110 protein-coding genes and 2 pseudogenes (1 of these 112 only partly in view) are annotated in these 111,219 nt (G+C 61.7%); 64 read left to right on the forward strand and 48 right to left on the reverse strand.

Annotated elements, in window-relative coordinates:
• Positions 1–153: 153 nt before the first annotated feature.
• A complete protein-coding gene (locus AC1DIJ_RS12050) occupies positions 154–1,311 on the forward strand; it encodes an adenosylhomocysteinase (RefSeq protein WP_112390611.1) in 1,158 nt (385 codons plus the stop codon).
• Position 1,312: 1 nt separating this feature from the next.
• Here the strand turns inward: AC1DIJ_RS12050 and AC1DIJ_RS12055 are convergent, their stop codons facing one another.
• On the reverse strand, positions 1,313–2,224 hold the full coding sequence (locus AC1DIJ_RS12055; RefSeq protein ID WP_112390610.1) for an agmatinase: 912 nt from the start codon (positions 2,222–2,224) through the stop codon (positions 1,313–1,315).
• A gap of 33 nt (positions 2,225–2,257) precedes the next feature.
• Positions 2,258–3,154, reverse strand: a complete 897-nt coding sequence (locus tag AC1DIJ_RS12060; protein ID WP_112390609.1) for a LysR family transcriptional regulator — start codon at positions 3,152–3,154, stop codon at positions 2,258–2,260.
• A 132-nt stretch (positions 3,155–3,286) separates the two neighbouring features.
• On the opposite strand from AC1DIJ_RS12060, the gene AC1DIJ_RS12065 reads away from it, so the two are divergent.
• From AC1DIJ_RS12065 to AC1DIJ_RS12080, 4 genes are all read left to right on the forward strand, one after another.
• Positions 3,287–4,726 carry an FAD-linked oxidase C-terminal domain-containing protein gene (locus tag AC1DIJ_RS12065; protein WP_112390608.1) on the forward strand — a complete coding sequence of 480 codons (1,440 nt, stop codon included), beginning with the start codon at positions 3,287–3,289 and terminating at the stop codon, positions 4,724–4,726.
• Complete coding sequence (locus AC1DIJ_RS12070; protein ID WP_112390607.1) at positions 4,723–5,925, forward strand: FAD-binding protein; 1,203 nt, start codon at positions 4,723–4,725, stop codon at positions 5,923–5,925. The genes AC1DIJ_RS12065 and AC1DIJ_RS12070 overlap by 4 nt, the downstream gene beginning before the upstream one ends.
• Positions 5,926–6,130: 205 nt before the next feature.
• Positions 6,131–7,441, forward strand: coding sequence for a glycolate oxidase subunit GlcF (gene glcF / locus AC1DIJ_RS12075; protein ID WP_112390606.1), 1,311 nt, complete (start codon positions 6,131–6,133; stop codon positions 7,439–7,441).
• Positions 7,442–7,479: 38 nt separating this feature from the next.
• Positions 7,480–7,911 carry a hypothetical protein gene (locus AC1DIJ_RS12080; protein WP_112390614.1) on the forward strand — a complete coding sequence of 144 codons (432 nt, stop codon included), beginning with the start codon at positions 7,480–7,482 and terminating at the stop codon, positions 7,909–7,911.
• A 9-nt stretch (positions 7,912–7,920) separates the two neighbouring features.
• Here the strand turns inward: AC1DIJ_RS12080 and AC1DIJ_RS12085 are convergent, their stop codons facing one another.
• The 4 genes from AC1DIJ_RS12085 to AC1DIJ_RS12100 form a co-directional block, all read right to left on the reverse strand.
• Positions 7,921–8,583 (reverse strand): porin family protein, encoded by a 663-nt coding sequence (locus AC1DIJ_RS12085; protein WP_112390605.1) that lies wholly within the window; start codon positions 8,581–8,583, stop codon positions 7,921–7,923.
• A 131-nt stretch (positions 8,584–8,714) separates the two neighbouring features.
• Entirely contained in the window at positions 8,715–9,560 is an 846-nt protein-coding gene (locus tag AC1DIJ_RS12090; protein WP_112390604.1) for an isocitrate lyase/PEP mutase family protein, read from the reverse strand.
• A gap of 123 nt (positions 9,561–9,683) precedes the next feature.
• Positions 9,684–10,346, reverse strand: a complete 663-nt coding sequence (locus AC1DIJ_RS12095; protein ID WP_477831432.1) for a L,D-transpeptidase — start codon at positions 10,344–10,346, stop codon at positions 9,684–9,686.
• 144 nt (positions 10,347–10,490) lie between these two features.
• A complete protein-coding gene (locus AC1DIJ_RS12100; RefSeq protein ID WP_112390602.1) occupies positions 10,491–11,249 on the reverse strand; it encodes a L,D-transpeptidase in 759 nt (252 codons plus the stop codon).
• Between the two features lie 211 nt (positions 11,250–11,460).
• Between AC1DIJ_RS12100 and AC1DIJ_RS12105 the strand changes: the two genes are divergently transcribed.
• Positions 11,461–12,090 carry a DNA-3-methyladenine glycosylase I gene (locus tag AC1DIJ_RS12105; protein WP_112390601.1) on the forward strand — a complete coding sequence of 210 codons (630 nt, stop codon included), beginning with the start codon at positions 11,461–11,463 and terminating at the stop codon, positions 12,088–12,090.
• A complete protein-coding gene (locus AC1DIJ_RS12110; protein WP_112390600.1) occupies positions 12,087–12,590 on the forward strand; it encodes a hypothetical protein in 504 nt (167 codons plus the stop codon). Before AC1DIJ_RS12105 ends, AC1DIJ_RS12110 begins: the two co-directional genes overlap by 4 nt.
• A 1-nt stretch (position 12,591) precedes the next feature.
• On the opposite strand, the gene AC1DIJ_RS12115 is transcribed toward AC1DIJ_RS12110, so the two are convergent.
• Entirely contained in the window at positions 12,592–13,296 is a 705-nt protein-coding gene (locus AC1DIJ_RS12115; RefSeq protein ID WP_112390599.1) for an HAD family hydrolase, read from the reverse strand.
• A gap of 240 nt (positions 13,297–13,536) precedes the next feature.
• Between AC1DIJ_RS12115 and AC1DIJ_RS12120 the strand changes: the two genes are divergently transcribed.
• Positions 13,537–14,586, forward strand: a complete 1,050-nt coding sequence (locus tag AC1DIJ_RS12120) for an aldo/keto reductase (protein WP_112390598.1) — start codon at positions 13,537–13,539, stop codon at positions 14,584–14,586.
• 1 nt (position 14,587) lies between these two features.
• Here AC1DIJ_RS12120 and AC1DIJ_RS12125 read toward each other — a convergent pair whose 3' ends face one another.
• The 10 genes from AC1DIJ_RS12125 to relB all read right to left on the reverse strand — a co-directional run bounded on the left by AC1DIJ_RS12125 (position 14,588) and on the right by relB (position 19,827).
• Positions 14,588–15,112 carry a TadE/TadG family type IV pilus assembly protein gene (locus tag AC1DIJ_RS12125; RefSeq protein WP_112390597.1) on the reverse strand — a complete coding sequence of 175 codons (525 nt, stop codon included), beginning with the start codon at positions 15,110–15,112 and terminating at the stop codon, positions 14,588–14,590.
• A complete protein-coding gene (locus AC1DIJ_RS12130) occupies positions 15,112–15,630 on the reverse strand; it encodes a TadE/TadG family type IV pilus assembly protein (protein ID WP_162706088.1) in 519 nt (172 codons plus the stop codon). The genes AC1DIJ_RS12125 and AC1DIJ_RS12130 overlap by 1 nt, the downstream gene beginning before the upstream one ends.
• Positions 15,627–16,931, reverse strand: coding sequence for a TadE/TadG family type IV pilus assembly protein (locus AC1DIJ_RS12135; RefSeq protein ID WP_112390595.1), 1,305 nt, complete (start codon positions 16,929–16,931; stop codon positions 15,627–15,629). The genes AC1DIJ_RS12130 and AC1DIJ_RS12135 overlap by 4 nt, the downstream gene beginning before the upstream one ends.
• Before the next feature lie 184 nt (positions 16,932–17,115).
• Positions 17,116–17,472: a CopM family metallochaperone gene (copM, locus tag AC1DIJ_RS12140; protein ID WP_112390594.1), complete on the reverse strand. Its 357-nt coding sequence runs from the start codon at positions 17,470–17,472 to the stop codon at positions 17,116–17,118.
• Between the two features lie 69 nt (positions 17,473–17,541).
• Positions 17,542–17,823, reverse strand: coding sequence for a hypothetical protein (locus AC1DIJ_RS12145; RefSeq protein ID WP_477831410.1), 282 nt, complete (start codon positions 17,821–17,823; stop codon positions 17,542–17,544).
• 130 nt (positions 17,824–17,953) lie between these two features.
• Entirely contained in the window at positions 17,954–18,265 is a 312-nt protein-coding gene (locus AC1DIJ_RS12150) for a BrnA antitoxin family protein (RefSeq protein WP_112390592.1), read from the reverse strand.
• Positions 18,246–18,527 carry a BrnT family toxin gene (locus AC1DIJ_RS12155; RefSeq protein ID WP_477831411.1) on the reverse strand — a complete coding sequence of 94 codons (282 nt, stop codon included), beginning with the start codon at positions 18,525–18,527 and terminating at the stop codon, positions 18,246–18,248. Before AC1DIJ_RS12155 ends, AC1DIJ_RS12150 begins: the two co-directional genes overlap by 20 nt.
• 48 nt (positions 18,528–18,575) lie before the next feature.
• Positions 18,576–19,337: a hypothetical protein gene (locus AC1DIJ_RS12160; protein WP_112390591.1), complete on the reverse strand. Its 762-nt coding sequence runs from the start codon at positions 19,335–19,337 to the stop codon at positions 18,576–18,578.
• 6 nt (positions 19,338–19,343) lie between these two features.
• Entirely contained in the window at positions 19,344–19,613 is a 270-nt protein-coding gene (locus AC1DIJ_RS12165) for a type II toxin-antitoxin system RelE family toxin (protein ID WP_112390590.1), read from the reverse strand.
• Positions 19,597–19,827: a type II toxin-antitoxin system RelB family antitoxin gene (gene relB, locus AC1DIJ_RS12170; protein ID WP_148194266.1), complete on the reverse strand. Its 231-nt coding sequence runs from the start codon at positions 19,825–19,827 to the stop codon at positions 19,597–19,599. Before relB ends, AC1DIJ_RS12165 begins: the two co-directional genes overlap by 17 nt.
• A gap of 123 nt (positions 19,828–19,950) precedes the next feature.
• On the opposite strand from relB, the gene hisS reads away from it, so the two are divergent.
• The 3 genes from hisS (at position 19,951) to hisG (ending at position 23,465) form a co-directional block, all read left to right on the forward strand.
• Positions 19,951–21,471, forward strand: a complete 1,521-nt coding sequence (gene hisS / locus AC1DIJ_RS12175; RefSeq protein WP_112390589.1) for a histidine--tRNA ligase — start codon at positions 19,951–19,953, stop codon at positions 21,469–21,471.
• Positions 21,472–21,651: 180 nt separating this feature from the next.
• Positions 21,652–22,773 carry an ATP phosphoribosyltransferase regulatory subunit gene (locus AC1DIJ_RS12180; RefSeq protein WP_112390588.1) on the forward strand — a complete coding sequence of 374 codons (1,122 nt, stop codon included), beginning with the start codon at positions 21,652–21,654 and terminating at the stop codon, positions 22,771–22,773.
• Entirely contained in the window at positions 22,770–23,465 is a 696-nt protein-coding gene (hisG, locus tag AC1DIJ_RS12185; RefSeq protein ID WP_112390587.1) for an ATP phosphoribosyltransferase, read from the forward strand. Before AC1DIJ_RS12180 ends, hisG begins: the two co-directional genes overlap by 4 nt.
• Positions 23,466–23,543: 78 nt before the next feature.
• Here hisG and AC1DIJ_RS12190 read toward each other — a convergent pair whose 3' ends face one another.
• The gene (locus AC1DIJ_RS12190) at positions 23,544–23,990 is read right to left on the reverse strand and encodes a DoxX family protein (RefSeq protein WP_112390586.1); all 447 of its coding nucleotides are present in this window, start codon (positions 23,988–23,990) and stop codon (positions 23,544–23,546) included.
• A gap of 197 nt (positions 23,991–24,187) precedes the next feature.
• Between AC1DIJ_RS12190 and AC1DIJ_RS12195 the strand changes: the two genes are divergently transcribed.
• Positions 24,188–24,898 carry a glutathione binding-like protein gene (locus AC1DIJ_RS12195; RefSeq protein WP_112390585.1) on the forward strand — a complete coding sequence of 237 codons (711 nt, stop codon included), beginning with the start codon at positions 24,188–24,190 and terminating at the stop codon, positions 24,896–24,898.
• Positions 24,899–24,954: 56 nt separating this feature from the next.
• On the opposite strand, the gene AC1DIJ_RS12200 is transcribed toward AC1DIJ_RS12195, so the two are convergent.
• Entirely contained in the window at positions 24,955–25,401 is a 447-nt protein-coding gene (locus tag AC1DIJ_RS12200) for a hypothetical protein (protein WP_112390584.1), read from the reverse strand.
• 82 nt (positions 25,402–25,483) lie between these two features.
• Here AC1DIJ_RS12200 and AC1DIJ_RS12205 point away from each other — a divergent pair, with 82 nt between their 5' ends.
• Positions 25,484–25,855, forward strand: a complete 372-nt coding sequence (locus tag AC1DIJ_RS12205) for a hypothetical protein (RefSeq protein WP_148194265.1) — start codon at positions 25,484–25,486, stop codon at positions 25,853–25,855.
• A gap of 203 nt (positions 25,856–26,058) precedes the next feature.
• Here the strand turns inward: AC1DIJ_RS12205 and groL are convergent, their stop codons facing one another.
• Both groL and groES read right to left on the reverse strand, forming a co-directional pair.
• A complete protein-coding gene (gene groL / locus AC1DIJ_RS12210) occupies positions 26,059–27,699 on the reverse strand; it encodes a chaperonin GroEL (RefSeq protein WP_112390583.1) in 1,641 nt (546 codons plus the stop codon).
• 56 nt (positions 27,700–27,755) lie between these two features.
• Positions 27,756–28,052, reverse strand: a complete 297-nt coding sequence (gene groES / locus AC1DIJ_RS12215) for a co-chaperone GroES (RefSeq protein ID WP_004675403.1) — start codon at positions 28,050–28,052, stop codon at positions 27,756–27,758.
• A gap of 168 nt (positions 28,053–28,220) precedes the next feature.
• Here groES and chrA point away from each other — a divergent pair, with 168 nt between their 5' ends.
• The 3 genes from chrA (at position 28,221) to AC1DIJ_RS12230 (ending at position 31,573) form a co-directional block, all read left to right on the forward strand.
• A complete protein-coding gene (chrA, locus tag AC1DIJ_RS12220) occupies positions 28,221–29,627 on the forward strand; it encodes a chromate efflux transporter (RefSeq protein WP_112390582.1) in 1,407 nt (468 codons plus the stop codon).
• 99 nt (positions 29,628–29,726) lie between these two features.
• On the forward strand, positions 29,727–30,575 hold the full coding sequence (locus tag AC1DIJ_RS12225) for a TIGR01459 family HAD-type hydrolase (protein ID WP_112390612.1): 849 nt from the start codon (positions 29,727–29,729) through the stop codon (positions 30,573–30,575).
• A 14-nt stretch (positions 30,576–30,589) separates the two neighbouring features.
• Positions 30,590–31,573: a bifunctional riboflavin kinase/FAD synthetase gene (locus tag AC1DIJ_RS12230; protein WP_112390581.1), complete on the forward strand. Its 984-nt coding sequence runs from the start codon at positions 30,590–30,592 to the stop codon at positions 31,571–31,573.
• Positions 31,574–31,580: 7 nt separating this feature from the next.
• On the opposite strand, the pseudogene AC1DIJ_RS12235 reads toward AC1DIJ_RS12230, so the two are convergent.
• Positions 31,581–31,736 (reverse strand): annotated as a pseudogene (locus AC1DIJ_RS12235) (endonuclease domain-containing protein); the annotation flags it as partial.
• A complete protein-coding gene (locus AC1DIJ_RS12240) occupies positions 31,721–32,932 on the reverse strand; it encodes an MFS transporter (RefSeq protein WP_112390580.1) in 1,212 nt (403 codons plus the stop codon). The gene AC1DIJ_RS12240 and the pseudogene AC1DIJ_RS12235, both read right to left, overlap by 16 nt.
• Before the next feature lie 391 nt (positions 32,933–33,323).
• Between AC1DIJ_RS12240 and ileS the strand changes: the two genes are divergently transcribed.
• Together ileS and AC1DIJ_RS12250 are read left to right on the forward strand one after the other, a co-directional pair.
• Positions 33,324–36,269: an isoleucine--tRNA ligase gene (gene ileS, locus AC1DIJ_RS12245; protein WP_112444509.1), complete on the forward strand. Its 2,946-nt coding sequence runs from the start codon at positions 33,324–33,326 to the stop codon at positions 36,267–36,269.
• 140 nt (positions 36,270–36,409) lie between these two features.
• Positions 36,410–37,039, forward strand: coding sequence for a hypothetical protein (locus AC1DIJ_RS12250; RefSeq protein WP_112390577.1), 630 nt, complete (start codon positions 36,410–36,412; stop codon positions 37,037–37,039).
• Between the two features lie 8 nt (positions 37,040–37,047).
• Here the strand turns inward: AC1DIJ_RS12250 and AC1DIJ_RS12255 are convergent, their stop codons facing one another.
• Both AC1DIJ_RS12255 and AC1DIJ_RS12260 read right to left on the reverse strand, forming a co-directional pair.
• On the reverse strand, positions 37,048–37,341 hold the full coding sequence (locus AC1DIJ_RS12255) for a hypothetical protein (protein WP_112390576.1): 294 nt from the start codon (positions 37,339–37,341) through the stop codon (positions 37,048–37,050).
• Entirely contained in the window at positions 37,338–37,775 is a 438-nt protein-coding gene (locus tag AC1DIJ_RS12260; protein ID WP_112390575.1) for a nucleoside deaminase, read from the reverse strand. Before AC1DIJ_RS12260 ends, AC1DIJ_RS12255 begins: the two co-directional genes overlap by 4 nt.
• A gap of 91 nt (positions 37,776–37,866) precedes the next feature.
• Between AC1DIJ_RS12260 and AC1DIJ_RS12265 the strand changes: the two genes are divergently transcribed.
• The 3 genes from AC1DIJ_RS12265 (at position 37,867) to AC1DIJ_RS12275 (ending at position 41,359) form a co-directional block, all read left to right on the forward strand.
• A complete protein-coding gene (locus AC1DIJ_RS12265; RefSeq protein WP_112390574.1) occupies positions 37,867–39,906 on the forward strand; it encodes a pseudouridine synthase in 2,040 nt (679 codons plus the stop codon).
• On the forward strand, positions 39,887–40,447 hold the full coding sequence (gene rsmD, locus AC1DIJ_RS12270; protein WP_112390573.1) for a 16S rRNA (guanine(966)-N(2))-methyltransferase RsmD: 561 nt from the start codon (positions 39,887–39,889) through the stop codon (positions 40,445–40,447). The genes AC1DIJ_RS12265 and rsmD overlap by 20 nt, the downstream gene beginning before the upstream one ends.
• Positions 40,448–40,525: 78 nt before the next feature.
• Entirely contained in the window at positions 40,526–41,359 is an 834-nt protein-coding gene (locus AC1DIJ_RS12275) for a patatin-like phospholipase family protein (protein ID WP_477831433.1), read from the forward strand.
• Here AC1DIJ_RS12275 and AC1DIJ_RS12280 read toward each other — a convergent pair.
• Positions 41,356–43,164 carry a monovalent cation:proton antiporter-2 (CPA2) family protein gene (locus AC1DIJ_RS12280; protein ID WP_112390571.1) on the reverse strand — a complete coding sequence of 603 codons (1,809 nt, stop codon included), beginning with the start codon at positions 43,162–43,164 and terminating at the stop codon, positions 41,356–41,358. The two genes, AC1DIJ_RS12275 and AC1DIJ_RS12280, sit on opposite strands and share 4 nt — an antisense overlap.
• 119 nt (positions 43,165–43,283) lie before the next feature.
• Here AC1DIJ_RS12280 and AC1DIJ_RS12285 point away from each other — a divergent pair, with 119 nt between their 5' ends.
• The 6 genes from AC1DIJ_RS12285 (at position 43,284) to lpxK (ending at position 49,130) form a co-directional block, all read left to right on the forward strand.
• The gene (locus AC1DIJ_RS12285; RefSeq protein ID WP_112390570.1) at positions 43,284–44,630 is read left to right on the forward strand and encodes a TldD/PmbA family protein; all 1,347 of its coding nucleotides are present in this window, start codon (positions 43,284–43,286) and stop codon (positions 44,628–44,630) included.
• Positions 44,631–44,645: 15 nt separating this feature from the next.
• A complete protein-coding gene (locus AC1DIJ_RS12290) occupies positions 44,646–45,455 on the forward strand; it encodes a 3'(2'),5'-bisphosphate nucleotidase CysQ (RefSeq protein ID WP_112390569.1) in 810 nt (269 codons plus the stop codon).
• A 61-nt stretch (positions 45,456–45,516) separates the two neighbouring features.
• A complete protein-coding gene (locus AC1DIJ_RS12295) occupies positions 45,517–45,765 on the forward strand; it encodes a DUF4170 domain-containing protein (RefSeq protein ID WP_112390568.1) in 249 nt (82 codons plus the stop codon).
• Positions 45,766–45,940: 175 nt separating this feature from the next.
• Complete coding sequence (gene waaA, locus AC1DIJ_RS12300; protein ID WP_112390567.1) at positions 45,941–47,257, forward strand: lipid IV(A) 3-deoxy-D-manno-octulosonic acid transferase; 1,317 nt, start codon at positions 45,941–45,943, stop codon at positions 47,255–47,257.
• Positions 47,258–47,265: 8 nt separating this feature from the next.
• Positions 47,266–47,985: an HAD family hydrolase gene (locus AC1DIJ_RS12305; RefSeq protein ID WP_112390566.1), complete on the forward strand. Its 720-nt coding sequence runs from the start codon at positions 47,266–47,268 to the stop codon at positions 47,983–47,985.
• A 104-nt stretch (positions 47,986–48,089) separates the two neighbouring features.
• A complete protein-coding gene (lpxK, locus tag AC1DIJ_RS12310; protein ID WP_112390565.1) occupies positions 48,090–49,130 on the forward strand; it encodes a tetraacyldisaccharide 4'-kinase in 1,041 nt (346 codons plus the stop codon).
• 3 nt (positions 49,131–49,133) lie between these two features.
• Here the strand turns inward: lpxK and AC1DIJ_RS12315 are convergent, their stop codons facing one another.
• Together AC1DIJ_RS12315 and mutL are read right to left on the reverse strand one after the other, a co-directional pair.
• On the reverse strand, positions 49,134–49,364 hold the full coding sequence (locus AC1DIJ_RS12315) for a DUF2093 domain-containing protein (RefSeq protein WP_112390564.1): 231 nt from the start codon (positions 49,362–49,364) through the stop codon (positions 49,134–49,136).
• Between the two features lie 65 nt (positions 49,365–49,429).
• The gene (gene mutL / locus AC1DIJ_RS12320) at positions 49,430–51,259 is read right to left on the reverse strand and encodes a DNA mismatch repair endonuclease MutL (protein WP_112390563.1); all 1,830 of its coding nucleotides are present in this window, start codon (positions 51,257–51,259) and stop codon (positions 49,430–49,432) included.
• A 181-nt stretch (positions 51,260–51,440) separates the two neighbouring features.
• On the opposite strand from mutL, the gene AC1DIJ_RS12325 reads away from it, so the two are divergent.
• The gene (locus AC1DIJ_RS12325; protein WP_112390562.1) at positions 51,441–53,162 is read left to right on the forward strand and encodes a response regulator; all 1,722 of its coding nucleotides are present in this window, start codon (positions 51,441–51,443) and stop codon (positions 53,160–53,162) included.
• 124 nt (positions 53,163–53,286) lie between these two features.
• Positions 53,287–54,648: a putative bifunctional diguanylate cyclase/phosphodiesterase gene (locus tag AC1DIJ_RS12330; RefSeq protein WP_112390561.1), complete on the forward strand. Its 1,362-nt coding sequence runs from the start codon at positions 53,287–53,289 to the stop codon at positions 54,646–54,648.
• Positions 54,649–54,711: 63 nt separating this feature from the next.
• On the opposite strand, the gene AC1DIJ_RS12335 is transcribed toward AC1DIJ_RS12330, so the two are convergent.
• From AC1DIJ_RS12335 to AC1DIJ_RS12355, 5 genes are all read right to left on the reverse strand, one after another.
• Positions 54,712–55,326 (reverse strand): PRC-barrel domain-containing protein, encoded by a 615-nt coding sequence (locus AC1DIJ_RS12335; protein WP_112390560.1) that lies wholly within the window; start codon positions 55,324–55,326, stop codon positions 54,712–54,714.
• 244 nt (positions 55,327–55,570) lie between these two features.
• Positions 55,571–56,461, reverse strand: a complete 891-nt coding sequence (locus tag AC1DIJ_RS12340; RefSeq protein WP_112390559.1) for an SMP-30/gluconolactonase/LRE family protein — start codon at positions 56,459–56,461, stop codon at positions 55,571–55,573.
• A 5-nt stretch (positions 56,462–56,466) separates the two neighbouring features.
• Positions 56,467–57,099, reverse strand: coding sequence for a 2-dehydro-3-deoxy-6-phosphogalactonate aldolase (locus AC1DIJ_RS12345; RefSeq protein ID WP_112390558.1), 633 nt, complete (start codon positions 57,097–57,099; stop codon positions 56,467–56,469).
• A 13-nt stretch (positions 57,100–57,112) separates the two neighbouring features.
• Positions 57,113–58,030 (reverse strand): 2-dehydro-3-deoxygalactonokinase, encoded by a 918-nt coding sequence (locus AC1DIJ_RS12350; RefSeq protein WP_112390557.1) that lies wholly within the window; start codon positions 58,028–58,030, stop codon positions 57,113–57,115.
• Entirely contained in the window at positions 58,030–58,800 is a 771-nt protein-coding gene (locus AC1DIJ_RS12355) for an SDR family oxidoreductase (RefSeq protein WP_112390556.1), read from the reverse strand. The genes AC1DIJ_RS12350 and AC1DIJ_RS12355 overlap by 1 nt, the downstream gene beginning before the upstream one ends.
• Positions 58,801–58,911: 111 nt before the next feature.
• Here AC1DIJ_RS12355 and AC1DIJ_RS12360 point away from each other — a divergent pair, with 111 nt between their 5' ends.
• The gene (locus AC1DIJ_RS12360; RefSeq protein WP_112390555.1) at positions 58,912–59,706 is read left to right on the forward strand and encodes an IclR family transcriptional regulator; all 795 of its coding nucleotides are present in this window, start codon (positions 58,912–58,914) and stop codon (positions 59,704–59,706) included.
• 227 nt (positions 59,707–59,933) lie between these two features.
• Positions 59,934–60,662, forward strand: coding sequence for a helix-turn-helix transcriptional regulator (locus AC1DIJ_RS12365; protein ID WP_112390554.1), 729 nt, complete (start codon positions 59,934–59,936; stop codon positions 60,660–60,662).
• A gap of 45 nt (positions 60,663–60,707) precedes the next feature.
• Here AC1DIJ_RS12365 and AC1DIJ_RS12370 read toward each other — a convergent pair whose 3' ends face one another.
• Positions 60,708–61,682, reverse strand: coding sequence for a small ribosomal subunit Rsm22 family protein (locus AC1DIJ_RS12370; RefSeq protein ID WP_112390553.1), 975 nt, complete (start codon positions 61,680–61,682; stop codon positions 60,708–60,710).
• A 475-nt stretch (positions 61,683–62,157) separates the two neighbouring features.
• On the opposite strand from AC1DIJ_RS12370, the gene apbC reads away from it, so the two are divergent.
• The 9 genes from apbC (at position 62,158) to AC1DIJ_RS12415 (ending at position 70,952) form a co-directional block, all read left to right on the forward strand.
• Positions 62,158–63,324: an iron-sulfur cluster carrier protein ApbC gene (gene apbC, locus AC1DIJ_RS12375; RefSeq protein ID WP_112390552.1), complete on the forward strand. Its 1,167-nt coding sequence runs from the start codon at positions 62,158–62,160 to the stop codon at positions 63,322–63,324.
• 423 nt (positions 63,325–63,747) lie between these two features.
• Entirely contained in the window at positions 63,748–64,725 is a 978-nt protein-coding gene (locus AC1DIJ_RS12380) for a magnesium transporter CorA family protein (RefSeq protein WP_112390551.1), read from the forward strand.
• An 18-nt stretch (positions 64,726–64,743) separates the two neighbouring features.
• Entirely contained in the window at positions 64,744–66,642 is a 1,899-nt protein-coding gene (locus tag AC1DIJ_RS12385; protein ID WP_112390550.1) for a potassium transporter Kup, read from the forward strand.
• 172 nt (positions 66,643–66,814) lie between these two features.
• The gene (locus AC1DIJ_RS12390; protein ID WP_310292446.1) at positions 66,815–67,996 is read left to right on the forward strand and encodes a cell wall hydrolase; all 1,182 of its coding nucleotides are present in this window, start codon (positions 66,815–66,817) and stop codon (positions 67,994–67,996) included.
• Between the two features lie 281 nt (positions 67,997–68,277).
• Positions 68,278–68,619 (forward strand): AtpZ/AtpI family protein, encoded by a 342-nt coding sequence (locus tag AC1DIJ_RS12395; protein WP_112390548.1) that lies wholly within the window; start codon positions 68,278–68,280, stop codon positions 68,617–68,619.
• A gap of 71 nt (positions 68,620–68,690) precedes the next feature.
• The gene (locus AC1DIJ_RS12400; protein WP_112390547.1) at positions 68,691–69,443 is read left to right on the forward strand and encodes a F0F1 ATP synthase subunit A; all 753 of its coding nucleotides are present in this window, start codon (positions 68,691–68,693) and stop codon (positions 69,441–69,443) included.
• Positions 69,444–69,509: 66 nt separating this feature from the next.
• Positions 69,510–69,737, forward strand: a complete 228-nt coding sequence (locus AC1DIJ_RS12405) for a F0F1 ATP synthase subunit C (RefSeq protein WP_003588243.1) — start codon at positions 69,510–69,512, stop codon at positions 69,735–69,737.
• A gap of 78 nt (positions 69,738–69,815) precedes the next feature.
• Complete coding sequence (locus AC1DIJ_RS12410; RefSeq protein WP_112390546.1) at positions 69,816–70,457, forward strand: F0F1 ATP synthase subunit B; 642 nt, start codon at positions 69,816–69,818, stop codon at positions 70,455–70,457.
• 3 nt (positions 70,458–70,460) lie between these two features.
• A complete protein-coding gene (locus AC1DIJ_RS12415) occupies positions 70,461–70,952 on the forward strand; it encodes a F0F1 ATP synthase subunit B (RefSeq protein WP_112390545.1) in 492 nt (163 codons plus the stop codon).
• A gap of 422 nt (positions 70,953–71,374) precedes the next feature.
• On the opposite strand, the gene AC1DIJ_RS12420 is transcribed toward AC1DIJ_RS12415, so the two are convergent.
• Both AC1DIJ_RS12420 and AC1DIJ_RS12425 read right to left on the reverse strand, forming a co-directional pair.
• Complete coding sequence (locus AC1DIJ_RS12420) at positions 71,375–72,067, reverse strand: ribonuclease HII (RefSeq protein ID WP_112390544.1); 693 nt, start codon at positions 72,065–72,067, stop codon at positions 71,375–71,377.
• Positions 72,068–72,287: 220 nt separating this feature from the next.
• A complete protein-coding gene (locus AC1DIJ_RS12425; RefSeq protein WP_112390543.1) occupies positions 72,288–73,445 on the reverse strand; it encodes a PA0069 family radical SAM protein in 1,158 nt (385 codons plus the stop codon).
• Between the two features lie 138 nt (positions 73,446–73,583).
• Between AC1DIJ_RS12425 and AC1DIJ_RS12430 the strand changes: the two genes are divergently transcribed.
• Positions 73,584–74,102, forward strand: a complete 519-nt coding sequence (locus AC1DIJ_RS12430; RefSeq protein ID WP_112390542.1) for a glycosyltransferase family 2 protein — start codon at positions 73,584–73,586, stop codon at positions 74,100–74,102.
• A 10-nt stretch (positions 74,103–74,112) separates the two neighbouring features.
• On the opposite strand, the gene moaB is transcribed toward AC1DIJ_RS12430, so the two are convergent.
• The 3 genes from moaB to AC1DIJ_RS12445 are packed head-to-tail and all read right to left on the reverse strand — an operon-like array spanning position 74,113 to position 77,377.
• Positions 74,113–74,658 carry a molybdenum cofactor biosynthesis protein B gene (gene moaB, locus AC1DIJ_RS12435; protein WP_112390541.1) on the reverse strand — a complete coding sequence of 182 codons (546 nt, stop codon included), beginning with the start codon at positions 74,656–74,658 and terminating at the stop codon, positions 74,113–74,115.
• Between the two features lies 1 nt (position 74,659).
• Positions 74,660–75,538: a 4-(cytidine 5'-diphospho)-2-C-methyl-D-erythritol kinase gene (locus AC1DIJ_RS12440; RefSeq protein ID WP_112390540.1), complete on the reverse strand. Its 879-nt coding sequence runs from the start codon at positions 75,536–75,538 to the stop codon at positions 74,660–74,662.
• A 6-nt stretch (positions 75,539–75,544) separates the two neighbouring features.
• Positions 75,545–77,377, reverse strand: a complete 1,833-nt coding sequence (locus AC1DIJ_RS12445; protein ID WP_112390539.1) for a tetratricopeptide repeat protein — start codon at positions 77,375–77,377, stop codon at positions 75,545–75,547.
• Here AC1DIJ_RS12445 and AC1DIJ_RS12450 point away from each other — a divergent pair.
• Entirely contained in the window at positions 77,358–77,507 is a 150-nt protein-coding gene (locus tag AC1DIJ_RS12450) for a hypothetical protein (protein WP_310292348.1), read from the forward strand. The two genes, AC1DIJ_RS12445 and AC1DIJ_RS12450, sit on opposite strands and share 20 nt — an antisense overlap.
• Here AC1DIJ_RS12450 and AC1DIJ_RS12455 read toward each other — a convergent pair whose 3' ends face one another.
• Complete coding sequence (locus AC1DIJ_RS12455; RefSeq protein ID WP_112390538.1) at positions 77,508–78,524, reverse strand: polyprenyl synthetase family protein; 1,017 nt, start codon at positions 78,522–78,524, stop codon at positions 77,508–77,510. It abuts the gene before it with no gap.
• Positions 78,525–78,632: 108 nt separating this feature from the next.
• On the opposite strand from AC1DIJ_RS12455, the gene AC1DIJ_RS12460 reads away from it, so the two are divergent.
• Both AC1DIJ_RS12460 and AC1DIJ_RS12465 read left to right on the forward strand, forming a co-directional pair.
• A complete protein-coding gene (locus tag AC1DIJ_RS12460; RefSeq protein WP_112390537.1) occupies positions 78,633–78,860 on the forward strand; it encodes a putative signal transducing protein in 228 nt (75 codons plus the stop codon).
• A 4-nt stretch (positions 78,861–78,864) separates the two neighbouring features.
• Positions 78,865–79,641: a methyltransferase gene (locus AC1DIJ_RS12465; protein WP_112390536.1), complete on the forward strand. Its 777-nt coding sequence runs from the start codon at positions 78,865–78,867 to the stop codon at positions 79,639–79,641.
• Here AC1DIJ_RS12465 and AC1DIJ_RS12470 read toward each other — a convergent pair.
• On the reverse strand, positions 79,638–80,105 hold the full coding sequence (locus AC1DIJ_RS12470; protein ID WP_112390535.1) for a hypothetical protein: 468 nt from the start codon (positions 80,103–80,105) through the stop codon (positions 79,638–79,640). The two genes, AC1DIJ_RS12465 and AC1DIJ_RS12470, sit on opposite strands and share 4 nt — an antisense overlap.
• 103 nt (positions 80,106–80,208) lie before the next feature.
• Positions 80,209–81,549, reverse strand: coding sequence for an Nramp family divalent metal transporter (locus AC1DIJ_RS12475; RefSeq protein WP_112390534.1), 1,341 nt, complete (start codon positions 81,547–81,549; stop codon positions 80,209–80,211).
• Positions 81,550–81,736: 187 nt separating this feature from the next.
• Here AC1DIJ_RS12475 and AC1DIJ_RS12480 point away from each other — a divergent pair, with 187 nt between their 5' ends.
• The 9 genes from AC1DIJ_RS12480 to AC1DIJ_RS12520 all read left to right on the forward strand — a co-directional run bounded on the left by AC1DIJ_RS12480 (position 81,737) and on the right by AC1DIJ_RS12520 (position 90,369).
• Positions 81,737–82,597 carry a S49 family peptidase gene (locus tag AC1DIJ_RS12480; protein WP_112390533.1) on the forward strand — a complete coding sequence of 287 codons (861 nt, stop codon included), beginning with the start codon at positions 81,737–81,739 and terminating at the stop codon, positions 82,595–82,597.
• Between the two features lie 22 nt (positions 82,598–82,619).
• Positions 82,620–82,811 (forward strand): hypothetical protein, encoded by a 192-nt coding sequence (locus AC1DIJ_RS12485; protein WP_112390532.1) that lies wholly within the window; start codon positions 82,620–82,622, stop codon positions 82,809–82,811.
• Positions 82,812–82,865: 54 nt separating this feature from the next.
• On the forward strand, positions 82,866–83,096 hold the full coding sequence (locus tag AC1DIJ_RS12490; protein ID WP_112390531.1) for an AbrB/MazE/SpoVT family DNA-binding domain-containing protein: 231 nt from the start codon (positions 82,866–82,868) through the stop codon (positions 83,094–83,096).
• Positions 83,093–83,542: a PIN domain-containing protein gene (locus AC1DIJ_RS12495; RefSeq protein WP_112390530.1), complete on the forward strand. Its 450-nt coding sequence runs from the start codon at positions 83,093–83,095 to the stop codon at positions 83,540–83,542. Before AC1DIJ_RS12490 ends, AC1DIJ_RS12495 begins: the two co-directional genes overlap by 4 nt.
• Positions 83,543–83,598: 56 nt before the next feature.
• A complete protein-coding gene (locus AC1DIJ_RS12500; RefSeq protein ID WP_112390529.1) occupies positions 83,599–84,558 on the forward strand; it encodes a glycine--tRNA ligase subunit alpha in 960 nt (319 codons plus the stop codon).
• 98 nt (positions 84,559–84,656) lie between these two features.
• Positions 84,657–86,432, forward strand: coding sequence for a DUF2207 family protein (locus AC1DIJ_RS12505; protein ID WP_112390528.1), 1,776 nt, complete (start codon positions 84,657–84,659; stop codon positions 86,430–86,432).
• A 71-nt stretch (positions 86,433–86,503) separates the two neighbouring features.
• Positions 86,504–87,055, forward strand: a complete 552-nt coding sequence (locus AC1DIJ_RS12510) for a LemA family protein (RefSeq protein WP_112390527.1) — start codon at positions 86,504–86,506, stop codon at positions 87,053–87,055.
• An 86-nt stretch (positions 87,056–87,141) separates the two neighbouring features.
• Complete coding sequence (locus tag AC1DIJ_RS12515) at positions 87,142–88,404, forward strand: 3-phosphoshikimate 1-carboxyvinyltransferase (RefSeq protein ID WP_112390526.1); 1,263 nt, start codon at positions 87,142–87,144, stop codon at positions 88,402–88,404.
• A gap of 39 nt (positions 88,405–88,443) precedes the next feature.
• The gene (locus AC1DIJ_RS12520) at positions 88,444–90,369 is read left to right on the forward strand and encodes a DUF2207 domain-containing protein (protein ID WP_112446112.1); all 1,926 of its coding nucleotides are present in this window, start codon (positions 88,444–88,446) and stop codon (positions 90,367–90,369) included.
• Positions 90,370–90,402: 33 nt separating this feature from the next.
• Here AC1DIJ_RS12520 and AC1DIJ_RS12525 read toward each other — a convergent pair.
• Positions 90,403–90,534: pseudogene (locus tag AC1DIJ_RS12525) on the reverse strand (endonuclease domain-containing protein); the annotation flags it as partial.
• Between the two features lie 82 nt (positions 90,535–90,616).
• On the opposite strand from AC1DIJ_RS12525, the gene purD reads away from it, so the two are divergent.
• The 4 genes from purD (at position 90,617) to AC1DIJ_RS12545 (ending at position 96,717) form a co-directional block, all read left to right on the forward strand.
• A complete protein-coding gene (gene purD / locus AC1DIJ_RS12530; protein ID WP_112386506.1) occupies positions 90,617–91,888 on the forward strand; it encodes a phosphoribosylamine--glycine ligase in 1,272 nt (423 codons plus the stop codon).
• A 108-nt stretch (positions 91,889–91,996) separates the two neighbouring features.
• Positions 91,997–92,464, forward strand: coding sequence for a plant virulence effector HPE1-like domain-containing protein (locus tag AC1DIJ_RS12535; RefSeq protein ID WP_112386505.1), 468 nt, complete (start codon positions 91,997–91,999; stop codon positions 92,462–92,464).
• 345 nt (positions 92,465–92,809) lie between these two features.
• Positions 92,810–94,627 (forward strand): methyl-accepting chemotaxis protein, encoded by a 1,818-nt coding sequence (locus AC1DIJ_RS12540; protein WP_112386504.1) that lies wholly within the window; start codon positions 92,810–92,812, stop codon positions 94,625–94,627.
• A 266-nt stretch (positions 94,628–94,893) separates the two neighbouring features.
• Positions 94,894–96,717, forward strand: a complete 1,824-nt coding sequence (locus AC1DIJ_RS12545; RefSeq protein ID WP_112386503.1) for a methyl-accepting chemotaxis protein — start codon at positions 94,894–94,896, stop codon at positions 96,715–96,717.
• Between the two features lie 101 nt (positions 96,718–96,818).
• On the opposite strand, the gene AC1DIJ_RS12550 is transcribed toward AC1DIJ_RS12545, so the two are convergent.
• Entirely contained in the window at positions 96,819–97,733 is a 915-nt protein-coding gene (locus AC1DIJ_RS12550; protein ID WP_112386502.1) for a LysR family transcriptional regulator, read from the reverse strand.
• A gap of 96 nt (positions 97,734–97,829) precedes the next feature.
• On the opposite strand from AC1DIJ_RS12550, the gene AC1DIJ_RS12555 reads away from it, so the two are divergent.
• The gene (locus AC1DIJ_RS12555) at positions 97,830–98,042 is read left to right on the forward strand and encodes a tautomerase family protein (RefSeq protein WP_112386501.1); all 213 of its coding nucleotides are present in this window, start codon (positions 97,830–97,832) and stop codon (positions 98,040–98,042) included.
• A 37-nt stretch (positions 98,043–98,079) separates the two neighbouring features.
• Here the strand turns inward: AC1DIJ_RS12555 and AC1DIJ_RS12560 are convergent, their stop codons facing one another.
• From AC1DIJ_RS12560 to glyS, 3 genes are all read right to left on the reverse strand, one after another.
• On the reverse strand, positions 98,080–98,466 hold the full coding sequence (locus AC1DIJ_RS12560) for a cupin domain-containing protein (protein WP_477831412.1): 387 nt from the start codon (positions 98,464–98,466) through the stop codon (positions 98,080–98,082).
• A gap of 65 nt (positions 98,467–98,531) precedes the next feature.
• Positions 98,532–99,437, reverse strand: a complete 906-nt coding sequence (locus AC1DIJ_RS12565) for a hypothetical protein (RefSeq protein ID WP_112386499.1) — start codon at positions 99,435–99,437, stop codon at positions 98,532–98,534.
• A 111-nt stretch (positions 99,438–99,548) separates the two neighbouring features.
• On the reverse strand, positions 99,549–101,744 hold the full coding sequence (gene glyS, locus AC1DIJ_RS12570) for a glycine--tRNA ligase subunit beta (RefSeq protein WP_112386498.1): 2,196 nt from the start codon (positions 101,742–101,744) through the stop codon (positions 99,549–99,551).
• 372 nt (positions 101,745–102,116) lie between these two features.
• On the opposite strand from glyS, the gene AC1DIJ_RS12575 reads away from it, so the two are divergent.
• The 5 genes from AC1DIJ_RS12575 (at position 102,117) to ubiA (ending at position 108,243) form a co-directional block, all read left to right on the forward strand.
• Positions 102,117–104,423 (forward strand): Tex family protein, encoded by a 2,307-nt coding sequence (locus tag AC1DIJ_RS12575; protein ID WP_112386497.1) that lies wholly within the window; start codon positions 102,117–102,119, stop codon positions 104,421–104,423.
• A 134-nt stretch (positions 104,424–104,557) separates the two neighbouring features.
• On the forward strand, positions 104,558–105,817 hold the full coding sequence (locus AC1DIJ_RS12580) for an SAM-dependent methyltransferase (protein ID WP_112386496.1): 1,260 nt from the start codon (positions 104,558–104,560) through the stop codon (positions 105,815–105,817).
• Positions 105,818–105,870: 53 nt separating this feature from the next.
• Positions 105,871–106,452 (forward strand): histidine phosphatase family protein, encoded by a 582-nt coding sequence (locus AC1DIJ_RS12585; protein WP_112386495.1) that lies wholly within the window; start codon positions 105,871–105,873, stop codon positions 106,450–106,452.
• 71 nt (positions 106,453–106,523) lie between these two features.
• On the forward strand, positions 106,524–107,252 hold the full coding sequence (locus AC1DIJ_RS12590; RefSeq protein ID WP_112386494.1) for a hypothetical protein: 729 nt from the start codon (positions 106,524–106,526) through the stop codon (positions 107,250–107,252).
• Positions 107,253–107,283: 31 nt separating this feature from the next.
• Positions 107,284–108,243, forward strand: a complete 960-nt coding sequence (gene ubiA, locus AC1DIJ_RS12595) for a 4-hydroxybenzoate octaprenyltransferase (RefSeq protein ID WP_112386493.1) — start codon at positions 107,284–107,286, stop codon at positions 108,241–108,243.
• 57 nt (positions 108,244–108,300) lie between these two features.
• Here the strand turns inward: ubiA and AC1DIJ_RS12600 are convergent, their stop codons facing one another.
• A complete protein-coding gene (locus AC1DIJ_RS12600; RefSeq protein WP_112386520.1) occupies positions 108,301–108,867 on the reverse strand; it encodes a DUF6101 family protein in 567 nt (188 codons plus the stop codon).
• A gap of 313 nt (positions 108,868–109,180) precedes the next feature.
• Here AC1DIJ_RS12600 and AC1DIJ_RS12605 point away from each other — a divergent pair, with 313 nt between their 5' ends.
• On the forward strand, positions 109,181–111,219 hold the 5' portion of the coding sequence (locus AC1DIJ_RS12605) for a DUF1217 domain-containing protein (RefSeq protein ID WP_112386492.1). The gene runs 790 nt beyond the window's last position; only the first 2,039 of its 2,829 coding nucleotides appear in the window; the start codon lies at positions 109,181–109,183; the stop codon falls past the right edge of the window.

The following is a 111,219-nucleotide window of genomic DNA, read 5'->3' on the forward strand; positions in this document are numbered from 1 at the left end:
TGGTTCAGCACCGCAGGACGGCGAAAAGCCCCGTCCTGCGAACGGAGAAGATTTACCCGGCTGGCAAAATGCCGGTCAAAACGCAACCGAACCCAGGGAAAAGCCACGCCGAACAAGCGTTTTTGTCCTTGAGTTCTTTCATTGGAGACCATCATGGAAAATACCGCCACCCGCATCGACTGGATCGGAAACAGCTGCCGTTTGCTGAAGGCAACGGCCGCCGAGTTCGAAAGCACGCGCCCCTTCGAAGGCCTGACGATCGGCACCGGCATCCATCTGGAACCGAAGACGGTTGCCCTTCTGACGACGCTGCGCGCCGGCGGTGCCGGGCTCGTCTGCACCGGTAATCTCAACAGCACCCAGCCGGCGACCGTCGATTATCTCCGCTCCTTGGGCATCACGGTTTTCGCGACGCAGACGACAGACCCTGCCGAGCATCACCGCAGCCTCGAAGCCGTGGTTGATGCGAAGCCTGACCTCATCCTCGATAATGGCGGCGATCTCTTCGCCATCGCTGCCGGCCGCCCCTATGCCAATCTGCTCGGCGGTACGGAGGAGACGACCTCCGGCCGCACCCGCCTGCTGCCGATGCGTGAGAAGCTGAACATGCCGATCCTTGTCATCAACGACAGCCCGATCAAGCAATTCGCCGAAAACAAGCATGCTGTCGGCCAGAGCCTGTTCGAAAGCTACATGCGCTTCACCAACCGCTCCACCAACGGCAAGCGCGTCACCGTCTTCGGCTACGGCGCCTGCGGCAAGGGCACGGCCGCCAGCTTCCGCAATGCTTTCTCGACCGTCAGCGTCGTCGATATCGATCCGGTGACGGCGCTGGAAGCGCATCTCGACGGCTTTGTCACGCCGCTTCGCGAGGATGCGATCCGCTCTGCCGATATCCTGATCACTGTCACCGGCTTCCCCGGCATCGTCACGGTCGCCGACCTGCCGCTGATCAAGGACGGCGCGATCCTGATGAATGGCGGTCATTTCCCGCTGGAGATCGACGTATCGGGCTTCCGCGCCCATCCCGATGTCGTCGCCATCGACCGCTACGAGGCCGATGTCATGGAAACCCTGCATCTCAAGGATGGCCGCTCGATCCACATCCTCGGCGGCGGCCATATGGCCAATCTCGCCGGACCACGCCCGCTCGGCAATTCCGTCGAATCCATGGACCTCGGCTTCACGCTTCAGGCTCGCTGCCTGGAACGCGTCGCCAAACACGGTGCCGGCCCGGAATCCTGCATCGTGCCGGTGCCTCGAGATATCGATGCGATGGTGGCGAGCGCCTATCTCGATCTCGCGCGCTAGGTCAGCCCTGGCGGACGATCGTCCCGATTGCGTTGACGAGCAGCCGCGCTGCCGTCAGCGCCGAAATCCCGTCGATATCGGCTGGCGGATAGAGTTCGACGAGGTCGAAGCCAACGATCCTGCCACGGCGGCCGACACCGGCGATGAGGTCGATAACCTGTGTATAGGTCAGCCCACCGGGCGTGCGGGCCGCGACGCCTGGCATGACGCTGGGGTCGAGCCCGTCGCAGTCGAGCGTGATCACGATCTGCGCACCATCAGGGATATGCCGCAGCGCAGACTCGACGCCCTGCGCATGAACTTCGCGGGCGGTAACGAGATGGCTGCCATAGCGCTTGGCCGCCTCGACTTCCTGGCGGCGGGCACTGCCGACGCCGCGGACGCCGATCTGCACCATCCCTGCGACATGTGCCATCTCGCTCGCGCGTCGCATCGGGTTGGAATAGCCGAGGCGCTCGCCGTGAAGCTCGTCGCGCCAGTCGATATGGGCGTCGATCTGCACGATCCAGATCGGTCCGTGGCCGGCAAAACCCGCAAAAAAGGGAATGGGCACCGAATCGTCGCCGCCAAGCAGGATCGGCACGGCTGATATCGCCAGCACCTCCCGCGTCTTCGCTTCGATCCGCGCCCGGTTTCCGGCATTGTCCCGGGCGTTGGTCGGCAAATCTCCGGCATCGACGCAGCAGACCGGCTTGCCGTCGAACAGCGGCCCGCCGAGATCGAAATCCCAATGCTCGATCAGCCCGGCGTCCTCCTGGCTGGCCGCGCGGATGGCGTTGGCCGAGCCCGAATAGCCGCTGCTGTCCCTGCTGGGGTAGGTGGTGCCGTGACCTGCGCCGAAGATCACCATGCGCGGCGCACGGTCATCATCGAGACGGTCGGGCAGGCCGAGGAAGGAAGGCGAAGCGGTCATGTCAGTCTCCGGATGTGATCTGCGGTGGAGGCGTCAGAGCTCCCAGTAGGGAACCGGTCCATAGAGCTCTGCCAGATAATCAATGAACAGCCGCACCTTGGCGGGCAGAAATTGGCGGCTCGGATAGACCGCCGAAAGCGCCACGTTCCGCGAGCCCTCATATTCCGGCAGCACCTGCACCAGCTTACCGCTCTTCAGCTCCTCGCCGATATCCCAGGTCGAGCGTAGCGCGATGCCTAGACCTGCTATCACCGTCTCGCGGATCACCTCGCTGGAATTGGTGATCAGCATGCCCTCCGGCCGCAGCGTCATCGCGCCATCGGGCCCTTCCAGCCGCCACACGTCATTATTATGCGCAGGCAGGCAGCGGTGGTTCTTGAGATCGTCGAGGGTCGCAGGCATCCCGTGCGCTTCGATGTAGGACGGTGCGGCGCAGAGCAGCCGGCGCACCGGCGCCAGACGCCTGGCAACCAGGCTGGAATCGGTAAGCTCGGCAATGCGGATCGCCAGATCGAAACCGCCGCCGACAATGTCGCTGAACTCGTCTGTCAGCACCAGATTGATGGCCAGTTCCGGATGCTCTTCCATGAAGCGTTTCAGATGCGGGGCGATATGCATGCGGCCGAAAGAGGTCGGTGCCGAGATCTTCAGCGTGCCGTGCATCTGGGCCGAGCGGCCGGAAATATAATATTCGGCTTCCTCAAGTCCGGCCAGAATGCCGAGCACCCGGTCGTAGAAACCCTGGCCTGCCTCGGTCAGCGAAATCTGCCGTGTCGTGCGCTGCAGGAGACGTGTGCCGAGCCGGTCTTCCAGCCGCTTAATGCGCTTTGAGATGACGGCAGGGGAAAAACCGAGCGCCCGCCCGGCAAGCGACATGCTGCCGGTCGAAACGACCTTGGCAAATATCTCGAGATCACCCAGATTGGTCATGGTGCGGCACTGTTTCCCCTTTAGGCATAAGTGCTTAGCATTTGCGCCGGTTTCGGGAAAGTGTTAAGCCGAACATGCCGGTATCCGTGGAGGACGGGCCGGTCCTGCCGCCATCTTCGAAGGAAGCGAGCCATGTCCGACACCATTTCGTTCCTTGCTCCGCGCGCCGATGTGCTTGCCCGCCGCAGCCAGATCGTCAGCGATCTCATCGATCTCCTGCCGCCGGAATGTCTGGTTCATGAGCCGCGCGAACTGGTGCCCTTCGAGACTGATGCCTTCGTCTCCTATCGCCGCCTGCCGCTGGCCGTCGCCCTGCCGCGCTCGACCGCAGAGGTCGCCGCCGTGATGAAATATTGCCATCGCTACGGCATTCCCGTCGTGCCGCGCGGCGCCGGCACTTCACTCTCGGGCGGCGCCATCCCCCAGGAAGATGCCGTTGTCATCGGCCTGTCGAAGATGAACAGCATCCTCGAAATCGACCTCGCCAACCGCGTCGCCGTCGTCCAGGCGGGTGTCACCAATCTCAACATCTCTGAATCCGTCTCTGCGGACGGTTTTTTCTATGCGCCGGATCCGAGCTCGCAGCTCGCCTGCACCATCGGCGGCAATATCGGCATGAATTCCGGCGGCGCCCACTGTCTGAAATACGGCGTGACGACCAACAATCTGCTGGGCGTCAAGATGGTGCTGACCGACGGCACGGTGATCGAGCTCGGCGGCAAGGCGCTGGATTCCGGCGGCTACGACCTGCTCGGCCTCGTCTGCGGCCACGAGGGCCAGCTCGGCATCGTTACCGAGGCGACGGTGCGGCTGATCGCCAAGCCTGAAGGCGCCCGCCCGGTTCTCTTCGGCTTCGATACATCGGAGGACGCCGGCTCCTGTGTCGCCGATGTCATCGCCTCGGGTATCATCCCCGTCGCGATCGAATTCATGGACAAGCCGGCAATCGAAATCTGCGAGGCCTTCGCCCATGCCGGCTATCCGCTCGATGTCGGCGCGCTGCTGATCGTTGAGGTCGAGGGCTCGGAAGCCGAGATGGACCATATGCTCAAGAACATCGTCGAGATCGCCCATAGGCATCGGGTGAAAACTGTGCGCGAATGCCAGTCGGCGACCGAGGCCGCGCTGATCTGGAAGGGTCGCAAATCCGCCTTCGGCGCCACCGGCCGCATCGCCGATTACATCTGCATGGATGGCACTGTGCCGCTCAGCCAGCTTTCCTATGTGTTGAAGAAGACCGCCGAGATCGTCGATCACTATGGCCTGCGCGTCGCCAATGTCTTCCACGCCGGAGACGGAAACATGCACCCGCTGATCCTCTTCAATGCCAACGACCCCGAGGATGCAGCCCGGGCCGAAGAGGCGGGCAACGAGATCCTGAAACTCTGCGTCGACGCCGGCGGTTGCCTGACCGGTGAACACGGCGTCGGCATCGAAAAGCGCGACCTGATGCGCCATCAATATTCCGAGGTCGATCTCGTGCAGCAGATGTCCGTCCGGGCCGCCTTTGATCCCGGCTGGATCCTCAATCCGTCAAAAGTCTTCCCGCTCGATGGACGGCCGGCCGCATGAGCGAATTTTTCCCCGGGAGCGAAGACGAAGCCGCAGGGCTGATCCGCGAACGCGCTGCATCCGGCCGGCCACTCGCCATCTCCGGCCGCGGCACCCGCGCCGGGTTCGGTAATCGTGTCGCGGCTGAAGACACGCTGCGCTCTACCGCCATGTCGGGCATCGTCGCCTATAACCCCGGCGAAATGGTCATGACCGCGCGTGCCGGAACACCTGTCGCCGAGATCGAGGCGGCTCTTGCCGAAAACGGCCAGATGATGGCCTTCGAGCCGATGGATCACCGCGGCGTCATGGGCACCTCGGGCGAGCCGACGATTGGCGGGGTCTTTGCCGCCAATGTCTCCGGCCCCCGTCGCTTGATTGCGGGTGCGGCGCGCGACAGCCTGCTCGGCATCCGCTTCGTCAATGGCCGTGGCGAGATCGTCAGGAATGGCGGCCGGGTGATGAAGAATGTCACCGGTCTCGATCTAGTGAAGCTGCTGGCGGGTTCGCACGGCACGCTCGGTTTCCTCACCGAAGTCACCTTCCGCGTTCCCCCGCGCCCGAAGGCCGAGGAGACCATCGTCGTCTCCGGCCTCAACGATGCCGAAGCCGTCAACGCCATGGCTGCGGCCATGGCGTTGGCGGTCGAGGTCTCAGGCGCGGCGCATCTGCCGATGACGGTCACCTGGCGCTTTGCAGGCGGCACGCTGCCCGAAGGCGAGGCAACCGTACTTCGTCTTGAGGGGCTGCCGGGTTCCGTCGAGGTGCGCGCCGAAAAGCTCGCCAAGGCGATGGCCGCTTTCGGCCCGGTCACCAAGCTCGATCAGCAGGCGAGCCGCAGCCTCTGGCGCGAAATCCGCGATGTCTTTCCCTATGCCGATGGCACGATGCGACCCGTCTGGCGCGTCTCCGTCGCGCCGTCCGCTGGTCACCAGCTCGTTGCCGCGCTCCGTCTCGAAGCCGGTGTCGATGCCTATTACGACTGGCAGGGCGGTCTCATCTGGATGCGCATGGAGGCCGATCCCGAAGCCGGCCTGCTACGCCGCTTCATCAAGGCGCTCGGCGGCGGGCATGCAACGCTGATGCGTGCTTCGGAAGTGATGCGTGCTGACGTGGCGGCTTTCCAGCCGCAGCCGGAAGGAGTGGCAATGCTCTCGGCCCGCGTGAAGGAAAAGTTCGATCCGGCCGGGATTTTCAATCCGGGGAAGATGGGGTGGTGATGGCTAGCTTTGAGTGTGTGTCACACCCCCCTCTGTCCTGCCGGACATCTCCCCCTCAAGGGGGGAGATTGGCCAGAGGCACCCGCTCGCCCCGTCAATTATCGCTGAGGGGGTGCTCCCAGCGGATCTCCCCCCTTGAGGGGGAGATGCCCGGCAGGGCAGAGGGGGGTACCCCCACCCACAACCCCTCGACGGAACATCCCTGATGCAGACCAATTTCACCGCCGAGCAACTGACCGATCCCCACGTCGCCGAATCCGAAAAGATCCTGCGCAAATGCGTCCATTGCGGCTTCTGCACCGCCACCTGTCCGACCTATGTGACGCTCGGAAACGAGCTCGATAGCCCGCGCGGCCGCATCTATCTGATCAAGGATATGCTCGAAAACGATCGGCCTGCCGATGCCGAGGTGGTCACGCATATCGACCGCTGTCTCTCCTGCCTCGCCTGTGTCACCACCTGTCCGTCGGGCGTCGATTACATGCATCTCGTCGATCACGCCCGCGCCCATATCGAAAAGACCTACAAGCGGCCGTTCATGAACCGGCTGACGCGCGGCATCCTTGCTGCCGTCCTGCCCTATCCCGGCCGCTTCCGTCTGGCGTTGCGGCTTGCCCGTCTCGGCCGTCCGTTCCGCAGCCTGATGCGCGCCCCGGCGCTGAAACCCTTCGCCGCGATGCTGGCGCTTGCGCCGCGCACCGTGCCGGCACCGTCGGTCTATTCACGTCCCGGCAGCCATCCGGCCGAGGGGGCGAGGAAGGCGCGAGTGGCGATCCTCACCGGCTGCGCCCAGCCAGTGCTTGATCCCGGCATCAACGAGGCGGCGATCCGGCTTCTGACCCGCCTCGGCATCGAGGTCGTGGCGCCCGCGGGCGAAGTCTGCTGCGGTTCGCTGGTCCACCATATGGGCCGCGAGCAACAGGCGCTGGCCAGCGCCCGCGCCAATGTCGATGTCTGGATGCGCGAGATCGAAAACGGTGGCCTCGATGCGATCATCATCACCGCGTCGGGCTGCGGCACGACGATCAAGGACTACGGCCATATGCTGCGCCTCGACCCCTCCTATGCCGAAAAGGCGGCCGTCGTCTCCGGCCTCGCCAAGGACATCACCGAATATCTGGCAACGCTCGATCTGCCCTCGCATATGCCGAAAGGCGTCACCGTCGCCTATCACTCGGCCTGCTCGATGCAGCACGGCCAGAAGATCACCCTGGCGCCGAAGCAGCTCCTGAAGGCGGCGGGTTTCACGGTGCGCGATCCGGCCGAGGGCCACCTCTGCTGCGGCTCGGCCGGCACCTACAACATCATGCAGCCGGATATCTCAGCTGCGCTGAAGGCCCGCAAGGTCAAGAATATCGAGGCAACGAAGGCGGATGTGATCGCCACCGGTAATATCGGCTGCATCACCCAGATTGCCTCAGGCACGGGTATCCCGATCGTCCATACCGTAGAATTGATCGATTGGGCCTACGGTGGTCCTGTACCTCAAAAATTAATGGATTTGCATATAGCCTGAGTTCGGCCGGTTGTCGGCCGGTCATGGGATTCAGCGCTATGCGGCGTACACTTCTTTTGCTCTCTGTCTTTTTCGGTGCCGCAGGCACCGCGCATGCCGATAGCCGTTATTTCTGCTCGGCCGACGATGCAGCCACCCGCTTCACCGTAGAGATCGGCTTCAAGGCGGACGGCGGCCATGTGCTGAACCACTTCCGCGGCGGTCTGATGATCAAGGACGGCTCTGTGCCCGACCAGTTCAAGAAGCGCGTCTTCAATTCCAGCCACCTGACGAACCGATGGTCGAACGGTGGCGAGCTGCGCATGGAAATCTATGATGACGGCGGTGACGATACATCCGGCCAGGCGCTGAACATGGTGGTCATGGCCGAAGGTGACGGCAAGGCCTTCAGCGGCACCTATGGGATGACTGTAACAGGCGGTTCCAAGCCGTTCACCGCAAGCGGCAAGGTCAGCTGCGGCTCGAAGTAGGCCTCATGCTTACCAGTGGAACGAAACGCCGAGATTGACGGCGTTGGTGAAGATATCGGTCTTCAGCCGGTCGCCGCTGTCGATCGGCACATCCACCTTGGAATATGTGCCTTTGTATTCCACGAAGGTCGACCAGCGGTCGGTGATGCGGAAATCCACACCCGCCTGCGCCTGCAGCGTCACGCCGCCGAATTCGTAGCCGAAGGTCGTGCCGGATGGACGCGTCACCTCGACATGCGGAATGTTCACCCCGACGCCGACGCCGAGATAGGGCGCCCACCGCCCGCCGTCCTGCGGGAAGCGGTATAGCGCATTGGCGGTCAACAGATTGAGCCCGTCGGTGAATTCGAAATGCGACCAGCCCGAAGCCGCCAGCGTCTTGTCGTCGGCATAGACCTTGTCATGCGTATAGTCGATCGACAGGCCAAGATTGGGATGGCCCAAATCCTCCAGCCACCACGTCACCCGCGCGCCGTAATAAGGCGGCGAGCCGAAGGACTTGCCCTCCCAGCCTGCGGTGAAATGCGTCCCGTCCGACAGGTCGACGCCGCTATGGGGCGCTGTCTGGTAGCCGCCATAGACGGAGAATTGCAGATCTTCGGCAAGGACAGGCGAGGCGAGACAGGCAAGGGCGGCAAGCCCAAACACGGACAGGCGAACGGCGCGGCGCATGGATTATCCCCGGATGGCAATACCGCTCATCTATCCCGCGTTGTGTAACAGGCTTATTGCAAGGGCGGCGGAGGCCTTATTTTCGGCAGACAGTAACGGCTCCGGTAATCGCCTATATGGAAAGCCGTGCGCTATGACTGCCGGTCACGGCGCTTTTCCTGTGCCATGAGTTTGGCAATCTCAGCTGCTGAAATGGCGTCACGTGCATAAGTGAACGTGCCGGCCGATCGAACCTCCTCAGCCGCCCGCATCAAGGCGCCAAGCGCCGCGCGCGCAAATGATCCGCCAACGCTTATCCGGCGCACACCTGCATCCGACAGTTCAGCCACCGACGCGTTCAGTGCGTTCAGCCCCATGACCACATTGACCGGCTTGTCCACCGCGGCGCAGACCGTACGGATGGTCTCCAGATCAGGTAAGCCAGGGGCGTAAAGAACATCGGCTCCCGCCGCCGAAAAAGCTTGCAATCTCCTGATCGTGTCATCCAGATCGCGTCTGCCACAAAGAAAGTTCTCGGCTCTCGCGGTCAGCAAGAACGGACAATAGCGCGCAGCTTCAGCCGCCGCCTGAACACGCTCTATGGCATGCGACAACTCATAGATGGGAGTGGCAGGGTCGCCGGTGGCGTCCTCGATCGATCCGCCAACCAGCCCGGCTTCGCTGGCGAGGCGGATCGTCTTTGCGCATATCTCAGGCGCAGCCCCGAAGCCGTCCTCAAGATCGGCTGACACCGGCAGGTCCGTCGCCTTCACGATCTCGCTTGCATTGTCGAGGATTTCACTGCGCTCAAGGCTGGCAAACGAGTCCAGTTTTCCCTTCGAGAAAGCATATCCTGCGCTGGTCGTGGCCAATGCTTCGAACCCAAGGCTCGCAAGCAGCCGTGCCGACCCTGCATCCCATGGATTGGGTATCACAAAGGCCTGGTCGCGCTGATGCAATTCCTTGAAGCGTTTGAACTTCTGCGCTTGATCGGACATGGCCACGAACCCAGCGAAATGGCGACAATCGAGAACTGAACATAACGGGAACAAATATGCAAGCTCCAACCAAAAAAGGGCGCCCCGAAGGCCGCCCTTTGCAATTTTCTGCTTCCGGAGGTTTCACCCGCCAAACAGCGTCCGCAGCACATCTATACCGCGGTCCTGGAAGGCGACGTTGCCCTGTTTGTTGCCGGGGCCGACGACGATCACCTTGGTGCCGACGGGGACGCGCTCGTAGAGATCCTGCACGTCATTGTTGACCATGCGGATGCAGCCGGACGACAGGTTGAGGCCGATCGTCCAGGGCTGGTTGGTGCCGTGGATGCGGAAGGCCGTGTCTCGGCTGCCCTGATAGAGATACATGGCGCGGGCGCCGAGTGGATTGTCCGGGCCGCCGGGCTGGAAGGCAGGCAGCTTGTGGCCGGCCTTGGCTTCGCGGGCGCGCATTTCCGGCGGCGGCGTCCAGCCGGGCCATTCCGCCTTGCGGCCGACCTTGACCACGCCCGACCAGCCGAAGCCCTCGCGGCCGACGCCGATGCCATAGCGGGTTGCGCGGTTGTTGCCCTCGACGAGGTAAAGAAACTTGTTGGTCGTATCGACGATCACGGTGCCAGGCGCTTCGTCAGTGACGAGGCGGACGACGCGCTTCTTGAACTGCGGCTTGACCGTCTTCACCTGCTTGACGCCGCGAACGGCGTCGGTTGCCGTCAACTGAGGCTCGGCATGCGCGAGGCTCATTGTGCAGGCCAGCGCAATCGCAGAGGCGGCCGCGAGCCGTATGATATGCTTCATTCTCAATTCCCCTCTATCCAGGATGACCGCCAAGCTAGCCAATTTGCCCCGGATTTCAAGCTTCAGAGGGGTTTGCGCGTGTTTTTGTGCCACGGCGCGCCGTTCTTGCAACGGCCCGCCGCAGCCTTGCGACCTTTAGATCACGATCACGCGGGTGCCAACATTGACGCGCTCGTAAAGGTCAGTCACGTCCTCATTGCGCATGCGGATGCAGCCGGAGGAAACCGCGTTGCCGATGGTCCAGGGCGCGTTGGTGCCGTGGATGCGGTAGAGCGTCGAGCCGAGATACATGGCGCGGGCGCCGAGCGGATTTTCCGGGCCGCCATCCATGCGGGCGGGCAGATAATGGCCCTTGGCAGCTTCGCGGCTGATCATTTCGGAAGGCGGGGTCCAGTCCGGCCATTCGGCCTTGCGGGTGATGCGGTGCTCGCCGGCCCATTCGAAGCCCGGCTTGCCAACGCCGACGCCGTAGCGGCGGGCCTTGCCATTCGCCATCACGAGGTAGAGGAAGCGGTTGTTGGTATCGATGACGATCGTGCCGGGCCTTTCCTTGGTGTCGTAATCGACCATCTGCGGCAGGAACTGCGGATCGAACTGCTCGCGGGCAACAGGAATTGCGCCGGGGCGCACGACCGCAACCTGCTGAATACCGGCAGGGGCTGCGCGGCGCACGATGCGCGGCTGATACTGGAACAGCCCGCGGCGCTGCGGCTGAATGACCGGGCGCTGATAGACGACAGGGCGCACGTTGCTGCCGCCCAGCTGGTTGAGCCAGGGCGCGGTCAGATCGGGGCTGAGAACGACGGGCGGGCGGGTCGCATAGCGATCGTCACCAAGGGCAGGCGAGGCAAGCAGGCCAATCAGGCTTGCGGCAATCAAAACGGATTTCATCATCGGACGGAACTCTCTACATATGACCGAAAATGCTGGGGCGGGCATTTCCGCCTGGCCGGATGCTGCCACCGCTCCGGCCAGCGAATGGTAAAGATCGATTCATTAAACTGCGAAGCACCGGATAAACTTTTCGTCAGGGTTACTGTTCGGTTTGGAAACGGGGTTTCTAAATGGTAAAGCCGCAATTGAAGCGTAAAATCAGCGGGGAAGCATGAGCGATACGGGCATCACGACCGGTGACGACGGAAAGAGCCGCTGCCACTGGCACGCCAATCTTCCTGACTATATGCGCTATCACGACGAGGAATGGGGCCGCCCGGTTACCGACGATATCAGGCTGTTCGAAAAGATCTGCCTCGAAGGCTTTCAATCGGGCCTCTCCTGGCTGACGATCCTGCGAAAGCGCGAGAATTTCCGCGCCGCTTTTGCCGGTTTCGATTTCGAGAAGGTCGCGCTCTTCGACGACGCGGATATCGAGCGCTGCGTAGCCGATGCCGGCATCATCCGCCATCGCGGCAAGATCGTTTCGACGATCAACAATGCCAGACGCGCCATTGCACTGAGACAGGAATTCGGCTCGCTTGCCCGCTATTTCTGGAGCTACGAGCCGGGCACCGGCGACCGCCCTGGTGCCATCGACCGCGCCTATATCGCCGCCAATCCGACAACGCCGGTTTCCGTCCGCATTTCCAAGGATTTGAAGAAGCGCGGCTGGACCTTTGTCGGCCCGACCACAGTTTATGCTTTCATGCAGGCGATGGGGCTCGTCAACGATCACGTCGAGGGCTGTTTCTGCCGCTCAGAGGTGGAAGCGATACGGAAGGCACTGGTGCGCCCATGAGGAAACTGCTTGCGACAGGCGCTCTGATGGTTCTTTCAGCGCTTCCCGCCTTCGCCCAGGCGCCGCAGCTGGATCCCGGCGAGAAGCTGGAGAAGCTTCAGTTTCCGGCGGTGACCATGCAGATCAAGGGCTGGACGAAGTTCGGCAACAGCCATGTCTTTACGCTGCCTGTCAAAGCCGGCCAGCATGTAAAGATCAGCTTCACGACACGCAGCCAGTTTGCGTTTCTGGCGATCTTCGATCTGTCGAAGGGCGATGACGAGGCATTCTTCGGCACGGATGAGGACGGTTCTGTCCTCGATACCATCGCCAAGGAAGACACGACCTGGATGTTGCGCCCCTATTATTCGAAAGTCTCTCCCCGGCGCGGCCTCGGTGCTCCCTATACGCTGATGATCGAGCCTCAGGCACCCGGAACCGCGCCGCCTGCGGCCAAGCCTGAAGAGCCGCAGCGGCCGTCGCTGTTTCCGCCGAAATCAGGCGCGGACGAAGAGGAATAGGTCAGCCCAACTGATCGAGAAGCCGGCGCAATTCGCCAAGATTGGCGATCTTGCGGAAGCGCGGCGCGTCCGACGGCTCCTCCACATGCTCCAGCACCCAGGTCAGCTCATGCGGCACGAACACGCCGTAGCTGCCGGCGGCGATGGCCGGGACGATGTCTGATTTCAGCGAGTTGCCGACCATCATTGCCCGCTCGGGCCCATCTCCCACCTTCGAGAAGATCCGCCGGTAGGTAACGGCCGTCTTGTCCGAGACGATCTCGACGGCATCGAAGAAATCGCCGAGGCCGGATTGCGCCAGCTTGCGCTCCTGGTCGAACAGGTCGCCCTTGGTAATCAGCACTAGCAGGTAGTTTCCGGCCAACGCCTCCAGCGTGTCCTGCACATGCGGTATGGTTTCGACCGGATGGGAAAGCAGATCGCGCCCGATATCGAGGATCTGTGCGATGACACCAGCCGGGACGCTACCATCCGTCATCTCGATCGCCGTCTCGATCATCGACAGCGTGAAGCCTTTGATGCCGAAGCCGTAATGGGCGAGGTTGCGCTTCTCGGCTTCCAGCAGCCGTTCCGAAATCTTCGGTCCCTCGGCAAAATCGGCCAGCAACTCGGTGAAGTGCGCTTCCGTTAGCCGGTAATATTGCTCGTTCTGCCAGAGCGTATCATCAGCATCGAAGCCGATCGTCGTCAGCGCGTGCTTGCTCATCCGGTGCTCCTGCAATTCCCTCGCCCTGAATCTATCGGCGTGGCCGTTCGAGACAAGGGCTTTGTTTTTTGACGGACGGGATGCCGCATGCTGTTGAAATGCCGCTGGGCGCGCTTACGTAAAATGTGCCTCATCAGCAGCCAGCCCCGGCTGTGCCTGCCATGCAGGCCAATAATCAAAAGATTGCGTTCAGCAGTCCATGGGCACCCCCGCCTGTGGCAGTCACAAGGAAATTTCCTCATGAAATACAATCAGCTTGGAAATACCGGCCTTTTCGTTTCCGAAATCTGCCTGGGAACGATGACCTTCGGTGAAGCCAATGAAGGCAGCCCCTGGGGCGCCATCGCCGATGTCGATCAGGCCGCCGCCGACAAGATCGTCGAGCGCTCGCTGGCCGCAGGTGTCAATTTCATCGACACCGCCGACGTCTATTCCTTCGGCGAATCCGAACGGCTCCTCGGCCAGGCGCTGAAGAACCTCAACGTCCCCCGAAAGGACGTCGTCATTGCCACCAAAGTCTACGGCGTGATGGGCAGCAAGCCCAACGACCGCGGCGCCTCGCGCGGCCACATCATGGATTCGGTCGAAGCCAGCCTGAAGCGGCTGCAGACCGATCACATCGACCTCTACCAAATCCACGCGACGGATACCGTCACCCCGATCGACGAAACCCTGCGGGCTTTCGACGATCTCGTCGCCCAGGGCAAAGTGCGCTATGTCGGCGTCTCAAACTGGCAGGCATGGCGGATCGCCAAGGCGCTGGGCATTTCCGAACGCCGCGGCTTCGCCCGCTTCGAGACGATCCAGGCTTACTACTCGATCGCCGGTCGCGACCTCGAGCGCGAGATCGTGCCGCTGATGAACGAGGAGAAGCTCGGCCTGATGGTCTGGTCGCCGCTCGCGGGCGGTCTGCTCTCCGGCAAGTACGGTCCGGGCGCCCCCGGCAACGGTGAGGGCCGCCGCGCCACCTTCGACTTCCCGCCCGTCGACAAGGACCGCGCCTGGGCCTGCGTCGCTGTGATGCGCGAAGTCGCAGAGAAGCATGGCGTCAGCGTCGCCACCGTGGCGCTTGCCTATGTGCTGGCCAAGCCCTTCGTCACGACGGTTATCATCGGTGCCAAGCGGATCGAGCAGCTCGATCAGAACCTTGCGGCGACAGGCCTCAAGCTCGATGCCGACGACCTGAAGAAGCTCGACGACGTCAGCGCGCTGGCGCCTGAATATCCCGGCTGGATGGTCGCCCGTCAGGGCGCCGGCCGCCGCCCGGAACCTTTTGAGCCAAAGGCTTAAGTTAGTTGAATGCGACCGCGCTGATGAAGCGCGGTCGCGTGAATGCCCGCTCTGCGAAAGTCATCTGCCCGAAGCCGAGAATGTTGGAGAGCATCGTGTAGGTCGTGGCTCCCTCGACATAGATGATCGAGTCGCCGTCGGTGATCTGCGGCAGCGTCGAGCTGTCGAGCACCTGCGCCTTCAGGAGGCTGATGGTGCCGCTCTCCTTCTTCCAGTCCAGCTTGTAGACGCCGGCGGTCTTCTTGATGCTGGAAATCCGGAGCGCGCTCGGTGCCGTGCTGTTCTGCTGCAGGTTGGTGAAGACGCCGTAGATGTTGGAAACGAAGGTCGCGTCGATTGAGGTCTGGCGTGAGATCACATCGGCCACCACGCCATTGGCCTCGACGATGTTCTGATAGGTCCGGAACATGTCGAACACGGCGACGCTGCCGATGAAGAAGAAGATCATCACCGGCGCGACGAAGGAAAATTCGATCGCCGAGGCGCCGGAGCGGTTTTTCAGCAAGTCTTTGAGAAGCGTGATCATCAGCCAGGCTCGTTCACGAAGGCGAAGCGGGATGTCAGGCGAACGCCGCCGGTACTGTCCTTCGGCATCGCCAGCCCAAAGCCAAGTCCGGGGACGATGGGATCGACGACATAGCAGGCGCGCGCAAAGACGATCTGCGACCGCTGCCCGCCGGTATAGGTGGTGACAGGATCGATATTGACGCTGCGGTCGATGCAGGATGTCTCGGATGTCGGGAAGTCGGTCGACTTGCTGATCGGCGTGAATTCGATGCGGATCGACTTGAGGCAGTTGGTCAGAATGATCGCCTCGTCGCAGACCTTCTTCTTGAAGTCGTCATAGGTGAAGTTCGAACCCGCCACCTGCAGCGCACGCGAACCGCGGCTGACGGCGCGGTCGAGCATGATCGACTGCGTCATGATCCATCCCGCTTCGAAGGTCGAGAAAACGAGCGAGAAGACGATCGGCGCCAGGATGGCGAATTCGATCCCGGCGGCGCCGCCGCGGTCACGTCTGAGACGATTGACAAGAGAGGTCACTGTGTCAGCCTCAGCTTCTTGATCGAGGTCGAGATCGACTTGAAGGCATCGCCGATGCCGGAGCCGGAGGCGGGGTAATAGTGGCCGGGGCTGGTGGCACAGTTGGTCATCTGTGTCGTCGCATTGCCGCTCACTTCGAAGCCGATGGTAAAGACGGTAATGCCGTTGGTCTTGGCTGCGGTACAGACCGAGGACAGCATCTTCGCTGTATCCGTGGAGTTGATGATCTGCTTGTTGTCAGGCGCTTGGCTGACCGGGCGGCTGTAATCCTTCGGGCGATACTGTTCGGTGATCGCACCATCCGTCATCAGCACGATGACTTTCATCGTATCCGGGTCGCCGAAGGCTGCCGGCCGGTTGGCGAATTTCGCATCCATCATCTTGGCGTCGATCGCCGCGTTGACGATGGTCTTGGCGCCCGGATTGAGCAGCATGTAGCCCCACTGCATGGCATTCTGCGTGCCGGTGCCATCATGCAGTTCAAGCTGCGTGATGCGGTTCTTCAGATAGGTCGCATCGTTGGAAAAATAGGTGATCGCCGTCGATTCCACCGGGCACCACCAGGGCTTCAGATCGGTACGGCCGTAGTTCCACTGGGTGAAATGCGGAACCTGGCCCGCATCCTTGAAGCTCGGCACGCCGCCGCCGAAACCGGTGGTGCTGAGCTCGACACAGGACGAGTTCGAGTGGTCGCGCTTGGCGCCGAGCTTGTCGAAGACGGCCGCGCCGATATTCACGTGCCCGGCATAGGGCACGATGGTGATCGTCGTATAATCCTTGGTCTCGTCGGTCAGCACCTGATCGATGAACTGCTGGGCCGCCTTCTTCAGGTTCTTGATGCGGTTGCCGTTCATCGAGCCGGACATGTCGAGCATCAGCGACATCTCGATATTCTGCTTGGCTTCCTCGGCGGTGGAGACAGCCGCAACGCTCAGCTGACGGACGCCGACGAGGTGGATGAAGGTTGTGTTCATCACATAGGCGGCGCTGGCATTGATCTTGCGGGAATTCAGCCCCTTCGTCTCGGTGAAGCTGAGGGCGATGTCCTGTGCGTAGTCGAGGTTCTTCATGAAACTGCGCAGCGTATCCTCGGGCTTTTCCTTCTGGGAAAGCGAAGCGGCAGCCAGCACGCCGCGATCGAGGCCATCCTGCATTTCAACGCGGATCGCTTCATAGCGCGCCAGATCGATGCCGGCACCGCCCATGGCAATCAGCGGAACGAGCAGCAGGGCGAAGACCATGGCGACATTGCCGTTGGTCTCGCGGGCGAGCCTGCGCGCTTTCGAAAGAAGATGTCTCATCGATTTCCCTAAGTTGATGAGACGATTTGTATTTTAGATAAATTAGAATTTCGTAATCAAAACATTACCAAGTCGTTCTAAATAAAACGCAATAATAGCATTGTGATTTCAGAAGTATCGCTAAGCGCGAAATCTATACGGCTAAGGCGCCAGTTTTAGAACTGGCGCCTCGCTTCATGATTGATTACTTGGTATTTTCACTCAACCATGCGTTCATCTCGGCAATTTCAGCTTCCTGAGCCTTGATGACGGTTTCGGCCAGTTTGCGGATCTCCGGATCCTTGCCGTATTGCAGCTCGATCTTCGCCATGTCGATCGCGCCCTGATGATGTGGGATCATGCCGCGGACGAAATCGACATCGGCATTGCCGGTCATCTCGACCATCATGTCCTTGTGCATCTTGGCATTGGCCTCGGCAAAGGCATGGCTGGAGGCGACGTGGTCGCCCATTGGCTTGCTCATGTCCATCTGCATATCCTCGGCGCAGGCCGGAGCGGCAAAGGCGAGAGTGGAGAGAAGAGCGATGATTTTCATAGACATGCGAGGTCCTTCCTCTGTCTGACAAAAGGGATTGCACGATCATGTTCGTGCGGCCGTATCGCGCGATTGTCAGATGAAGCGGGGAGGGGGCGCCTGCGGGGCGGGTCGCAGATCGGCAAGCGCCTTTGCGGCAGCCGGTGCGGGATAGGCACAGACATGCTTTCCGCCGTCACTGACCATTACGGCGGCAGGCGTCACCACGCAGTAGGAGCAAATCGACATATGGCTTGGATTGCCCGGCGCGCACGGGTCCTTCGACATCTCGTGACCACTGTGCTCCGCCACCAAGTCAGGCATATCGGCCATACCATGCATGCCATGCTGCATCTCTGATGCCAATGGCTGGCTCATCGCTGCGCACATAGGACAGCCCGCCCAGGCGGACGCGCTGAAGGTCAGCCAGCCGAATATCATCGCTATGATCGAAACGAGACGCATGATTTGAAGATAGGCGAGGGCGCCTGCTTCGCCAAGAGGCGGCTCAGAGCTTTGCGGCCTTGCGCAACACGTCGTTGATCCGCCCCTGCCAGCCCTTGCCGGTAGCCTTGAAGGCATCGATGACATCGGGATCGAGCCGCAGCGAAATCTGCCTCTTCGGCTTCTCCATCACCGGCCGGCCACGCGCCTTGCGAATGCTCTCGGCAAGCTCGGGAAACACCTCCGCGAAAGGCCGCGCATTCTTGAAGTCTTCCTCGGTCCATTCGGGATTGTCGCTAACGTCGTCCCAATCGGCCTTGCTATACCCGCGCCCTTCCTTGAACTCGGACTGCAATTCAATTTTCTTGGCTGTCATTGAGGAACCGTCTTTCCGTTGCTTTGGCCGGGCGCATCGAAATCACCGACAGTGCTTCGATACCCAGTCTCGCGAAGATCACCACGATGGTTCCGTCCGCAAACCGCCCGATCGCCATCATGCGACGGCCGCGAGCGGGTTGAAGAACGGCGGACAGGAAAAATCCCAGATCGAGATCGGCAAAATCCAATCCGTGCTTGTCGAGATTTGCAAGCCGCTTCGGCTCATCCCAAACGATCTTAACCGCAATGATATCCGACAATAAAAGTGATACAATAAATCCTGGATTGCAACCAGAATAATCTGCATCTCAATAGACGGCAATCACCTGATGAACGATCTGGTAGTCGCGGCTTTCCTCGCCGAGCGGCGCCACCGGCCAGGCCCATGATGTCTTGGTCTCAGTTGGCGACTGAACGCCCTGCAGCAGATCGGCCGTCTCATGGGTCTTTCCGGTCCGGTCATTCACCGCATAGGAAATATCGGTCACCAGACAGGTGGCGCAGGGAAGCGCTTTCAATCCATCGATATGCGCCGCGATCAGCCGCTGGACGGTATCCTGTGGCATCGCGCCGTCTTGCTCCGCCTCGAAGCGCCGCTTCACGCCGCGGCCGATCTGCGACAGCAGGTTCGCCGAAACCACGAAGTCCAGGTAGGGCACGCCGCGCAGAAACCCGAGCGGCTGGGCATGGCCCGCCGTCTGCAACTCCTCATAGCCCGAAAGATCGCGCTCGATCAGGCGGACATTCCGGTACCCTTTCGCCTTCAGCCAGAAACGGACGGAGGCGAGGTGAACCAGATCGACAAGTACCACGGTATCGAAGGTCTTCGCAAGCGCCTCGATCGGCACGTCGCGCAGCAGGCCGGAGCCGAGCACCACTGCCGTGCGCTTCTGGCGGAGCCCGGATGCTGCTGCCAGCATCGCCGCCCGGCTCTTTTCCTCATGCTCCGCCCATTGGCCGCTGCAGCGCCTCGCGCGGGACCAGAGGTTGACGGAATAGCGGATAAACTTGCGGTGCGGCTTTGCCGTCACCGGCACCGTTGCGAGGTAGAAAAGGGCTTCGAGTATCATGAAGGTCTAACGATAGATTTCGCGGCGATGACCGATCTCGATCACCAGGATAACGAGCCGGTTGTCCTGGATATCGCAGATAATGCGAAAGTCGCCGACGCGATAGCGCCAATATTGCCGGAGCTTGTCGCCCTGAAGGGCTGCACCAAGTTCTCTCGGGTTCTCATGTCCAACAAGGCGTTCTTCGAGAAACGAAATAATGCGCGCCGCGTCCCGCTTGGCGAGGCGGGCGAGTTGCTTGTCCGCGTTTCGGCCAAATTCAATCGTCCAGACCAAGGCCACGTTTCACTTCTTCAAGTGTCAGTGTCGGTTCGCCAGCCTGGATACGCTCCATCGCTGCATCCGCCGCAGCGATGTCGTGAAGGTCTTCGAGATGCTGCTCGATCACTTCGAGAACATAGGCATCCGTCGCCGCGCCGGCCTTGGCGGCGTGCTCGGCGATCAGCCGATGAATTTCATCCGGCATTTCAATGGTGACGCGCTTGTTCATCGAACGATCCTCAATCGGCCAATATATAACAGTTCGCCATAGGCTTCGCCACCCTTCGCCCTTGCCGCTCCCCGCCCAATCCGCTAGGAAACCGCCACTGTCACACTGTGGAAATCCCCTGAAATGAACGACACCAAGAAGAAACCGCAAAAGCTCAAGGCCCGCCTGCCGCGCGGCTTCGTTGACCGCTCGGCTGCCGATATCCGCGCCGTCAACGAAATGACCGCGAAGATCCGCGAAGTCTATGAGCATTATGGTTTCGATCCTGTCGAAACGCCGCTGTTCGAATATACCGATGCGCTCGGCAAGTTCCTGCCGGATGCCGACCGTCCGAACGAAGGCGTCTTCTCGCTTCAGGACGACGACGAGCAGTGGATGAGCCTGCGCTATGACCTGACCGCACCTCTCGCTCGCCATGTCGCCGAAAATTTCAACGACATCCAGCTGCCCTACCGCACCTATCGCGCCGGCTACGTCTTCCGCAACGAGAAGCCGGGCCCGGGCCGCTTCCGCCAATTCATGCAGTTCGATGCCGATACGGTCGGTGCGCCCGGCGTCCAGGCCGATGCCGAAATGTGCATGATGATGGCCGATACGCTCGAAGCCCTTGGCATCAAGCGCGGTGACTATGTGATCCGCGTCAACAACCGCAAGGTTCTCGACGGCGTGCTTGAGGCCATTGGCCTCGGTGGTGACGACAAGGTTGCCCAGCGCCTCAACGTGCTGCGCGCCATCGACAAGCTCGACAAGTTCGGTCCCGAGGGTGTCGCCCTCCTGCTCGGCCCGGGCCGCAAGGATGAATCCGGTGACTTCACCAAGGGCGCTGGCCTCGACCAGAACCAGATCGACAAGGTGCTCTTCTTCGTCGGTATCAAGGACTATGCCGAAAGTGCTGCCCAGCTTGCCGAGCTGGTGGCTGGAACCTCGAATGGTGGGGAAGGCGTCGAGGAACTCAATTTCATCGGCAGCCTTGTCACCAGCGCCGGTTACGACAGCACCCGCATCAAGATCGACCCCTCCGTCGTCCGCGGCCTCGAATATTACACCGGTCCGGTCTACGAAGCCGAGTTGCTCTTCGACGTCACCAACGAGAAGGGCGAAAAGGTCGTCTTCGGCTCCGTCGGTGGCGGTGGCCGTTATGATGGCCTCGTCTCGCGCTTCATGGGCCAGCCGGTTCCGGCAACCGGCTTCTCGATCGGCGTGTCGCGCCTGATGACGGCGTTGAAGAACCTCGGCAAGCTCGGCCAGTCCGAGGTGATCGAACCGGTTCTCGTTACCGTAATGGACGGCGATGTCGATGCCATGGGCCGCTACCAGCGGATCACCCAGGAACTGCGCGCTGCCGGTATCCGCGCCGAGATGTATCAGGGCAACTGGAAGAAGTTCGGCAACCAGCTGAAATATGCCGATCGCCGCGGCTGCCCCGTCGCCATCATCCAGGGCGGCGACGAGCGCGCCACCGGTGTGGTGCAGATCAAGGACCTGATCGAGGGCAAGCGCCTCTCTGGCGAGATCGAGGACAATGCCAGCTGGCGCGAAGCGCGCGTGGCGCAGGAAACCGTCGCGGAAGCCGATCTCGTTGCCAAGGTGAAGGAAATCCTGGCGGCGCAGGCGGAAGATCGGAAGCGGGCGTCGGATGTTTGAGCGGGGCGCACCCCCCTCTGTCCTGCCGGCCATCTCCCCCTCAAGGGGTGAGATCGAGTCGTGGTTGGGTCTGAGCCAAACAGTCAATGTGGAGCGGGCGAGTGAGCCCAGCCGGTCTCCCCCCTTGAGGGGGAGATGGCCGGCAGGACAGAGGGGGGTATCCCCGGAGACTTCAACGCCATGCCTCTGACAAACCTCCCCGCCTTCTCAACCGATCTCCTCGCCGAGTTCGCCGCCCGCAAGACCGAACGCATCGATACGCCCGTCATCCAGCCGGCCGAGCCGTTCCTGGATATCGCCGGCGAGGATCTGCGCCGCCGTATTTTCATGACGGAAAGCGAAACCGGCGCCAGCCTCTGCCTGCGGCCGGAATTCACCATTCCCGTATGCCTGCGCCACATCGAAACGGCGACCGGTACGCCGAAGCGCTATTCCTATCTCGGCGAGGTCTTCCGCCAGCGGCGTGATGGCAGCAACGAGTTCTATCAGGCGGGGATCGAGGATCTCGGCGAGACCGATACGGCGAGCGCCGATGCGCGCGCCATCGGCGATGCCATCGCCATCCTGCAGCGGCTGATCCCGGGAAAGACGGTCTCGACGGTTCTGGGCGACCAGGCGGTGTTCGAGGCTGTGGTCCAGGCGCTCGGCCTGCCGCTCGGCTGGCAGAAGCGGCTGGTCCACGCCTTCGGCAACATGACGCAAATCGAGGCGCTGCTGGCCAGCCTCGTCAGCCCGCAATTCGTCACCGGCCTCGATGACGACATCGCCAGGCTCGTTGCAGCCGGCGATGACAAGGCGCTGATCGCCCATATCGATCAGACGATGGAAGCGACCGGCTATTCGACTAATGCCAGCCGCTCGCCTGCCGATATTGCCCGCCGCCTCAGGGAAAAGCTGGTGCTGTCGGAAACGAGACTCGATGACGATGCCTTCCGCGTGCTGGAAGAGTTCCTGTCGCTCAACGTGCCGCTGGCCGATGCATCCTCGGCGCTTGCAGGCTTTGCCGATGCCGCTGGGCTGAAGATCGGCACGGCGCTGTCGCATTTCGACAGCCGTCTGGCCGCGCTTTCGAATGCTGGCCTCGATCTCTCGTCGATGGATTACCGCGCCGCCTTCGGCCGCCCGCTGGATTATTACACCGGTCTCGTCTTCGAGGTGAGCGTTGAAGGCTCGTCGGCAGTGCTTGCCGGTGGCGGGCGCTTCGACAAGCTGTTGAACTTCCTCGGCGCCCGGGAGCGCATCCCCGCCGTCGGCTTCTCGCTCTGGCTCGATCGCATCGAAACGGAAAGGGCAGCGGCATGACTGTGACCATCGCACTGCCCTCCAAGGGCCGCATGAAGGACGATGCCTCCGCCATTTTCGAGCGCGCAGGCATGAAAATCACCGCCGTCGGCAACGACCGCTCCTATCGTGGCCGCGTCGAAGGCTGGGATGATGTCGAGGTCGCCTTCCTGTCGGCGTCGGAAATCTCCCGCGAGCTCGGCAACGGCTCGATCGATTTCGGCGTCACCGGGGAAGATCTGGTGCGCGAAGGCCTGGCCGAAACCGACAAGCGCGTCGAATTCTGCGCCCGGCTCGGCTTCGGCCATGCCGATGTCGTCGTCGCCGTTCCGGAGATTTGGCTCGACGTCGATACCATGGCCGATCTCGGCGACGTCGCGGCTGAGTTCCGCGCCCGCCATGGCCGCCGTCTGACGATCGCCACCAAGTACTGGCGGCTGACGCAGCAGTTCTTCTCCAGCCAGCACGGCATCCAGCTTTATCGCATCGTCGAGAGCCTGGGGGCGACCGAGGGCGCACCGGCCTCCGGTTCGGCGGATGTCATCGTCGATATCACCTCGACCGGATCAACGCTGCGGGCAAACCACCTGCGCGTCCTCAATGACGGCGTCATCCTGCGCTCCGAGGCCTGCCTCGTTCGCGCCCGCAAGGAAAGCCATGCGGCCGAGCCGTCGGTGGCGAAGATCGTCGCGGCGGTGCGCGGCGCGCTCTGATGTCTTCCGGATTTCGGAAACGAAAAAACCCGCCGTCTCGCGACGGCGGGTTTCTTATGCTTGGGAGGCCGATTTCGCTTAGGCAGCGACCGGATATGCGCCGCGGCGTGCATCGATCGAGTAAGCGCCAGCGCCGACGGTGGCGAGCAGGATATAGGCGCCGGCCAGCGTGAAGTTCTTCATGACCATGATCTGGTTCAGAGCGTTGATCCAGCCGTTTGCGCCAGCCGGGAAATCAGGAACGTTGACGGCAGGCAGGTGGAAGACGACGGCCGTGAAGATACAAAAGGCAGCCAGCAGCCAGCCGACGATGCGAACCTGGAAGCCGACGAGAACGGCAAGGCCGGTCACGAGCTCGAAGAGGCCTGCGAGATAGGTGAGGGCGGTGGAGGCGGGAAGGCCAGCGCCTGCGATCATGCCGGCGGTGCCAGCCGGGTCGGTGAGCTTGCCGAAGCCGGCGAGGATGAACATGAAGGACAGAAGAATGCGGGCGACGAGAACGATGATGTTGGTCGTATTCGACATGGAAGTAATCTCCGTTTGAATGACTGTGAGATCGGCTGATCTCGTTGACCCACTTGTCGCGCATTTTGTCGCAGCTGGAAAGATAAACGAAAGGGGACGGTTCGTTCAGTATTTTGAAACGATGATCCGTCTCCCGCCGCTTGTCTTGGCGCCGCCCGCCTGTCTATGGTCAGGGTCCAAACCCCATGGAGATTTCAATGGCAGACCTTTCAAGCTTCCCGATCACCAAGCGCTGGCCAGCAAAAAATCCCGATGTCATCCAGCTTTATTCGCTGCAGACGCCGAACGGCGTGAAGATTTCGGTGGCACTGGAAGAACTCGGCCTGCCCTACGAGCCGCACTATGTCGGCTTCGCCAACAACGACCAAAAGTCGCCGGAATTCGTTTCCCTCGATCCGAACGGCCGTATCCCTGCGATCATCGATCCGAACGGTCCTGACGGGAAGCCGATCGGTATCTTCGAATCCGGCGCCATCCTGCTTTATCTCGCCGAGAAGACCGGCAAGCTGATCCCCGCCGATGCGGCTGGCCGCTACGAAACCATTCAGTGGGTGTTCTTCCAGATGTCGGGCCTTGGCCCGATGCTTGGCCAGTTCGGCCACTTCTACAAGTTTGCGGCCGATAAGGTCGCCAACAATTCCTATCCGATGGAGCGCTATCGCGACGAGGCCAAGCGTCTGCTGGGCATCCTGGAAGGCCGTCTGCAGGGCCGCCAGTGGATCATGGGCGATGAATACACGATCGCCGATATCACGACGTTCCCATGGATCCGTGGCGCCGATCTGTTCTATGGCGGTGGCGAGGTTCTGGAATATGAGAAGTTCCCGGCCGTTCGGGCCTGGCTGGAGCGCTGCATTGCCCGCCCGGCCAGCGCCAAGGGGCTCAACGTTCCGGTGAAGCCGGAGTAGTAGCGCAAACAAAAAGGCCGGTCGCGAGACCGGCCTTTTTCATAGGGCTTTGCCGCTTACTGGCGGCTGGCGGCCTGACTGGTGTTTTCAAGCTTGAAGCGCGGGAAGATGAAGACGCCGACCATGCTGCCGGCGTATTTCTCCTCAAGTCCGGCGGACTCGCCCATGCAGAAGAGCGGCTGGCGGAAGCCGTTCGGCATGACGATGGTCGTCGAGAAACAGAAGGACGAGGAGAGGGTTGCAGCCTGTTCGAACAGCGCCAGGATATGGGCACGGTCCTTGACGTCATAACAGCGCATAAGGCTCAGCAGTCCGCATTCCTGGCCGGCCAGACCGTGAAGCATCGAGCTCCATTCGCCGAGCCGGATGATGCCGCTCGAAAAGTCACCGTTCCAGGCCTCGGAGACGGAAAACTGCGCCAGCATTTCCTGATTGTGATGGGTCAGATCAAAGGAGCCAGGCGTGAGCGGGGCGGCAACATTGGCTTTGGCGATCTTGAACAAATGGGGTTCCCCGTGTCGGGCGCAGTTCAATGCAGCGCACTCGTGCGGTGTGACGAAAACATCTTCATGCGCACCGGTCATCATGTCCGGCCGTGAGCAGAATTGCGGCGCCGCCGGTGCGGAACCCCTTTCATGCTCTTCTCAAAAAATCTGGCGCGGAATGCTCTGCAGCCGGTGTCATTTGCAAAATACGGTCTTCCGCTGGCGGGCGGAAAAATATCGTCATGCACTGCAATTCGCAGCGCGGATTTATAGGCAGTTTTTGAGAGGCGGCAAATGCTTTTTCGGGGGTAATCCGCAACGCGAAGGATGCGATATATTGCATGCTTCTATAAAAGGTAGCAGAAATCAAAGTAAAAAGTTGCCCGTTTCGCGAGATGTAAACGGTTACGCTTTGCAAAATTTTCACATTACCGCAGTGAAACCAATTTCAATAAGAAATATCAGCGGCTGATAAAAAACATAGCTTGGTAAGGCTCGCGAAAGCTTCGGAGTCTGATTTCGGTGCGGAATAGACGCTTAAACGTTTTATCAGTTCCGTCGTTGAGACTCTAAAAATTGGTAAGGCCGAATCGCTATCCGCCAAATGAAAAGGGCGGCCCGAAGACCGCCCTTCCGTAACTGAACCGGTTGGCTCAGATGTCAGACCCGAAGGTCTTACATCATGTCCATGCCGCCCATACCGCCCATGCCGCCAGGCATGCCACCAGGAGCGTCCTTCTTCGGCAGCTCGGCAATCATGGCTTCCGTGGTGATCAGCAGCGAAGCAACCGAAGCTGCGTTCTGCAGAGCCGTGCGGACAACCTTGACCGGGTCGACGATGCCCATGGCGATCATGTCGCCATATTCAGACGTCTGGGCGTTGTAGCCGTAGTTGTCTTCGTTCTTGTCGAGAACCTTGCCGACAACGATCGAAGCTTCGTCACCAGCGTTTTCAGCGATCTGGCGAACCAGCGACTGCAGAGCCTTGCGGACGATGTTGACGCCAGCTTCCTGGTCGTCGTTCACGCCCTTGGCAGTGATCTTCGTCGAGGAACGGAGCAGAGCGATACCGCCGCCCGGGACGATACCTTCCTGAACAGCAGCGCGCGTCGCGTTCAGAGCGTCGTCGATGCGGTCCTTCTTTTCCTTGACTTCGATTTCCGTGGAGCCGCCAACGCGGATGACGGCAACGCCGCCAGCGAGCTTGGCAAGGCGTTCCTGCAGCTTTTCGCGGTCATAATCGGAAGAGGTTTCTTCGATCTGAGCCTTGATCTGCGCAACGCGGCCTTCGATGTCGGACTTGGCGCCTGCGCCGTCGACGATCGTAGTGTTTTCCTTGGAGATCGAAACCTTCTTCGAACGGCCGAGCATGTCGAGCGTTACGGATTCGAGCTTGATGCCGAGGTCTTCGGAGATGACAGTGCCGCCCGTGAGGATAGCGATGTCTTCCAGCATGGCCTTGCGGCGGTCGCCGAAGCCAGGAGCCTTGACGGCAGCGATCTTCAGGCCGCCACGCAGCTTGTTGACGACGAGCGTAGCAAGAGCTTCGCCTTCGACGTCTTCAGCGATGATGAGGAGCGGCTTGCCGGTCTGAACGACGGCTTCGAGAACCGGGAGCATCGCCTGCAGGTTCGAGAGCTTCTTCTCGTGGAGGAGAATGTAAGCGTCGTCGAGGTCGGCGATCATCTTTTCCGGGTTGGTCACGAAGTACGGGCTGAGGTAGCCGCGGTCGAACTGCATGCCTTCGACGACTTCGAGTTCGGTTTCAGCGGTCTTGGCTTCTTCGACGGTGATAACACCTTCGTTGCCGACCTTCTGCATGGCTTCAGCGATGTCTTCGCCAACCTGCTTGTCGCCGTTTGCGGAGATCGTGCCGACCTGGGCAACTTCAGCCGAGGTGGAGATCTTCTTGGCCTTCGCCTGCAGGTCCTTGACGACTTCTGCAACAGCGAGGTCGATACCGCGCTTCAGGTCCATCGGGTTCATGCCGGCTGCAACAGCCTTTGCACCTTCGCGAACGATAGCGCGGGCCAGAACGGTTGCCGTCGTGGTGCCGTCGCCGGCGATATCGTTGGTCTTCGAAGCAACTTCGCGGACCATCTGGGCGCCCATGTTTTCGAACTTGTCTTCGAGTTCGATTTCCTTGGCGACCGAAACACCGTCCTTGGTGATGCGCGGAGCGCCGAAGGACTTGTCGATAACGACGTTACGGCCCTTCGGACCGAGGGTGACCTGCACTGCGTCAGCGAGGATGTCGACGCCGCGCAGCATCTTTTCGCGCGCAGAGCGGCCGAACTTTACTTCTTTAGCTGCCATTTTGAGAACTCCTGAAAAGGGGTGTCAGCGATAATCTGAACGGGATAACCGGCTGATTAGCCGATGATGCCCATGATGTCGGCTTCCTTCATGATCAGAAGGTCTTCGCCGTTGATCTTGACTTCGGTGCCCGACCACTTGCCGAACAGAACGCGGTCGCCAGCCTTGACGTCGAGAGCGACGACCTTGCCGGACTCGTCACGAGCACCCGAACCGACGGCGACGATTTCGCCTTCCTGCGGCTTTTCCTTGGCGGTGTCCGGGATGATGATGCCACCCTTGGTCTTTTCTTCGGACTCAACGCGGCGAACAACGACGCGATCGTGAAGGGGGCGGAAGTTGGTGCTTGCCATTGTCTAATCCCTCGATCAAATGACATTCGCGGACCGGGGTCCACATGGATGAGTGTTAGCACTCTCCGTTGAGGAGTGCTAGCGACGTGCATTTAGGGATGGCTCCAGAAAGAGTCAAGGAAACCATTCACGGATTTTTGCGCCGGAATTGTGGAGAGGTGAGGGGATTTGTCTGACGTGGTTGCCGAGCCCCTGCCACGGCCCGCTTTTTCCGAGGCATTTGCCGTCTGGGCGCGTATCGGCTGTCTGAGCTTCGGCGGTCCTGCCGGGCAGATCGCCCTGATGCACAAGACCGTGGTCGAGGAAAAGCGGTGGATCTCCGAAGACCGTTTTCTGCATGCCTTGAACTATTGCATGCTGTTGCCGGGTCCCGAGGCCCAGCAGCTTGCCACCTATATCGGCTGGCTGATGCATGGCGTGCGCGGCGGCATCGTCGCCGGCCTTCTCTTCATCTTGCCGGGCTTTCTGGTCATCCTGGTCCTCTCCGGTCTCTATGCCTATTTCCAGAACGCCGAGTGGCTGCTCGCTCTGTTCTTCGGCCTCAAGGCGGCCGTGCTCGCCGTCGTCATCGAGGCGCTGATGCGGGTGGCCGGCCGGGCGCTGAAATCGCGCTTTCACTATTATGTGGCTGCCGCCTCTTTCGTGGCGCTCTTCCTGCTCAATCTGCCATTCCCGCTCGTGGTCCTTGCCGCAGGCATTGCCGGCTTCCTCGTCGAGCGCCGCAGGCGAAAGGTAGAGGGCGTGGCGCCAGCCGAGGCTTCAAAGCCCGCCAGGGGATTATCAGGACTGACCAGCCGTCATATCGCCAGGCCGTTCCTGATCCTCGCTTTCTGGGTGATCGTCTGGCAGTTTCCGCTGCTGATCGTCCGCGAGATTCATGGTCCGCAGGATCTGATTGCCGAGGCGCTGAGCGGCGAGACCAATGTCTTCGCCGCCGTCTTCGTCTTCTTCTCAAAGATGGCGGTCGTCACCTTCGGCGGCGCCTATGCCGTGCTCTCCTATGTCGCGCAGGTAGCGGTGGAGCATTATGCCTGGCTGCGCCCCGGCGAGATGCTGGATGGTCTTGCGTTGGCCGAGACGACGCCGGGTCCGCTGGTGCTTGTCCTCTGTTTCGTCGGCTTCATGGCCGGTTTCCGCAATGCGCTCGGCATCGATCCGCTGTTCGGCGGCGTGATCGGCGCCAGCCTCGCCGCCTGGGCAACCTTCGTGCCGAGCTTCATCTGGATCTTCGCCGGTGCGCCCTATGTGGAGAAGCTCCGCCAGAACAAGATATTGTCGGCGGCCCTGTCGGCGATCACTGCTGCCGTCGTCGGCGTCATCCTCAATCTGGCGCTCTGGTTCGGCCTGCACGTCCTCTTTGCCGATGTCGGCAATATCGCGCTTCTCTCCCGCGCTACCGGCCTGCCGCTCGTCAGTCTGGCATGGCCGGTCTGGAGCACGCTGAATGTCGCTGCCGCCGCGATCTTCGTCATCGCCTGCGTCATGCTCTTCCGCTTCAAGCTTGGCATGATCAGCATCCTGGGCTTTGCCGCCGTGGCCGGTCTGGCGGTTCGCGGCGCGGAGCTGCTTCTCTAGCGCGCCCGGCTGTTTTTGCGCTGCCGGACCGAAAAAACCTTGCCATCCCGCCGGGCCTTTGCAATGTCACGCCTGACTGAACGCAAATGGGATATCGGAATGGCCAAGCGCATCGGAAGTTTTGCAGAGATCACCAGCCAGTATGACGCGGTGTTCTGCGATGTCTGGGGCGTCCTGCACAATGGCGTCGATCCCTTCCCGAAGGCTGCGGCCGCGCTCGAAGCCGCCCGCGGCGAAGGCCTGACCGTCGTCCTCATCACCAATTCGCCGCGCATTGCCCCGCTGGTCGTCGATCAGCTCCGCCATATCGGCATCCAGGACGGCGCCTATGACCGGATCATCACCTCCGGCGACGTCACCCGCGGCCTGATCGCCGAAGGCCCCAAGAAGGTCTTCCTGCTCGGGCCTGAGCGCGACATCGCCATCATCGAAGGCCTCGGCGTCGAGCGCGTCGATGCGGCCGAAGCGGAATCCGTCGTCTGCACCGGCTTCTTCGATGACGAGAAGGAAGTGCCGGAAGACTACACGGCAATGCTGAAGGAGTTTCAGTCGCGAAACGTGCCGATGATCTGCGCCAACCCGGATCTCGTCGTCGAGCGCGGCCACAAGATGATCCCCTGCGCCGGCGCCATGGCCGCCTATTACAACCAGCTCGGCGGCGCCACCCGCATTGCCGGCAAGCCGCATACGCCGATCTATGAAGCCGTACTGGAAACGGCGAAGGAACTGCGCGGCGACTTCCCGAAAAGCCGCATCCTCGCCATCGGCGATGGCATGCCGACCGATGTGCGCGGCGCTCTCGATTACGGCCTCGACCTTCTCTATATCAGCGGTGGCATCCACGCCAATGAATACACGCTGAACGGCGAGACGGACGAGGCAATCCTGCACGCCTATCTCGAGCGTGAAAAGGCAACGCCCAAGTGGTGGATGCCGCGCCTCGCATAAGAAGAAGCCCGCCGATGACCGTCTTTCACCGCAATGAAACCCGTGAACCGCTGCCGGCCCACCTAAAGGGCGGGGTGATCGCCATCGGCAATTTCGATGGCCTGCATCGCGGCCATCAGTCGGTCTTGACGCGGGCATTGGAGATTGCCCGGGCGCGTGGCGTTCCGGCCCTGGTGCTGACCTTCGAGCCGCACCCGCGCACCGTCTTCCGTCCCGAGAGCCCGGTCTTCCGCATCACGCCGGCGCCATTGAAGGCCCGGATTCTCGAAGCTCTCGGCTTCAACGCCGTCATCGAATACCCCTTCGACCGTGAATTTTCGCAGCGCTCGCCGGATGATTTCATCCACGGCATCCTCAAGGATTGGCTCGGCGCCTCGGAAGTCGTCACCGGCGTCGATTTCCATTTCGGCAAGGGCCGCGAGGGCGGTCCGGCCTTCCTCATGGATGCCGGCCAGAAATACGGCTTCGGCGTCACGCTGATCGACGCCTACCGCGATGAGAATGCGGATGTGGTCTCCTCGAGCCGTATCCGGGCGCAGCTGAAGAATGGCGAAGTCAGCGAGGCCGCTGCCCAGCTCGGCTATCACTACACCGTCGAGGCGGAGATCATCGGCGGCGAAAAGCTTGGCCGCCAGCTGGGCTTCCCGACAGCCAACATGCAGCTGCCGCCCGAAGTCGAGCTCGCGTCCGGCATCTACGCCGTCCGCTTCCGCCTGCAGAACGGCACACTCCACGACGCCGTCGCCAGCTATGGCCGCCGCCCGACGGTCACGGAGAATGGTGCGCCACTGCTCGAAACCTACGTCTTCGATTTCAGCGGCGATCTCTACGGACAGGTCTGTTCCGTCTCGTTTTTCGGCTATCTCCGGCCGGAGCTGAAATTCGACGGGCTGGACCCGCTCGTCGCCCAGATCAAGCGCGACGAGGAAGAGGCGAGGGCGCTGCTCTCAGGCGTCCAGCCGCTCGGCGAACTCGACCGGCTGCTGTGCTTCAGCTGACCTAATTGCCCGTAGCCCCCTCATCCGCCCTTCGGGCACCTTCTCCCCGAGGGGAGAAGGGAAGAGGGGCATTGCGGCGCGCTCTCTTCTCCCCAGCGGGGAGAAGATGCCGGCAGGCAGATGAGGGGGCCAAGTCCTCGACGCCAGCTAGGCAGCACCCAATGCAGGCGCCTGCTTCCCCCGTGGCAGCGGCGGAAAGGCAAGAGCGATCGCTGCCGCACCGAGCCCCACCAGCGCCGAGCCGATGAACAGCCACGAATAATTCTGGTAGGTATCGAAGATCCAGCCGCCGATCAGCGGTCCGAAGGCCATGCCGATGCTCGACAGCATCGTCGCCGCGCCAAAGACGGTGCCAATGACTTTAGGCCCGAAATATTCGCGCGCCAGCACCGCATAGAGCGGCATCACTCCGCCATAGGCGCTGCCGAAGATCAGCGCCAGCGCATAGAACTGCCCGAGTTCGCTGACGGCAAGATAGGTAGCCAGCGCCGCCGCCTGCACCAAGAGCCCGGCGACCAGAACCGGCTTGACGCCGAACCTGTCCGCAAGGCTGCCATAGAGCAGCCGCCCGCCGAGACCGGCCAGTCCCTCGACGCTGTAGATGCTGACCGCGGCCATCGGCGCCACGCCGCAGATCGTCGCGTAGCTCACCATATGGAAGATCGGGCCGGAATGGGCCGCACAGCAGGCAAAGAAGGTGCCGCCCAGAACCAGGAACTGCGGTGACCGGAAGATCTTGCCGAGCGAAGGCCGCTCGCCGCTTGTGGTTTCCACGGTGCCGGGATCGCTTGCCGGAGACGGCGCGCGGCGGATGAGGAGGGCTGCCGGGATCAGAAGGATCCAGGCGCCGATACCGATCATCAGCATCGCGGTGCGCCAGTCATAGGCGGAGATCAGCGCCCGGGCGAGCGGCGAAATCGTCATCGGCGCCACACCCATGCCCGCCGAAACCAGCGACACCGCTAGTCCGCGGTTCTCGTCGAACCATTCGGTGGTCGCCGCGATCATCGGCGCAAAGAAGGCGCTGGCCGAAATGCCGACGATGACGCCATAGGTAAGCTGGAACTGCATCAGCGATCCGGCCCGGCTCGCCAGCACCAGTGCCAGTCCCAGAAGCACGGCACCGATCATCACCACCGGCCGGGGTCCGAAACGGTCGCTCAACGCACCCCACATGAAACCGCCGATGCCCATGACGATGAAATTCAGCGTCATGGCGCTGGCAATGCCGGTATGCGACCAGCCGGTCTCGGTGGCGATCGGCGTCTGGAAAATGGCGAGAGAAAACATCGCGCCGAGCGCAACGCATGTCATCAGGGCGCCGGCGGCGACAATGACCCAACGATAGGAACTGCTCATATCCACTTCACTCCCTGTGGACCCGAGAAATGCGGGCGCCCGAGCGGCATCTCGCATTCCAAGGACGGCCGAGACGCCGCCATTTCGACATTGCCACGAGATTTTTTCTTTGTCTGCAGGATCAGGCTGTTACGCAGGGGCGCGCGACGCATGCCCGGCCGCCATGCCGTCAGCCCAAATCCCTCTTCCTTTTCCCGCCAAAAGCGCCTATGAACCGGCCCGATGACAAAATTCCGGCTGGCGATTGCGATACGAATTATCGGCCCGGCCTTCCGCGCGCGCTGAGCGGCCGGAAGGTCCGGGTTTTCAGCGCTTGCCGAGCAAGCGCTTCCGTCACCAACAATTCCACATCCGTTGCGCCTTCTGAGGCCGCCAGAAACGATTGCCAGACATGACCGACACAGCCGAAAAGATCGATTATTCGAAGACCCTCAATCTGCCCGAAACCGAATTCCCGATGCGCGCCGGCCTGCCGCAGAAGGAGCCGGAAATCGTTGCCCGCTGGCAGCAAATGGGTCTCTACAAGAAGCTGCGCGCCTCGGCCGCCGGGCGCGAAAAGTTCGTGCTGCACGACGGCCCGCCCTATGCCAACGGCAACATCCATATCGGCCACGCGCTGAACAAGATCCTCAAGGACGTCATCAACCGCTCGTTCCAGATGCGCGGCTTCGACGCCAACTACGTTCCCGGCTGGGACTGCCACGGCCTTCCGATCGAATGGAAGATCGAGGAAAAGTACCGCGAGAAGGGCAAGAACAAGGACGAGGTCCCGGTCAACGAATTCCGCAGGGAATGCCGTGAATTCGCCTCCGGCTGGATCAAGACCCAGGCCGACGAGTTCAAGCGCCTCGGCATCGAGGGTGACTTCGACAATCCCTACACGACGATGGCCTTCCACGCCGAAAGCCGCATCGCCGGTGAACTCCTGAAGATCGCCAAGTCGGGCCAGCTCTACCGCGGCTCCAAGCCGATCATGTGGTCGGTCGTCGAACGCACGGCGCTTGCCGAAGCCGAAGTCGAATACCACGACATCGAAAGCGACATGATCTGGGTGAAATTCCCGGTTGTGCCTCATGATCCACTGAAGATGTGGCATGACAAGACGGCAAACATGCCGGTCGCTGTGCCCACGGACTTTTCGGATCTCGCCGGAGCTTTCGTTGTTATCTGGACGACCACGCCATGGACGATCCCTGGCAATCGTGCAATCGCCTTCTCGTCGCGCGTTTCTTATGGTCTGTACGAAGTGACTGAGGCAGCAAACGACTTCGGTCCGCGTCCTGGCGAAAGGCTCGTCCTCGCCGACAAGCTCGCCGAAGACGCATTTGCTAAGGCCAAGCTGCAATTCAAGCGCTTGCGCGATGTCCCTGCCGACTATCTCGCCGCCATCACCTGCGCCCACCCGCTGAAGAGCCTCGGCGGCGGTTACGAATTCGCCGTCCCGCTTCTCGATGGCGATCACGTCACCGACGATGCCGGTACCGGTTTCGTGCACACGGCACCCAGCCACGGCCGCGAAGACTTTGACGCCTGGATGTCCGCCGCCCGCCAGCTGGAAGCCCGTGGCATCTCGACCAAGATCCCGTTCACCGTCGATGACGGCGGCTTCTACACATCGGATGCCCCCGGCTTCGAAGGCGCACGCGTCATCGACGACAACGGCAAAAAGGGTGATGCCAACGATCGCGTCATCAAGGAGCTGATCGCCCGCAACGCGCTCTTCGCCCGCGGCCGCCTGAAGCATTCCTATCCGCATTCCTGGCGCTCCAAGAAGCCTGTCATCTTCCGCAACACGCCGCAGTGGTTCGTCTATATGGACAAGGAACTGGCTGACGGCACGACGCTGCGTTCGCGCGCACTGGGCGCGATCGACGATACACGCTTCGTGCCCGCCGCTGGTCAGAACCGCCTGCGCGCCATGATCGAAGGACGCCCGGACTGGGTGCTTTCGCGCCAGCGCGCTTGGGGCGTCCCGATCGCCGTCTTTGCCGATGAACAGGGCGAAGTCCTGGTCGACGAAGCCGTCAACCAGCGCATCCTCGATGCCTTCGAACGCGAAGGCGCCGACGCCTGGTTCGCCGAAGGTGCCAAGGAGCGCTTCCTCGGCAATGACCACGACCATGCCAAGTGGAAGCAGGTCATGGATATCCTCGACGTCTGGTTCGACTCGGGCTCGACCCACACCTTCACGCTGGAAGACCGTCCGGACCTGAAATGGCCGGCCGATCTCTATCTCGAAGGCTCCGACCAGCATCGCGGCTGGTTCCACTCGTCGCTCTTGGAATCGGCTGCCACCCGTGGCCGTGCGCCTTACAATGCCGTCCTCACCCATGGTTTCACCATGGACGAGAAGGGCGAGAAGATGTCGAAGTCCAAGGGCAACGTCACGTCTCCGCAGGAAATCATGAAGGATGCCGGCGCCGACATCCTGCGCCTCTGGGTCATGACGTCGGACTATGCTGATGACCTGCGCGTCGGCAAGACGATCATCCAGACCAATGTCGACGCCTACAGAAAGCTGCGCAACACCATCCGCTGGATGCTCGGCACGCTTGCGCACGACAAGGGCGAGGTCATCGCGCTTGCCGAACTGCCGGAACTGGAGCAGCTGATGCTGCACCGTCTGGCCGAACTCGACGAACTGGTGCGCGAAAATTACGATGCCTTCGACTTCAAGAAGATCGCCCGCGCCCTGATCGACTTCGCCAATGTCGAGCTGTCGGCCTTCTATTTCGACATCCGCAAGGACGCGCTCTATTGCGACGCCCCGTCGAGCCTGCGCCGCCGTTCGGCACTCCATGTCATCCGCAATATCTTCGATTGCATGGTGACCTGGCTTGCGCCGATGCTGCCCTTCACCACCGAAGAGGCATGGCTGTCGCGCAATCCCGAAGCCGTTTCGGTTCACCTCGAACAGTTCCCGGCGATCCCGGCGGATTGGAAGAACGAGGCGCTGGCCGAAAAGTGGAAAGCCGTTCGCGCCATCCGCTCCGTCGTCACGGGCGCGCTTGAGGTCGAGCGCAAGGACAAGCGTATCGGCTCCTCGCTGGAAGCCGCCCCCACCGTGCACATCGCTGATACGGGTCTGAAGGCAGCGCTCGATGGTCTCGACTTCTCCGAGATCTGCATTACCTCGGATATCGCAATCGACGCGGGCGAGGGCTCTGCTGAGGCGTTCCGTCTTCCCGAGGTTCCCGGTGTCTCCGTCGAGCCGACGCTTGCCGAAGGTACCAAGTGCGCCCGTTCCTGGCGGATCACCAAGGATGTCGGGTCCGACCCTGAATATCCCGACGTTTCGGCGCGCGATGCTGTCGCTTTGCGTGAACTCGGACTGTAAATCCTCAAGAAAGTTACCGGGTGAATTGCTCTTTAGTGGTTCATCCGGTAAAAGCTGCCTGAAAATGGCCGGATTTTTACGTCAGGGGGACGGACGTCCGGTTGGGCGATAATTGCACCGGCATGGCTGGAAGGGTTTTCATGTTAGCGACGCGTTGGTTCCGTGTAGGCGCTTGCCTGACGGTTGTTATGGCGGCAGGCTCGATGGCCACCAGCTGCACGAGCCCGACCTACGGTACCGGCACGAGCGCAATGGCCCAGCTTGGCGACGATATCGGCCAGTCCGTGTCGCTCGCGCCGCAGGAGCCCAAGAACAAGGGCGTCAGGTACCAGCCGCGTCCGACGCTTGTTCTCCCGGCCGACGCTTCCAAGGAAACGCTGGTCGAGCCGCAGCAGACGGTTGCCAGCAAGGACAATCCGGAATGGGTCGAGTCTCCCGAAGAGACCCGCGCCCGTCTCGTCCAGGAAGCTGACGACAACGAAGACAAGTCCCGGTATGTTTCGCCGCTCGCCAAGAATGGCATCGAAGGCGGCCGCAAGACCGCAGCCGAACAGGCTCAGGCATTCAGGGAAGCCCGCGCCGCGCAGAAGGGCGCCGGCGCTGTGACCGAACGCCGCTCAATCTCCGATCCGCCGACGGAGTACCGCCAGGCAGACGACCCGTCCAAGCTTGATGATCTCGGCGAGCCGGAGCTCAAGAAGCAGAAGCAGCGCAAGAAGGATGCCGCGGTTGCCGGTACCGGCAAACAGTGGTGGAACCTGCTGCAGTAAGCGCTTGCTTACATCTGCCGCGCCGCTGCCCAGCGGCGCACGAGCAGAATATGGATGATCTGGCAGATCAGAAGACTTGAGCCGGTGATCGCGAAAATCGCGGTCATTCCGCCGGCGGCGAAGATCGCGCAGATCGCGATCGCGAGACCCGGCACGAGGCTGAAAGCAGCCGCCCGCGGCGCTGACCAGTTGACCTCTCCCCGCAAGGACCATTGCATCGGTATGGCGGAAACGCCGGGCGCGACGCGCAGATAGGCGAATGCGCCGATGGCGATCATCGCTGCAAGAATGGCGAGGCTCATGACATCTCCCTCTTTCCGGCAAAGAACGTCCTGAGGATATCCGCGGCTTCCGTCTCGTTCAAACCGGAATAGACCTCAGGCGCATGGTGGCAGGTCGGCTGCGCATAGAAACGCACGCCGCTCTCGACCGCGCCGCCCTTCGGATCCTCGGCGCCGTAATAGAGCCGCCGGATGCGGGCAAACGAGATCGCCGCTGCGCACATCGTACAGGGCTCCAGCGAGACGTAGAGATCGGCGCCCGTCAGCCGCTCCTGTCCCAGCGTTTCGCAGGCCATGCGGATGGCGGCGACTTCGGCATGGGCGGTCACGTCGTTGAGCTCGCGGGTACGGTTTCCGGAACGCCCAACCACCGTGCCGTCGAGCACCACGATTGCCCCGATCGGCACTTCGCCGCGTTCACCGGCCGCCCGCGCCTCTTCGAGCGCCATCTCCATAAACCGATTTGTCTTCACGATCCGGCAAATTCCCACTTAACCGCAGGGGCGCGACCTGATAGAGAAGCCCCAAAAGGCAGGCAAACAACAAATGACATTCAAAGACAAGCCAAAACGGCCGGGCGGCAAGCCCGCAGGGCGCGACACGCGACCGAAAACCGATGACAAGCCGGTCCGCAGCGCTGCGCCGAAGGCTGCAGCCGCGGAAACCGCAGGCGACGGCAAGGCGGAACGCATCTCGAAGGTCATGGCACGCGCAGGCGTCGCCTCGCGCCGCGATATCGAGCGCATGATCATGGACGGCCGCGTGACTCTGAACGGCAAGCCGCTCGAGACGCCGGTCGTCAACGTGACGCTGAACGACAAGATCGAAGTCGATGGTATCCCGATCCGCGGCATCGAGCGCACGCGCCTCTGGCTCTATCACAAGCCGGCCGGCCTGGTGACCACCAATGCGGATCCCGAGGGCCGCCCGACCGTTTTCGACAATCTGCCGGACGAACTGCCGCGCGTCATGTCGATTGGCCGTCTCGATATCAACACCGAAGGTCTGCTGCTGCTCACCAACGATGGCGGCCTTGCCCGCTCGCTGGAGCTGCCGACGACCGGCTGGCTGCGCCGTTACCGCGTGCGCGCCCATGGCGAGATCGATCAGGATGCGCTCGACAAGCTGAAGGAAGGTATCGCTGTCGATGGCGTGCTCTACGGCTCGATCGACGCGACGCTCGACCGCACCCAGGGGTCCAATGTCTGGATCACCATGGGCCTGCGCGAAGGCAAGAACCGCGAAATCAAGAACGTGATGGGTGCGCTTGGCCTCGACGTCAACCGCCTGATCCGTATCTCCTATGGTCCGTTCCAGCTGGGCGACCTGCCGGAAGGCCACGTCATCGAAGTGCGCGGCCGCACGCTGCGCGATCAGCTCGGCCCGCGTCTCATCGAAGACTCCAACGCCAATTTCGATGCGCCGCTCTACAACGCTCCGGCCGTTGCCGCAGCCGAGGAAGAAGAACAGGCCAAGCCGGAACGCCGCGAACAGCGCGCATGGAAGTCTGAAGAAAAGCGCGAGCGCCCGCGTGGCAGCCTCGACACCAAGCGCGATGACCGTCGCAACGATCGCCGCGATGACCGCAAGGATGATCGCCGGGACGGTGGCCGTGATGGTGGACGCAAGGATGACGACCGTCCGAAGCGCCCGGCGCTGGGCAGCCGCCGCAACGCCAATGTCTGGATGGCGCCCGGCGCCCGTCCGCTCGGCGAAAAGGCAGCCGCAAAGGCCGAAAAGAATGCCCAGACCGCGCTGAAGCGCGGCGAGAAGCCTGGCCGCTCCAGGCCGCAGCCGGTGAGCTACGACGAAGGCCCGCGTGTTCAGATCAACCGTGCCCGCGATGAAGAGGGCGAATGGATCCGTTCCAGCGAAGTCAGCAATGACGACGGCGGCCGCAAGCGCTCCGGCGATCGTCCGGGTGGCGACCGCGGCGACCGCGGCGACAGGCCTTTCGGTGATCGTCCCCGCGGCGAGGGCCGTGGTGAACGCTCCGGTGGTGATCGCACCGCCCGTGGTGACAGACCCTATGGCGACCGCCCGCCGCGTGGAGACCGCCCGGCAGGAGATCGTCCCGCCCGCGGTGACCGCCCGTTCGGCGACAAGCCGCGTGGCGAGCGCAAGCCCCGTGAAGATGGCGATCGTCCGCGTTCTTACGGCGACCGTCCGGCCCGCAGCGACCGACCCTATGGTGACCGCCCCGCCCGCAGCGAACGCCCGTCCGGCGATCGTCCGGCGCGTGGTGACCGTCCCTTCGGCGACAAGCCGCGCCGTCCACGCGAAGAGGGTGATGAACGGCCCCGGTCCTATGGTGATCGGCCGCGCGCTGCCCGCAGTGCTCCAGGCGAAGGCCGCTCTGAACGTCCGCGTGGCGAACGCTCCTTTGGCGACAAGCCGCAGGGCGACCGTCCGCAGGGTGACAAGCCGCGCGGCAAGAGCTTCAGCGCCAAGCCCGGCGGTGCCAAGAATTTCTCCGGCAAGCCGAGAGGCGACCGGCCCGATGGCGGAGGCAAGCCTTCGGGCGGGCCGTCGCGTGGTGGACCAAAAGGAAAGGGAATGACGCGCGGTGCGGATCGTCGGCGGTGAGTTTCGCGGACGGTCGCTCGCCGTACCTAAATCCAACGACATCCGGCCGACTGCCGACCGGACGCGTGAGAGCCTTTTCAATATTCTGAGCCATGCCTATCCGGAATGCGTCGATGGCACCCGGATACTCGATCTTTTTGCCGGCACCGGCGCCGTCGGTCTCGAAGCCGTCTCGCGCGGCTGCCGTCATGCGCTGTTCGTCGAGAACAGCGTCGAGGGCAGGGGGCTGCTCTGGGAAAACATCGACGCGCTCGGCCTGCATGGCCGCACGCGCATCCTGCGGCGTGACGCCACGGATCTCGGTTCGGTCGGCAATCTCGAGCCCTTCAACATGCTCTTCGCCGATCCGCCCTATGGCAAGGGTCTGGGCGAAAAGGCCATGGCTGCGGCTGCCAAGGGTGGCTGGCTGGTGCCGGGCGCGATCGCCGTGCTCGAAGAGCGCTCCGATGTTGCCGTTTCGGTCGATCCTTCCTATCTCTTCCTCGAAGACAGGATCTTTGGCGACACCAAGGTCCATTTCTTCCGCTATCAGCCGGTCTAGGCGGGGCGAAGCCACCGGGAGCGTTCAGTGCAGCAGGCAGGTATTGTGAATAGCGTCATACCTGCCACCGGCGGCACCATGCCCACTGTCGCGGTCGCCTTCGGCGGCGGCGGCGCCCGCGGCCTGGCGCATATCCATGTCATCGAAGCCTTGGACGAACTCGGCATCCGCCCGGTGGCGATATCGGGCTCGTCGATCGGCGCCATCATGGGCGCCGGCATGGCAGCCGGCATGAGCGGCGAGGCGATCCGCGAACACGCGCTGATGACCGTCGGCAACAAGACCGCCGTCGTCAGCCGCATCTGGGGCATGCGTCCTCAAACGGTGCGCGACGCCGTCGCCAAGGGTATCCGTATCGGTCAGTTCAATCTGGAGCGGATCCTCAAGGCCTTTCTGCCCGCCGACCTGCCGGATCGCTTCGCCGATCTTCTCGTGCCGATGCAGGTCATCACCACCGATTATTACGGCCAGAACGAAGTGATCATCACGGAAGGCCAGCTCTTCCCGGCGCTTGCCGCGTCCTCCTCCATCCCCGCCGTCTTCATGCCGGTGCGCATGAACGACCGTGTGATGATCGACGGCGGCATCAGCAATCCCGTGCCCTACGAATGCCTGATGGATATCGCGGATATCGTCATCGGCATCGATGTCGTCGGCGCGCCTGAGGGTGACGGCACCCATATTCCGAACCGCATGGAAAGCATCTTCGGCTCCGGTCAGTTGATGATGCAGACGGCGATCACGCTGAAGCTGAAGATCCAGCCGCCGCATATCTTCCTGCGCCCGGCGGTCGGCCGCACCGGTGTCATGGACTTTCTGAAGGCCCGCGAAGTGCTCGCCATGTCCGCAGGCGTCAAGGACGACCTGAAGCGCGAGCTGGACCGCCAGTTCGAAGCCCGGCTGAAGGCCTAGGCGTCGGCCGTCACATCCGCCGGACCTGCCAAGGGATCGGCATCCATCTCCATCGAGCGCTTCGGCTTGACCAGCGGCTCCGGCCGGACCGGATGCGAAAACAGCATGTCGCGTCCGGCCTGCAGCCCTTCGGAAACCTGCAGCACCAGCCGCTCCTCGTCGCGGCGGCGGATATCCTCGCCGATCTCGTAGGCCTCCGCCTCGCCGACACCCAGCGCCTGCAAGGTCCGGCGGCCGAAGAGCAAACCTGACTCCAGCGTCTCGCGCAGCTCGTAATCGACATTCAGATTGCGCAGCGCGATCGAGTGGATACGGTCATAGGAGCGCACGAAGAGCTTGGCATGCGGATAGTCGGCCTGCACCAGCTCCACTACTTTGTCGGTGATTTCGCGCTTCTGCGTACAGACGACGACGATCTTCGCCTTGTCGATGCCGGCCGAGCGCAGCACATCCTTGCGGGTGCCGTCGCCGAAGTAGATGCGGAAGCCGAAGGATGAGGCCTGGCGGATGCGGTCGGCGGAAAAGTCGATGACGGTGACGTCGCGGCCGCCGGCAAGCAGGATCTGCGCGGCGATCTGCCCGAAACGCGAGAAGCCGACCATCAGCACATCCGCATTTGCGCCTGCAAAATCCTCATCGAGTTCCTCATGCTCGTCGCCGGTGAGCAACCGACTCGAAAGCGCCGAACCGATCGGCGTCAGCGCCATCGTCAGCGTCACGATGGCGACTAGCAGCGATGCCGTGCTGGATGGCATCAGGCCCGCGGTCGCCGCAGCGGTAAACAGCACGAAGCCGAACTCGCCGCCCTGCGGCAGCAGGAAGGCGATGCGGATCGCGTCGTTATGCGGAGAGCCGGAAGCCCGGCAAAGCGCATAGATGACCGCAGCCTTTACAGCCATGATGATCGGCACGGCAGCGACGATGAACAGCGCGTTGTCGACCAGCACCTGCAGCTCCAGCGACAGGCCGACGGCGATGAAGAAGATAGCGAGCAACACGCCGCGGAATGGCTCGATATCCGCCTCAAGCTCGTGCCGGTAGGAGGACTCGGCCAGCATGATGCCGGAAAGAAACGCGCCCATCGCCATCGACAGGCCGGCAAACTGCATCAGCGTCGCCGATCCCATGACCACGAACAGCGCGGCCGCAATCATTGCCTCGCGGGCGCCGGTGCGGGCAATCACCTGGAAAAGCGGCGTCAGCAGATAGCGCCCCATGACGATCATCGCAATGACCGCGCCGATCGCAATCGCAAAGTCGAGAAACGGCGTATTGCTGCCCTGGCCGCCACCGAGAACGGTGATCAGCGCCAGCAGGGGAACGATCGCCAGGTCTTGCAACAGCAGCACCGAGAAGGAGCGCTGCCCGTATTTGGTGTTGACCTCACCGGTGCCTTCGAGGATCTGCATGGCAAAGGCCGTGGAGGACAACGCGAGGCCGAAGCCTGCGACGATGCTGCCGCGCCATTCAAGCACGCCGGAGAGATAGGCAAGCGCCGTGAGCGCCAGACCGGTGACCACCACCTGCGCGGTGCCGAGCCCGAAGATATCGCGGCGCATCTGCCAGAGGCGCGACGGTTTCAGTTCCAGGCCGATGATGAACAGCAAGAAGACGACGCCGAGTTCGGCAACGCCGAGGATCTGCTCGCCATCGGTAATCCCATGGAAGACAGGCCCGATGACGACGCCCGCGGCCAGATAGCCAAGCACGGTGCCAAGCCCCAGCTTCTTGAAAATCGGCGCAGCAACGACCGCGCCGCCAAGCAGCAGGATCGTCTCGGAAAAGAAGGCATTAGGGGCGGACATGCGTCGGAGTTTCTTTCAATGGCAGGAGGCGCGCAAGCGGCGGGAAAAAGAATCGCAGGCCACGGCCTTGATGCTTTCCGAACTGCACAATAAATGGAAGCCGAAGGAAAGGCCAAATCATGTCCTCAGAAATTGATTCCTCGACACTTCTTTCCCGTGCCAGCCAGCTGATCGATCTTGCCAGGAAAGCCGGTGCCGATGCCGCCGATGCGGTGGTCGTCCGTTCCCGCTCGCAATCCGTCAGCGTTCGTCTCGGCAAGGTCGAAGGCACGGAATCCTCGGAAAGCGACGATTTCTCGCTCCGCGTCTTCGTCGGCAAGAAGGTTGCCAGCGTTTCGGCCAATCCGGGTTTCGATCTCACCGCTCTTGCCGAGCGGGCCGTCGCCATGGCCAAGGTCTCGCCGGAAGATCCCTTCGCCTGCCTGGCGGACGAGGCCAATCTGGCAAAGTCCTATCCCGATCTTGAGCTTCTCGACCGCACGGAAGTGACGTCCGAGATGCTGCGCGAGGCAGCGCTCGCAACCGAAGCCGCAGCCCTTGAGGTCAAGGGTGTCACGAATTCCTCCGGCGGCGGCGCTTCCGGCGGCATGGGCGGTCTCGTCCTCGTCACCTCGCACGGCTTCGAAGGCAGCTACATGGGCTCGCGCTTTGGCCGCTCGGTCAGCGTCATCGCCGGTGAAGGCACCGGCATGGAGCGCGATTACGATTACGACAGCCGGATCTATTACAGCGAACTCGACGATCCTGCCGATATCGGCCGGCGCGCCGGCGAGCGCACCGTGAAGCGTCTCAATCCGCGCCAGGTGCCGACAGGCAAGGACGTCACCGTCGTCTTCGACCCGCGCATTGCCCGCGGCTTCATCGGCCACATCGCCGGTGCCATCAACGGTGCCTCGGTGGCGCGCAAGACCAGCTTCCTGCGCGACAAGATGGGCCAGCAGGTCCTGAAATCCGGCCTGTCGATCACCGACGATCCCTTGATCGTCCGCGGCCCGTCCTCGCGTCCCTTCGATGGCGAAGGCGTTTCCGGCGAAAAGCTTGTGATGATCGAGGACGGCGTGCTGAAGCACTGGTTCCTCTCCACATCGACCGGCCGCGAAATCGGCATGGAAACCAACGGCCGCGGCGTGCGCGGCGGCAATTCGGTGACACCGGCTTCCACCAACCTGGCGCTAAACCCCGGCGACGTCTCGCCCGAAGAGTTGATCCGAAGCGTCGGCAACGGCTTCTACGTCACCGAGCTGATCGGTCAGGGCGTCAACATGATCACCGGCGAATATAGCCGCGGCGCCACTGGGTTCTGGATCGAAAACGGCGAACTCACCTTCGCGGTCTCCGAGGTCACCATCGCATCGAACCTCAAGGAGATGTTCATGCGGGTGACCCCTGCAAACGACATCGACTACAAGTACGGCGTCGCCGCCCCGACACTCGCCATCGAGGGCATGACGCTCGCCGGGCGCTGAAGATTGGATTGAAGAATGAGTGACGACAGAAGCGCCCGCTGGCAGAGCGATCTCGCATTGATCGCCGATGCCGCCCAGCAGGCGGGCCGCGTCGCGCTCAGCTATTTCAACCAGTCGCCCGAGGTCTGGTGGAAGAACGAAGGCCGATCGCCGGTCAGCGCCGCCGATTTCGCCGCCAACGAAACGCTCGAGAAGATCCTGCGCGCCGCCCGCCCCGCCTATGGCTGGATGTCGGAAGAGACCGAGGACAGTGCGGCACGTCTTGCGAGCGACACCGTCTTCATCATCGATCCGATCGATGGCACAAGGGCATTTCTCGCTGGCCAGAACCTCTGGTGCGTCAGCGTCGCCGTCGTCCACCGCGGCCGCCCGGTGGCGGGCGTGCTCTATGCGCCGGCGCTTGAAGAGCTGTTCGAAGCGGTCGAGGGCGGCACGGCGCTGAAGAACGGCAAGCCGATCGCGGTTTCGGCAAGCGGCTCGGGAACGGTCAGCCGGTTTGCGATCGCCGAGGACGTGCTGAAATCCTTCCCCGCTCCTTTTCGCGACGGCATCGAGCGTGTCAAGCATGTTCCCTCGCTCGCCTATCGCATCGCCATGGTGGCCGATGGCCGTCTAGAAGGGACGTTCGTCAAGCCGAACTCCCACGACTGGGATCTCGCCGCCGCCGATCTGATCCTCGAGCAGGCAGGCGGTCAGCTGACCGGTCTCGACGGAAAGCCTGTCATATATAACCGCGCTGCCGTTAGCCACGGCGCGCTGTGCGGCGCTGCGGCGCCCCGCCTGGCCGAGTTTCTGGAGGGGCTGGCTTCGATACGAAGCAGTTGACGTTTCCGTCAAAATCCCGCAGATGAAGGCGCGGAGGAGACCAGAAAAGAAAGAGAAGAAAATGACGGAATCCGGTGGCAAGAAGCAGCTGCTGCACCTCGTATTTGGCGGCGAACTGGAAAGTCTCGATGACGTTCAGTTCCGCGATCTGAAGGATCTCGACATCGTCGGTATTTTTCCCGATTACGCATCCGCACTGACGGCGTGGAAGGGCAAGGCACAGTCGACTGTGGACAACGCACATATGCGTTACTTCATCGTCCACATGCACCGCCTGCTTGATCCGCAAGACAAGACCGGCAGCAACTGATTTTATAGGCTTTTCAGCAGGGTAGCCGCCTTCGTGGCGGCGCCGTCTCCTGCCGGGGCGTTACGCCCCACACCGTCGAATGACGCATTCTGAACAAATTAATCGGCCATTGCGGCCGCAACAATAATTGGGGAATGGGTTTGATGTCGATCATTGTCGATCGGAGACGTTTTAGATGAGTTCGCCAGGAGCGCGGTTCGCGCTGGGCGTCTACAGGACCGCAGGCATCATGGCGACGCCGCTGGTCGGCGCCTATCTCGCCTATCGCACCGCCAAGGGCAAGGAAGAGCGCGCCCGCCGGACGGAACGTTTCGGCTATGCGAGCGCCAACCGGCCGCAGGGGCCGCTGGTCTGGTTTCATGCCGCCAGCGTCGGCGAAACCAATGCCGTCATCCCGCTGATCCGCGAAATCCGCCGCCGCGATATTCATGTCATCCTCACGACGGGCACAATCACCTCGGCCAAGGTCGCTGCCGACCGTCTCGGCAACGAGGCGATCCATCAATATGTGCCGCTCGACCTGAAGCCGGCCGTCAGCCGCTTCCTCGAATATTGGCAGCCCGATTGCGCCATCATCGCCGAGTCCGAAATCTGGCCGGCGACGATGATGGAGCTCGGCCGCCGCCGTATTCCGCAGATCCTCGTCAATGCCCGCATGTCGGACCGCTCCTTCGCCCGCTGGCAGCGCCGCCCGTCGATCGCCGAGGCGCTGTTCGAGAACCTGGCGCTGGTCATCGCCCAGTCCGATCTCGATTCCGAACGCTTCCGCGATCTCGGCGCCCGCCATGTCATGACCTCGGGTAACCTGAAGGTCGATACCGACGCGCCACCCTATGACGCCGCCATCTTCGCCCGCTACAAGCAGCAGATCGGCGACCGCAAGACCTGGGCCGCCATCTCGACCTTCGATGGCGAGGAGAATGCCGCCGCCGTCGTCCACCGGACCCTAAAGGAGCGCAACAACCAGCTGACGATCATCGTGCCGCGCCATCCGGAACGCTCCGACGAGATCGAGCAGATGCTGGTCGCTCAAGGCCTCAAGGTCGCAAGACGTACCCGCGAGGATATCATCTCGCCTGATGTCGATGTCTTCCTCGGCGATACGATCGGCGAAATGGGGCTCTATCTGCGCCTGACCGAAGTGGTCTTCGTTGGCCGCTCGCTCTATGCCGAAGGCGGCCAGAATCCGCTGGAGCCGGCCATGCTCGGCTGCGCGGTTCTCTCGGGCAGCAACGTCCAGAATTTCCGCGAGGCCTATCAGAAGCTCGCCCGCCGCGGCAGCGCCCGCATGGTGCGCGACACCGAGATGCTGGCCAAGGGCGTGCATTATCTGCTCATCAACGACGACGCACGCCGCAATATGATCGAGGCCGGCATCGCAGCCGTGCAAGAAATGCGCGGAGCACTGACGGCGACGGTGAAGGCGCTCGAGCCCTACATCAATCCGCTGACGGTGAAGGCAAGGCTGCTGCCGAAATCGGCGCAAGGCTGAGGGCAACAATGGCACTCGACGGTATCAGGGGCATTCTTTTCGACAAGGACGGCACTCTCCTCGATTACGACGAGAGCTGGCTCCCTGTTAACCGCGAGCTTGCCCGCATCGCCTCACAAGACGATGCCGCGCTTGCCGATCACCTGCTGCGCGAAACAGGCATGAATCCCGTCACCGGTCACATCGTTCCCGATAGCCTGCTGGCCGCCGGCAACACCCGCCAGATCGCCGAGGGCTTGGTCGCCGCCGGTTCGAAGGTGGACGTGACCGAACTCACCATCAAGCTCGACACGCTCTTCTCCAACGCTGCCGAATTCTCCGTTCCGGTCACCGATCTCGCCGGTTTCTTCGCCCGTCTGCATGCCCGCGGCTTCAAGCTCGGTATCGCCTCCAGCGACAACGAACGCTCGATCCGCCAGACTGCCCAGCGCTTCGGCTTTGCCCAATATGTCGATTATATCGCCGGCTATGACAGCGGCTTCGGCAGCAAGCCGGAAGCCGGCATGGTGCTCGGCTTCTGCAAGGCGACGGGACTGGAGCCAGGACAGGTCGCCGTCGTCGGCGACAACAATCACGACCTGCATATGGGCCACAACGCCAATGCCGGCCTCAAGGTCGCGGTGCTCACCGGCACCGGCTCGCGTGAATCGCTGTCCGCCGCATCCGACTACTGCCTCAATGACATCACCGAGCTCGAGCCGCTGCTGCCGGGGCTTCAACCGGCGTAGTCTAGGCAAAGGCTTGCTTTTTCTTCGGTTTTGCCCTTTCTTTGCCGGCAGTCGAAGGGGATAGCCGGTTGCCGTGGGTGCCGGAAGCACAGGGCAGGCACATCATGGTATCCGAAGCGCCGCCATTCTGGTGGACGAAAGCCGACTGGCGAGCCTGGACGCTGTCGCCCATTTCGCTGATCTACGGCGGGGTCGCCGGTTACCGCATGAAACATGCGCGCCGCGCGTCCGTGCCTGTCCCCGTCATCTGCATCGGCAACTTCACGGTCGGCGGCGCAGGCAAGACCCCGACGGCTCTGGCCATTGCCCGCGCCGCCAAGGCCAAGGGCTTGACGCCCGGATTTCTCAGCCGCGGTTACGGCGGTTCGCTCGATGTCACCACCGTTGTCGATGCTGCCCATCACCGGGCGATGGCCGTCGGCGATGAGCCGCTGCTGCTCGCCCGCGAGGCGCTCACCGTCATTTCCCGGCGCCGCGTCGAAGGGGCTCAACGCCTCGTGAAGGAAGGCGCCGACCTGATCATCATGGACGACGGTTTCCAAAGCGCGCGGCTGGCGCTGGATTATGCGCTGCTGGTCATCGACGCGACGCGCGGTCTCGGTAACGGCCACACCGTTCCCGGCGGCCCGGTCCGCGCGCCGGTCAGGGTGCAGATGCGCCACGCCACGGCACTTCTGAAAGTCGGCAACGGCAACGCCGCCGATGCGATCGTCCGCATGGCGGCGCGGGCCGGAAAGCCCTATTTCACCGCGTCACTGAAAACCGTCGGCATGAACGAACTTTCAGGCCGCCGCGTGCTCGCCTTCGCCGGCATCGCCGATCCAGGAAAATTCTTCCGCACCGTCGAGACGCTCGGCGCCGAGATCGCTGTCGCCAAATCCTTCGGCGACCACGAACATTTGAGCGACGACGAGATCGGCAACCTGATCGGTATCGCCGCCCGCGAGGATCTGCAGATCGTCACGACGTCGAAGGATTTCGTGCGCCTCGCCGGTCATCACGGCCGGGCGCAGGAGCTGGCGGAAAAATCGAGGGTGATCGAAGTTGAGATGGCCTTCGAGGATCCGCAGGCGCCGGGTCTCATCATCGACAGAGCCATCGAGGCCTGCCGCGCCCGCCGCTTGCGGGAAGCAAAGCAGAGCTAGAGATCAGCGCCTCTGGTTGGGCAGAACGCCGGCGCGCTTGTCGGCTTCGAAGGAGGAGATCACGTCGGCATAGGGCTCCTGGCGGGCGACGCTCCAGTACCGCAGCTCGTCGAGCGGGATGTGCTTGCCGGTCATGGCGCAGACGACGTAGGAGCCCGGCGACAGGATCTGGAAATCGGCGTCGAGATAGCGGATTTTCGCCTCGCGGTTTCCGTGACCTTCAAACAAGTTCATCCTGCTCCATTCCTGCGGCTTTATCCTCCTGCCATATCGCGGCGCGGAAGACATTGCCAGTATTTTCAGCTTCGGCCGAACAGCCGTTCGATGTCGGAAAGTTTCAGCTCGATATAGGTCGGCCGGCCGTGATTGCATTGGCCGGAGCCCGGCGTCACTTCCATCTGCCTCAGCAGCGCGTTCATCTCTTCCGGCCGCATGCGCCGGCCGGAGCGCACCGAGCCGTGGCAGGCCATGGTGGCGGCGACATATTCGAGCTTCTGCGACAGGCCTGAGGCGGTGTCCCATTCGGCGATCTCGTCGGCAAGCTGCCGGATCAGGCCGTTGGCATCCACTTCGCCGAGCAGTGCCGGGGTCTCGCGAACCGCGATCGCCCCCGGCCCGAAACGCTCGATCGCCAGGCCGAGTTCGCCGAGCCCTTCGGCATGCACCATCAGCCGGTCGCAATCCTCTTCCGGCAGGTCGATGATTTCAGGGATCAAGAGCACCTGCGACGGCAGCCGTTTCGAATGCAGCGCTTTGCGCATCGCCTCGAAGACCAGCCGCTCGTGCGCGGCATGCTGATCGACGATGACGAGACCATCCTCGGTCTGGGCGACGATATAGTTCTCGTGGATCTGCGCCCGGGCAGCGCCCAGCGGGAAGCGCTGCGGCGCCTCTTCGCGCGGCACTGCTGCCGGCTGCTGCCAGCTCTGCGGCTGCGGCTCGGAACGCGCCGTTGGCGTCACCAGCCCGTCGAAGGAGGCCTGCGGCCGCTCGGCAAAACCCGTATTGGCAGCCTGATAGGGGCGCGACGGCGACGTCTCCGGCGACCAGGGTGCCTGCGGCTGTGGCCGCTGATAGGCATTCGGCTGGAAGCCGGGACGGAAGGAGCGCAGCATGCCGTCGGCAACGGTCGTCGCGGCCCGGCTGCCGTCGCGGGCGAGCGCCTCACGCACTGCGCCGATGATCAGGCCGCGGATCAGTCCGGGATCGCGGAAGCGCACATCGGATTTCGCGGGATGCACGTTGACATCGACAAGTGCCGGATCGAGCCTGAAGGAGAGGACGGCAACCGGATAACGGCCGGAGGGGATGGTCTCGGCATAGGCGCCGCGGATCGCCGACAGGATCAGCTTGTCCTGCACCGGCCGCCCGTTGACGAAGGCATATTGGTGGCCAGAATTGCCGCGGTTGAAGGTGGGCACACCGGCAAAGCCCGTCAGGCTCACATCCTCGCGCTCGGCGTTAATCTCGATGGCGTTGTCGCGGAAATCCTTGCCGAGGATCTGCGCCATGCGCGCCAGATGGTCATCGCCGGTGGCCGGCAGTTCCAGCGTGCTGCGGTCGGTGCCCGAGAGAACGAAGCGCACGCCCGGAAAGGCGATCGCCATGCGCTTGACGACTTCGGTGATCGCCGCTGCTTCAGCCTTTTCCGTCTTCAGGAATTTCAGCCGCGCCGGTGTGGCGAAGAACAGGTCGCGGACCTCGACGATCGTCCCGGGGTTCGAGGCGGAAGGCCTCAGATGCAGGAACTTGCCGCCGGAAACCGCGATCTCGCTGCCGCCGGCGCTGTCCTTGCGGCGGCTGGAGATGCTGAGTTTGGCGACCGAGCCGATCGAGGGCAGGGCTTCGCCGCGGAAACCGAGCGTGCGGATATCGTCGAGCGTGTCCGAAATCTTCGACGTGCAATGCCGTTTGACCGCGAGTTCGAGATCGGCGGCATCCATGCCGGAGCCATTGTCGCTGACGCGAAGCAGGCCCTTGCCGCCGCCTGAGGTTGCGATTTCGATGCGGGTGGCGCCGGCGTCGAGCGCGTTCTCGATCAATTCCTTGGCCGCACTCGCCGGGCGTTCGATGACTTCGCCGGCGGCGATCTGGTTGATGAGCGTTTCGGAGAGCTGTCTGATGGCCATGCGCCATTTTCGTGGATTCGGCCGCCCGATGGAAGGGCAAAAAGCGCTCGTCCAGAGCCGCGCTTCCAACCCCCATATTTGGGGTGGCTTAATGTTAAGCCGCCGTTAGGAGAAAGCTGGCATTTTAATCGCATACCACCAAATAGCGCTATTAAATCGGATAGATGTGGGATTTTAGGGCATGAGTGCCGGCTTCGAAAAGACGGACGCATCATCCGTGAGCGACGAATTGCCGGTCGAACCCGATCTCCAGGCATCACTTTTCGATGCCGTCTCCGATGGCCTCTCTGCCGCACTTATTGTCTATGACAAGAACGATCAGATGATTTTCGCGAGCCGCCAGGTTCTCGACTTCTTCCCGATCGCGCCTTCGATGCTGAAAGCCGGTACCCGGCTGCGCGATTTTCTCGGCGCCGTCTTCGATACCGGCGTGCGCCAGCAATATTCCGCCAAACAACCGGGCGGTGTGCTCGGGCGCGAGGACTGGCTGTCGCAGAAGATTGCCTCGCATTGGCGCGAACGTTTCGAAATCATCGAGCGCCATGGTCCCGATCGCTGGATCCGCTTGATCAAGCGCCGCCTGCCAAGCGGTTACTGCGTCTCGATGATCTCCAACATTTCCGAGGAGCGGAAGCGTGAGGAACAGTGGCGCGCCGATCTGGAGCGTGTGCAGCTGACCGAGGATATCCTCGACAATCTGCCGTTTCCGCTGTTCGTCAAGGATCGCAATCTCAATTACGTCGCCGTCAACGTCGCCTTCTGCGAGAAATTTCAGACGACGCCCGACGAGGTACTGGGGCGCAAGAGCGGCGACCTGTTCTCCGCCGAGATCGCCAGCCGCTTCGAGGAAAGCGATCGCCATGTGCTGGAGACCGGCGAGATGTCGATCTCCCGCCAGCGCCAGGTTTCGCGCGACGGTTCGGAACGCGATATCGTCAGCCGCAAGCACCGCATCGGCAAGCCGGGCCGTTACTTCCTGGTTTCGACCATGCAGGATCTGCCGCGCGATGGCGCCGATCTCGACGAGTTCGACCGCGCCACTTCGGTCACCACCTCCAGCCACCAGTCCTACCGCCGGGCCTATGTGCCGTTGAATGGCGAGGCGACGCGGCGCGAGCCGGCGGCAATGGAAGCAATCGTCCCGGAGAATTTTTCCGGCCGCAAGATCCTCGTCGTCACCGGTGATCTCGCCGCCGAGACCGCAGCACTGCGCACCCTTGCCAAATACGGCTTCGAAGCCTGCGCCATCCGCGGCGAGGATGAGGAAGAGCATTTCCTGGAGATCGCCGCTTCCGCCGGGATCGATCTCGATCTGATCATCATCGACAACCAGATGGGCATGCGCTGCCTGGAGCTTGCCAACCAGCACGGCATTCCGGCGCTGATCATGGATGGCTTCCAGCTTGCCAACGAGCTCACCTTCCAGGTTGCCCGTCATTTCAACCGCAACAATCGCGCGGTCAGCGAGCCCGAAGCCGACTGGGAAATCTCCACTTCCGCAGATGGCGACGGCCTGCAGGTTCTGGTCGCGGAAGACAACGACATCAACCAGATCGTCTTCTCGCAAATCCTCGAAGGCCTTGGCTACCGCTACATGATCGCCTCCAGCGGCGACGAGGCCGTCAGGCTCTGGACCGAACACAAGCCGCAGATCGTGCTCATGGATATTTCGCTGCCGGGCCTCAACGGTTTTGAGGCCGCGCGCATGATCCGCGGCATCGAAGAGGGCGGCATGGACAAGACCCCGATTATCGGCGTCCTGACCCAGGCATTCGAGCGCGACCGCGCCGAATGCGCCAAGGCGGGCATGGACGATGTCATCATGAAGCCGGTCAGCCCGGATATACTGGAGACGATCTTCCAGAAACACTTGCAGCCCGAGCAGGTGCGGGCTCTTGGCTGAACGGAAAGCTTGGTCAACTCCCTAGATTTTGGGGCGTCTGCAACCCGAAACATCGCCTTTCCACTATCGGTTTATTAAGACTTGGCCGCCATTCTCCCCGGAGGGAGTGAATTTCTCAGGTCAAATGATGAAGCCGGCGGACTTACCCTTTTTGCCCGTGAGCCAGAACGAGCTCCAGGCCATGGCTTACACCGATCCGTTGACCGGACTTGGTAATCGCCACCGCATGCGCGATCGGGTGACGCAGATCTCCGCCGAGCGCGCCAGCGATCCTGCGCCCTTCACCATCGGCATCGCCAATCTCGATTCTTTCAAGCCGATCAACGATCTGTTCGGCTCGGCCGCAGGCGACGAAATCCTGTGCCAGGTGGCTCACCGCCTGAAAGCCTGCATTCCTGACGGCGCACTTGTGACTCGTCACGACGGCGACGAGTTCGCCTTCGTGCTACCGCTGATTTTCGAACGCGCCAGTGCCGAAAAATTCGGCCAGATGATCCGCGAAGTGCTGTCGGCACCCTATGATCTCGGCGACCGCAACGTTCGTCTCTCCGCCTCCTTTGGCTTCGCCATCTATCCCTTTGCAGGCGAGGAATTTGACGAGCTGCTGAAGAGTGCCGAAACAGCGCTCTACCGCTCGAAGCGCCGCGGCCGTAGCCAGATCACCGTCTATTCGCGCGAGATCGCGCAGGAAATGAAGCGCGCCACGCAGCTGGAACAGGCGCTGAGAAACGCCATCATCTCCGATGCAATCGACGTGCATTTCCAGCCGATCGTCTCGCTTGCCAACAATCAGGTCGTCGGTTTCGAAGCGCTCGCCCGCTGGAACGATCCGGATCTCGGCTTCGTTTCGCCGGGGGTCTTCGTGCCGCTCGCCGAAGAGCGCGGCTTTATCGACGCGCTCTCTGAAACCTTGCTGCGCAAGGCGGCAGAGGCAGCGCTCTCCTGGCCGCGCGAGCTTTTCCTGTCGTTCAATCTTTCGTCGGCGCAGCTGATGGACCCGGGCACCAGCGCCAATGTGCTGTCGATCCTTGGCCGCGTCGGTTTCGATCCGCATCGCCTGGAGCTCGAGATTACCGAAACGGCGGTCATGAGTTCGGCCGATACCGCCCACCGCATCATCTCCGATCTGCGTCAGGCAGGCGTTCGCGTCTCGCTCGACGATTTCGGCACCGGCCAGTCCAGCCTCGGGCGCCTGCGCGACTTCATCTTCGACAAGGTCAAGATCGACCGCGCCTTCGTCTCGCGCATCAACAACGACCGCGCCTCCGAGCATATCATCAAGGCGATCCTGACCATGTGCGAGGGCCTTGACCTCGAGGTCGTCGCCGAAGGCATCGAAGACTATTCGGAAGCCGTCAAGCTCCGTGCCCTCGGCTGCGGCATGGGGCAGGGCTATCATTTCGGCAAACCGGCCGACAGCATCGCGACGCTGCGCTACCTGCACGAAAACTACGATTCCGCCGGCGCCGAACGCGTTTCCGCCTGATCCCCAAAAAAATAGCGGCGCCCCTGAGGACGCCGCCATCTACGCTATACTCACCGCGCGGTGTTACTTGGCCGTGGTCGAGCCGGTTGCCGTGCTATCCGTCGGCATTGTACCCGTTGCTGCCGGAGCCTTCTCGGCTGCCTGCATCTGCAGGGTCTTGAACTCCGGCGCAGCCTTCAGGCTATCGGCCGTTTCCGTGGTCGTCAGCTTGACGCTGCCGTCCTGGGTATTCTGGGCCACGGTGATCTTGTCCATCGGCACGGCGACGTTCTTCTGACCAATACCAAGGAAGCCGCCGACACCGACGACAGCAGCAACGAGGCCGCCATCCTTCTTCATGATCAGGTCGGTGACGTTACCGATGCTTTCGTTCTGACCGGTATAGACCGACTGGCCGATATAGGTGTTGGCGCTGATCTGGTCTGCACCCTGTTCGGTCAGATAGGTGCCGCCAGCGGCCTGTGCCGTGTCAGTCGATGCAGCCGGAGCGGGCGCCTGTGCGGCATCACCAGCCGGTGCCGTTACCTCGGGCATCTTCGGTGCGGTGGCATCCGCCGGGGCCGACTGGGTCGCATCGGGGGCCGCAGGCTGCGGAGCCGTCTGCGAGAAAGCTGCCGGTGCGAAAGCCGTGGCAAACAGGGCGCCAGCGGCAACGGTCGTCAGGAGTTTGCGTGTCATTTCGTACCTACCTTTTTTATTCCCTAGTGTGATCTCTAGCGCGGCGGACGCCTCGTTTTCTGGTGTCCATGCCGTGCCGGTTCGAAGGGGAAAATGGGTGGGCAGGTTATTGGTTCCGCTGAAAAACTTGGAAAAAATCACGATTTTTCGGGAACTTTTACCGCAAAGGCTGCAGATTTCCTGTCGCGGAACGAGAAAAGGGGCATTCCGGAAGGAATGCCCCTCTCATCAATTCTGACCCGTTTCAGACCACGAAGGCCGGATCGAATACGCCTCTGACCGTCACCCCAAGTTCAAGCAGGGCTCCGGCCTGCGGCTGCGATGAACGGGCCGTCTCGTCGAGACCTTCCCACGCCGTCGTCACCGCCAGGCGGTCGGCATCCTTGCCGATGAAGGCCGGGCAGGAGGGCTGGGCGGCGGGCACCTTGTAGCGGGCGATCCGCAATCCGTCCGGGCTGTAGCGGTCGACGACACCGGCACCCCAGCGGGCGTTCCAGATATAACCGTCGGCATCGCAGACCGAACCGTCGATGCCACCCGGATCCTCCATGCTGTCGACCATGACAATCGGCTCGCCTGCGGGCAGACCGGTCTGCGGATCGACCATCACCCGCATCAAGCGGCTGATCCGGGTGTCGGTGTAATAGCCGATCGTGCCATCGGGCGAGAAGCAGATGGAGTTCGGAATGCTGATGCCGCTGAAGATCTTGGTGACGACGCCGCCCTTGGCGACGTGGTAGATCGAGCCCGCCTGGTTTTCCGCCCGCTTGCTCATCGTGCCGATCCACAGCGCGCCGGATTGATGCGTGCGGCCGTCGTTGGAGCGGTTTTCCGGTTGGTCGTTTTCGAGCGCCGCATAGAAGGTCAGCTTGCCGTCGGCGACATCGCGGACGAACAGGCCCTCTTCGGTCGCCAGCAGCTGCCGCTTGTCGTCGATACGGGCAAGCACGCTTGCCATGAACGGTAGCTCGTGAACCTTCTTCTTGCCGCTTGAAAGCGTCAGCTCATGCAGTTCCTTGCCGAGAATGTTGAACCACCACACGGTATCGGTGGACGGATCATAGGTCGGGCCTTCACCGAGTACGGAATTGGTGTCGCAAAGTGTTTTGCCTTCAAATTCATGAATAGCGGTCATAATGCCTATGCTCCTACGGCTGCGTCATAGGCTAAAATGGTCGCCTTGGCGCGCTCGGCAACCTCTACAACGGTCATTCCTGGCTTGTAGATGCTGGTGCCGAGACCGAAGGCCTTGATCCCCGCATTGGTGTATTCGGCAAAATTCTTGTCCGAGACGCCGCCGACAGCCGCAATGACGAGTTCCGGCGGCAGGATGGCGCGGATCGCCGTGATGCCGGACGGGCCGAGCACGCTTGCCGGGAAGAACTTGAGACCGGTGGCGCCGGCGCGCGCTGCCGAAAGCGCTTCCGTCGGCGTGAAGACGCCGGGCATCGAAACCATGCCGTAGCCATGGGCGCGGATGATCACGTCAGGCTCGACATTCGGCGTCACCAGCAGCTTACCGCCAGCATTGTGCAGGCTATCGACGGCCTCGGTGGTCAGCACAGTGCCGGCGCCGATCAGCACCTCCGATGGTGCCATCTTGGCTGCGATCTCGATCGACTTAAAGGGTTCCGGCGAGTTCAGCGGGATCTCGATCGCCGTCAGGCCGTTTTCGATCAGCGCGCCGACGACGCCTGCCGTCTCCTCGGGCTTGATGCCGCGCAGGATGGCGATCAGTGGGCGCTTCATGGAGGGGAAAGGAACACGGTTCATGGCTTTAACTTTCTTATTTTGACCAGATGGCGGCAGCAGCTGCGGAGAGGCCGCGAAGCACTGCCGTATCGGCATCTATCGTCGTGAATTTAAGAGACAGGGATTTGAAGGCGGTTTCGTAGAGCGTCTGAAGGCGGCCGGAGGCGACGAGCGCGATCGGCGTATCGTTGGCGGCATCCGACAGCGCTCCGGCAATCTCGAGACCGATCAGAGTGCCGGAAATCTTCGCCTGCGCGCCGGCAGCCGTCAGCCCATGCAGCAGCTGGCCGGAGCGGGCGGTAAAGAGCAGATTGGTCGCCATCGCCGGCTGGTGGAACGCAGCCGTCACCGATGCCTTGAAGGCCGAATTGTCGGCTGGAGACTGGTCGGCGCCGGCAACGGCATGCGACAGGATCGTATTCTTGGTGATCGCGTCGAAGAGTTCGCCGGTCATGAAGGTCGAGAAACCGATGACTTCGCCGTCCTGCACATGCACCCATTTGGAATGCGTGCCGGGCATGCAGACCGCCTGCGCGCCGGTGCTTTCTGCGCCGAGCGCTCCCAGCAGCTGGGTTTCCTCACCGCGGATGACATCGGGCGATGCCTTGTCGCGCTGCGCGAGGCCCGGAAGGATGCGGATATCACGGCTCTGGCCGGGAACGGAGACCGCACCCGTCAGGATCGAGGAAAGCGTTGCCGGAACGTCGGTATAACCGGCCTCGACCCAGCCCTGCTTGGCCCCGACCATGCCGCAGGCGATGACAGGGAGATCGGCCGGTGCCGAGACCTTGTCGAGATGCGCAGCCAGCACTTCGGCAAAGCCGGTTTTCGCCGCCACCGTCATGCCCTCGCTGCCGCGGCTTTCGCCGAGCACGCTGCCATCCTCGGCGATCAGCCAGAGCCGGAAACTGCTCGTACCCCAGTCAACCGCGACGTAAGCGGGATTTGCCATCAGAAAATGCCTCCATCGACAATCATGGACTGCGCGGTCACTGCGGCCGCGCAATCGGATGCTAGAAATAATGTAGGACCGACGATCGCGTCGGCGTTCAGTACCCTTTTCAGGCACTGCCGCTCGACGGTCCTGGCGATCCCCTCTTCGGTAAGCCAGAGCTTCATCTGCCGCTCGGTGACGATCATGCCGGGCAGGATGCAGTTGACGCGGATATTGTCAGGCCCAAGCTTGCCCGCCAGGCTCTTGGTCAACCCGATGACGGCGGCCTTGGCCGTGGAATAGGCCGGAAAGTCCGGCATGTTCAAAAGGAAGGCGATCGACGACATGTTGATGATCGCCCCGCCGCCGGCTTCCCGCATCGATGGCGCCACGGCCTGCGCCGTGAAGAACACATGGCGCAGGTTGGTCGCCTGGTTGTTGTCCCAGTATTCCGGCGTCACCGCATCGAAATCATGCCGGTCGTCGCGGGCGGCGTTGTTGACAAGAACAGTGATCGGGCCGGACTGAGCGACAACCGCATCGACTGTCTGCCTGACAGCCTCGATATCGCGCAGATCTGCCTTGAAGAAATGCACCGGGTGCTCGCTGTCACGGGACAGGCGCAAGGAAAGCGCGCGGCTCTCGTCCTCGGCGATGTCGATGAAGGAGACTTTGGCGCCCTGACGCGCGAAACCCTCGACGATGGCCGCGCCGATGCCCGATCCGCCGCCGGTCACCAGAACCGTCCGATCCCTGAATTCCGGAAACCGTGCCGATACACCCGTCACCGCATTCCTCCCGTAGTTCCATTATTTGGAACTCAATTTGACTATGTGGAATTATCGATTTACGTTGGCCTCTCTGTCAAGACCGCAGGCGGTCACAACGGTAGGCGATCGATGGTCTCGCGAAAAGGCACCGAAGGCGAAAACGACACCGGAACGCTCGGCAAACTCATGGTTCTGCTCGATCTGGTGACCCATGCCGAAAGGCCGCTGCGCTTCACGGACATATTGGCGCAGGCCGGCCAGCCGCGCGGCACGCTGCATCGCCAGCTCGGGCATCTGGTGGAGGAGGGACTGCTGGAGCTCGATGGCGAGGGCCGCTACTCGCCCGGACTGCGCCTGCTCGATCTTGCCGCCCGCAGCTGGGCGAAGAACGAATTCCGCCTGATCGCCGAGCCGCATCTGCGCGCCCTGCAGGCGATGAGCGGCGAGACCGTCCATCTCGGCGTTCTCCGCGGCACCTCGATCATCTATCTCGACAAGGTCGAGGGCCAGCAATCCGTCCGCATGTATTCGCAGATCGGCAATGCCTCGCCGGTCTATTGCACCGGCGTCGGAAAGGCGGCTCTGTCCGTCCTGCCGGAGGCATCAGTTGCCGCGCTTGCGGCCGCCATCCCGTTTCAGCGCTTCACCGAAAATACCCTGGCGTCAGCAGAAAGCCTGCTTGCCGAACTCGCCAGCATCCGCACGGAGGGCTGCGCTTTCGACCGGGAAGAACACGAGCAGGGTATCCGCTGCGTCGCCGCGCCGATCTGGACGCCCGATCGCAGCCTGGTCGGCGGCGTCTCGATCACCGGCCCCGCCTACCGGCTGACGATGGAGCGGCTGACGGAATGGGCAGAGCCCGTGCGCGAGGCAGCCGGAAGCATCATGGAAGGCATGCGCGTCAGGCTTGGTCCACGCCGGTAACGCGGGCGTGATGGTTTCATCGGGTGGACGCAAAAGAAGAGCATGCTTATGATGAGGACCATATTGAGATTTGCCGGCGAATCACACCAACTGCGATAGTTCGTCAAATAGTTACAAGTTTCGACCGGCCGCGCATTTTAAGGCCGGGAACCATATTTTTCTTTTTAGGTTTAGCAATTTAGCAGCGCAGTTGATCTGAACCGCAAGCTCGGGAAGATGAAGAATAGATGGCTTTGTCACAAGCGTCCGATCAGACGGACGGGTATGTCCAGGAGATAGCGGGTCTGAAGACCCAGTTCGATATCTTCCGCTTCATGAAGCGGGTAACGGACGCCTTCGGCAGCCGTGCCTTCATGGTTCTCAACCTGCCGCCCATCACATCCTTCGAACTGCAGAGTACCACCGTCATCACCAGCTGGCCGGCAGAACTCCTGTCGCTCTACGATCAGGAAGGGCTGATGATGAACAGCCCCGTGCTGCGCCGGTTACGCACCTCGTCCATACCGTTCTTCCATGACACGTCAAAAGGCTGGGTGCGCGACGACGGCAAGTCGGCGATGGTCGCCGGGCTGTTCGAGCGCTTCCGGATGGTGCGTTGCGCCTATTTCCCGACGCATGAACCTTCGGGTCTGCGCGGCGCGGTTTCCTTCGCTGGCGATCGCGAGCCCTATACGCCGGAGGAGATGCGCAATCTCTCCTATATCGCCATCCATGTCTTCGACCGGCTGGCTGAGATCCGCAATCTCGACAACCGCCTGACCGATACGCTGACCGACCGGGAGGTCGACTGCCTCAATTGGACGGCTGCCGGCAAGACCAGCGCCGAAATCGCCGATATCCTCGGCCTCTCCGAGCATACGGTGAACCACTATCTGAACCGCGCGACGAAGAAGCTGGATACCGTCAACCGCACGCAGGCGGTCGCCAAAGCGCTGCGCATCGGGCTGATCAAATAGCCTGCCGAAAAAATCATCACCAAGCTTCAAAGATGGGCAGCGCGATCAGCCGCTGTCCTTTTCACGGGCATCGCCCCAATCGGCCCGCCGCGCCCATTTGAAAGCGGCCCCATCTCTTTTCGATAATGTCTGTTCCGCTGCACGTCCGTCGTCCTGGCAGAGTTTCAGTCTGATGACGCTGCCGGAGCCCTGTGGCGGGGCGATCACCCGCGCGTCGGGCAGCGCGACGGGGAAGCGGCTGGCGGCGATGAAGATGTATTTCTCATCCTCCCACGGCACTTCCGCATCCTTCACCAGCCGATGGATCTTCGAGCGCGAAACGCGCCGGGAGAAGTGGCACCAGTCCGGTGCGGCGATCGGACAGTCGAGGGCGTGGGTGCAGGGCGCAACGATATGTGCGCCCTTGGAAAGCAGAACGTCGCGAGCCGCCAGGATCCTGTCCCAACCGGCCGGCGTGCCGGGCTCGATGATAACCAGCGTGTCGCGGGTCAAGGCCCAGAGCTTGCCGATCGATGGAGCGATCTGGTGCGGCTCGATCTCGTCGAGAACATAGGCAAGCGTGACGAGATCGGCAGGCGGCAGTGAGGGTAACTCCTTGAGAAGATTGCCATCCACCCAGCTCACGGGAAAATCGAGACCCTCCGAAAGGCTCTGTCCCGTCTGCCGGATCGCGGTGCTGGCTTCCACCATCGTCGCTTCGCCAATCGCAGGCCAGCAATCGGCCGCGGCCCAAAGCGCCGAGCCCGGACCGGCGCCGACATCGATAAATCGCTGCGGCTCGAAATCAGGCCGCACCCCGGCGATCATCTCGAAAGCGGCGCGGATCGCCGCATAGGTCGCGGGCAGCCGCGCCGCGAGGTAGGCATGGGCCGCAAGCTGGTCGCTGATGTGAAAGCTGCCATCACGCAACTCCTGCCGATAGCGGCTGGAAAGGCGCGCCGAAGCACGCTTCAGCGCATCCAGCGGCTGGCCCTCAAGCATCGCTTCCACCCGTTCACGCAAGATCTTCGGCAGTTCCATCGTCGTCGCCCATTCTGGTCACCCACGCCATACAGCCGGGCTCGCGCAATGCCAAGCGCAGCACTTGGCATGCACCTTGCTTCTTATCTGGCAGAGGTCCAGAGGGGACTTTGAAGAGAGCGCCAAGAATGGCGCCGTTTCGGCCAGCCGCCGCCCACGATTGTAGATGCGTTTCTCTTGCATCCGGTCGCTGGCGGCGGTTGTTGCTTTTATGTGACGGCGCCTTCGCCATCGTGCCCACCCCCCAATTATTAGTGTGATTTTGTCTCTGGTCATTTTTGGCCATTGCGCTAGGTCGGTCTGATCGCGCCGGTTCTCGGGGAGACCGTTGCGGCCATCGAGGCGAAAGCCTGGCGGACCAGATGGCCGCAACGGAATTCGATCGCGCGTTTTCCGTTCCTCATTGCCGATTTCGTTTGGCGAAGGCGCAGCCCTCCACTATCTACGTGTCTGCAAAGATACGCGTGAGGAATGCATGACTGAGGTCACCAAGGAACAGGTTCTTGAAACGCTGAAGACCGTGCGCGGTCCCGATCTCGAACACAATATTGTCGAGCTCGGCATGGTGTCCGACGTCTTCATTTCCGATGCCAAGGTCTATTTCTCCATCACCGTGCCTGCCGAACGGGCAAGGGAACTCGAGCCGCTGCGCCAGGCCGCCGAGCGCGTCATCAAGGAAATGCCGGGCGTCAAGGGCGCGCTGGTCACGCTGACCGCCGACAAGAAGGCCGCCTCGCAAACCGCGCCCGCCGCCCGTCCGGCCGCATCCCATGCCGAGCACGATCACCACGGCCATTCCCATTCTCACGCCCCGCAGCCCCAGCAGCAGCGCAGCGGCAAGATCGGCGTGCCCGGCATCGGTGCGATCATCGCCGTCGCCTCCGGTAAGGGCGGCGTCGGCAAGTCGACCACTGCAGTCAATCTGGCGCTCGGCCTGCTCGCCAATGGCCTGAAGGTTGGCATCCTCGATGCCGATATCTACGGCCCGTCGATGCCGCGCCTCCTGAAGATCTCCGGCCGTCCGACGCAGATCGACGGCCGCATCATCAACCCGATGGAAAATTACGGCCTCAAGGTCATGTCGATGGGCTTCCTCGTCGATGAGGAAACCGCGATGATCTGGCGCGGCCCGATGGTGCAGTCGGCGCTGATGCAGATGCTGCGCGAAGTCGCATGGGGCGAACTCGACGTTCTCGTCGTCGATATGCCACCCGGCACCGGCGACGCGCAGTTGACTATGGCCCAGCAGGTGCCGCTCGCCGGCGCCGTCATCGTCTCGACGCCGCAGGATCTGGCGCTGATCGATGCCCGCAAGGGCCTCAACATGTTCAAGAAGGTTGAAGTTCCGGTTCTCGGCATCGTCGAGAACATGAGCTATTTCATCGCTCCCGATACCGGCACCCGCTACGATATCTTCGGCCATGGCGGCGCCCGCAAGGAAGCCGAGCGCATCGGCGTACCGTTCCTCGGCGAAGTGCCGCTGACGATTAACATCCGCGAAACGTCGGATGCCGGGACCCCGCTGGTGGCTTCCGAGCCGAACGGCATCGTTGCCGGTATCTATAAGGACATCGCTGCTAAGGTCTGGGCGGAGGTCGGCGGACAGCCGCAGCGTCCGGCGCCTGCAATTGTCTTCGAATAGCACAGACGCCGGATTCGGGCGGTGCCGCATACCCCAAATTGCGGGGGAAATGTGGTGAAAACGCGCAGTTCACGTAACACGTCTTGATTATTTCGCCGCTTTCCGTCATATGCCCCGCCGTCGCCATGAGGGCGGTTTCTGCAGATGCTCGATGACGGACGCCTTTGCCCCAGGGTTCCCGGCCAGCCTGCATGTTCGGAGTTGACTTGTCGGTTGAAGGATTGGTGACTGCGATGCGGTTGAGCACAATGCGCACCCGGCAAACGGCCGGACGCAGCCGGAGTTGTATGAACTTTTTTTATCCGTTTCCGTTAGTCTCCAGGGCTTGCAGCCTCAGCGCTGCCTTCTTGGCAGCCGCGTGATGGAAGGGCGTTCGATGATGGCGATGATGGCATGGCGCGAGCGCGGCTGGAGACAGGCCCGTTGATCACCGCCTATTGCTCCAACTGCAAGTCCGTCGAGATTCGTGATCTGTCGAAGATGGACGAGTTTCCGGATGACGTCGTGTGGATCGATCTGATCGAGCCGACGCGCGAGGAGGAGCTCTATGTCGAGAAAGTGATCGGCATCGAAGTGCCGACCCGCGACGACCTCAAGGACATCGAACCCTCGGCACGCCTCTACACCGAAGGCGACGACGTGTTCATGACCGCTTCGCTGGTCTGGCAGGCCGAAACCGCATCTCCGACGCTGACGGATGTTGCCTTCATTCTGTCGGGCAACCGGCTGATCACCATCCGCTACGCCCATCCGAAATCCTTCAAGCTTTTCATCGCGGCGCTTCATCGCGTGCCGGAACAGTGGCGCAATGGTGCAGCCCTGCTCGCCAAGCTGCTCGAAACGATCGTCGATCGCACCGCCGAGATCCTCGAACTGTCCGTTGCCCGCATCGACATTCTTTCGACCCATGTCTTCGGCGAACGCGCCAAGAAGGTGCGCAAGCCGTCAAACTATCTGGAAGAAAAGCTGCGCGATATCGCTGCCCACCACCGGCTGGTCTCCAAGGTGCGCGATAGCCTCGCATCGCTCTCCCGGCTTTCAAGCTTCTTTTATACGGTGCCTGCCGTCCAGCACGATCAGAACACCAAAGAACTCTGCCGCACGGTGTCGCGCGATATCCAGTCGCTCAACGAACATGCCTCGTTCATCGCCGGCAACATCACCTTCCTGCTCGATGCTTCGCTCGGCCTGATCAACATCGAACAGAACTCGATCATCAAGATCTTCTCGATCGCATCCGTGGTCTTCTTGCCGCCGACCCTCGTCGCATCCATTTATGGTATGAACTTCGAATTCATGCCGGAACTGCACTTGGCCGCGGGTTATCCCTATTCGCTGGGCCTGATGGTCGTATCCGCCATCATTCCGTTTTTCTTTTTCCGATGGAAAGGCTGGCTCTGAGGAGCCTGTTGTAACTTCATGTCCGACGAAAGCCATTCGCACGATCGCCACATGACGCCGCGCAAACTCTTTTATCTTGCGCTCGGCTCCGTTGGCGTCGTCTATGGAGACATCGGTACCAGCCCGCTTTACGCATTCCGCGAAGCGCTGAAGCCGGTCGCCCAGGATGGTCTCACCCGTTTCGAAGTCATCAGCCTGATATCGCTGATGATCTGGGCGCTGACCATTATCGTCACCCTCAAATACGTGCTGCTTTTGCTGCGCGCCGACAACGAAGGCGAAGGCGGCACGCTGTCGCTGCTCGCCTTGCTGATGAAAACGGCCAATGGCCATACGGCGATCCTCGTCGCGCTCGGACTCACTGGCGCCGCGCTCTTTCTCGGCGACGCGATGATCACCCCGGCACTGTCGGTTCTGTCGGCGGTCGAAGGTATCAAGCTCGTGGCGCCGAATGCCTCGCCCTATATCGTGCCGATCTCGGTGGCGATTCTTGTCGGGCTGTTCGCCTTTCAATCGCGCGGCACCGGCACGATGGCCCGCTTCTTCGGGCCGATCACCGCGATCTGGTTCATCGTCATGGCGCTGGTCGGCATCTCGCACATCTCGGATGATTACGGCATTCTCGCCGCCTTCAACCCATACTATGCCGTCAGCTTCCTGCTGAATGAAGGCTTCTACGGCATCGTCGTGCTGGGCGCCGTGTTCCTGACGATCACCGGGGCAGAAGCGCTTTACGCTGACCTCGGGCATTTCGGCCGCCGGCCGATCCAGTGGGCGTGGTTCGCGCTGGTCTTCCCGTCGCTGACGCTGAACTATCTCGGGCAGGGCGCTCTCGTTCTCGGCAATCCGCTGGCGATGTCGGATCCCTTTTACCTGATGTTCCCGAAATGGGCGCTGCCGTTCGGCGTCGTGCTCGCCACCTGCGCCACCATCATCGCCAGCCAGGCCGTCATCACCGGTGCCTTCTCGCTGGTCCGTCAGGCGATCAACCTCGGCTTCCTGCCGCGCATGGAAATCCTCTTCACCTCGGAAACCAATACGGGCCAGATCTTCCTGCCGTCGGTCAACGCCGTCCTCTTCCTCGGCGTCATGTTCCTGGTCATCACCTTCAAGACCTCGGATGCGCTGGCAACGGCCTATGGTATCTCGGTCACCGGCGCGATGGTCGTCACCTCGATCATGGCTTTCGAATTCGTTCGCACCCGCTGGAACTGGTCGATCCCGGTGGCCGCGATCGTTTTGCTGCCGCTGCTTGCGCTTGAGCTGATCTTCCTCGGCGCCAATCTGCTGAAGATCCACGACGGTGGCTATATCCCGATCCTGATCGCCACCGCCTTCATCGTCATCATGTGGACCTGGCGCCGTGGCACTGCAATCCTCACCGAAAAGACCCGCCACACCGATATTCCGCTGGCCTCCTTTGTCAGCTCGATCGAGCGCAAGAGCGATCACTCGCCGGCCCATGTTCCGGGCACTGCGATCTTCCTGACCAGCGATCCGGAATCGGCGCCCGCGGCATTGCTTCACAATCTGAAGCACAATCACGTTCTGCACGACAAGAACGTCATCCTGACGATCCGTACCGTCAACAAGCCGCGCGTTCCGAGCATCGACCGCTACAAGGTCGAGCCGATTTCCGAGCGCTTCTCGCGCGTCGAACTCCAGTTTGGCTTCATGGAAACTCAGAACGTCTCGCAGGCGCTGGCGACGCTGCGAAAGACCGGGCTGAAGTTCGACATCATGTCGACTTCCTTCTATCTCGGCCGCCGCAAGCTGGTGCCGGATGCGAAGTCGGGCATGCCTTACTGGCAGGACCGCCTCTACATCGCGCTCGCCAATGCGGCAGCCAATCCATCCGACTATTTCCGCCTGCCGGCCAACCGCGTGGTCGAGCTCGGATCGCACGTCATCATCTGACCTCGCGCCAGATCGCAATTCAGGGAACCCGGCCTTCGCGCCGGGTTCTTGCGTTTCGCTATATGAAAAAATGCTCACGGATAGATTCCGGGATGGCGAATTAACCAAGCATCAAGGTTAATGAGAGATTTTCAATGCAGTGTTCATGCGTCCCGTGTTCCGGAGTCTGGCGTTGCGTCGACAGAGCGTTTTCAGCAGCAAGCTGCGTTATCTGCCCAAAAACTGGATTTCACCCGCGATCTTCGGTATCTGCGGGTGGCTCGCGTTCCCCAGCATCGTTTCGCATGCGGATCTAGCCGCGATGCTCGCCGGTCTCGATGAGAGCCGCGAGAACTGGCGCATGGTGATGACCAATTCGCCGGCCGGCTCCATCCATCAGGCGGAACTCACCTTCGCCGATCCAATTGTTACCGGCACGGTCGCAGCCGGCGCCGGCATGGTTCTGCCCGATGGCCGCAAGGTCGCCTTCGTCGCCGAAGGGAAGGGGCATGAGGACACGACCGATGAAGAACGGGTCAATCGCAGCCTGAAGAAGGGTCGCGTCGTCGCCGTCGAGAAGATGCAGCCGCCGAAGGATTTCACCGCCGGCTCCATCCTCCAGCGCACCAAGCTGCTGTTCGAACCCAGCTTCAATCTCAAGGACAAGTCGGCTTTCGTGAAGCCGAAGATCAAGGGCAAGGAAATCGAGATCGCCACGGCCTTCTATAAGAAGGAGCCGGTCAAGCCGGAAACCGTGGTGCCGACCTTCCTCGCCGACCTCGTCAACAACAACAAGCCGGATGTGCTGGCAACCGCCTATGCGCCGGCCGCCCCGGACTATTCGCGCCAGTCTCCTTTCGACTCGATCCTCACCGACAAGAGCGCCAATGACGGCCGCTTCGTTCCGCAGATCGGTGCCAGGGATCATGCCTGGGCCGCCAGCATTCTGCCGCCGGCGGTGTTTTCGGCTGCCGAGCAGCAGTGCCTGGCTTCCGGCATCTATTTCGAAGCGCGCGGCGAATCGGTGAAGGGGCAGGCAGCCGTCGCCCAGGTCATCCTCAACCGCGTCCGCAATCCGGCCTATCCGAAAACCATCTGCGGCGTCGTCTATCAGAACGAAGACTGGCGCAACCGCTGCCAGTTCTCCTTTGCCTGCGACAACATCAAGGACCGCGTGAACTCGCAATATCACTGGCGCATGGCCCGCGAAGTGGCGATGGCGGTGACAGCAGGCAAGATCTGGCTGCCGCAGGTTGGCTCCGCCACGCACTACCATGCCGTCTATGTCCGTCCGAAATGGGCAAAGACCATGGAGAAGGTCGGCCGCATCGGTCTGCATGTCTTCTATCGCACCTATGGCGGCGGCTGGAGCTGACCGGAAGCTGCCTAAGCTGTGGATTCTCTGCAGCTTGCAGCGCCTATAAAGCGGATTCTCCCGCTCGAATTTTGCCAGGCCGCCTAAATTGAGATCAAGTATTTGATCTCACTCGATTATTTTATGTCTGAGCGCGGGCGCCCTATGCCTTGACTATACCAATCCCTAAAACTATGTTGCGCGCGACTTCAGAACGGGCCGAAAGGTTCTATATTCCATGTCTCTGACGTCCACAGGACCGGGGTAGCGGGATTGGGGATAGAGGCATAGGAGGAGGAACCATGTCGGATGACCGGGAAGAAAGTCTGGACAGGCGCCGCGCGCAGCTGGGAGCAGAGCTCAAGGCAAAGCGTGTAGAGGCGAGAGAGGAACAGGCGAGCGAGGCCCGCGCCGAGGAAAGCCGTAAAGGCTATGCCCAGGCGATGAAGCTTTCGAGCGAATTCATCTCCGCTATCATTGTCGGTGCTCTGCTTGGCTATCTCCTCGACCGTTTTGTCGGCACGGCGCCTTGGGGTTTGATTATTCTTCTGCTTCTCGGATTTTGTGCCGGTGTTTTGAATGTTCTCCGTGCCGCAGGCAAGGTTGCAAAACCCGAGCCCGGAAACGGAAACGGCAGCAAATAGGGTAGGGCGCGCCAGCGCTCCGCTCATTATGATGATCCCGCGCCCGCGGGCCAAAGAAGAGAGAACAAGCGGTGTCTAACGATCCGACTCATCAGTTCCTGATCCAGAAGATTGTGCCGATCGAAGTCGGCGGGATTGATTTCTCGTTCACCAATGCCTCGCTCTTTATGGTGGCTTCGGCAGCTGTTGCCGCCGGCTTCCTGTATTTCTCGACGTCAAACCGCGCCATCGTTCCTGGCCGCTCGCAGTCCGTCGCGGAAATGTCCTACGAATTCATCGCTTCGATGCTGAAGGAAGGCGCCGGAACCAAGGGGATGAAGTTCTTCCCGCTGGTCTTCTCGCTTTTCATGTTCGTGCTGACGGCAAACCTGCTCGGCATGTTCCCTTACTTCTTCACCATCACCAGCCAGATCATCGTCACCTTCGCGCTGGCGCTTCTCGTCATCGGCACGGTCCTGGTCTACGGCTTCTATAAGCACGGCTTTGGCTTTCTTAATGTCTTCGTGCCTCAAGGCGTCCCCGGCATTCTTCTGCCGCTGGTCGTGACGATCGAAATCATCTCGTTCCTGTCGCGTCCGATTTCGCTCTCGGTTCGTCTTTTCGCCAACATGCTCGCTGGTCATATCACGCTCAAGGTGTTCGCAGGCTTTGTCGCCTCGCTCGGAGCCCTTGGTGCGCTCGGTATCGGCGGTGCCATTCTTCCTCTCATCATGACCGTCGCCCTGACCGGTCTCGAGTTCCTCGTCGCCTTCCTCCAGGCTTACGTCTTCGCGGTACTGACTTGCATGTACCTCAACGACGCGATCCATCCCGGCGGGCACTAAGGATAACGACATCGACGTCAAAGGGCGTCAGTCATTCGCCGCAACAACCATCTCAAGGAGTTCAACATGGAAGCGGAAGCAGCAAAGTTCATCGGTGCAGGCCTGGCTTGCTTTGGTATGGCCGGTACGGCTCTCGGCCTCGGCAACATCTTCGGCAGCTACCTGTCCGGCGCTCTGCGCAACCCGTCTGCCGCTGACAGCCAGTTCGGCCGTCTGGTTTTCGGCTTCGCCGTTACGGAAGCTCTGGGCATCTTCTCGCTGCTCGTCGCTCTCCTCCTGCTCTTCGCCGTTTAATTTCGGTGGATTGAAGGATCACGGCCTGCAGACCGCAAGCCGTGATCCTTTGCATTTGCAGTACACCTGGAGGTGAGCATGTTTTTTGTGACCCCGGCCTATGCTGAAGAAGCTCCGGCGGGAACGGCAGAAACGGGTGCAGCCACCGGTACGGATCCGCACGCCGCTCCGGCTGCTGGCGAGGTCCATACCGAAACCGGCGTTGCCGGTGGCGAGCATCATGGCGGCGTTTTCCCGCCGTTCGATACGTCGACCTACGCATCCCAGCTGCTTTGGCTGGTGATTACGTTCGCTGTTTTCTTCGTGCTCATGCAAAAGGTCATCGCACCGCGCATCGGCGGCATCCTCGAGCAGCGCCATAACCGGCTTGCGCAGGATCTGGACGAGGCAGCACGCCTCAAGTCCGAAGCCGACGCAGCGGTCGCAACCTATGAAGGCGAACTCGCCGCAGCCCGCTCCAAGGCCAATCAGATCGGCACCGCCGCTCGCGATGCCGCCAAGCTCAAGGCTGAAGCCGACCGCCGCGCTGTCGAAGCAAGCCTTGCCGAAAAGCTGAAGGCTGCCGAAGGCCGCATCGCCGATATCAAGGCGAAGGCATTCGCAGACGTCGGCACGATCGCTGAGGAGACGGCTGTTGCCGTCGTTCAGCAGCTGATCGGTGGCACCGCTGCCAAAGCTGATGTCGCAGCGGCGGTCGCAGCCGCCAAGAAGGAGGGTTGATCGATGGAATTTGCTCTTGATGCAACTTTCTTCGCCTTTGTCGGCCTCGTTCTCTTCATCCTGCTGGTCGTCTACCTGAAGGTTCCGGGGATGATGGCAAAGTCGCTCGACGACCGCGCCGATCAGATCCGCAACGAACTGGCGGAAGCCAAGCGCCTGCGCGAAGAGGCCCAGCACCTGCTGGCCGAATACCAGCGCAAGCGCAAGGAAGCCGAAGCCGAAGCTGCGAACATCGTCGCTGCCGCCGAACGCGAAGCAGAGATGCTGACCGCCGAAGCCAAGAAGAAGACCGAAGAGTTCGTTGCCAACCGCACCGCGCTTTCCGAGCAGAAGATCAAGCAGGCAGAAGTCGAAGCGATGAAGGCCGTTCGTTCAGCCGCCGTCGATCTCGCCATCTCCGCTGCCGAGACCGTGCTGGCCCAGAAGGCCGAAGGCAAGGTCCAGGCCGATCTCTTCAAGACCGCCGTCGGCGAAGTGAAGACCCGCCTGAACTAAGGTTCGGTCGATAGGATTGGAAAGCCCCGCCGTCGTGCGGGGCTTTTTGTTTTTTTTGGGCGTTGGTGGTGTTGGTAGTCATTATAGCGTGGCACTGTGCCTCCTGCGCTGCGTGGCCAACGCAGGCAGCCAATGGGTTCGCTCAACCCCTCCCCACCGCCCTCATTCCTGTGCTTGTCACAGGAATCCAGCCACGGCGCGTCCGCGCCGTGAATAACGCAAACGAGCTCGCGACGGGTCATGTGTCTCCCGCGCCCCAAGACTGGGGCGCACTGGATTCCTGTGACAAGCACAGGAATGAGGAAGGAGAGGTTAGTGGCCGCGGCACGAGGTGGCACCTGTGGTCGTGTCTAGGGTCGATCCCCGCAGCGGGGTCCGTAGCAGCAGGGCGGATGAGGCGGCGCCTCCGGGCGCACTGCCCCTCAATCCCCAAGCATCTCCTGCGTCACCGCAAGCTCCGCCCCGTCCTTCCTGAGCGGCCTGAACGTCATCCGGTGCAGCGAACACGGGCCGTGCTGCTCGATCCCCGCGCGGTGCTGGGCCGTGCCGTAGCCGGCATGGGCGGCAAAGCCGTAGTCGGGGAAGACGAGGTGGGCGCGGGTCATCATCCGGTCGCGGGTAACCTTGGCGACGATCGAGGCGGCAGCGATCGAGACGGAGCGCGCGTCGCCCTTGACCACCGCCTGTCCGGGACAGTCGAGCCCTTGGGGCACGTCGAGACCATCGGTCAGCACGTAGGCGGCGGGAATGGAAAGGCCGCAGATGGCACGGCGCATCGCGTCGAGGCTCGCCTTGCGGATATCGGTAACGTCGATGCGGGTGGCGCTCGACGAGGCGATCGAGACTGTCGCCGTCGCCAGGATCTGCACGAACAGCTCCTCGCGCCTGCCCGCCGAGAGCTGCTTGGAATCGTTCAGCCCCTCGGGAATGCGTCTGGGATCGAGGATGACGGCGGCGGCCACAACCGGACCAGCCAGAGGACCGCGCCCGGCTTCGTCGGCACCGGCAACCGGCCAGTGACCGGCCTTGCGGGCCTTCAGTTCCAGCTTGAAATCCGGAGTGAGCGGCGCGTCTTCGAAAAGCAGAGGAGAATCGGGTGGCGTGCGACGTTTCATGCGGCTGAACCTCGCACGCCAACCCGATTTCCTGCAAGCCCCCGGAACAGGGCGGCGGGGCCGGGGGCTAGGACCGCGAAGGGGCAGGGGACCCATTCGCGGCGTGCAAGAGACCAGGGCGGCGGTCTCCTGCGGGTAATTCCTCAGCAGGCATCGTCTGCCTGCCGTTCGAAACGGACGTGCCGTTTCTCCTCGCGCCCGTGCCAGCGGGCGGGAAGCTTCAAAGCAGCGACAGCTGCACGCCGCTGCCGTCAGGCGGCACGAAGAGATCGTCGCGCAGCGGCATGCTGCGCCTGACCATGCCGAGCCGCTTGGTGGCCATCTCGAAGCGCCGGGCAATCTGCCAGGCGTAGGGGCCGGCACCCTTCATCCGCTTGCCGAAATCGGCGTCGTAATCCTTGCCGCCGCGCATCGAGCGCACCAGCGACATGACGTGCCGGTAGCGATCCGGGTAATGCTGCAGCAGCCAGTCGCGAAACAGCGGCGAGACCTCCAGCGGCAGCCGCAGGAAGACATAGCCCGCCTCGCGCGCACCGGCAGCATGCGCGGCATCGAGAATGCGTTCGATCTCGTGGTCGTTCAGCGCCGGGATCACAGGGGCGGCCATGACGGAGGTCGGGATACCGGCGTCGCTCAGAGCATGGATCGCTTCCAGCCGTCGTGGCGGCGTCGAGGCGCGCGGCTCCATGGTCCGGGCAAGCTTGCGGTCGAGCGTCGTCACCGACAGCGAGGCGCGCACCAGGCCGCGTTCCGCCATGCTTTTCAGGATATCGATATCGCGCATGATCATCGCCGACTTGGTGACGATCGAGACAGGATGATTGGCCTTGTCGAGCACCTCGAGGATCTGCCGCATGATGCGCCATTCCTTCTCGATCGGCTGATAGGGATCTGTATTGGTGCCGATCGCGATTACCCGCGGCTTGTAACCGGGCTTTGCAAGTTCGCGTTCCAGAAGCTTGGCGGCATCCGGCTTGGCAAAGAGCTTGGCCTCGAAATCAAGCCCCGCCGAAAGCCCCATATAGGCGTGGCTCGGCCGGGCGAAGCAATAGATGCAGCCATGCTCGCAGCCGCGATAGGGGTTGATCGACCGGTCGAAGGGAATGTCGGGCGACTCGTTGCGGGTGATCGCGGTGCGCGGCTTTTCGATCTGCACTTCGGTTTTGAAGGGCGGCAGTTCTTCCAGCGTCTGCCAGCCGTCGTCGAAGGCCTCGCGGCTCTGCGGCTCGAACCGACCGCCGGGATTGAGCCCGGCACCGCGTCCGCGGCGGCGTTCGGCATCCACGCGCAGGCCAGACTGGGCGATCAGCGCTTCGGCAATATCTGCCGTGTTGGCAGGCGCGAACGCGGCCTGCCCTGCAAGGGACTGTTCGTTCATCGGATTCTCCCGCAGCGGAGGCGTTGCCTTCGCCCGTTCTTGATGATTAAATTCCTAATCAGAAAAAGAGAACAATGCAAGAACAAAATGAGGAAAGTCGCGCTGGCAAAGTTTTGTGCGGCGCATTATAAATAGGCAATGTTGACAGTTGTTCTCGAGTGCCAGGATCAGGAACCGGAGCTGGCGCAGACGTTATCGGTGCTGGTTGCAGGCGCGGTCGAAGGCCTTGTCAGCGATGTCGTGGTGCTTGATCACGGCTCGCGAGACGGCACTTCGCGGGTGGCGGACGCGGCCGGTTGCCGCTTTCATTCTGAGTGGGATATCAATGACATATTGCGCTCGGCGCGTGGCGAATGGCTGCTCTTCGTCGAGCCCGGCGCACGCCCGCAGGCTGGCTGGATCGACGAGATCGCCGAATATGTGGCGCTGAACAGATTGCCCGCCCGCTTCACCGCCTCGCGTGCCTATCGCCGTCCGCTGCTGCAGCGTCTCGGCCGCTCGGTGCCGCCGCTGGAGCTTGCCTATCTTGTCCCCAAGAACCAGGCGATCGCCTCGGCAAAGAGCGGCATGCGGCTGTCGGAATTTCCCAAGGGGCAGAAGCTCAGGCAGCTTTCCAGTGAATTGATTCCTTCCTGGGTGGCGCGCGCGGCGCGCTAAGCCTCGGGAATCAGCCGCCGCGCTTCAGATGCTCGTCGAGCCGCGGCATGATCTCCACGAAATTGCAGGGCATGTGCCGGTAGTCGAGCTGTGCCTTCAATATCCCGTCCCAGGCATCCTTGCAGGCGCCGGGAGAGCCCGGCAGCACGAAGATGAAGGTGGCATTGGCAACGCCTGCGGTGGCGCGTGACTGGATCGTCGAGGTGCCGATCTTGTCATAGGAGATGCGGTGAAACACCTCCGAGAAGCCGTCCATGCGCTTCTCGAACAGCGGCTCCAGCGCTTCAGGCGTCACGTCGCGGCCGGTAAAGCCGGTTCCGCCGGTGGTGATGACGACGTCGATGCCGTCGGTCTCCGTCCAGGCCTTTACGCGCGCTGCGATCGCCTGTCTGTCATCCTGCACGATGGCGCGGTCGATGAGCTTGTGACCAGCCTCGGCGATGCGGGCAGCCAGCGTATCGCCCGACTTGTCGTTCTCCAGGCTGCGGGTATCGGAGACGGTCAGCACGGCGATGCCGACGGGGATGAACGGGCGGTTTTCGTCTATGCCAGGCATGTCACTCTCCCGCGGCTGTTTCCGTTGCCTGGAAATACCAGTCCGGCCGCAGCCTGTGAAGCTGCTGCTCGGCCGCTTCAGCCGCCGCAAGGGAGGGGAAGATGCCAAAGCATGTGGCGCCGGAGCCGGACATGCGCACGAGCGCGGCGCCGCAATCGGCAAGTAGCCCGGCGATCTTGCCGATCTCAGGGGTCAGGCTGCGGGCCAGCGGCTCGAGGTCGTTGCGGTTGGCGGCAATCGCCTGCATCCAGTCGCCAGAAAGGTCGAGCGGCGGATTGTTCTTCTCCGTCAGCAGCCGGAAAATCGCAGGAGTCGAAACCGCTTTCAAAGGGTTGGCCAAAACCAGGAACAGCCGGGGGAGGGCGACGCGCTCGATCTCCTCGCCGATGCCGCGGGCAATCAGCGGCCTGCTTTCCAGGCACATCGGCACATCGGCGCCAAGCTGCAGCGCCAGCGCGGCGAGCTGATCGGCGGGTACGCGGACATTCCAGAACCGCTGCAATCCGCGCAGCGCCGCAGCCGCATCGGCCGAGCCGCCACCGATCCCTGAAGCGATGGGTAGGTTTTTCTCAAGACGGATGGTAACGGCGGGCGCATGGCCGCCCTGGGCAAGCACCGCCTGACGCAGAAGATCGCGCGCCCTCAGTACCAGATTGCTGCCCGGCTCGCCGCCGAGGTCAGCGGCAAAGCGCCCGCCCAAGGTAAAGCCGTCTCTATCGGCAGAAGTAAAGCTCAGCCGGTCGCCATGCGCCGTGAAGGTCACCAGCATGTCGAGCAGATGGTAACCATCGTCTCTCTGGCCCGTCACATGCAGGGCCAGATTGATTTTCGCAGGCGCGTCTTCAGTCACCGTGAAACGGCGGCTCTCCGCATCCGGCATGCGCTATCAGGACTTCTTGTCGACAGGCGGCGGAGCGACCGGCGCCGGGTCCGGCTGCTTCTTGTCCGCAGACTTGGCGTCGTCGTTCTCGGGCTTCAGGCCGTTGGCGATCTTGTCCTTGATCTTCGGGATCTCGGCTTCCTCGGGCTGCGAGTTCAGCGCCCGGTTCCACTGATAGACGGCCTCGAGCTTGCGGCCGACATGCCAGTAGGCGTCGCCGAGGTGGTCGTTGATCGTCGCGTCGCCAGCCTTGATTTCAGCGGCCTTCTCCAACTCACCGACGGCGTCGTCGAAACGGTTGAGGCGGTAGTAGGCCCAGCCCAGCGAGTCGATGATGTAGCCGTCGTCAGGGCGCAGATCGACGGCCTTCTTGATCATCGTCAGGCCTTCGTCGAGGTTCTTGTTCATGTCGATCCAGGAATAGCCCAGATAGTTCAGAACCTGCGGCTGGTCCGGATTGAGCTCCAGCGCCTTGCGGAAATTCGGCTCGGCCTGATCCCACTTCTTCAGCCGCTCATAGGCGATGCCGCGCTGGAAGAACACGGTCCAGTCGGAGCGGCCCGGCAGCGCGCCGATTGCCTCGACGGCCTTGTCGTAATTGGCTGCCATCGCCGGATAGTCCTTGGCGTCCGAGAGGACGCTGCCATAGGCGAGGTAGCTGCGGATATCGCTCGGGTCGGAGGTGATCAGCTGCTGCAGATGCTTGCGGGCCTCGTCAACCTTGCCGCCTTGGGCGAGCGCCAGGCCGAGCTGCAGTTCCGAGATGCGGCGCATCGGCGAATCCGCCGGAACCTTCTGATAGAACTCGATGGCGCGGTCCATCTGTTCCTGCTTCTCGGCAATGCCGCCGAGCAGAACCAGCGTATCGGGGCTGTCGGGATCAAGCGCATTGGCGGTCTGCAGGTAGAGCGAAACGATGTCTTCGGCACCATCGCGGTTCAGCGCGGCGCCGACGGAGAAGAGCACGGCAGCCGCACCCTGTGCAGCGTTCTCGACCTGCTGCTTCGGCTTTTCGCCGCTTTCGATGCTCTGGCGCAGCGCCTTCAGCGGCGCATAGTTCGGCAGCAGGTTATCGCCGACGGAGATGGCATCCAGTGCCTTCTGCTTATTGCCCTGCGATGCCTCGAGGCGTGCCAGCGCCATGATCGAGCGCATGAAAGTGTCGGGCGCGGTCGCGCCGCCATCCTTGTCGAGCACGGCATCGTTCAGATGCTTGCGAGCGGAGGCGATATTGCCGTTGACGATGGCGATCGCGCCGGCATGGTAGTTCTGGAAGATGCGGAACCAGTCCGGTCCCTTCATCTTCTCGACCATCGCCAGCGCTTCCTTGCCGCGTCCGGCGCCAAGGCGCGACCAGGCTGACAGCAGGTCGTTCATCATCCGGTCCAGATCGTTCGGACCATCATATTTCAGGATCGCTTCGGCGCCCTTGTAGTCGCCGCGGCTGACGGCATCCATGCTGCGCACGACCGTCGTCACGCGCTCGATGCTCGGGTCGAGTTTCAGTTCGTTGGCGTATTTGACGCCTTCCTTGAAATCGCCGCTGAGCAGCAGCGAGATCATCAGGCGCTGGCGGATTTCCGGATTGCCCGGCTCGATCTGCAGCGCCTTCTTGTAGAGCTCGATTGCCGTCTTGTAGTCGTGATCGACATCGGCGGTGCGGGCAGCAAGGAAGGCACCGGAGAAGGTGGAAACCGTATCCGGATCGAACATCACGGTCGGGCTGGCTTCTTCCGTCTTCGCCGCGTCTTCGGCATGCGCGCCGGTCAATGCGCCGAGCGAAAGGACGGCTGCAAGGGCTGCGCTCGAAAGAAGACGGATGGCAAATCTCTGCCGCATTAGAAAACCTCTCTTCAATGCAGCCGGCAAAGCTCCGGCCGCGAAATCAGCTGCGATGACTGATTCACAACAGGATGGCTTTTTTGAAGCGGCCCTGCAACAAAATCAGCCCGCGATCAAAGACCTTTGATTAGTTGACGCGCTCGATGCAGAAGTCGATGACTTCCATCATGGCCGATTTCCAGGGCGTATCCGGAAGCGGCGCCAGGGCGTCGCGCGCGATCGTGCCATAGTGGACCGCCCGGGCGATCGTATCGTTCAGCGTGCCGTATTTGGTGATCAGGCCGAGTGCCTTTTCGAGGTTCGCATCGGTGCTGTTGCCGCCCTCGATCGCATCGCGCCAGAAGGCGCGCTCTTCCTGCGTGCCGCGGCGGTAGGCCAGGATAACAGGAAGGGTGATCTTGCCCTCGCGGAAATCGTCACCGACATTCTTGCCGAGATCAGCAGCCTTGCCGCCGTAATCCAGCGCATCGTCGACCAGCTGGAAGGCGAGGCCGAGATTCATGCCGTAGGACTTCATCGCGTTGCGGCCGGACTTGCCGGCCTCGGCAACGATCGGGCCGACTTCGGCCGCCGCGGCAAAGAGAGCCGCCGTCTTGGCGCGGATGACCGAGAGATAGTCGTCCTCGGTGGTTTCCATGTTCTTGGCGACGGAAAGCTGCAGCACTTCGCCCTCGGCGATGACGCAGGCAGCCGATGAGAGAACGTCGAGCGCATCGAGCGAGCCGACATCGACCATCATGCGGAAGGCCTGGCCGAGCAGGAAGTCGCCGACCAGAACGCTGGCTTGGTTGCCCCAGATGGTGCGGGCGGTGGACTTGCCGCGGCGCAGATCGCTTTCGTCCACCACGTCGTCATGCAAGAGCGTTGCCGTGTGCATGAATTCGACCGAGGTCGCGAGCTTGATGTGGTTTTCGCCCTTGTAGCCGAACAGACAGGACGATGCGAGCGTCAGCATCGGGCGCAGACGCTTGCCGCCGGAGGAGATCAGGTGGTTGGCAACCTCCGGGATCATCTGTACGTCGGAACCGGCCTTGGAAAGGATAAGCTGGTTCACCCGATCCATATCCGCCTTTGTCAAATCGACCAGCGGCTTGACGGATGCCAGTTTGTTTTTGCTTTCTTCAAGCGGTATGACCACGCCCAACGACCCGGACTCCTGTTCACTCATTGAGTTCGACAATAGAAAGGGGCGGGAGAAGCGGCAAGGGGTGAATTGTCGCGTAGCGCAAATTTGAAACGGAATTGACCGCAAATGCATGAACTTATCCGCGCCAACGATCCCGTCCTGCTCTCTTTTGCGGAGAGCCTGTTAAAGGACGCCGGAATTCACTGCTTCGTGGCCGATCAGGGCATGAGCATTCTGGAAGGTTCGCTCGGCATGCTGCCGCGCCGCCTGCTGGTTGACGACGAGCGCGCCGCCCAGGCCCGCCGCATCCTCACCGATGCCGGTCTGGCCGACGAGCTGCGCGCGGAAAAGTGAGCCGATGGCGCCAGCGGTTTCCGAAACGATCGATGCCTTCCACCGCGGCGGCTTCCATATCGTCCAGCCGAAGGGCCGGGGTCATCGCTCGGGCATGGATGCCATGCTGCTCGCCGCATTGGTTGCCGACGACAGGACTATGAAGGTCGCCGATCTCGGAGCGGGTGCCGGGGCGGCCGGTCTTGCGGTGGCGTCGAGACTGCCGAAGGCGCAAGCCGTGCTGTTCGAGCGTTCGTCCGAAATGGCCGATTATGCGAGGCGCAGTATCGCGCTGCCCGACAATGCCCATATGGCGGGCCGTGTCTCCGTCGTCGAAGCCGATGTGACGCTGACCGCCAAGGCCCGCAACGACGCCGGGCTGCTCGACGAGGTCTTCCACCACGTCATCATGAACCCGCCCTTCAACGATGCAGGCGACCGCAAGACGCCCGATGCCCTGAAGGCGGAAGCGCATGCGATGACATCAGGACTGTTCGAGAGCTGGATCCGCACCGCCGGCGCCATCATGATCCCCGGCGGCCAGCTGTCGCTGATCGCCCGCCCGGAATCGATCGCCGAGATCATCGCCTCCTGCGGCCGCCGCTTCGGCGGCATCGAGATCACCGCCATCCATCCGCGCCAGGGCGAAAACGCGGTCCGCATCCTGGTGACCGCGATCAAGGGTTCGCGGGCGCGGCTGTCGCTGCGCGCGCCGCTGATCATGCACGAAGAGGGGAGCCACAAGTTCTCCCCTCTCGTCGATGATTTCAACAACGGCCGCGCGGCCTATGAGCGGCTTTAGAACTCACGCATAGGGTCTGCCAGACTCGGATTCTTGAGGACCCGATCTGAGACATCCAGAAATGTGTCAACGATTAGCCCAGGCCTTGGTCCGGTTGCGGCCGCAGGAAGCAGGTAGCGAAGGCCAAAGTTTGTGTCTTTGCCATGCAGTTCGGCAAGCCGGGATAGAAATTCCTCGACAAGTTCTTCGGGGCTGCCACGGAAGTCGTCGTCCCATCGAGCGCTTTCGCGCGCCGCTTCCCAGGCCAATACTGCGCTATCTTTAGCTAGCTCCCTGATTGTTCGAGCGCGTTCATCGGCCCACAGCTTCTTTAGATCATGGCCATAAGCAGATCCGACAGCGCCTGCGGACATTCCTGCTCGAAAGTGAGGGAACTTGAGCAACAGCTCGATGCCATGCGCAGCTAGGTGCAGAGTTGGCGCTAACAGCAGCTTCGGGCGATCCTCATATTCTGAGGATCGCATAAGGGTCTCGGCAGCCGCCAAGAACTGCTTGGATCGTGCAATGACCTTGCCTTGGTCGCTTTCAAGAAAATCGGTCGCAGTTATGGCAATTGCGTCATGAAGGTTAGCCGATCACGAAATCCAGCAGCAGCTTGATATTCAGCCCGGCGATGACGATGGCGATCAGATAGGCGATTGCCGAGAGCCAGCGGGGCGCCACGAGCTCGCCCATCTTCGCCTTGCTGGCGGTGAACATTACCAGCGGGAAGACAGCGAAGGAGAGCTGCAGGCTGAGCACCACCTGCGTAAGGATCAGCAGTTCCGCCGTCCCCGCATCGCCATACCAGATGGTGACGAAGGCGGCGGGAATGATGGCGATCGCCCGGGTGACGAGACGGCGCACCCATGGCTGCACCTTCATCTTGATGAAGCCTTCCATGACGATCTGGCCGGCAAGCGTTGCCGTCACCGTCGAATTCAGGCCGCAGCAGAGCAGGGCGATACCGAACAGCGTCGGGGCAATCGCAAGGCCGAGCAGCGGCGCCAGCAGCGAATGCGCTTCGCCGAGTTCCACCACGTCAGTCTGGCCGTTGGCATTGAAGGCGGCAGCGGCCAGGATCAGGATCGAGGCATTGATCAGCAGCGCGAAACACAGCGCAACCGTCGAGTCGATCGTCGCAAACGTCAGCGCCTCGCGCTTTTCCGGCAGCGTGTGGCCGAAGTCGCGGGTCTGCACGATGCCGGAATGCAGGTAGAGATTATGCGGCATGACGGTGGCGCCAAGGATGCCGAGCGCCAGATAGAGCATCTCCGGATTGGTGACGATCTCGGTCGTCGGGAAGAAGCCGGTCAGCACGGCGCCCCACTGCGGATCGGCGAGCAGGATCTGTACGCCGAAGCAGACGGCTATGACGCCGAGCAGGGTGATGATGAAGGCCTCGACCCAGCGGAAACCCATTTTCTGCAGATAGAGAATGAGGAAGACGTCGAGTGCGGTGATCAGCACGCCGAGTTCCAGCGGCACGCCGAAGATCAGGTTGAGGCCGATCGCTGTGCCGATCACCTCGGCGATATCGGTGGCGATGATGGCGATTTCCGCGAATGCCCAGAGTGGAATGGAAACCCACTTCGGAAACGCATCGCGGCAGGCCTGCGCCAGATCTCGGCCGGAAGCGATGGCAAGACGCGCGCAAAGCGATTGCAGCACGATCGCCATCAGGTTCGACAGCAGCGCCACCGTCAGCAGCGCATAGCCGAACTTTGAGCCGCCGGCGAGCGACGTCGCCCAGTTGCCGGGGTCCATATAGCCGACCGCGACCATGTAGCCCGGACCGGCGAAGGCGGCGATCCTGCGGAGTTTCGATCCGTCGCGTCTTGTGTTGACGCTGCGATAGACGTCGGAGAGCGAAGCCTCCTCGCGGTCGAACCGCCAGCCGCCTTTTCTCTGCGGATTCAAAACATCCATGTCATTTCCACCTGTTTCCTATTCTCGCACTATGACCGATTAGAATGATAATGCAAGTCATTCGCAACAAGAAATCGCAACAACGGTCATTCGCCTGCATTCCGGGTCTTTTCGGAATGCACCCATTGCGTTTGCCGTTCCGCTGCATACATGGATTGCGACGCCGAAACGCGAAGAAGGATTTGAAATGGCCGGATTTTTGAGAAAGCTGATGCCGAAGCGCTTCCGAAAGGAAGGGGTGGTTATTCCCGTCGTCAGGCTCCAGGGCGCCATCATGAACGGCGGCAACCAGTTCCGCCCGGCACTCAATCTGGCCTCGGTCGCGCCGATGCTGGAAAAGGCTTTCTCCGTGAAGGATGCACCGGCTGTCGCGATCTCCATCAACTCGCCGGGCGGCTCGCCGGTGCAGTCGCGTCTTATCTTCACCCGCATCCGCGAGCTCGCCCGCGAGAAGCAGAAGAAGGTGCTGGTCTTCGTCGAGGATGTCGCGGCCTCTGGCGGTTACATGATCGCGCTGGCCGGTGACGAGATCATCGCCGACCCGACCTCGATCGTCGGCTCGATCGGCGTCGTCTCCGGCGGCTTCGGCTTTCCGGAGCTTCTGAAGAAGATCGGTGTCGAGCGCCGCGTCTATACCGCCGGCGAAAACAAGGTGATCCTCGATCCCTTCCAGCCGGAGAAGGAAAAGGACATCGAATATCTGAAGACCCTGCAGCTCGAGATCCATCAGGTCTTCATCGCGATGGTGCGCGAGCGCCGCGCCGGCAAGCTGAAGGATGACGAGACGGTTTTCTCCGGCCTGTTCTGGACCGGAACCCGCGGCTTGGAACTCGGCCTGATCGACGGCCTTGGTGACATGCGGCAGGAGCTGAAGAAGCGCTACGGCCACAAGACCAAGCTGGAACTCGTCACCGCCGCCCGCGGTCTCTTCGGCCGCCGCGTTCCCGGCATCTCCAGCATGTCGCTCGATGGTGCGGCATCCGGTCTCGCGACGGGACTTGTCGAAGCGGCCGAAGAAAAGGCATTGTGGAGCCGGTTCGGACTATAAGAAGGGGCGAAACGAGGGGGCAATGGCGCAGCTTTTTACGATTATCATCCTGATATGCGCCGGCTGGTGGCTCTACCGCCGCTTCATCTCCGACGCCCAGCGCCTGCAGGAAAAATCCCGCCGCGCCGAAAAGGAACGCCAGACGGGCGCTGTCGGTACGCTGGTGAAGGATCCGGTGACGGGGGAGTACCGGGTGAAGCGGGAGGAGGAGTAGCTTTTAGCGTCATATAATGATATACATTCTTAATGTATATCATGGAGTGCGGTCATGCAGGTTGCGAAATGGGGTAACAGTCTTGCTGTACGGATCCCGTCAGCAGTAGCCGACGCGCTGGGCCTGAGAGAAGGCGATGACATCGCGATCAGGATTGCCGGTGACCGCTCCTTCGAGATTGAGCGCAACGATACGCGCTCCACAGCACTCGCGAAAATCCGGTCGCTCAAAATCAAGCTGCCGGAAGGCTGGAAGTTCGGTCGGGATGAAGCAAATCAGCGATGAGATCAATCTCGCCGCATTTCCTCGACACCAACATCCTGATTTACGCGGTCAGCGACGACCCAAAGTCCATGGTGGCTGGTGAGCTTCTTGAGCGGCCGTTCATTATCAGCGCTCAGGCGCTCAATGAGTTCGCTAATGCCGCTCACAAGAAGCTCGGCATGTCGTGGCAGGATATTGGGGAGCTGCTGCAAAACGTCGTGACTGTTGCGGCGGCTGTCGTCGCAGTCGACGAGACGTTATCTCAGGAGGCCGTCGTACTTGCCGCCCGGTATAATCTTTCCTTCTACGATGCCGCCATGATAACTGCGGCGCTTCGTACTCAATGCGAGTGCTTCTATTCGGAAGACATGCACGATGGGCTCGTGATCGAGAGCCGCCTGACGATAACAAATCCATTCAAGGCGGCTGCGAAGAATGAGGCGCAGGGTCAAATTCAAAAGCCTTGACCCTTGTCCCCCGCCGTGGCACCTGTCCCGGCAAAATAAGCAACCGGTGACTTCCAATGTCTGCATCGATCCCCGACCATATGAACCCGAAGCGCTCCTTCCAGGCGTTGATCCTCACCCTGCATAATTACTGGGCGGACAAGGGTTGTGCGGTTCTGCAGCCTTACGACATGGAAGTCGGCGCCGGTACGTTCCATCCGGCAACCACGCTGCGCGCGCTCGGCCCGAAGCCGTGGAAGGCTGCCTATGTCCAGCCGTCACGCCGCCCGTCCGATGGCCGCTACGGTGAAAACCCGAACCGCCTGCAGCACTACTACCAGTATCAGGTCATCCTGAAGCCGAACCCGCCGAACCTGCAGGAGCTTTATCTCGGCTCGCTGGCGGCGATCGGCCTCGATCCGCTGCTGCACGATATCCGTTTCGTCGAAGACGACTGGGAAAGCCCGACGCTGGGCGCCTGGGGTCTCGGCTGGGAATGCTGGTGCGACGGCATGGAAGTCTCGCAGTTCACCTATTTCCAGCAGGTTTGCGGTCTCGAATGCTCGCCGGTCGCGGGTGAGCTGACCTACGGTCTCGAGCGCCTCGCCATGTATGTCCAGGGCGTCGACAACGTCTACGACCTGAACTTCAACGGCCGCGATGGCGATGAGAAGATCAGCTATGGCGACGTCTTCCTGCAGGCCGAGCAGGAATATTCCCGCCACAATTTCGAATTCGCCAATACCGAGATGCTGCATCGCCACTTCATCGATGCCGAAAAGGAATGCCAGGCGCTTCTCGCCGCCGGCGCCCCCGGCGACAGCGACAATCACCGCCTCCACAAATGTGTCTTTCCGGCTTACGACCAGTGCATCAAGGCGTCTCACGTCTTCAACCTGCTCGATGCCCGCGGCGTGATCTCGGTCACCGAACGCCAGGGCTACATCCTGCGCGTCCGCACGCTGGCCAAGGCCTGCGGCGAAGCGTTTCTGCTGACGGATGCCGGTGGGGTGAACCTGGCGAAAGACGCCGCCTGATACGCTTGCGTTAGGCGGGCGCAATCGAAGTTGCAAAATGCCCCGCGGGGCGGTCTCTTGCTAATATAGATTTCTCGCAAGATTCGGTGCCTCTATTGATGCGCAATATCGCCCCGACTACCGGGCTCATAGCCTGTCGGCCCGTAAAGATAGCCGTCTGGCTGGCGTCGATTATTGCGTTGATAGCATTGACGGGATGCAGCGATTTCAAGCGGGAATTCATGATAACGTCGGCCAATGCAAAGGTCCGGATCGGAACTGATGGTACGGCCGTAGCAAGCGAGACGTTCGGGATTCTTGTCAGAGACCGAAACAACTACGGCGGGGTCTACGTCGACATTCCAGAACGGTTTTTTAATGCGACGGGATCGCATTGGCGGGATCTTCAGCTTCTGGCAGCGCGAAGAGACGGCGAGGATGAATACTATTCGATAGAAAACGGTTTGCCTGGTCATTCGGTTTATGTCGGCCGACGGCACTGCCGTCATTGCCATTCGGATCTGCCCATCGGGCCCATGAAGATAGCCATCGACTACAAGCTCGATCGTCTCGTGCACGACGAGAACGATCGGCAGATTCTCGTTCTTCCGGCGTACATGGCCAGTATACATGATCAGAATGGAAGCAAATCGTTGACCTTCGAAGTGCCGAAGGGTGGGGTAAAGCGTCCTTCGGCTGCGTCGGCGTCGTACGACGTCACGCTCGATAGCGAAGGCAAATTGGTTGTCTATTTTCCTGCCCGTCAAAGCCGGCTCCCGCCTCCAGATATCGAGATAGAGTATCCGAAGGGTACTTTCGCGCCGGCTGGATCTGGATACCGGGCATGGTGGTGGGTCTCCGATCAGTTGCTTTCGTTTGCTAGCCTGCTTGGCCCTCTTTTTGTTTTCACCTTCCTGGTGTTGCGATTGACGTTTCGTACAGCGCCCGTGCGTGTTGATGCAGACGGGCGAGACTTGATTGAAGGCGTCTCCCCCGGCCTTGCAGGCTTCGTCTATCACAATCAAGCGCCTCAAGCGCGGAGGTCGGGTTTGATGGCCTCCATTTGTGCGCTCGCGATCATGGGAAAATTGAGACTCACGGAACTCGGAGAGCAGGCCGATGTCTTTGATATGACAAAGGGCATCAGCCGAAGCAGGCGCCGAATGCCTTCGGCCCCGCCATCAATGAAATCGGCGATGGCCTGTGTGCGGGATAGGGCCTGGAGAAAAGGCCATACCGCGCTCAGGGATGTTCTCGATCGATATGGTTCTGCTTTCCAGCAGTCTGTCGCTGAAGAATATCGGGCGCTACGCGACAGTCGTCTGAATGTAAGCTTATGGTTGATGGCGCCTACCGCTGCCGCAGGCGCTTTCGTCGCCTATCTTGCTGGGTTGACTACCTTTGCCTTGGCCATTTGCGGTGTGCTTCTCGTCATGGCGATGCTCGTCACTGCCGTGTTGCATCCTGAGCGCCTTCCGAAATTCGACTGGAGTTGGCACCAGCTGAAGAACACGTTGGGAGTGGTGATCGGTCTTCCGGTGATTGCCGCCGTCGCAGTTGTATATATCGTTAGAAATCCCGTTACAGGCGATCAAGTGCCCTATCTCACGGTTATTGGTGCCGACTTGACAGGTATCGTGCTGATGCTTGTGTTTGCATGCTTTTCTACGCCTAAGCAACGCTGGCTCAAAGGGCAGGTGTCCCGCCTGCGTTCGTATTTGCTGGGCGAGACGACCGGTCCTGAGATGTCGGTCGCGGTCTATGAGCGTCATCTGCCTTTTGCTTTGGCGCTCGGCGTCGAAGCCAGCTGGACAAGCCGCTTCAATCGGTGGCGGAAAGAAACCGGCATGGAAACCTATGCGCCCGAATGGCTTGCGCCGCAAAACTCTGTATAGAGTTGCACCTGTCTCATGACTTTGGTTGCCGAAGCGGCTAGCCTATTTCCCAGCCGAATGGGAGCTCTTTCATGTACATCATACTTGGCCTGATCGTCCTGATCGCCCTCTATGCCATTTTCATCTATAATGGCCTCGTCCGTGCCCGTCAGATGGCTGAGGAGGCATGGTCAGGCATCGATGTGCAGCTGAAGCGCCGTGCCGATCTGATCCCGAACCTGATCGAGACGGTCAAGGGCTACGCCACCCACGAAAAGAGCACGCTGGAAGAGGTGGTCGCGTTGCGCAACAAGGCGCAGGCGGTTCCCGCCGGTGACGTTGCGGGCAGGGCGCAGGCGGAAGGTCTGCTGGGTCAGGCGCTCGGCCGGGTCATCGCGCTTGCCGAAGCCTATCCGGATCTGAAGGCGAACACGAACTTCGCCGAGCTGCAGACCTCGCTGGAAACCATGGAAAGCGAAATCCAGATGGCCCGCCGCTACTATAACGGTGCCGCGCGTGATCTGAACGTCAAGGTCGAGAGCTTCCCCTCCAATCTGGTTGCCGGTCAGTTCGGTTTCCAGAAAAAGGAATATTTCGAGATCACCAACGAGGCCGATCGCGCCGTCCCGACGGTCAAATTCTGACGTTTGCCTTTGCGCAAAAGCTGCTATGAGCAGGGCCGGTCACGGCCGCGGAATGGCCAAGCGCAATGGACGGAACAGACAGCGTCATGGGTACAGACAAGAAACTCACCATCATCCCGGTCAAGGCGCCGCTCGAAGGCCGCGCGGTGCCTCCCGGTTCCAAGTCGATCACCAACCGGGCGCTGCTGCTTGCCGGTCTCGCCAAGGGCACCAGCCGGCTGACCGGCGCGCTGAAGAGCGACGATACCCGCTATATGGCCGAAGCCCTGCGCGCCATGGGTGTTCAGATCGACGAGCCCGATGACACCAGCTTCGTCGTCACCGGCAACGGCAAGCTGCTGGCGCCGAAGGAACCGCTGTTCCTGGGCAACGCCGGAACCGCCACCCGCTTCCTCACCGCTGCCGCCGCGCTCGTCGATGGCACCGTTGTCGTCGATGGCGACCAGCACATGCGCAAGCGCCCGATCGGCCCGCTGGTCGATGCGCTGCGCACGCTCGGCATTGATGCCAGCACGGCAACAGGCTGCCCGCCGGTGACCGTCAACGGCACCGGCACGTTCGATGCCACCCGCATCGAGATCGATGGCGGCCTCTCCAGCCAGTATGTCTCGGCCCTCTTGATGATGGCCGCCGGTGGCGACAAGTCCGTCACGATCGAGCTGCTCGGCGAGGATATCGGCGCTCTCGGCTATATCGACCTGACGACCTCGGCGATGCGTGCCTTCGGCGCCAAGGTCGAGAAGACCAGCGAGGTCACTTGGCGCGTCGAGCCGACCGGCTACACCGCCGCCAACTACGTCATCGAGCCGGATGCTTCGGCCGCGACCTATTTCTGGGCCGCCGAGGTGCTGACCTCGGGCAAGATCGATCTTGGCGTTCCCAATGCCGCCTTCACGCAGCCGGATGCCAAGGCCTACGACGTCATCGCAAAGTTCCCGAACCTGCCGGCCGAAATCGACGGCTCGCAGATGCAGGATGCGGTGCCGACGCTCGCCGTTCTCGCGGCCTTCAACAACACGCCGGTCCGTTTCGTCGGCATCGCCAATCTGCGCGTCAAGGAATGCGATCGTATCCGCGCGCTATCGACCGGTCTGACGCAGATCCGAGCCGGTCTGGCACGCGAGGAAGGCGACGACCTGATCGTCAATGCCGATCCGACGCTTGCCGGTCAGCACCTGCCGGCGTCGATCGATACCTTCGCCGATCACCGCATCGCCATGAGCTTTGCGCTGGCCGGGCTGAAGATCGACGGCATCACCATTCTGGATCCGGATTGCGTCGGCAAGACGGTTCCGGCCTATTGGCGCATGCTGGCAGCACTCGGCGTCACCTACGCCAACGAAAGTTGAGATAGCAAAGCGGCAGCTGCCGCGATCGGGGAGGGTGGAATGATCCTGCGGTCTTTGGGCGTGTGCCTGGCGTTGTTTATGGCGCTGACGGTGCGCACGGCACTCGGCGCGGAGATCATCTCCTCCTTCAATTCCGATATCCGGCTCGAAAAGAGCGGGGCGATGACGGTGGCCGAGACCATCACCGTCAATGCCGAAGGCAATCGCATCCGCCGCGGCATCTTCCGCGATTTCCCGCTGACCTTCACCGATGAGAACGGCCGCCTCCGCAGCGTCGATTTCGACGTCGTTTCGGTGACCCGTGACGGCAATGACGAGCCCTGGAAGACGGAATCGATCTCCGGCGGCATCCGCATCTATGCCGGTTCGGAAGAAGTGATGCTTTCGCCCGGCCGCCATCAATATGTCTTCACCTACAGGACGAACCGGCAGATCCGCTATTTCGCCGATCATGACGAACTCTATTGGAACGTCACCGGTAACGGCTGGATCTTTCCGATCATGGCCGCCACCGCGACGGTCAATCTGCCTGATGGCGTCAGCGCCACCGATACCAATGTCTTCACCGGCCCCTTCGGCGCGAAGGACAAGAACGCCCGCGTTTCCGGCACCAGCACGCGCCCGGTCTTTTCCACGACGCAGCCGCTGAACGCCGAGGAGGGACTGACGATCGCCGTCAAGTTTCCGAAGGGCGCCATCGATCCGCCGAGCGAATCCGATCAGAACATGTGGTGGCTGAAGGATAACCGCGATTACTTCATCGGCTTCGGCGGCCTCATCCTGGTCTTCCTCTATTACACCCGCTCTTGGCTGAGGGTCGGGCGCGATCCGGCCCGCGGTGTCGTCGTGCCGCGCTGGGATGCGCCCGACAATATCTCTCCGGCGCTGGTCAATTACATCGACAACAAGGGCTTCTCCGGCCAGGGCTGGACGGCGCTGTCGGCGAGCGCGCTGAACCTTGCGGTGCGCGGCTTCGTCGTGCTTGAGGATCTCAAGCAGTCGATCGTCATCCGCCGCACCGACAAGCCCAATGTCGGCCAAAAATTCGAGGCGGGCGAGGCGAGCCTGCTGAATGCCGTCGGCAGCCGGGGATCGCTCACCATCGACAAGGCCAATGGCGAGCGGGTGAAATCCGTCGGCCAGAATTTCCGCTCGGCGATCGAGCGCGAACATCGCGGCAAATATTACAACGCCAATACCGGTTATGTGACCGGCGGCGTCGTTCTCAGTGTTGCGGTGCTGATTATCCTCTTCGTCTTCGGCTCGCTGCAGCCGGATACGATCGCGCTGATGATCATCCCGATCGCCGTCGTCGCCTTCCTCTCACTCTTCGTTGCCGGTTTCGCAAAATCTTTCCGGCGCGGCCATTCGCTCGGCTCGAAGATCATGTCGGTCGTGGCGATCGGTATTGGCGGCTTCATCGGTTTCTCCATCGTCTCCTCATTGGCGCTTGCTCTCTTTTCGTCGCTGATGGAGCTTCACGAAACGCCGATGCTCTTCGCGGTCGGCGGCATCGTCTTCCTCAACATGCTCTACGTCTTCATTATGGGCGCCCCGACCATGCTCGGCGCCAAGATGATGGATGGTATCGATGGTCTCCGGCAATATCTGACGCTGGCCGAGAAAGACCGGATGAACATGGCGGGCGCGCCAGAGATGTCGCCGCAGCATTTCGAGAAGCTGTTGCCTTATGCGGTGGCGCTCGGTGTCGAGAAGCCCTGGAGTCGAACCTTCGAAACCTGGCTGGCGGCTGCAGGCGCGGCGGCCTATGCGCCCGCCTGGTATTCCGGCAATTTCAACAGCGGCAGTTTCTCGGATCGCATCGGCGGCTTCTCGTCCTCAATGGCCTCCACCATCGCCTCGACGATCCCGAGCCCGCCGCCATCGAGCTCGTCCTCGGGCTTCTCCGGCGGTGGCGGCTCATCCGGTGGCGGCGGAGGCGGCGGCGGTGGGGGAGGCTGGTAGTTGGCTGGGCTTCGCCCTGACGTACTACCGCACCGCCCCCTCATCCGCCCTTCGGGCACCTTCTCCCCGAGGGGAGAAGGAGAGTTGCCGCGACGTTCCCGATCCCTTCTCCCCAGCGGGGAGAAGGTGGCCGGTAGGGCCGGATGAGGGGGCCGCGCGGCACATAGGAGCCTATTAATCACCCCAACACTTGACCTTTCGCCCCGCTCCGCTTAACCGCCAAGCGGAAAACGGAAAGGGATCGCGCATGAAGGTTCTGTTGATCGGTTCGGGCGGCCGCGAGCATGCTCTCGCCTGGAAGCTGGCGCAATCGCCGCTGCTGACGGAACTCCATGCGGCACCCGGCAATCCCGGCATTGCCGAGCATGCGGTCCTCGCCCCCATCAATACCGAAGACCAGGACGCGGTCATCGCCTTCTGCCGCGACAAGGCGATCGATTTCGTCGTCGTCGGCCCCGAAGCGCCGCTGGTCGCAGGATTGGCCGATAGGCTGCGCGCTGCCGGTTTCAAGGTCTTCGGCCCGTCCGCGGCCGCCGCCCAGCTCGAGGGATCCAAGGGTTTCACCAAGGATATCTGCGCCCGCTACGATATCCCGACCGGCGCCTATCAGCGTTTCAACAACGCGCCGAAGGCTAAGGCCTATATCCGCGAACAGGGCGCCCCGATCGTCGTCAAGGCCGATGGTCTGGCGGCCGGCAAGGGCGTCACCGTTGCGATGACCGTCGATGAGGCGCTGGCCGCCGTCGACGACTGTTTCGAAGGCGCCTTCGGCGCTGCCGGTGCCGAAGTCGTGGTTGAGGCCTATCTCGATGGCGAGGAAGCCAGCTTCTTCTGCCTCTCGGACGGCAAGCATGCGCTGGCGTTGGCAACGGCCCAGGATCACAAGCGCGTCGGCGAGGGCGATACCGGCATCAATACCGGCGGCATGGGTGCCTATTCTCCGGCACCTGTGATGACCGAAGAGATGGTCGAGCGCACGATGAAGGAAATCATCGAGCCGACCATGCGCGGCATGGCCGAGAGCGGCTATCCGTTCCAGGGCGTGTTCTTCGCCGGTCTGATGATCACCGCCAGGGGTCCGGAACTGATCGAATACAACGTCCGCTTCGGCGATCCGGAATGCCAGGTGCTGATGATGCGGCTGAAGAGCGATCTGCTGCCCCTGCTGCTCGCCTGCGCCGAGGGCACGCTGGATCAGGCAAGTGCTGAATGGAGCGACGATCCGGCGCTTACGGTGGTCATGGCCTCCAAGGGCTATCCGGGTTCCTATGACAAGAACACGCCGATCGCCTCAATCCCGGAAGCGGGCGAGGGGGCCAAGGTCTTCCATGCCGGCACGGCGCTGAAGGACGGCGAGCTCGTTGCCACCGGTGGCCGCGTACTCAACGTCACGGCAACGGGCACCAGCGTCAGCGATGCCAAGCGCCATGCCTATGCGCTGCTCGATCAGGTCGAGTGGGACAACGGCTTCTGCCGCCGTGATATCGGCTGGCGCGCAGTCGAGCGCGAAAATACTTAAGAGCTGGCCCGAAATCGGGTCAGTTCGCTAAATTTTTACCCTTTCCCCTGACCGGATGGAAATAAAGACGCGCTATTCTCCTGTTCATAGTCAGACGGAGTAGCGTTCATGCGTCAGTTCATCCTCGGTGCGGCAATCGCGCTTATCGCCGGTTCGGCAATGGCATCGTCCATCGATGTCATCAAGCCAACCGCGCCTGAAGGCAATGGCAGCATTCTCAAGGAAACCTGCACCAGCTGCCCGCCGCTTGCCGTCACCGAACGCAAGAAGGATTACACCGTTCCGACCCTGGCGTCCGGTTCGCTGCAGGCCAGTGAACTGCGCGATGTCGGCGGCGAAAAGAAGCTCTACCGCACCGAAGGCTGGATGGGCGGATCGCCCGTGGTCTTCGTCACCAAGGCAACGCCCGAAGTCCTGCAGGCTTTCGACAAGAGTGCCACGCCCGCAGAAGGCATCGATCCTACCGCCACGACCTCGGTCATCGGCCTCGACGCCAAGCCAGCCACGGCAGGTATGACGGCAGAGACGGAACAAACCGCGCCGTTGGACATTTCCTCCTTCAAGCTGCGCATGTAGCAGCAAAAAGTTCCCTGCCCCTGACCCGGTCAAGGTTTGATCGCTGGGGTCCGCTTAGCGCGGATTGAATGCGCTCCTGAGAGAAGCAGGGGCGCATTCTTTATTTTGATTGAATGATAAATTACGCATACAACGCATGCGCTTATGCGAAAAAACGGGACTCATAATTGACCGTTCCGCGCGCCGATATCGTTAAGGCATCGTTTAACCATTCACCATAATTCTAGCCACCGGAGGCCGGAGCGAGCATGATTGCGCTTGCTGAAAGTGCGTGGTGACACGTGCAAAGGACGGGAGTTTCCCGATCCGGTGTTTTATAAATTTCACCACTTTCGCGAGACAATTATGAAAAAGCTTAAAATTGCCCATCAGCTTTTTGCTCTTGTCGGTGTCCTCATGGCGGCCTTTGCGGTTGCCACCTATTTCCAGATCCGCACAACGTCGCAATCCATCTACGAAGACCGCTTCGATCTGCTGCGTACGCAGGTCGAGTCTGGCATCTCCATCCTGAACACCTATTATGAGCGTGAGAAGGCAGGCGAGATGACGCATGAGGCCGCCCAGGCCGAGGCGTTCAAGGTTCTCTCCAAGGTCAAGTTCGACCCGAACGGCTATCTCTTCGGCTTCGACTACAACGTCTTCCAGCGCTTCCATCCAAGCCCGGTCAATATCGGCAAGGACATGAGCGGCCAGGTCGACAAGCGCGGCACCCATTTCAGCAAGGAAATGGTCGAAAAGGGCAAGGCCGGCGGCGGCGAGACGATCTATTTCTGGAGCAAGCCCGGGCAGCCCGAGACGGAAGTGTTCCTGAAGGGCGCCTATTCCAAGGCCTTCGATCCCTGGCAGCTGGTCGTCGGCTGCGGCGTCTATTTCGATGACCTGCAGGCGCAGATCGACGCGACGCTGTGGAAGGCCTTCATTGCCTGCGGCATCGTCTTCCTGGCCGGCATCGGCGCCGCGTTCTACTTCATCCGCGGCATTTCCAGGCCGCTCAAGGATGTCCACGAAGCACTTGAGGCCGTTGCCAACGAGCGCGTCGATGCAAAGATCCCGCATACCGAACTCAACAACGAAGTCGGCATGATGGCCCGCGCCACACGGTCACTGCAGGAAAAGGTTCGCGAACGTCATGCCATGACAGAGCGCGAAGCGGTTCAGCAGCTTGAGCTCGAGAGTGAGCGCGAAAGCAACCAGCGCAGCCAGCGTGATGAAGCTCTGGCGCAGACACGCGTCGTCACCACCATCGGCCAGGCGCTGGAACAGATCGCTCAGGGTGACCTGACAGTTCGTTGCGGCGACATCGGCCAGAAATACGCAGCCCTCCGCGACAATTTCAACGAGGCTCTCTCGCACCTCGAGGCGGCCATGGCCAAGGTCAGTGCCAAGGGCAGCGATATCGGCATGGCGAAGGAAGAGATCCGCCGCGCATCCGGTGAACTCTCGCAGCGCACCGAGCGTCAGGCTGCCAGCCTGGAAGAAACTTCGGCTGCTCTCGACGAGCTCACCGTTGCCGTCCGCCAGACGGCCGAGGGCGCCCATGAAGCCAGCAAGCGGGTTCATGCCGTCAGCACCGAAGCCAGCCGCAGCGACGCGGTTGTTACAGAAGCGATCAGCGCCATGAGCGGCATCGAGAAGTCTTCCGACGAGATCGGCAAGATCATCGGCGTCATCGACGAGATCGCCTTCCAGACCAACCTGCTGGCACTTAATGCTGGTGTCGAGGCAGCGCGTGCCGGTGAATCCGGTAAGGGCTTTGCCGTCGTCGCTCAGGAAGTCCGCGAACTGGCCCAGCGCTCTGCCGCTGCCGCCAAGGAGATCAAGGATCAGATCGCCCGCTCCTCCAGCCAGGTCGACCAGGGTGTCCGCCTCGTCGGTGAAGCTGGTGAAGCCCTGAAGCGCATCTCCGATCAGATCAAGTCGGCCAACGAAATCGTCGCCAAGATCGCCCACAGCGCGTCCGAACAGGACTCCACGCTGCGCTCGATCTCCTCCTCGATGAACCAGCTGGATGCGGCAACGCAGCAGAACGCAGCGATGGCCGAAGAGACCACCGCTTCGGCTGAAACACTCGCTGCCGATACCGACGAACTGCTCGGCCTGATCCGTGGCTTCCGCATCGGAAACACCCAGCAGGACGTGATACGCACACGCCGCGCTGCCTGATTTCCGCGCTCCAAAATACGCGATAACAGATGATCTGAAATCACCGGGCAATTGCCCGGTGATTTCGAATAACTATATGATTTAAAATGATTTTATTGTTCGGGAGGCTTACTTTTTAAGGCTTTTTTAGTCGTTTTTATGCCATTGTCCTCTTGCCGGCCGCAGCATGTTCTTAAGCAGCGGTATAAGCGGTCTTCACGGACTCGCTCGCACAAGCGGTATCAGACCGCGCCGGAACCCTTTCGTCCTTTCCGCTGTGGGGCACCATGAAAAAGCTGAAGATTTCAAAACAACTGATTTTGCTGGTTACCGGATTGATGATCGCCTTTGCGATCGCAACCACTCTGCAGGTCCGGTCCTCGGTCAATGCGATTTACAAGGAGCGTTATGACATGCTCCGGTCGGAGGTCCAGTCGGGCGTTTCCGTCCTCAAACAATACCAGGCGAAGGTCGATGCCGGCGAGATGAAGCTGGAAGACGCCCAGAAGCAGGCTTACGCTACGCTCAACGCCATGAAATACGATCCGGATGGCTATTTCTTCGGCTATAGCTACGACATCCAGATGATGTTCCACTACGACGCCTCGAAGGTCGGGCAGATCAACAAGGGTCAGCCGGACAGCAAGGGCAAGCTCTATCGCGAAGAGCTGGTCAAGCTCGGCCAGCAGGGCGGCGGCCTTGTCGAATACTATTCGACCGCCAAGCCCGGTCAGCCGGCAGGCGATTTCCGCAAGACGGCCTATGCGCTGGCTTTCGATCCCTGGAAGGTCGTGGTCGTCACCGGCGTCTATATGGATGACCTCGACGCCCAGGTGAATGACAAGATCCTCAGCGCTCTCTCCGGCAGCCTGATCCTTTCGCTTCTCGCCATCGTTGCGGCCTATCTGGTCATCCGCGGCATTTCGCTGCCGCTGAAGGATGTCCATCAGGCTCTTGAGGCCGTTGCCAACGAGAATGTGTCGATTGCCATTCCGCATACCGGCATGAATAACGAGATCGGCATGATGGCCAAGGCGACGCAGTCGCTGCAGGAAAAGGTGCGCGAACGCCATGCCATGGCCGAACGCGAAGCGGTTCAGGCACTGGCGCTCGAAACGGAGCGCGAGACCAACCTGCGCGGTCAGCAGGACGAAGCGTCGGTTCAGGCCCGCGTCGTCACCACCATTGGCCAGGCACTGGAGCAGATCGCCCGTGGCGACCTGACCGTCCGTTGCGCCGATATCGGCCAGAAATACGCAGCCCTGCGCGACAATTTCAACGACGCCCTGTCACACCTCGAAGCCGCCATGGCCAAGGTCAGCACCAAGGGCAGCGACATCGGTGTCAGCAAGGAAGAAATCCGCCGCGCATCGAACGAGCTGTCGCAGCGCACCGAGCGTCAGGCAGCCAGCCTGGAAGAGACCTCGGCTGCTCTCGACGAGCTCACGGTCGCTGTCCGCCAGACGGCGGAGGGCGCCCACGAAGCCAGCCAGCGCGTCCGTGAAGTCAGCACCGAAGCCTCGCGCAGCGATGCCGTGGTCACCGAAGCGATCACTGCGATGAGCGGGATCGAGAAGTCCTCGGACGAGATCGGCAAGATCATCGGCGTCATCGACGAGATCGCCTTCCAGACCAACCTGCTGGCTCTGAACGCCGGCGTCGAAGCGGCACGCGCCGGGGAATCCGGCAAGGGCTTTGCGGTCGTCGCTCAGGAAGTCCGCGAACTGGCCCAGCGTTCCGCCGCTGCCGCCAAGGAGATCAAGGATCAGATCGCCCGCTCCTCCAGCCAGGTCGACCAGGGTGTCCGCCTCGTCGGCGAAGCAGGCGAAGCCCTGAAGCGCATCTCCGATCAGATCAAGGCCGCAAACGAAATCGTCGCCAAGATCGCCCACAGCGCCTCCGAACAGGATACCACGCTGCGCTCGATCTCGTCCTCGATGAACCAGCTGGATGCGGCAACGCAGCAGAACGCAGCGATGGCCGAAGAGACCACCGCTTCGGCTGAAACGCTGGCCGCCGACACGGACGAGTTGCTCGACCTGATCCGGGGCTTCCGCGTCGGCAATGTCGCGCACGCAGCACCAGCGGTTCACCACCGCCGCGCAGCCTGAGTTTTTATTACAGACCTTTTCATCAAGACCAGCATTAGCGGCCGCCGGAGCAATCCGGCGGCCGTGCTCGTTCTGGCTCTTCCCTCAAGCCCTCACGGCGATCAGGTGCCTTCAGCAACGGGCAGGGCGGCAATGACCGCGCGAAACCAGCGCTGCGCCGGATGCGCGTCATTCCGCCGGTGCCAAGACATGACGAAGGGCACGGGCGCCAGATCGATAGGCGGCGCCCAGGCGATCAGATTATCCGCCTGGCCGGAGGCATGGACGACACCTTCCATCAATGTCGCGATCATGTCCGACCGGGCGACCAGCAGCGGCGCCGCATACATATGCGGCAGGGTCAGCGCCAGGCGCCGCTTCAGACCCTGCTTGGCGAGAGCCATATCGACATGACCGAAACGGTCGTTCTCAGGCGACACCAGCAGGTGCCCTAGGCTCAGGAAGGTCTCGAGATCGAGCGGCGCCTTCGCCAGCGGATGATCCTTGCGCAATATGCAGACGAACCGCTCTTCGAAAAGCGGCTGCGTCAGGATCCGCCCTGCCGATGCCGAGGGAACGCCGATCGTCACATCCGCTTCGCCGGAATCCAGCATGTCCACTGCATCATCGCGGGCGCTGAAATTCCTGACCTGCAGCGTGATGCTGGGCGCGCGTGCCGCAAGCTGCTGTATCAACTGCGGCAGTAGGACGAAGGCCGGATGATCGGAAAGCCCAAGCGTGAAGGTGAGGGTGGAGGCCTGCGGCTCGAAGCGCTGCGTAAACGCCAGCGTCTTCTGGATTTCCGCCAGCGCCTGCTGCAGTGGCCCCGCCAGATCGGCCGCCCGCGGGGTCGGCTGCAGCCCGTCCGGCCCGCGCACGAACAGCTCATCCTGAAACAGTGCTCTCAGACGCGAGAGCGCCGCGCTCATCGCCGGCTGCGTCCGCCCGATGCGGATGCCCGCCCTGGTGACGCTGCGCTCCTGCATCAGTGCGTCGAAGGCGACAAGGAGATTGAGATCGATGCCGTGTAAATCCATCGTATGGATGAATGCATATATCGACTATCGATTTCAAGTATGACGGCACCCGGCATAGCTTCTGGTCATTCCAACCATCCAACCAGGGAGACGACCATGCCATTCGCCAATTTCAAGGTCCCGCAGGGCACCATGAGCGCCGAACAGAAGGAAGACCTCATCCACAAGACCACAGCCATCTTCGTCGGCTATTTCGGCGAAGGCGTGCGGCCCTACACGATGGTTCTCGTCGATGAAGTGGTCGATGGCGGCTATGGCCGCGCCGACGAAACCTTCACCATCGCCAAGATGCAGAAGGAGCGGCAGTAGCGCAGCGAGGCTGGCGGGTTTTCCGCCAGCGACCTTCTCAAATCCAGAGGTCGCTCTTCGCCGTCCGCTCGCCGCCTTCCTCGCCGGTGTTCAGCGTGCCGCGCGGCTCGATCAGCAGCATCTTCACCTCTGAGGCCGCATAGGGCTTATGCTTGATACCCTTCGGCACGACATACATCTCGCCGGGGCCGATCGACACGGCACCATCGGGAAGATCGATCCGCAGCATGCCCTCGAGCACGATGAATGCCTCATCGGTCGCCGGATGGTCGTGCCAGATGAAATCGCCTTCGATGCGGACGATCTTGAACTGGTAGTCGTTAAGTTCCGCAATCACCCGCGGCTGCCACTGGTCGCTGAATTTCGTGAGCTTCTCTGCGAAATTGATAGCGCTATATGTCTTGGTCGGCTGGTCCATGCTCATCTCCATCTTGCCGGGGCAAGTGTAGATCAGGGCTCACAGACCGTCTTGTACATTTGTGCCGGCGTTTACTGCGCCCAGTCGAACGTCAGCGTCTGCAGGTCGAGCCAGGCATTGCCGCCGCCGAAGTTGAATCCCCCCAGATATTCCTCGAACTCGATGTAGTAAGGGCTGATATCGGGGATGTTCTGCGCCGGGCGCATCGAGCCGCCGATATGATCGGGCAGGTGATCCGCCGCCCAGGCATGCTCGCGGTAATTCTCTTCCTCGACCTCGTCGCCTTCCCAGTAATAGAAGGCTTGGTATCCCGTTTCGGCCGCCGCCCACTCGTCGCGCGGCGCGATACCGGCATTCGGGTCTTCGCCACGCGGCGTGATGTCGAGGGCACGATTATAGGCGAGGTCGGCATGATCGGTGTCGCCGAGCATCTGCAGCAGCCCGTAATTCTCCGTCTGATCGTCGAGATAGACGGCAGCCGCACCGCGCGTGAGCCATTCGGGGCGCCGGATGCGGTCACGATATGCGTTGGGCCGGAGACGCGGCGGCTGGCAGAACGGCGCGTTGAATTCCGCTTCGGTCAGCAGGATCACCGCATGCGAGCGCCCGAGGAAATCCGCCATCCGGTGAAGGCGGGGATGGCGAAGCCGCTCGCTCATCCAGAAGGGATAGAGATCGCCATCACTAGGCTCGCTGGCGTCAGGATCGGCAATCAGCGCCGCGATCTCGGCGATACGCCCCTCGTCTTCGTCATGGGCGCTGCCGAAGAAGGAGAGGGCAACGATATCGGCCCCGAAGCCGCGATATTCAGGCGGCAGCAGCAGCGTGAAGCCATGCTGCAGCGGATAGCCGGTATTGGCATCCAGCGGCCACTGTTCCTCGACGATTCCAGGCGGCAGGCCGAAACACCAGCCACCGCCGCGCGGCCCTTCCTCCGAAACCGATTGCGGGAGGACTTCGATATTGTAGGCCTTCACCCGTCTCTCCCAACGTCATCCTCGGGCTTGTCCCGAGGATCTGCAGTTTCACGATCCGGTTCGCTCGGTAGATCATCGGGACAGGCCCGAGGATGACGGCTCGATACCTGGCTATCCGGCAATCTTCGAGAAATCGGCCACGGTGCCGGTCGCCTCGCGGATCAGGCGCAGCAGCGCCAGACGGTTGGCGCGGACCGCCGCGTCCTCGTCGTTGACCAGCACGTCCTCGAAGAACCGGTCGACAGGGGCGCGCAGCTTCGACAGCGCGGCCATCGCCGAGCGGAAGTCCTCGTTGACGATCGCAGCCGAAGCCTCGGCGGAGGCATGGGCGACGGCCGCATGGAGTTCCTTCTCGGCATCGAGCTTCAAGAGCGCTTCCGAGACACCGTCGGCAACGACGGTGCCCTTCTTCTCTTCGGCGGCGAGCAGCTGGGTAGCGCGTTTGGTGCCGGCCAAGAGGTTCTTGCCGTCCTCGGAGGTGATGAAGGCGGTCAGCGCCTCGACGCGGCGGGCAACCATCAACATGTCGTCCGTCTCCGGCGTCAGCACGGCATCGATCAGGTCATAACGCGCGCCCTGATCGCGCAGATAGACCTTGAGGCGATCGTGGAAGAACGACAGCAGGTCGAGCTGACGCGACAGGTCCACGCCTTGCTCAGCCCTCGGTACGCCGGCCTTGTCGGCGATGTCGTCATCGATCCGGCCCATATGGCTGACGATGCGCGGCAGCAGCGTCAGGCGGACGTTCCGCTCCAGAATGATGCGGATGACGCCGAGTGCGGCGCGGCGCAGCGCGAACGGGTCCTTGGAGCCGGTCGGCTTCTCATCGACCGCCCAGAAGCCGATCAGCGTGTCGAGCTTGTCGGCCAGCGCCACGCTGATGGCGATCTTGTCTTCAGGCACACGGTCGGACGGGCCCTGCGGCTTGTAGTGGTCCTCGATAGCGGTCGAAACAGCGCTGTCTTCGCCCTGCAGCACCGCATATTTGCGGCCCATGACGCCCTGCAGTTCCGGGAACTCGCCGACGGCTTCGGTGCGCAGATCCGCCTTGGCGAGCACGACTGCCCGGTCGACGAGCTTGTGGTCGGCGCTGAGCGGAAAGGCGATCTTCGCAGCCATCGCCCGCATGCGCTGCACCCGCTCGCCCTGCGTCCCAAGCTTTGCCTGGAAGGTGACGTTGAGTGCATCGAGCTTCGCCATGCGCTGGTCGAGCGGCTTCTTCAGGTCGAGGCCAAACGCCTTGGCCGATGCTTCCAGCGTTTCTAGATCGGGCAGGTTGCCCTGGTCGCGCTTCCAGAAATGCAGCGCGTCGGAGAGGCGGGCGCGCACGACCTTGCCGTTGCCGTGGATAATCTCCTTGCCGCCGTCGGTCGCCTGGATGTTGGAAATCAGGATGAACTTGTTCGAAAGCGTCTGCTCACCCTGTTTGCGGGTGACGAAGCACTTTTGGTTGGTCTTGATCGTCAGGCGGATGATCTCGGAGGGGATCGACAGATAGTCTTCCTCGAAGGCGCCCATCAGCACCTGCGGCCATTCGACGAGGCCGGAAACCTCTTCCAGCAGGCTTTCGTCCTCGACCAGCTCAAGACCGCTGGCAAAGGCCAGATTGGCGGCGTCGGAGGCGATGATCTCCTTGCGGCGCTCGGCATCGAGAATGACCTTGGCCTTCTCCAGATTGGCGACGTAATCGTCGAAGCGCCGTACGGTGATCGCGGCAGGCGCATGGAAGCGGTGGCCGTAGGTGACGTTGGAAGCGACGATGCCTTCGATCTCGAACGGAATGACCGTGGTTTCTTCGTGCTCGGTGCCGAAGGTGCAGACGATCGACTGCAGCGGGCGCACCCAGCGCAGCGAGCCGGGCTTGGCCGACGCCTTGCCCCAGCGCATCGGCTTCGGCCATGGGAAGTCGCGGATGATGCCGGGCATCACGCCAGCGATGATCTCTTCAGCGTCACGGCCCGGGCGCGAAATGACGGCAACATAGAAATCGCCCTTCTTCGGGTCGCTCTGCACCTGTGCCTCGGAAATCGAAGCTAGCCCGGCGCTGCGCAAAAAACCTTCGATCGCCTTTTCGTTGGCGTCGGTGCGCGGGCCCTTCTTCTCCTCGCGCACATCGGCGGAGCGCGCCGTCAGGCCGCGGATATCGAGCGTCAGGCGGCGCGGCGTCCAGTATTCGCGCGCACCCTCATAGGAAAGACCGGCTTCGACAAGCGCATCGGTAACGAGATTCTTCAGGTCGCCGGCAGCCTTGCGCTGCAGACGGGCCGGAATTTCCTCGGAGCGGAGTTCTAGAAGCAGATCAGGCATGTCACTTTTCCTTGCGTCACCGGGTCCGGGACGGTCCAAAACGGTCGCCTCTGCTACCAAAGAATGCCGCATCTGCACAACCGCAAAAACGCCGCGTGGTGGGGAGGGTGGGGCATTTCGTTTCCGTAGAGTGCTTGGCCCCCTCATCCGGCTGCCGCCACCTTCTCCCCGCTGGGGAGAAGGGATATGCCGCACCACCTCTTCCCCTTCTCCCCAGCGGGGAGAAGGTGGCCCGAAGGGTCGGATGAGGGGGCTCCGGACGATAGCGTTTGCGAATTGACAAGACTCCGCTGTGGAAACCGCCCTCGGGCATTGCCTTGCCGTTTTTCGCCGCTATGGTCCGCCAACTTTTGTCAACGATCAGGGAATCCCATGGCCGCAGACCTTCGCTCGCTCTCCGCCGTCATCGCCTCGGAAATCAACGCCCGGCCGGATCAGGCCAAGGCGGCGATCGAGTTGCTGGACGAGGGCGCGACGGTTCCCTTCATCGCCCGCTACCGCAAAGAAGTGACCGGCGGCCTCGACGATACGCAGCTCAGAAACCTCGCCGAGCGGCTGGTTTACCTGCGCGAACTCGAGGCGCGGCGCGACACCATCGTCGAGTCGATCAATTCTCAGGGCAAGATGACCGACGAGCTGATGGGCAAGCTTTCCGGTGCCGCCACCAAGGCCGAGCTTGAAGACCTCTATCTTCCCTACAAGCCGAAGCGCCGCACCCGCGCCGAGATCGCCCGCGAACGCGGCCTCGGGCCGCTGGCTGAAGCTATCCTCGCCGATCGGAACAAAGAACCGGCAACGCTGGCCGAAGGTTACATCACCGCCGATGTCCCCGATGTGAAGACGGCGCTCGAAGGCGCCCGCGACATCGTCGCCGAAGGCATTGCCGAAAATGCCGATCTGCTCGGCAAGCTGCGTGCCCATATGCGTAGCGCAGCCCTGCTGAAGGCCAAGGTCGTCGATGGCAAGCAGGCCGCCGGCGAGAAATTCTCCGACTATTTCGACCATTCCGAACGCTGGGCGACCGCCCCCGGCCACCGCGCGCTCGCCATGCTGCGCGGCTGGAACGAGGAAGTTCTCACGCTGACGATCGAGGCCGATGCCGAGACGGCATCGCCGAACAAGCCGGTCGAGCGAATGATCGCCGCCGCCTACGAGATCGGCAACTCCCGCCCCGGCGATCGCTGGCTGCTCGATGTCGCCACCTGGACCTGGCGCGTCAAACTCTCCATGTCGCTGTCGCTCGACCTGATGCGTGAGCTGCGCGAGCGTGCCGAGGAAGAGGCGATCCATGTCTTCGCCCGCAATCTGAAGGACCTGCTGCTCGCAGCCCCCGCCGGATCCCGCGCCACGATGGGCCTCGACCCGGGCATCCGCACCGGCGTCAAGGTCGCCGTCGTCGATGGCACCGGCAAGGTGGTCGCCACCTCCACCGTCTATCCGTTCCAGCCGAGAAACGATGTGCGCGGTGCCCAGGTTGAGCTTGCCTCGCTGATCCGCAAGCACAATGTCGAGCTGATCTCGATCGGTAACGGCACCGGCAGCCGCGAGACCGAAAAGCTGGTGGCCGACATGCTGGCCGAGCTTCCGGGCACGAAGCCCACCAAGGTCATCGTCTCCGAAGCCGGCGCCTCGGTCTATTCGGCCTCGGCGACCGCCGCCGCCGAATTTCCGGATCTCGACGTCTCCTTGCGTGGCGCCGTCTCCATCGCCCGCCGCCTGCAAGATCCGCTTGCCGAACTCGTCAAGATCGAGCCGAAGTCGATCGGCGTCGGCCAATACCAGCACGATGTCGACCAGGGCAAACTGTCCCGCTCGCTCGATGCCGTCGTCGAAGATGCCGTCAATGCCGTCGGCGTCGATCTGAACACCGCGTCTGCGCCGCTGCTGTCGCGCGTCTCCGGTCTCAGCCGCTCGATCGCCGATTCCATCGTCGTCCACCGCGATCAGAACGGCCCCTTCGAAAGCCGCAAAGACCTGCTGAAGGTCGCCCGTCTCGGCAACCGCACCTTCGAACAGGCTGCCGGCTTCCTGCGCATTCCTGACGGAAAGGAGCCGCTGGATGCCTCGTCGGTGCACCCGGAAGCCTATGGCGTCGCCAAGAAGATCGTCGCCGCCTGCGGCCGCGACCTGCGCTCGCTGATGGGCGACAGCGTCATGTTGAAGGGGCTCGATCCGCGCAAGTTTATCGACGAACAGTTCGGCCTGCCGACCGTCAAGGACATCATCTCGGAGCTGGAAAAGCCCGGCCGCGACCCGCGCCCGAGCTTCAAGACCGCGACCTTCGCCGAAGGCGTCAACGAGATCTCCGACCTGAAGCCCGGCATGGTTCTCGAGGGCACGGTCACCAATGTCGCTGCCTTCGGCGCCTTCGTCGATATCGGCGTGCATCAGGATGGCCTTGTCCACGTTTCGCAGCTCGCCGACCGCTTCGTGAAGGATCCGCACGAGGTCGTCAAAGCCGGCGATGTCGTGAAGGTCCGCGTCGTTGAGGTCGATGCCAAGCGCAAACGCATCGCTCTTTCGATGCGCAAGGACGATGGCACAGCACCCCCGCCGCGAGGCGAGCAGCGCACGAACAACGCGCCCCGGTCGCAGAATTCTTCGCGCTCCACGCCGCCAAAACAGGAAAGCCAGGGCGCTTTTGGCGCCGCGCTGGCCGAAGCAATGAAGCGAAAATAAGCACTTAGGGCTGATAATTGCAAAAATGTCACAGTTTGGCAGCGTTGTTGCCAAACTGCTAAACTGTGCGCTTGTCAGACGAAAGAGAGGCATTAAGTTGATGTGACCGTCCTGTCACATTGCGAGGCCTCATCATGGCGTCGGGATTCCTGTCGATTGTCCAGAAAATCATCCGCAAGGGTAACTTGAAGCTTACACTCGCCAACGGCGAGACACATACGGTCGGTGATGGCAGCGGCGATCTGGTCGCCGTTCGCATCGCCGATGAAGAGGCGGAAAAGCTGATCCGCCGCGACCCCACTCTCAAGCTTGGCGAAATGTATATGGATGGCCGGTTCATTCTTGAACACGGCAACATCTACGACTTCCTAGCGATGGTGAAGCAGAACACCACCAACGAGATCTTCGATATCCCGATGGCGGCGCTCCTCATCGGCCGCATTGCGCTGCAGCAGTTGAAGAGCCGCCTGCCGGTCAATCACAACAAGCGCAACGTCGCCCATCATTACGATCTCTCTGAGCGGCTGTTCGAGCTGTTCCTCGATGAGGACTGGCAATATTCCTGCGCCTATTTCGATCCGCCGGGCATCAGCCTGGAGGAAGCGCAGGTCGCCAAGAAGCGCCATATCGCCGCCAAGATGCTGCTGCAGCCGAACCAGCGCGTGCTGGAAATCGGCTCCGGCTGGGGCGGGATGGGGCTCTATATCGCCGAGGCGACGCCGGGTCTCGATCATACCGGCATCACGCTTAGCGAAGAGCAGCTGAAGATCTCGCGCGACCGCGCCGAAAAGCGCGGCCTTGCCGATCGCGTCCGCTTCGAGTTGCAGGACTACCGGACGATGCGGGCGCAACCCTTCGACCGCATCGTCTCCGTCGGCATGTTCGAGCATGTCGGCATCGGCAATTTCGCCAATTATTTCCGTAAAGTGCACGAACTTCTGGCCGATGACGGCGTCATGGTCCTACATTCGATCGCCAGGCCGAAGCCGAGTTTCGCCACCAACGCCTTCATCGAGAAATATATCTTCCCGCAGGGCTATATTCCCTCGATCGGCGAGACCATTCCGGCGATCGAGAAGGCCGGGCTGCTGGTCCGCGACGTCGAGGTCCTGCCGCTGCATTACGCCTATACGCTGCGCCACTGGCGCGACCGCTTCGTTGCCCGCAAGGCGGAGGCGGTGGCGCTCTATGACGAACGCTTCTTCCGCATGTGGGAGTTCTATCTCGCCGGTTCCGAGATCGGCTTCCGCTGGGACGAGCTGTTCATCATGCAGATCCAGATCACCAAGAACCAGTATTCGACGCCCGATAACCGCAATTACATTCCGGCGGCGGAAACCAAGCTGAAGGAATTCGAGGCGGTGCGTCCGCCTTTGGAAAAGATTAGCTTCTGACAATCGAGCGCGGCCATCGAGCCGCGCTTTTCGCTTCAAGGATCATTGTTGTCATGGCCAGCGCCCATCCCGAAATCACCCTCGTCCGTCACGGCGAAACCGAATGGAGCCTGTCCGGCCAGCATACCGGCCGCAGCGACATACCGTTGACCGCAAAGGGAGAGGAGGCCGCCTGCGGCCTCGCCGCCCGTCTCCAGGGCGTTCAGGCATCCGCCGTCTGGACAAGCCCGTCGCAACGCGCCCGCAACACCTGCAGCCTCGCAGGCTTCGGCGCCAACGCCGTCGTCAAGGACGACCTCGCCGAATGGGACTACGGCGCCTATGAAGGCATCACCACCAAGGAAATCCTGAAAACCCGCCCAGGCTGGCAGCTCTTCCGCGACGGCTGCCCTGACGGCGAAACCGCCGCCGATACCGGCGCCCGCGCCGACCGCATCATCGCCGGACTGCGCGCGCTGAACGCCCCCGTCCTGATCTTCTCCAGCTCCCATTTCCTCCGCGTGCTGGCCGCCCGCTGGCTCGACCTGCCGCCGGAAGACGGATCGAAATTCGTGCTGGATACGGCGAGCATCAGCGTGCTGGGTTATGAGCACGACCTGACCGAGCCGGTGATCCGGCGGTGGAATGGGCGGTAGGCCTGGCCTCTTTTTTGACTGATCTCCACGACTCAGTTTGATTGGTTGTATTGGCTGCAGGGGAGGGCAGAATGCTGAGCGAGACTTTTAGTGTTATCCGCAAGAACTGGACGATGTATGCGGTTGTGGTGGGTTGTCTTGTCGGACTTGGCGTATTGGACGACTTCTCCGGAAGGCGAAGCTCGGGCGGCGCGACTTTCTTTGTCTGGTCGTATGTCGCTATGTGCGTTCAGGGCGCGATCATTTATTCAACTACGTTCAATGACGTCGGAAAACGCATGGGTTTTGGAAAGACGTTGCCGTATTTCCTGAAGACCATCGCGCTGATTTTGAGTGCGGTCATCGTCTGCCTGCCCGTCTTTGTGCTATTCCCCTTAACTCCGGGCGATGATCTGCTTCCCATCAGTCTGCTCGCCTTTATGTGCATCGTTTTCGTTGCGTATGCTTTGCTTATGGCGCTCTTGGGCACATGGCCTGCGTCCGGCATCGCCGGTATTGGAACCTCGCTTGCCAGCGCCTTTCGCCGGGGCGTGTCGCAATTTCTTCCAACATTCGGCCGATTGATCGCGGCAATCTTCCTGCCGCTTCTTCTCACTCTCCTTCTTGTCATTGGTGCTTCAGAGCTTGAAAAGTCACCGTCGCTGATCTCTGGCAATAGCGCCTATGCGCTAACGCTTCTGGTGTCCGCTGTTGCCGCCTTCGCTCAGGCGGTAAGCGTGAGTTATTCTGCCATTGTTCTCGCGCACGTCTATCTTGCTGGCCAGCCGAACGCGGGACGGTCTGCCACCATGCCCGCTTGACCCACCGCTCCGACCGTCGCTAGATGCCCCCATGCAAAAGATCGACGGACTGAACGGGCGAGTCGCCGACGCGCCTTCGGACAATTGGGTTTACCGGATACTGCCACCCTGGCTGTGGCCCTATGCGCAGCTGGCGCGCTGGGACCGGCCGATCGGCTGGCAGTTGCTGATGTGGCCGTGCTTCTGGTCGGTGGCGCTTGCCGCCAATGCAGCCGCTGCCGCCGGCAGTTTTTCCGGCGGGCGCACGGTCTATCATCTGATCCTCTATTTCATCGGGGCCGTCGCCATGCGCGGCGCGGGCTGCGCTTACAATGATCTCGTCGACCACAAGATCGACATGGAGGTGGCCCGCACGCGCTCGCGTCCGCTGCCATCGGGCCGCGTCACCCGCACACAGACGAAAATCTTCATCGTTCTTCAGGCGCTTGTTGGCCTGCTGGTGCTGCTGCAATTCAACTGGTTTGCCGTCATCCTCGGCATCCTGTCGCTTGCCATCGTGGCGCTCTACCCCTTCGCCAAACGCTTCACCGACTGGCCGCAATTCTTCCTCGGCCTGGCATTCTCCTGGGGCGCACTGATGGGCTGGGCCGGAACTTTCGGCACGCTGTCGCTTGCCGCCGTCTCGCTCTATATCGCCTCCGTCGTCTGGACGATCGGTTACGACACGATCTATGCGCATCAGGACAAGGAAGACGACGAGCTGATCGGCGTCCGCTCCACCGCGCGTCTCTTTGGCGACCGCACCCGCCAGTGGCTGATCGGCCTTTACGGGGCGACGCTGGCGCTGATGCTGCTTGCCTTCTGGCTGGCAGGCGTCGGGCCTGTTGCCTATCTTGGCCTCGCGATCGCTGCGGGCATGTTTGCCTGGCAGATCGTCAAGCTCGATATCAACGATGGCGACCAGTGCCTCTATCTCTTCAAGTCGAACAACCGGGTCGGCGTGATCATCTTTGCCGGTCTATTTGTCTCGTTGCTTCTGACGCTGCCCTGATCAAAACAGAAAACCCGGCGCAAGGCCGGGTTTTCTGTTGGAGCTTTCTCGCCGTGATCAGTTGCGGGCGATGATTTCCTTGCCTTCGATCTTCATCGAAACGCCAAGCTTGCCGGTGGTGCGGCGCACCAGGAAGCGGGGGCGGCGGTTGGCGAAATAGGAGTGGCGGCGGCGCGGCTTCATGTGGCTGGTGCGCAGATCGCCGAGATGTTCTTCCAGCGGGCGGGCAACGCCATCGGCCTCGACCATCAGCATCGGAATGCGGAAGGCTTCCGACCAGCCGCGCCAGTCGGCGGCGATGTCGCCGAGGTCATGGGCGACCAGCAGGGGAACACAGAGATCGGGATCTTCGTGGTGGAGTTCCAGGGTCACGGTCACTTCGCCGTCACCATGGTCGATCGCCCGGGCTGCAACACCCTTGAAGGCGCGCTTCGGCAGGGCGATAGAGAGCGGCAGGCCGCTGGAGGGGAGAACCTTGCGCAGGATCGCGCCACGTTCGTCGATCGTTATGTTGACGTCACCGGAGGCGTCATGGATGGCATAGCTGACCTGCTGGGGAAAGCGCGACGGATCGAGGCGCAGTGTCGTACCGGCCCATGCGGGCTTCATAACGGTGTTGTTCATGTTCATTTCTACCCTTGTCTTACCTGAGAGCCGGTTTCCGGTCTTCTCCTCGGGGCTTTTTCGCCCTCTATGGCTCGACAATAGGCGCGGCCTCTTCCGGACCGCTTAAAATTTGCGGTTAAGAAAACGCTGCCTTTCCTGATGGTTATCAAAATCGAATGTGGCAGGGTTTCTGGAATGTGAACGTTGTCTCATAAGAGCATGTGCCATAACCGCACCCGCGCCGGTAAGCCTCAAGTAAGCTTTAAGTGGCAAAATCGAGACAGGATATCCCGTTATTCTTTTAGGTATTTTCCCGAAAAGGGCGCTCTCGATGATTTCATCTTCCGTTGCTTACGCGATATTGTCGAAAGATATGAAGACGAGCCTCGATCGCGTCGCATCCCAGTCGACCGTCAAGAGCAATGCCGATTACTATGCGGCGAACATCAACAAGGTCAAAGACGTAGACGATTTTCTCGGCAACTATAAGCTCTATAGCTATGCCATGGACGCCTACGGTCTCAGCGACATGACCTATGCCAAGGCCTTCATGAAGAAGGTTTTGGAGAGCGATCTGACCGACGCCAACAGCTTCGCCAACAAGCTGGCTGATTCCCGTTACAAGACATTCGCCGCCGCCTTTAATTTTCACACGGCAGCGCCACAGGCCCAGACCTCCTCTCAGGAGGACGATATGATCGGCCTCTACACGCAGTCGTATCAGGATAGCGGCAAGGACGCTGCGACCGAGTCTGCGTATTTCAAATCGGCGATGCGCGATGTGACGAGTGTCGATGATCTGGTCGGCGATCCGCGTCTCAAGGACTTCGTGTTCAAGACCTTCGGCATCGACGGTACCTATGTGTCGAACAGCTTCCTGAAGAATGTTCTGACGAGCGACGTCAGCGATCCGAACAGCTTCGTCAATACGCAGGCCAACGCCAAGTATCAGGATATGGCCAGCTATTTCAATTTCGCGGCCGACGGCACGACCGGTGCGACGCCGCAGCCGCCGCAGACTGCCACGCAGCAGACCGATCTGGTCAGCCGCGCCAATGCCAACGGCAAGGATTATTTCCAGTCGGCGATCGGCAGCATTGCCAATGTCGATCAGTTGCTGTCGGACCAGAAGCTCAACAATTTCGTCCGCGCGGTCTACAATGTCGGCAGCACCGTTTCGGATGCCGACCTGAAGACTTATCTGACCGATCCGACGGAAGCCGCGGCCAAGGGCTACACGACCCTCAACTCGGCCTTCAGCTTCAATGCCGATGGCAGTGTCAACGGCAGCGCGCAGACCGCTGCGCAGACGGTGACCGCCGCTACCCGCTTCGATCAGTCGACGGCTTACTACAAGCGGATCATGGAAACCGTGACCGGTGCCGACGATATCGTCGCCGATCCCGGCTTGTCCTCCTATGTCAAGGTCGCCTTCGGCGTGCCGATGTCGATGACCGACGAGAATGTCACGAAGCTGCTGACCGACCCTGCTTACGCGGCCTCGGTCGGCGCGCCCGATGCGCCCTCGGCTTTCAATTTCAATGCCGATGGTTCGACGGTCGGCGCAGCGCAGACGACCGATCAGAAGAACGGCATCCTCGAGAAGTACACACTGAACTCTCTGCAGAAGGTCGTGGACTACGACGACGCACCAGGCGAACCTGACGACGTCTATTACGTCACGCCAGCGGCGGCGGCCTTCAACAAGTCCTACTTCGAAAAGACGATCAAGACGATCACCAACGTCGATCAGTTGATGGCCGACGACCGCATGACGTCTTACATCAAGGCCGCCTACAGCCTTGGCAGGCATGGCTATGGTAGCGGTCTTGTCGACGGGCTTGATAATACCGGCCTGCGCCAGGTGTTGGTCAATTCGGGCCTCGCCGGCCAGCTTGGCCTCACAGAGCTTCACGACGCCTTTAACTTCAATACGGATGGGACGGTCACGTCGCCCGATGGTGCCCAGAGCGCTGCAGCTACCACGCAGACCTCGACGCAGTACATGAAGCGCTACGACGATGAAGCCAACGACTTCATGGATGACATCACCACAAACTACAAGAACCTCATCACCTCGAGCGTCGGCACAGGAACGTTCTCGGACGTCAAGAATATCAACGACTTCCTGCGCGACAACAAGCAGATCGACTTCAGCAAGAGAAACGACGACCTTCCCGACATGTATCATGTCGCGCTGCAGGCCTTTGGCTTGACGGAAGCGGACCTCCCGAAGTCGATGGCCCGCAAGGTGCTGACGAGCGATGCCTACGATCCGAAGGGCTATGTCGCTTCCTTGAAGGATGAGCGCATCACCAATTTCGCCCGCGCCTTCAACTTCGGCAGCGATGGCAAAATCGGTCAGCATCT

The organism is Rhizobium sp. 10N427, assembly GCF_056394605.1.

Bases quoted from the DNA above. Each gene is read 5' to 3' on its own strand.
- AC1DIJ_RS12450 (WP_310292348.1), top strand. From the start codon at position 77,358: ATGGCAAATCTCTGCCGCATTAGAAAACCTCTCTTCAATGCAGCCGGC.
- AC1DIJ_RS12485 (WP_112390532.1), top strand. From the start codon at position 82,620: ATGGCGCAGCTTTTTACGATTATCATCCTGATATGCGCCGGCTGGTGG.
- AC1DIJ_RS12230 (WP_112390581.1), top strand. From the start codon at position 30,590: ATGACCGTCTTTCACCGCAATGAAACCCGTGAACCGCTGCCGGCCCAC.
- AC1DIJ_RS12425 (WP_112390543.1), bottom strand. From the start codon at position 73,445: ATGAACGAACAGTCCCTTGCAGGGCAGGCCGCGTTCGCGCCTGCCAAC.
- AC1DIJ_RS12080 (WP_112390614.1), top strand. From the start codon at position 7,480: ATGCGGCGTACACTTCTTTTGCTCTCTGTCTTTTTCGGTGCCGCAGGC.
- AC1DIJ_RS12190 (WP_112390586.1), bottom strand. From the start codon at position 23,990: ATGTCGAATACGACCAACATCATCGTTCTCGTCGCCCGCATTCTTCTG.
- AC1DIJ_RS12305 (WP_112390566.1), top strand. From the start codon at position 47,266: ATGGCACTCGACGGTATCAGGGGCATTCTTTTCGACAAGGACGGCACT.
- AC1DIJ_RS12500 (WP_112390529.1), top strand. From the start codon at position 83,599: ATGTCTGCATCGATCCCCGACCATATGAACCCGAAGCGCTCCTTCCAG.
- AC1DIJ_RS12115 (WP_112390599.1), bottom strand. From the start codon at position 13,296: ATGAGCAAGCACGCGCTGACGACGATCGGCTTCGATGCTGATGATACG.
- AC1DIJ_RS12445 (WP_112390539.1), bottom strand. From the start codon at position 77,377: ATGCGGCAGAGATTTGCCATCCGTCTTCTTTCGAGCGCAGCCCTTGCA.
- mutL (WP_112390563.1), bottom strand. From the start codon at position 51,259: ATGGCCATCAGACAGCTCTCCGAAACGCTCATCAACCAGATCGCCGCC.
- AC1DIJ_RS12505 (WP_112390528.1), top strand. From the start codon at position 84,657: ATGCGCAATATCGCCCCGACTACCGGGCTCATAGCCTGTCGGCCCGTA.
- AC1DIJ_RS12065 (WP_112390608.1), top strand. From the start codon at position 3,287: ATGTCCGACACCATTTCGTTCCTTGCTCCGCGCGCCGATGTGCTTGCC.
- AC1DIJ_RS12440 (WP_112390540.1), bottom strand. From the start codon at position 75,538: ATGCCGGATGCGGAGAGCCGCCGTTTCACGGTGACTGAAGACGCGCCT.
- AC1DIJ_RS12405 (WP_003588243.1), top strand. From the start codon at position 69,510: ATGGAAGCGGAAGCAGCAAAGTTCATCGGTGCAGGCCTGGCTTGCTTT.
- AC1DIJ_RS12580 (WP_112386496.1), top strand. From the start codon at position 104,558: ATGGCGTCGGGATTCCTGTCGATTGTCCAGAAAATCATCCGCAAGGGT.
- hisG (WP_112390587.1), top strand. From the start codon at position 22,770: ATGACTGTGACCATCGCACTGCCCTCCAAGGGCCGCATGAAGGACGAT.
- AC1DIJ_RS12420 (WP_112390544.1), bottom strand. From the start codon at position 72,067: ATGAAACGTCGCACGCCACCCGATTCTCCTCTGCTTTTCGAAGACGCG.
- AC1DIJ_RS12560 (WP_477831412.1), bottom strand. From the start codon at position 98,466: ATGAGCATGGACCAGCCGACCAAGACATATAGCGCTATCAATTTCGCA.
- glcF (WP_112390606.1), top strand. From the start codon at position 6,131: ATGCAGACCAATTTCACCGCCGAGCAACTGACCGATCCCCACGTCGCC.
- AC1DIJ_RS12060 (WP_112390609.1), bottom strand. From the start codon at position 3,154: ATGACCAATCTGGGTGATCTCGAGATATTTGCCAAGGTCGTTTCGACC.
- glyS (WP_112386498.1), bottom strand. From the start codon at position 101,744: ATGCCTGATCTGCTTCTAGAACTCCGCTCCGAGGAAATTCCGGCCCGT.
- AC1DIJ_RS12535 (WP_112386505.1), top strand. From the start codon at position 91,997: ATGCGTCAGTTCATCCTCGGTGCGGCAATCGCGCTTATCGCCGGTTCG.
- AC1DIJ_RS12280 (WP_112390571.1), bottom strand. From the start codon at position 43,164: ATGTCCGCCCCTAATGCCTTCTTTTCCGAGACGATCCTGCTGCTTGGC.
- AC1DIJ_RS12135 (WP_112390595.1), bottom strand. From the start codon at position 16,931: ATGAGACATCTTCTTTCGAAAGCGCGCAGGCTCGCCCGCGAGACCAAC.
- AC1DIJ_RS12585 (WP_112386495.1), top strand. From the start codon at position 105,871: ATGGCCAGCGCCCATCCCGAAATCACCCTCGTCCGTCACGGCGAAACC.
- AC1DIJ_RS12290 (WP_112390569.1), top strand. From the start codon at position 44,646: ATGAGTGACGACAGAAGCGCCCGCTGGCAGAGCGATCTCGCATTGATC.
- moaB (WP_112390541.1), bottom strand. From the start codon at position 74,658: ATGCCTGGCATAGACGAAAACCGCCCGTTCATCCCCGTCGGCATCGCC.
- AC1DIJ_RS12365 (WP_112390554.1), top strand. From the start codon at position 59,934: ATGGCTTTGTCACAAGCGTCCGATCAGACGGACGGGTATGTCCAGGAG.
- AC1DIJ_RS12100 (WP_112390602.1), bottom strand. From the start codon at position 11,249: ATGATGAAATCCGTTTTGATTGCCGCAAGCCTGATTGGCCTGCTTGCC.
- AC1DIJ_RS12250 (WP_112390577.1), top strand. From the start codon at position 36,410: ATGTTAGCGACGCGTTGGTTCCGTGTAGGCGCTTGCCTGACGGTTGTT.
- apbC (WP_112390552.1), top strand. From the start codon at position 62,158: ATGACTGAGGTCACCAAGGAACAGGTTCTTGAAACGCTGAAGACCGTG.
- AC1DIJ_RS12385 (WP_112390550.1), top strand. From the start codon at position 64,744: ATGTCCGACGAAAGCCATTCGCACGATCGCCACATGACGCCGCGCAAA.
- AC1DIJ_RS12470 (WP_112390535.1), bottom strand. From the start codon at position 80,105: ATGCGATCCTCAGAATATGAGGATCGCCCGAAGCTGCTGTTAGCGCCA.
- AC1DIJ_RS12240 (WP_112390580.1), bottom strand. From the start codon at position 32,932: ATGAGCAGTTCCTATCGTTGGGTCATTGTCGCCGCCGGCGCCCTGATG.
- AC1DIJ_RS12195 (WP_112390585.1), top strand. From the start codon at position 24,188: ATGGCAGACCTTTCAAGCTTCCCGATCACCAAGCGCTGGCCAGCAAAA.
- AC1DIJ_RS12345 (WP_112390558.1), bottom strand. From the start codon at position 57,099: ATGAACCGTGTTCCTTTCCCCTCCATGAAGCGCCCACTGATCGCCATC.
- AC1DIJ_RS12110 (WP_112390600.1), top strand. From the start codon at position 12,087: ATGAGGAAACTGCTTGCGACAGGCGCTCTGATGGTTCTTTCAGCGCTT.
- AC1DIJ_RS12160 (WP_112390591.1), bottom strand. From the start codon at position 19,337: ATGATACTCGAAGCCCTTTTCTACCTCGCAACGGTGCCGGTGACGGCA.
- AC1DIJ_RS12430 (WP_112390542.1), top strand. From the start codon at position 73,584: ATGTTGACAGTTGTTCTCGAGTGCCAGGATCAGGAACCGGAGCTGGCG.
- AC1DIJ_RS12410 (WP_112390546.1), top strand. From the start codon at position 69,816: ATGTTTTTTGTGACCCCGGCCTATGCTGAAGAAGCTCCGGCGGGAACG.
- AC1DIJ_RS12600 (WP_112386520.1), bottom strand. From the start codon at position 108,867: ATGAACAACACCGTTATGAAGCCCGCATGGGCCGGTACGACACTGCGC.
- AC1DIJ_RS12490 (WP_112390531.1), top strand. From the start codon at position 82,866: ATGCAGGTTGCGAAATGGGGTAACAGTCTTGCTGTACGGATCCCGTCA.
- ileS (WP_112444509.1), top strand. From the start codon at position 33,324: ATGACCGACACAGCCGAAAAGATCGATTATTCGAAGACCCTCAATCTG.
- purD (WP_112386506.1), top strand. From the start codon at position 90,617: ATGAAGGTTCTGTTGATCGGTTCGGGCGGCCGCGAGCATGCTCTCGCC.
- AC1DIJ_RS12495 (WP_112390530.1), top strand. From the start codon at position 83,093: ATGAGATCAATCTCGCCGCATTTCCTCGACACCAACATCCTGATTTAC.
- AC1DIJ_RS12145 (WP_477831410.1), bottom strand. From the start codon at position 17,823: ATGAGCCAGCCATTGGCATCAGAGATGCAGCATGGCATGCATGGTATG.
- AC1DIJ_RS12395 (WP_112390548.1), top strand. From the start codon at position 68,278: ATGTCGGATGACCGGGAAGAAAGTCTGGACAGGCGCCGCGCGCAGCTG.
- AC1DIJ_RS12480 (WP_112390533.1), top strand. From the start codon at position 81,737: ATGGCCGGATTTTTGAGAAAGCTGATGCCGAAGCGCTTCCGAAAGGAA.
- AC1DIJ_RS12555 (WP_112386501.1), top strand. From the start codon at position 97,830: ATGCCATTCGCCAATTTCAAGGTCCCGCAGGGCACCATGAGCGCCGAA.
- AC1DIJ_RS12070 (WP_112390607.1), top strand. From the start codon at position 4,723: ATGAGCGAATTTTTCCCCGGGAGCGAAGACGAAGCCGCAGGGCTGATC.
- hisS (WP_112390589.1), top strand. From the start codon at position 19,951: ATGAACGACACCAAGAAGAAACCGCAAAAGCTCAAGGCCCGCCTGCCG.
- AC1DIJ_RS12325 (WP_112390562.1), top strand. From the start codon at position 51,441: ATGAGTGCCGGCTTCGAAAAGACGGACGCATCATCCGTGAGCGACGAA.
- AC1DIJ_RS12350 (WP_112390557.1), bottom strand. From the start codon at position 58,030: ATGGCAAATCCCGCTTACGTCGCGGTTGACTGGGGTACGAGCAGTTTC.
- waaA (WP_112390567.1), top strand. From the start codon at position 45,941: ATGAGTTCGCCAGGAGCGCGGTTCGCGCTGGGCGTCTACAGGACCGCA.
- groL (WP_112390583.1), bottom strand. From the start codon at position 27,699: ATGGCAGCTAAAGAAGTAAAGTTCGGCCGCTCTGCGCGCGAAAAGATG.
- AC1DIJ_RS12550 (WP_112386502.1), bottom strand. From the start codon at position 97,733: ATGGATTTACACGGCATCGATCTCAATCTCCTTGTCGCCTTCGACGCA.
- AC1DIJ_RS12545 (WP_112386503.1), top strand. From the start codon at position 94,894: ATGAAAAAGCTGAAGATTTCAAAACAACTGATTTTGCTGGTTACCGGA.
- AC1DIJ_RS12540 (WP_112386504.1), top strand. From the start codon at position 92,810: ATGAAAAAGCTTAAAATTGCCCATCAGCTTTTTGCTCTTGTCGGTGTC.
- AC1DIJ_RS12125 (WP_112390597.1), bottom strand. From the start codon at position 15,112: ATGATCACGCTTCTCAAAGACTTGCTGAAAAACCGCTCCGGCGCCTCG.
- AC1DIJ_RS12510 (WP_112390527.1), top strand. From the start codon at position 86,504: ATGTACATCATACTTGGCCTGATCGTCCTGATCGCCCTCTATGCCATT.
- AC1DIJ_RS12105 (WP_112390601.1), top strand. From the start codon at position 11,461: ATGAGCGATACGGGCATCACGACCGGTGACGACGGAAAGAGCCGCTGC.
- AC1DIJ_RS12315 (WP_112390564.1), bottom strand. From the start codon at position 49,364: ATGAACTTGTTTGAAGGTCACGGAAACCGCGAGGCGAAAATCCGCTAT.
- AC1DIJ_RS12370 (WP_112390553.1), bottom strand. From the start codon at position 61,682: ATGGAACTGCCGAAGATCTTGCGTGAACGGGTGGAAGCGATGCTTGAG.
- AC1DIJ_RS12465 (WP_112390536.1), top strand. From the start codon at position 78,865: ATGGCGCCAGCGGTTTCCGAAACGATCGATGCCTTCCACCGCGGCGGC.
- AC1DIJ_RS12415 (WP_112390545.1), top strand. From the start codon at position 70,461: ATGGAATTTGCTCTTGATGCAACTTTCTTCGCCTTTGTCGGCCTCGTT.
- AC1DIJ_RS12515 (WP_112390526.1), top strand. From the start codon at position 87,142: ATGGGTACAGACAAGAAACTCACCATCATCCCGGTCAAGGCGCCGCTC.
- groES (WP_004675403.1), bottom strand. From the start codon at position 28,052: ATGGCAAGCACCAACTTCCGCCCCCTTCACGATCGCGTCGTTGTTCGC.
- AC1DIJ_RS12055 (WP_112390610.1), bottom strand. From the start codon at position 2,224: ATGACCGCTTCGCCTTCCTTCCTCGGCCTGCCCGACCGTCTCGATGAT.
- AC1DIJ_RS12120 (WP_112390598.1), top strand. From the start codon at position 13,537: ATGAAATACAATCAGCTTGGAAATACCGGCCTTTTCGTTTCCGAAATC.
- AC1DIJ_RS12475 (WP_112390534.1), bottom strand. From the start codon at position 81,549: ATGGATGTTTTGAATCCGCAGAGAAAAGGCGGCTGGCGGTTCGACCGC.
- AC1DIJ_RS12090 (WP_112390604.1), bottom strand. From the start codon at position 9,560: ATGTCCGATCAAGCGCAGAAGTTCAAACGCTTCAAGGAATTGCATCAG.
- copM (WP_112390594.1), bottom strand. From the start codon at position 17,472: ATGTCTATGAAAATCATCGCTCTTCTCTCCACTCTCGCCTTTGCCGCT.
- AC1DIJ_RS12265 (WP_112390574.1), top strand. From the start codon at position 37,867: ATGACATTCAAAGACAAGCCAAAACGGCCGGGCGGCAAGCCCGCAGGG.
- lpxK (WP_112390565.1), top strand. From the start codon at position 48,090: ATGGTATCCGAAGCGCCGCCATTCTGGTGGACGAAAGCCGACTGGCGA.
- AC1DIJ_RS12360 (WP_112390555.1), top strand. From the start codon at position 58,912: ATGGTCTCGCGAAAAGGCACCGAAGGCGAAAACGACACCGGAACGCTC.
- AC1DIJ_RS12150 (WP_112390592.1), bottom strand. From the start codon at position 18,265: ATGACAGCCAAGAAAATTGAATTGCAGTCCGAGTTCAAGGAAGGGCGC.
- AC1DIJ_RS12180 (WP_112390588.1), top strand. From the start codon at position 21,652: ATGCCTCTGACAAACCTCCCCGCCTTCTCAACCGATCTCCTCGCCGAG.
- AC1DIJ_RS12520 (WP_112446112.1), top strand. From the start codon at position 88,444: ATGATCCTGCGGTCTTTGGGCGTGTGCCTGGCGTTGTTTATGGCGCTG.
- AC1DIJ_RS12575 (WP_112386497.1), top strand. From the start codon at position 102,117: ATGGCCGCAGACCTTCGCTCGCTCTCCGCCGTCATCGCCTCGGAAATC.
- AC1DIJ_RS12050 (WP_112390611.1), top strand. From the start codon at position 154: ATGGAAAATACCGCCACCCGCATCGACTGGATCGGAAACAGCTGCCGT.
- AC1DIJ_RS12335 (WP_112390560.1), bottom strand. From the start codon at position 55,326: ATGACACGCAAACTCCTGACGACCGTTGCCGCTGGCGCCCTGTTTGCC.
- AC1DIJ_RS12275 (WP_477831433.1), top strand. From the start codon at position 40,526: ATGCCCACTGTCGCGGTCGCCTTCGGCGGCGGCGGCGCCCGCGGCCTG.
- AC1DIJ_RS12225 (WP_112390612.1), top strand. From the start codon at position 29,727: ATGGCCAAGCGCATCGGAAGTTTTGCAGAGATCACCAGCCAGTATGAC.
- AC1DIJ_RS12590 (WP_112386494.1), top strand. From the start codon at position 106,524: ATGCTGAGCGAGACTTTTAGTGTTATCCGCAAGAACTGGACGATGTAT.
- AC1DIJ_RS12285 (WP_112390570.1), top strand. From the start codon at position 43,284: ATGTCCTCAGAAATTGATTCCTCGACACTTCTTTCCCGTGCCAGCCAG.
- ubiA (WP_112386493.1), top strand. From the start codon at position 107,284: ATGCAAAAGATCGACGGACTGAACGGGCGAGTCGCCGACGCGCCTTCG.
- AC1DIJ_RS12295 (WP_112390568.1), top strand. From the start codon at position 45,517: ATGACGGAATCCGGTGGCAAGAAGCAGCTGCTGCACCTCGTATTTGGC.
- AC1DIJ_RS12205 (WP_148194265.1), top strand. From the start codon at position 25,484: ATGTCCGGCCGTGAGCAGAATTGCGGCGCCGCCGGTGCGGAACCCCTT.
- AC1DIJ_RS12260 (WP_112390575.1), bottom strand. From the start codon at position 37,775: ATGGAGATGGCGCTCGAAGAGGCGCGGGCGGCCGGTGAACGCGGCGAA.
- AC1DIJ_RS12255 (WP_112390576.1), bottom strand. From the start codon at position 37,341: ATGAGCCTCGCCATTCTTGCAGCGATGATCGCCATCGGCGCATTCGCC.
- relB (WP_148194266.1), bottom strand. From the start codon at position 19,827: ATGAACAAGCGCGTCACCATTGAAATGCCGGATGAAATTCATCGGCTG.
- AC1DIJ_RS12340 (WP_112390559.1), bottom strand. From the start codon at position 56,461: ATGACCGCTATTCATGAATTTGAAGGCAAAACACTTTGCGACACCAAT.
- AC1DIJ_RS12460 (WP_112390537.1), top strand. From the start codon at position 78,633: ATGCATGAACTTATCCGCGCCAACGATCCCGTCCTGCTCTCTTTTGCG.
- AC1DIJ_RS12085 (WP_112390605.1), bottom strand. From the start codon at position 8,583: ATGCGCCGCGCCGTTCGCCTGTCCGTGTTTGGGCTTGCCGCCCTTGCC.
- AC1DIJ_RS12330 (WP_112390561.1), top strand. From the start codon at position 53,287: ATGATGAAGCCGGCGGACTTACCCTTTTTGCCCGTGAGCCAGAACGAG.